Source organism: Pseudomonas moorei (assembly GCF_008801475.1).
In the GTDB taxonomy this organism is placed as follows: Bacteria; Pseudomonadota; Gammaproteobacteria; order Pseudomonadales; family Pseudomonadaceae; genus Aquipseudomonas; species Aquipseudomonas moorei.
On sequence record NZ_VZPP01000011.1, the window covers coordinates 1 to 114,594 of the forward strand.

A 114,594-nucleotide genomic window follows, 5' to 3' on the forward strand; every position below is an offset into this window, starting at 1 on the left:
CGTTGGTTACATCTTTGATTTCTCGCGGAGTAACTTGTGATGCTGATAATCTGTTGACTAGCAGTCAGACTCCACAAGCACCCACACGAATTGCTTGATTCAGTTGTTAAAGAGCGGTTGGTTAAGAGCTTTCGTCTCAACCGAGGCGCGCATTCTACAGCAGCCTCATTTGCTGTCAAGTGATTATTTTCAGAAGTTTTCAAGGAATCCTTAACAACTTCAACCACTTGCGCCTTCGATCTCTCGTCAGCGGGAGGCGAATTCTACAGCGTTACTCGCTGCTGTCAACACCTCTTTTTCAACTTCCTTTCAACTTCGATGACCTGAAGCAACCCGCTGCCGAAAACTGCGTAACTCATTGTTTATCAAGGAGTTTTCCGTTTCGACTGCGCCGGAAGTGGGGCGAATTATAGGCTTCCAGAATCTGCCGTCAAGCACTGATTACGCTTTTTTGGCAGAAGAGGCCTTTTTTATCATAAAACGTGGGATTCGCCGGGTTACGGGCGGTAGCCGCAACACTAATAGCAACGCACCCATTGCAGCATAAATAGCCCACTCCTTCAGATCAGCGCGCACTATCCAGAGCATATGAAGCAATCCAAACATAAGAACCGCATAAACCAGGCGATGCAATTTCTTCCAGCGCGCCCCCAGACGCCGCTGACTGTATCGATTGGAAGTCATTGCCAATACCAACAAGCACAGAAATCCAAGCGCACCGACAATAATGTATGGACGCTTGCGTAATTCGACGCCCAACTGCGACCAATCAAATCCGAGGATGAATGCCAGATAAGCACTCAAATGCAGGACTACATAAGCAAAACACCACAAACCGAGTTGTCGCCTCACTGCAATCCATCCCGCCCAACCGGTGAACTTCTGCAGAGGCGTCATGCTTAATGTAATGAGCAGAAGAACAAGAGCCCCCAAGCCCAAACGGTCGACCAGCACTTTTCCCGGGTCCGGGCCAAGCACATCAGTCCAGGCTTGATACAACCAGAACAGGGGCCACACCAATGCGGCAACAAAGACGCCGAGACGCCAAAGCGGATACCGCATCAGTAGTTCTTCCTCAAATCGAGCCCGCTATATAGAGACGCCACTTCATCAGCGTAGCCATTGAACATTTGCGTATCACGCACGTTGGGTTTGAAAAGACCACTCGGCAAGCGCCGCTCACGAGCCTGTGTCCAGCGCGGATGGTCAACCGAAGGATTCACGTTCGCATAGAAGCCATATTCGTCGGGAGCAATACTCTGCCAGGTCGTCTTGGGCTGCTCACCGACCAGACTGATCCGCACAATCGACTTGATGCTTTTGAAACCGTATTTCCAGGGCACTACCAGACGCAACGGCGCACCGTTCTGACTCGGCAATTCACGCCCGTACATCCCCACCGCCAGAATCGCTAACGGGTTCATCGCCTCATCCAAGCGAAGCCCTTCTACATAGGGCCATTCGATCAACGCAAATCCGGATCGCTGCCCTGGCATGCTCTTGGGATCCTGCAGAGTTTCGAAGCGAATGAATTTGGCTTTTGATGTTGGCTCTACCTGCTTGAGCAACGCCGAGATGGGAAAGCCGATCCATGGAATGACCATCGACCAGGCTTCCACACAGCGAAGGCGGTAGATTCGTTCTTCCAACTGGTAAGGCCGCATGAAGTCTTCCAGTGCATAGCGCCCCGGCTTACCCACTTCACCATCCACCACCACAGTCCAGGGCTCAGTCTTCAACGCGCCGGCATTGGCTGCCGGATCACCTTTGTCGGCACCAAACTCATAGAAGTTGTTGTAATGGGTGGCATCCTTGAAGGGCGTGATCGCCTCATCCTTGACGGTGACCGCCCCCCAGCGGACGGAAGGTAGTTTTTCGCTGAACCAGGAAGGCGCCTTGCCAGGTTCGACATCTTCATAGCGCACCGCCTCATCGGCACCAGCCCAGCGAGGCAGTCCGCTCAGGGCCAAACCGCCAACGGCAGCCCCTAATACATGGCGTCGAGAGAGATAAAGGGATTCAGGCGTGACGTCCGACTCATGGCAGTCAGACGCTTTGGATATTTTGATCAGCATGGCTACTCCGCAGTATTGGAGAACAGATGCACCAACAGACTGCGGAGTATGAGGGAAATTACATCACTCGACGCTTTTGCGCCGACGAAGATGTAACAAGTACTGAACCGGACCGGAAGCGGCGTAAGCGAGGAAAACCAGCAGCAGGATGCGCGGTGGATCACTGAACACCACGGCAAATACCAACACCACAGCCAGGATTGCCACGAAAGGCACCCGCCCCTTCAGGTCCAGCTCCTTGAAGCTGTTGTACTTGATATTGCTGACCATCAGCATACCCGCAGCCGCGACCATTAACGCCACCAGGAAGGACATCTTGGAGCCCTGGATACCGTAGTCGCTGAACGCCCAGACAATCCCCGCCACCACGCCAGCGGCAGCCGGACTGGCCAGACCGATGAAATAGCGCTTATCGGCGGTGCCGACCTGGGTATTGAAACGCGCCAGACGCAATGCCGCGCCTGCTACATAGATGAAGGCAACCATCCATCCGACCTTGCCCATGTCGCCCAGCGCCCAACCAAATGCCAGTAAAGCCGGCGCCACACCGAAAGCAACCATATCCGATAGCGAGTCGTACTCGGCACCGAAGGCACTCTGGGTATTGGTCATGCGCGCAACACGGCCGTCGAGACCGTCAAGCACCATGGCGACGAAAATCGCGATGGCTGCGAAAGCAAAATATTTGCTCGCTCCAATCGAATCACCCGCACTCAGGGCGCTCTGGGCACTCATGGAGTTGATGATGGAGTAAAACCCTGCGAACAGATTCGCAGTGGTGAACAGATTCGGCAGAAGATAGATACCACGATGCCGGACTTTACGGCCTTCAGCGTCATGCCCTTCTTCAACATGCTCATCGATGGGCAGCAGGCTTTCGGCGTCAGAAGCCTGGTTTGGCTCTTCGGGACGTTCGCTCATGGACAATACCTTGCAACGGGGTGGAAAGTTTCGACAGACGTCTGCGGTAACGGTTCGCATCGCAAACGATGCAGCTTTATACCAGAACAGGCCCGCCAAACGAAAAAACGCGGCCTGAGCCGCGTTTTTCGTACAAGGGCGTGACTTAGTTTTTAGCTTTGTCGACGATCTTGTTGGCACCGATCCACGGCATCATGGAGCGCAGTTGCTCGCCGATGATTTCGATACCGTGAGCGGCGTTGTTGCGACGCTTGGCGGTCATCGAAGGATAGCCGGTAGCACCTTCGCTGATGAACATCTTGGCGTATTCGCCGTCCTGAATACGTTTCAGGGCGTTGCGCATGGCCTGACGGGATTCGGCGTTGATAACTTCCGGGCCGGTCACGTACTCGCCGTATTCGGCGTTGTTGGAGATCGAGTAGTTCATGTTGGCGATACCGCCTTCGTACATGAGGTCAACGATCAGCTTCAGTTCGTGCAGGCATTCGAAGTAGGCCATTTCTGGCGCATAACCAGCTTCAACCAGCGTTTCGAAACCAGCCTTGACCAGTTCAACGGTACCGCCGCACAGAACGGCTTGTTCGCCGAACAGGTCGGTTTCGGTCTCGTCCTTGAAGGTGGTTTCGATGATGCCGGTACGACCACCACCAACGCCTGCAGCATAAGACAGAGCAACGTTTTTGGCGTTGCCCGACGCGTCCTGGTAGATAGCGATCAGGTCAGGGATACCGCCGCCCTTCACGAACTCGGAACGTACGGTGTGGCCCGGAGCCTTCGGCGCGATCATGATCACGTCGAGGTCAGCACGTGGCACAACCTGGTTGTAGTGGATCGCGAAGCCGTGGGAGAAGGCCAGGGTTGCGCCTTTCTTGATGTTCGGCTCGATTTCGTTCTTGTACAGGGAAGACTGGAACTCGTCCGGGGTCAGGATCATAACCAGGTCGGCCGCCGCAACAGCGGAGGCAACGTCGGTCACTTTCAGGCCGTGAGCTTCGGCTTTGGCAACGGTGGCCGAACCTTTACGCAGACCAACGGTAACGTCAACGCCGGAGTCTTTCAGGTTGCACGCTTGAGCGTGGCCTTGGGAACCGTAACCGATGATGGCAACTTTCTTGCCCTGGATGATCGACAGGTCGCAGTCTTTATCGTAGAAAACTTTCATGAATTTCCCCTATATATCCAGGCCGTTCAGGCCATTCGCTAATTTGGTTTAGATGCTGAGTACTTTGTCGCCGCGCGCAATCCCGGTGACGCCACTGCGTACAGTTTCCAGGATCGAGGCGGTGCCGATGGACTGAATGAAGCTGTCGAGCTTGTCGCTGGTACCGGTCAATTGAACGGTATACACGCTGGCGCTGACATCGACGATCTGTCCACGGTAAATATCGGTAGTGCGCTTGATCTCGGCACGCTGGGCGCCGGTGGCCTTGACCTTGACCAGCATCAGTTCGCGCTCGATGTGAGCACTTTCCGACAGGTCGACCAGTTTTACCACTTCGATCAGCTTGTTCAGGTTCTTGGTGATCTGCTCGATGATCTCATCGTGGCCGACAGTGGTCAGCGTCAGACGCGACAGGGTCGGGTCTTCGGTTGGCGCCACGGTCAGGCTTTCGATGTTGTAGTTGCGCTGCGAGAACAGGCCGACTACGCGAGACAAAGCGCCGGGTTCGTTTTCCAGAAGCAAGGAAATAATGTGCCGCATGATTAAGTACGCTCCGTCTTGCTCAGCCACATATCGCGCATGGAGCCGTCTTTGATCTGCATCGGGTAGACGTGCTCGTTGGCATCTACCTTGATATCAAGGAACACCAGGCGATCCTTCATGGCAAACGCTTCTTCCATCATCGGCTTCAAATCCTTCAAGTCCGTGATGCGCATTCCAACGTGACCGTAGGCTTCAGCCAACTTGACGAAGTCCGGCAACGATTCCATGTAGGAATGCGAATGACGTGCGCCGTAGCTCATGTCCTGCCATTGGCGGACCATGCCGAGCACGCCGTTGTTCAGCAGGATGATCTTCAGTGGCAGGCCATGCTGCAGACAGGTCGAGAGCTCCTGAATGTTCATCTGGATGCTGCCTTCACCGGTCACACAGGCGACATCAGCGTCCGGGAAGTTCAGTTTCACACCCATCGCCGCAGGCAAACCGAAGCCCATCGTGCCCAGGCCGCCGGAGTTGATCCAGCGATTCGGCTTGTTGAAGCGGTAGTACTGGGCCGCGTACATCTGATGCTGACCCACGTCGGAGGACACATAGGCATCGCCATGGGTCACTTCGCTCAGGGTCTCGATCACAGTCTGCGGCTTGATGATGCTGCCATCGCCCTTGTTGTAAGGGAACATGTCGCGATCACCACGCCACTCTTCAACCTGCTTCCACCAGGTAGCGACCGCTTCCTTGTTCGGGGTCTCGCCGATTTCCTTGAAGGTAGCGACCATTTCGGTCAGTACGCTTTCCACCGGACCAACGATAGGAACATCGGCTTTGATGGTCTTGGAGATCGAAGCCGGGTCGATGTCGATGTGAATGATCTTGGCGTTCGGGCAAAACTTCGACGCGCCGTTGATGACGCGATCGTCGAAACGCGCGCCGACGGCAAGGATCACATCAGCATGGTGCATCGCCAGGTTGGCGGTGTAGCTGCCGTGCATGCCGAGCATACCGAGGAACTGACGGTCGTTACCCGGATAGGCACCCAGGCCCATCAAGGTATTGGTCACCGGTGCGTTCAGCAGTTGCGCCAACTCGGTCAACGGCGCGGAGCCATTACCCATGATGACGCCGCCACCGGCATAGATGATTGGCCGCTTGGCTGCCAACAGCATTTCCACGGCCTTGCGGATCTGGCCCGAATGACCACGCACTGCCGGGCTGTAGGAACGCAGCTTGGCTTTTTTCGGGAAGACGTATTCGAACTTCTCGGCCGGGTTGGTCATGTCTTTCGGGATATCGACCACTACCGGGCCCGGACGACCGGATTGCGCCAGATAGAAGGCCTTCTTCATGACTTCCGGAATTTCCGATGGATGCTTGATCATGAAGCTGTGTTTCACGATCGGCCGGGAGATACCGATCATGTCGGTTTCCTGGAATGCATCGGTGCCGACCATGGTGCTTGGCACCTGAGCGGTCAGAATCACCATCGGAATGGAGTCCATGTATGCCGTGGCAATACCGGTAATGACGTTGGTTGCGCCAGGACCGGAGGTCACCAGTACAACGCCAGCCTTGCCGGTGGCACGCGCATAGCCATCAGCCATGTGAGTGGCTGCCTGCTCATGGCGCACGAGGATATGTTGAACGGAAGGTTCTTTAAACAATGCATCGTAGATATGCAGTGCGGCACCACCCGGGTACCCATAGATATATTTGACGCCCTCGTCACGCAAAAAGCGGACGATCATTTCACCGCCAGATAAAAGCTCCACGTTGTTCACCTCTAAAACGCCAGAATACCGCCCACATATATGGGACGGGTCTTAATAGGTTTACTTCCCAGCAGAGCATGAGCGACGGTGGTCGCCGACTACGTCAGCACTGACTGAGCAAGTATTGGGATCGTCCCAAGTGTTGCGGGCCTTTCCCACCCAGCGCGAGGTAACGCGTTGCGGGTGTAACAGGTCGGCGCGGATGTGCGCCTCATGATCTACCGAGTGGGTCTGCTTCTGGCAGTCCCTCTACAGCGGACTTTGGATTCTTCTGTTTCGTCCCCTGCAAGTCAAGTCGTCTATGTGCTTTATTGAACTAAGCACATGAGAAAGCAAGAAAAAACCGTGAAACTGCACGTGCGTTAGTTTCAATTGCGCAACCCGAGGCTGCCAGCCGACATGCAGGAACCAGGCTTGCCCTCAACGAGAGCAAACCCGACTGCTAAAAGGGGTCGGAATCAGCGAGAAGCCGTGATCAGCAAATCGAACTCTTTGAGCAATGCCTGCAACTGCCGGTCCTTGCCCTGGACATTACGGGAAGCGAAGACCATTTCGGCCATCTCCTGAATCCCCGAAGCGTTCGGCAAGGGCAGCCCCTGCTCCAGAATCATTTTCATGCGCGGCAGGAAGATCCATTGCAGCCACTGCTCGAAATCCAGCGTATCGACCGAGAACGGCTCGACGCTGGAAAGTGCTTCCTGGGATGGCGGCACATCGTCCCACCAGCCCTGAATCCGCAACTCACGCTCGATCAGCAGTAACTGATCGGCGATTTTAAGAAAACGCTCGTCCATCACGACGCTACCTTGGCCTTCTGACGCGCCAGTGCGGCACCCGCGGAGTCACCCTGTTTCTCACGGGCCTGGGCGATCAGTTCCCACAGGTTTGCCTGCAGTGCCGGGCGACCATTGGCGAAGGTCAGGCCACGACGGGCAAATTGCTCAGCCTGCGGCGCGTCACCTTGAGCCATGCGCACTTGCGCCAGACGATAAAGCACTTGCGGCTCCCGCGGCGCAACACGCTGGGCGCGTTCAAGACTCGACGAGGCACCATTGAGATCACCGCTGGACTGTTGCTGCTGCGCAGTCGTCAACAGGGCCAGAACAGGACCGTCCAGTTGCTCATCGGCAGACAAACCACCGGAGCTGGCCGAAGGAATCCCGCTCGGCGTCGGCGGCATGCTGTAACTGCCCTGATTGATCGGCGCGGACTGAACCGGCGCGGTATCAATCGGCCCCGGCGTAATCGGGCCAGGCGTAATCGGTGTGGTGCTGATCGGCGTTGACGTCGTTGCACCGCCACCTGGCACCATCACGACAACACCGGTATCGCCTTGCGGAATTTCCTGAGGACGGGTTTGCACAGGGCGTTTCACCGTCGTCTGACGGAAACCGCCATTGGTCGAGATTCGCTCGCTGTTGGAAACGGCGGTGCCAGAGTCCTCTACCGGAATCGAGCCACGTTGTACGGTGGAGCAACCGCTGAGCAAAGCCACGGCGGCAACCGCTGGAATCAACCACTTGTTCACTTGATACCCTCTTTGCTTAATTCATCCAGCCCTTGACCCAATCCATCACCGTTTCGCCGGTAGTGGGGCTTTCGCCACCGCAAGCAGCGCCGGGAGGCGGTTCGCTGCCGCGAATATACGGCATCTGTACAGCGCCTGGGCAGTTGGCATCAGAGCCTTGTCCCGTGCGCGAATCGACCCAGGCTTGTACGACGTTATCCGGCTGCGGCATGTCCAGTGGCAGCGGATCGGCCTTGCGCATGAAACTGGTCCAGACCTGCAAGGCACCGGTAGCACCGGTGAATGGCGTCTTGCCGTTGTCATCGCGCCCCAACCACACCACCGCGAGCAAGTCCTGGCTGAAACCGGCAAACCAACTGTCCCGCGAATCGTTACTGGTGCCGGTCTTGCCTGCAAGGGTCAGGGTTTTCGGCAACACGTTGTAGACCGAGCTGCCGGTGCCTTCACGCATGACACGCTGCATGGCGCTCTGGATCAGGTAAATGGAACCCGGGTCGAAACGCTGCTGAATCTGGAACGGATATCGCTTGAGCGGCTCGCCTTCGGCAGTCAGAACACTGCGAATCCCGCGCATCGGCGTATTGAAGCCTCCGTTGGCCAGCGTCTGGTACATGGTCGCGACTTCGATCGGCGTCATGCCGCCCGCACCCAGCAACATCGACGGGAATGCCGGGAATTCGCGACTGATACCCAGGCGCCCCAATGTCTTCAGTACATTCGGCACCCCCACCGCCAAGCCGAGACGTGCGGTCGACAAGTTGTAGGAATGCGCCAGGCCCTGATAAAGGAAAACCGTACCGTGGGAACGCCGATCATAGTTCTGCGGTTTCCAGACCTGACCGTCCGCACCTTTGACCGAGAAGGATTCGTCTGACAGCCAACTGGTCAAGGTGTACTGGCTCGGTTTCTCCAGCGCTGTCAGATAAACAGCCGGTTTGATCAACGAGCCGACAGGGCGCACCGCATCCAGAGCACGGTTGAAACCTGCAAAACTGGCCTGGCGACTGCCAATCATGGCCTGGACTTCGCCGGTTTCAGGGTTGGTGACGACCATGGCCGCCTCCACATCATCGGAACCCTTGCGCCCGGCCAGGCGCTTGAAGGTGTCATTGACCGATGCTTCGGCTTTCATCTGCAGGATCGGGTCGAAGCTGGTGAAAATGCGCAGACCTTCTTCGGTCAAGTCTTCGTCGCGATAGTCTTCACGCAGCTGGCGCTTGACCAGATCAAGGAAACCGGGGAATGAGCTGTCCGCGAGGCTGCCACGCTTGGTCACGCCCAACGGCATCTTCTTCGCGGCTTCGACTTGCTCGGCCGTGGCAACGCCCTGTTCCTGCAGGACATCGAGCACCAGGTTGCGACGTTCAAGCGCTCGTTCCGGGTAGCGGCGCGGATTGTAGGACGACGGCCCCTTGACCATGCCCACCAGCAACGCCACCTGGTGCAATTTGAGTTCTGACAACGGCTGGCTGAAGAAGAACTGGCTCGCCAGACCGAAGCCATGCACGGCACGCTGGCCGTCCTGACCGATGAACACCTCGTTCAGGTATGCCTCGAGGATTTCACGCTTGTCGTAATGCAACTCAAGCAGCATCGCCATCATGGCTTCAGTCAGCTTTCGGCTCAGGCTGCGCTCGTTGGTCAGGTAGAAGTTCTTGACCAATTGTTGCGTCAGGGTACTGCCGCCCTGGCGCATGCGCCCGGACGAGCCGTTGACCCAGATCGCACGAGCGATCGACTTCGGCGACACACCAAAGTGGTGATAGAAGTCCCGGTCCTCAACGGCCACCAGGGTATCGAGCAAGTACGGTGGAACCTGGTCGATCTTGATCAGAATCCGGTCTTCAAGATTTTTCGGGTACAAGCCGCCAATCAACAACGGCTCAAGACGTACCACCGACAATTTTGCACCGTTGGTCGAAGACAATTCGGCGACGTAATCGCCGGAAAAACGCACACGTACCGGTTGCGGCTGCTCCATGCCCTCATAGAACTGGAAGCCGCGGGTATTCAGATCGACGGTATTGCCGTTGACCGAGGCCGCGCCCGGGCCATTGGCCACACTTTCACGACGATACCCCAAGGCATCGAGCTCGGTGAGGAAGTCATCCCGACTCAGCTTTTGTCCGACGAACAGCTCGAGTGGACGCGCGTATACCTTGGCCGGAATGGTCCAGCGCTTGCCGGAGAACTTCTCCTGCACGATGGCATCGAGGTAAACCGCGAATCCGGCCAGGACCACAAGGCCGACCAGGCTGAGTTTAAGGGCCCAGCCCAGCCAGGGGCGCAGGCCTCTGGAGGGTGGTTTTTTAGGGGTACGGGGAGATCGGGTACGAGTCATGGCGGCGGATTATACGCACTTTATTCATACTCAACAGGAGCCCTCCGACATTGCGTTAGGCTGGCCAGCCGCCATAATGACGGCCTGTATTTTTCCAGACTCTGAAGGATCGCCTGTGAGCCAGTCCCTGATCGCCGCCCTGCAAAACCCGGCCCTCTATCCGCATCCTGTAGAGGGGTTCCAGCTTATCGAGACCCACATTTCCTGGGTACTGCTCACCGGCCCTTATGCCTATAAAGTGAAGAAACCGGTGAATTTCGGCTTCCTCGACTTCACCAGCCTTGAGGCCCGCAAGCATTTCTGCGGCGAAGAGCTGCGCCTCAACCAGCGCCTGACCCATGATCTGTACCTTGAAGTGTTGCCGATCACCGGCAGCGCCGAGGACCCGCAACTGGGTGGCGATGGCCCGGTCATCGAATACGCCCTGAAAATGCGTCAGTTCCCGCAAAGCCAGTTGCTCAGCACCCTGCAAGCCAATGGCGAGCTGACACCGGCACACATCGACGCGATGGCTGCGCAAATCGCCGGGTTCCACCTCAGCTCACCGAAAGTCCCCGCTGAACATGAAGCGGGTACGCCAGACAGCGTCATGGCACCGGTGCGGCAAAACTTCGAACAAATTCGCCCATTCCTCAGCGACAAGACCGACCTCCTGCAACTGGAAGCTTTGCAAGCCTGGGCTGAAACCAGCTTCGAACGCCTCAAGCCGCTGTTTGCCCAGCGCAAGGCCGACGGGTTCATCCGTGAATGCCACGGTGATATCCACCTGGGTAACGCCACCGTGATCGACGGCAACGTCGTGATCTTTGACTGCATCGAATTCAATGAACCGTTCCGCTTCACTGACGTGTATGCCGACACCGGTTTCCTGGCGATGGACCTTGAGGACCGGGGCCTGAAGAGCCTGGCACGGCGTTTTATCAGCCAATACCTGGAGCTGACAGGTGATTACCAGGGCCTTGAGCTGCTGAACTTCTATAAAGCATACCGTGCACTGGTTCGCGCCAAGGTTGCCCTGTTCAGCATGCCGGCCGACGCCACCGCAGTACAGCGCGCTACCACCCTGCGTCAGTACCGTAACTACGCCAACCTGGCGGAAAGCTACAGCACCATTCCTTCGCGCTTCATGGCCATCACCCACGGCGTTTCCGCCGTCGGCAAAAGCCATGTGGCCATGCGCCTGGTGGAAGCGCTGGGGGCGATTCGCTTGCGTTCGGATGTAGAACGCAAACGCCTGTTCGGCGAACAGACCGTACCGAACGACCTGCAGGCCGGCATTTATAGTGCCGACGCAAGCGCAGCGACCTACAACCGCCTGCATGAAATCGCCAATGTGATCCTGCACGCAGGCTTTCCGGTAGTGATCGATGCCACGTACCTCAAGCGTGCTCAACGCGACAGCGCAGCGAAAGTCGCCGAAGCCACTGGCACGCCTTTCCTGATTCTCGACTGCAACGCACCACAGGCCGTGATCGAAAGCTGGCTGGCCCTGCGCCAGGCAGATAAAAACGACCCGTCTGACGCCACTCTGGCCGTGATCGAAGCCCAACAAGCCAGTCGCGAAGCACTGACTCCTGCGGAAATCCTCTGCAGCAAACGTATCCAGACCAATGAAAGCGGGACCCTGGACACCGTTGTCGCACAGATTCGCCAACGCCTGCCGGGGCTGTAAGAAAGTAATTCAGCCGTGAAGCCATCACAGGCTTCACGGCTGCCAAATAGTGGCACTATACTGGCGTCATAAAACCAACAGGTGACATGCCATGAGCCAGCCGAAGCTTCTCGACACCCCGCTTTATGCCCTGCTGCACAAAGACGACATCATCGGCTTCAACAAAGAACGCCCAAAGGATGGACCTATCGATATGGTGGGTGGTGACTTCCGTGGCCTCGACCTGCGTGAGTTGAACGCCGACGGCGTCGACTTTACCGATGCCTATTTCCGCTCCGCCGACCTGCGCGGCATCGACTTTCGTAACGCTTCGCTTGAAGGTGCGAGCCTGGCTCATGCACAGATTTCCGGCGCCTACTTTCCGCCAGAGCTGAGTGCTGACGAGATTCTGATGTCGATGAATTTCGGGACTCGCCTGCGCTACCGCACCCGCTGATCGCCTGCGTAAACTGACAAGTCCGGCGCCCCCCGCTTTGCGCTGGACTGCGGGCTAATTAACCGAAATTCCTGCCTGTTCCGCCCCTTTTCCCGCTGGACTCACTGAAGTTCCTGCCCTTGCAGATATTTGCCGCTTAGAAGCGTTTACGTCGAAAACGACCAAACCATAACGCTTTTCCTACTGATGGCTACACTCCTCAGAAGCTTGCCCACGCACCATTCGGCCATCGCAAGGAGGCTTGATGAATGATGAACTGCAACACCTGAAGAATCTTGGCAAGACGTCGGCGCAGTGGCTGCATGCCGTGGGCATCCACAGCGCTTCGGACTTGCGTCGCCTGGGGGCGGTGGACGCTTACCGGGCCGTGCGTACGCGCGGATTCCGTGCGTCGAAGGTGTTGTTGTACGCGATTGAAGGCGCCTTGATGGACGTACACTGGAACGACATTCCCGCCGAACGCAAGGACGCCTTGAACAAACAGCTGGAAGCTATCTCGTCACGCCACAAGAACTGAACGAGTCTGCTCGCCATGTACCTACTTGGAGAACAACCGGCATACGCCGACGCACTGATCAACCGATTGCAGAATATTCCCGCTCGACTACTCGAAGGCTTGACCCCTTGCGGCCCATCGCTGGCATTTTCCGCTGTCGAAGACCTTGGCGCCGCATTACCCGGCGATCAACTGTTCATTTTGCAAAAAGGGCTGTTACATGGATGCGTCGACAATCGCGCCCTGTTCTATCTGCACGAGGGCGACCTGATTGGCTTGCGCCAGGATATGGAATTGCCGCGCTGTCGTTTGCGCAGTGATAACCCGCTGACACTGACGCCCTACCAGCGATCAGCGGTTTTCCGGCACATCTATGCCGACCCTCAGCGCTCGGAACTGTTCTTGCAGTACATGGCGGGGCAGACCGCCTTGCTGTCAGACGCCATAGCCCGCCTGAAACAGCCGGAGTTTCGCAGCACCAACGGCTTTCAACGGGTATCCAGTGGCGAAGTGCTTATCCGGCAAGGCGACGAGGCGGACCATGTCTTTGTCATCATTGAGGGTCATGCCGAGGCGTTTGTCGACGGACAGAAAGTCGGCGATGTGCCTAAAGATGAAATTATCGGTGCCATGGCGGTATTCACCGGCGAAAGACGCAACGCCAGCATTGTCAGCAGTGAGCCGAGCACCATCATGCGCATCCCCAAGGATCAGTTTATGAGCCTGGCCCAGAGCAATCCAAAAATCGCCGGGAGCCTGATCGAAAGCATGGCCCGACGAATCGATCTGCTTAACAAGCAGGTGACACAGTTGACTGCACAGAAAACGACAAATTAAGGCTCAAATGATTGGCGGAACTCAAACCAATCAGAAATGACCAGTTGACTTGATAATGAGAATCGATATTATTACCGCAACTGGTCGCGAGACTGGTCGATATTCTGAAAAGCCCTTGGTTCGGACTCTCGGATTATCTCCTCATCAGGCTAATCACGGTTATTTGACCCGGCTCATGCCGGGTCTTTTTTTGCCTGGGAGAAAGCAGCAACCACCCGGTATCCTAGGCATCGGGCCACCGCTTCCGGCACCGACATGCGTCGCTTGACCCGTTGCTTTCATTTTTGAACGTCGGCTTGGGCATATCTGCACACGAACGACGAAAACCGAGGATGGACATGAAATTTCTTTGTGCCGGCGCCGAACTGGCCGACGCCTGCAGTCGCGGGTTCGAAATCGACGGCCAGAAGCTCTTTGCCGTGCGCCGCAGCGGTCAGGTCTACGTCTATATCAATCGCTGCCCGCACCGTGGTGTTGGACTGGAATGGACCCCAGACCAGTTTCTCGACCCCAGCAACAGCTTGATCCAGTGCGCCACTCACGGCGCCCTGTTTCTGATCGAGGACGGCGAATGCGTGTCCGGCCCTTGCGCCGGACAATCCCTGACCCGCGTGGATTGCCGCGAGAACGCACAAGGCATCTGGATCAGCCTTTAATGCCGAGCAAAACCTCAAGACGCCGATCGACCACCATTTCCTCGTGAGTCAATCGCACACCGTAAGCCAGCACTTCAACCCCACACGCCACGGCCTCACGCAACGCCGCGGCATAAGCCGAATCGATCTCTTCAGCCGGGCGCACGGCATCGATACCGGTCAGGTTCACGCAGTACAACTGTACCGCCCGGATTCCGTCCCGAGCCAGATGAGCCAATTCGCGCAAATGCTTGGCCCCGCGCTGCGTCACCGCATCGGGAAACGCCGCAACCGATGAGTCCTCGAAGCCCAAGGTGACACTTTTGACTTCCACGTAAGCCGGCCCACTTGGGTAATCAAGGCGAAAGTCGATCCGACTGCTTTCCTGGCCGTAGGCCACTTCGCGCTTAAGCTCGGTAAAGCCATCCAGCTCAGCGATGACTCCGGCGCGAAGCGCCTCTTCGATCAGCCCGTTGGCCCGTGCTGTATTCACACAAAACTGACGCCCGTGCGGGGTTTCGCCAATTTCCCACGTGCCCGGCAACTTGCGCTTGGGATCGTTGGAGCGGCTGAACCAGACCTGACCGCCTTCAACCTGGCAATTGAGCATCGAACCGGTATTGGGACAGTGAATGGTCAGCAACTCGCCGCGAACGGTCTCGATATCGGCTAGAAAACGCTTGTATCGACGAATCAGTCGACCTTCTTCGAGGGGCGGATGAAAACGCATCAGCCTTGCCAACTCCGCAAACCGCGACCGATCCGCTCGACCGCTTCGTGCAAGCGTTCCAGGCTTTGGGTATAGGCAAAGCGCACATGATGCCCGGCTTGATAGCGACCGAAATCCAGCCCCGGCGTAAACGCCACATGTTCGGTCTCCAGGAAATGTCGACAGAACGAGAAGGCATCACCGCCGAACTTGCTGATATCGGCGTACAAGTAGAAGGCCCCTTCCGGTTCCACGGCAATTCCGAAACCTAATTCCCTCAAGGCAGGCAGCAGGAAATCCCGACGACGACCGAATTCGGCACGGCGCTCTTCCAGGATCGCGATGGTTGCAGGTTCGAAGCAGGCCAGCGCGGCGTGTTGCGCCATGCTCGGTGCGCTGATGTAGAGGTTCTGGGCGAGTTTTTCCAACTCGCCGACCGCTGCATCAGGCGCCACCAGCCAGCCAAGGCGCCAACCGGTCATGCCGAAATATTTCGAAAAACTATTAAGCACAAAGGCGCTGTCGTCGACTTCCAGCACACTGGCTGCATCGGTGCCATACGTCAGACCGTGGTAGATCTCATCCACCACCAGATGACCATGACGCTCCTTGATCGAAGTCGACAGTGCGGCCAGTTCGTCACGGGTCAGGATCGTCCCCGTCGGGTTGGCCGGCGACGCGACCAATGCACCCACGCTGTCGTGATCCCAATGCCGCTCGACCAGGCCCGGAGTCAGTTGATAACGCACCTCAGGACCTACAGGGACAAGCTGCGCGGCGCCTTCCACCAAGCGCAGGAAATGCCGGTTGCACGGATAACCCGGGTCCGCCAGCAGCCAATGCTTGCCCGGATCGACCAGCAGGGCGCTGGCCAGCAACAGCGCGCCGGAGCCGCCGGGGGTGATGAGAATCCGCCGCGGGTCGATATTCAGGCCATAACGCTGCTGGTAAAAACCTGAAATGGCCTCACGCAATTCGGGAATGCCCCGCGCGGCGGTATAACGGGTCTTGCCCGCTGTCAGCGCAGCCTGGCCGGCGCGAATGATCGGCTCGGCGGTGGTGAAGTCCGGCTCGCCGATTTCAAGGTGAATCACATCATGACCGGCCGCTTGCAATTCATTGGCTCGCGCCAGCAACGCCATGACATGGAAAGGTTCGATCGCGCGACTGCGGGCACTGTAGGACTGAGCCATTGGCCTTCCTTCAACGGAGAAAAGAATCGATTCTACCCAAGCGCAGGAACGAGCGAGAACCTAAAGCGGTCAGACCCCATACAACCTTGGTCGAAAACGACTCAAACGAGTATCCCAGGTTTGACTAAAATCATTAATTGAGCAGCGTTCCAGAGCCACCAGACAGCGCTTTGCCAGTATTTGCAAGCCCCACGGGCCGCAGGCTCGACATCCGGGAGTAGCGCGGCCTGATTTGATCTGGTAAGTTCGCCCGCTTGCAGCCGCAGGGCCGGCGGGTGCCGGTGATGGAGCAATCCTGCGCAGATGGATTACAAGAGTAGAGGCGGTCTATTTCATGTCCACCCAAGCAAAGCAACAAGCGAATCAGACGATCAGCGGCTTCGAGCCCTATGTTCAGAAAGCTGGCGAAGAGTACATGGGCGAGCCCATGCGCAAGCACTTCACCAAGGTTCTGAATCAGTGGAAAAAAGAGCTGATGGAAGGTGTCGACAAGACTGTGGACCACATGAAGGACGAAGCGGCCAACTTCCCTGACCCGGCAGACCGTGCCAGCCAGGAAGAAGAGTTCGCTCTCGAACTTCGAGCCCGCGATCGCGAGCGCAAGTTGATCAAGAAGATCGACAAGACGCTTCAGTTGATCGAAGACGAAGAGTACGGCTGGTGTGAATCCTGCGGCATCGAGATCGGCGTCAAGCGCCTTGAGGCACGCCCTACCGCTGATCTGTGCATCGACTGCAAGACCCTGGCGGAAATCAAGGAAAAGCAAGTCGGCAAGTAATCGCCACTTGAACGAAAAACGGAGCGTGCGAACGCTCCGTTTTTGTTTCTGGTTTCTATGTAGCAGCGAGCTTGCTCGAGATGGACGATAACGATAACGCGCGCTGTTTGAACGCTCGCGGTGTTCAGACGTTTTTTCGCGAGCAAGCTCGCTCCTACAGCTTGATTTGCGCCCCTCCCGACCAAATAACATCGCCCATATGACCGCCATCACCTCCCCCACCTACATCGGGCGCTTTGCCCCCACGCCCAGTGGCCATTTGCATTTCGGTTCGCTGGTCGCCGCGCTGGCCTCGTATCTCGACGCTCGCTCGGTCGGCGGCCGCTGGCTGATGCGCATGGAAGACCTCGATCCTCCCCGTGAAGAGCCCGGGGCTCAGGCGGCGATCCTCAAGGCCCTGGAGAGTTACGGGTTTGAGTGGGACGGCGAGATGGTCCGTCAGAGCGACCGTCACGACGCCTACGCCGAAGTGCTCAATCGCCTGTTCAATCAAGGTCTGGCTTACGCCTGCACCTGCTCGCGCAAGCAACTGGAACCGTATCACGGCATATATCCTGGACTGTGTCGTAATGCCGGGCATGGCACTGAAGATGCGGCGATCCGGATACGCGTCCCTGAACTGGACTACCACTTCATCGACCGGGTGCAGGGAGCATTTCACCAGCACCTGGGCCGGGACGTCGGCGACTTCGTGATCCGCCGCCGCGACGGGCTTTACGCTTATCAACTGGCCGTAGTGCTGGACGATGCCTGGCAAGGCATCACTGATATCGTGCGGGGCGCCGACCTGCTCGACTCCACCCCGCGCCAGCTGTATCTGCAGGAGTTGCTTGGCCTGCGGCAACCGCGTTACCTGCACATCCCGCTGATCACCCAGCCCGATGGCAACAAACTGGGCAAATCCTATCGCTCGCCACCGCTCACGGCCGATCAGGCCACGCCCTTGTTGCTACGCGCCTTGCGCGCACTCGGGCAGAACCCCGGCAACGAACTGGCTTATGCCACGCCACGGGAAGTGCTGAACTGGGGCATCACCCACTGGGATGCACTGCTGATCCCGCGCACACTAAGCTTGCCCGAGGCACAGCTACAGTGAACTTGCTTGCAGTGGCGCACCCATCCGTTACCATCGCCGCACGTTTTCGGGCACGCGCATAAAAAAGAGAGGCCGGGATGTACATCTATCGCTTGGTCCTGCTCCTGGTAGTGGGGATTTATCTGTTTTCCCCGGCCATCATGGATTGGTGGATCGACGCCACTGGCGCCTGGTACCGCCCCTATTTGCTCTGGCTGATTCTGATCGTCGTGACCTTCATCCTGCAGAGCCAAAAAGATGCCGATGAGCTTTAGCCTGACCCAGATGATCCTGATCAGCGCCGCGTACCTGGCGGTGCTGTTCGGCGTGGCCTGGATCAGCGAACGAGGCATGATCCCGCGGGCGATCATTCGTCACCCGCTCACCTACACCCTGTCCCTGGGCGTGTACGCCAGTGCCTGGGCGTTTTACGGCACCGTGGGCCTGGCCTATCAGTACGGATATGGATTCCTGTCCAGCTACCTCGGGGTGTCCGGGGCGTTTCTGCTGGCGCCGGTGTTGCTGTATCCGATCCTGAAAATCACCCGCACCTATCAGCTGTCGTCCCTGGCGGACCTGTTCGCGTTTCGCTTCCGCAGCACCTGGGCCGGTGCGCTGACCACGATTTTCATGCTGATCGGCGTGCTGCCATTGCTGGCGTTGCAGATTCAGGCGGTGGCCGACTCCATCGGTATCCTCACCCGCGAACCGGTTCAGCATCGCGTGGCACTGAGCTTTTGCGCCCTGATCACGCTGTTCACGATTTTCTTCGGCTCCCGGCACATTGCCACTCGCGAGAAACATGAAGGCCTGGTGTTCGCGATTGCCTTCGAATCGGTGATCAAGCTGATCGCCATCGGTGGCGTCGGCCTGTATGCGCTTTATGGCGTATTCGACGGCCCGCAACAGCTCGAACTGTGGCTGCTGCAAAACCAGACCGCCCTCGCGGCCCTGCACACACCGCTGCAGGAAGGCCCATGGCGCACGCTGCTGCTGGTGTTCTTCGCTTCGGCGATCGTGATGCCGCACATGTACCACATGACCTTCACCGAAAACCTCAACCCGCGCTCGCTGGTCAGCGCGAGCTGGGGCCTGCCGCTGTTCCTGTTGCTGATGAGCCTGGCCGTACCGCTGATTCTGTGGGCCGGCCTGAAACTCGGTGCCACCACCAACCCGGAATATTTCACGCTGGGTATCGGCATCGCCGCCAACAGCAAGGCCCTGGCGTTGCTGGCGTATGTCGGTGGGTTGTCTGCCGCCAGCGGCCTGATCATCGTGACCACCCTGGCGCTATCAGGGATGGCGCTGAACCACCTGGTACTTCCGCTGTATCAGCCACCGGCCGAAGGCAATATCTACCGCTGGCTGAAGTGGACGCGCCGGGCGCTGATCGTCGCGATCATCATGGCCGGCTATGGCTTCTACCTGCTGCTGGGCGCCGAACAGGACCTGGCCAACCTTGGCATCGTCGCCTTTGTGGCCACCTTGCAGTTCCTGCCAGGCGTACTGTCGGTCCTGTACTGGCCGACCGCCAACCGCCGCGGTTTCATCGCCGGGTTGCTGGCGGGGATTCTGGTCTGGCTGGTGACCATGCTGTTGCCGCTGGTCGGCAATCTGCAGGGTTTCTACATTCCGCTGCTGAACATGATCTATGTGCTGGACGATACCAGCTGGCACATGGCCGCAATCGCCTCGCTGGCGGCCAACGTACTGATGTTCACCCTCATCTCGCTGTTCACCAACGCCAGCACCGAAGAAGCCAGCGCTGCCGAGGCCTGCGCCGTAGACAACGTGCGTCGCCCGCAACGCCGCGAACTGCACGCTGCCTCCCCCCAGGAATTCGCCACGCAACTAGCCAAGCCCCTGGGCGCCAAGGCCGCGCAGAAGGAGGTAGAGCAAGCCCTGCGCGACCTCTATCTGCCATTCGACGAGCGACGGCCTTATGCCTTGCGCCGCTTGCGTGACCGGATCGAAGCCAACCTCTCGGGCCTGATGGGCCCGAGCGTGGCCCAGGACATGGTCGAAACGTTCCTGCCTTACAAGGCTGGCGGTGAAAACTACGTCACCGAAGACATCCACTTCATCGAAAGCCGTCTCGAGGACTACCACTCCCGCCTGACCGGCCTGGCCGCCGAGCTCGACGCCCTGCGCCGCTATCACCGCCAGACCCTGCAGGAATTGCCAATGGGCGTGTGCTCCCTGGCCAAGGACCAGGAAATCCTCATGTGGAACAAAGCCATGGAGGAATTGACCGGGATCGCCGCGCAACGTGTGGTCGGTTCGCGCCTGGGTACCATTGCCGATCCATGGAGAGAATTGCTGCAAGGCTTCATCAACGTGCCGGACGAACACTTGCACAAGCAGCATTTGGCCCTCGACGGCCAAACCCGCTGGCTGAACCTGCACAAAGCGGCGATCGACGAGCCCCTCGCGCCCGGTAACAGCGGCCTGGTGCTGCTGGTGGAAGACCTCACCGAAACCCAGATGCTCGAAGACAAACTGGTGCATTCGGAGCGCCTGGCCAGCATCGGTCGTCTCGCGGCTGGCGTGGCCCATGAAATCGGCAACCCGATCACCGGCATCGCCTGCCTGGCGCAGAATCTGCGCGAAGAGCGCGAGGAAGACGGCGAACTCAAGGAAATCAGCGGTCAGATCCTTGAACAGACCAAACGCGTGTCGCGCATCGTGCAGTCATTGATGAGCTTCGCCCATGCCGGCAGTCATCAGCACAGCGACGAGCCCGTCTGTCTGGCCGAAGTCGCCCAGGACGCCATTGGCCTGCTGGCCCTGAACCGACGCAATTTCGAAGTGCAGTTCTACAACCTGTGCGATCCGGACCACTGGGTCGAAGGCGACCCGCAGCGGCTGGCCCAGGTATTGATCAACCTGCTCTCAAACGCACGCGATGCCTCGCCCCCGGGCAGCGCGGTGCGCGTCAAAAGCGAAGCCGGCGAACACACGGTCGACCTGATCGTGGAAGACGAAGGCAGCGGAATACCATCGAGCATCATGGACCGATTGTTCGAACCCTTCTTCACCACCAAGGACCCTGGTGAAGGTACCGGTCTGGGCCTTGCACTGGTCTATTCCATCGTTGAAGAGCATTATGGACAAATCACCATCGACAGCCCGGCTGATGTTCAGAGCCAACGCGGCACCCGTATCCGGGTGACATTACCGCGTCATGTCGAAGCGACGTCCGCTGTGAACTGAGACCGTCGAGAGTATCGAATCAATGCCGCACATTTTGATCGTCGAAGACGAAACCATCATCCGCTCCGCCTTGCGCCGCCTGCTGGAACGTAACCAGTACCAGGTCAGCGAAGCCGGTTCAGTGCAGGAAGCACAAGAACGCTTCACCATTCCCACGTTCGACCTGATCGTCAGTGACCTGCGCTTGCCAGGCGCTCCTGGCACCGAACTGATCAAACTCGGCCAAGGCACTCCGGTGCTGATCATGACCAGCTACGCCAGCCTGCGCTCGGCGGTCGACTCGATGAAGATGGGCGCGGTGGACTACATCGCCAAGCCTTTCGATCACGACGAAATGCTCCAGGCCGTCGCGCGCATCCTGCGTGACCGCCAATCGACACAGACCAGCGGTGAGCCGGTTGCCGGCAAAGTCGCCAACGGCGCGGCGAAACCGGGTATCGACAACAGCAACGGCGAAATAGGCATCATAGGTTCGTGTCCGCCGATGCAGGATCTGTATGGCAAGATCCGCAAAGTGGCGCCTACCGATTCCAATGTCCTGATCCAGGGTGAGTCCGGCACCGGTAAAGAGCTGGTGGCGCGCGCCCTGCACAACCTGTCCAAACGCGCCAAGGCGCCGATGATTTCGGTGAACTGTGCAGCCATTCCGGAAAGCCTGATCGAATCCGAACTGTTCGGCCACGAAAAAGGCGCGTTTACCGGTGCAAGCGCCGGGCGTGCCGGCCTGGTGGAAGCAGCGGACGGCGGCACCCTGTTCCTCGACGAAATCGGCGAACTGCCGCTTGAAGCCCAGGCCCGCCTGCTGCGCGTATTGCAGGAAGGTGAAATTCGCCGGGTGGGCTCGGTACAGTCGCAGAAAGTCGATGTGCGCCTGATCGCTGCGACTCACCGCGATCTCAAGAGCCTGGCAAAAATCGGTCAGTTCCGTGAAGACCTGTATTACCGCCTCCACGTGATCGCCCTGAAGCTGCCGGCCCTGCGCGAGCGCGGTGCCGACGTCAACGAAATCGCCAATGCGTTCCTGGCGCGGCAGAGCGCGCGGATCAACCGCACCGACCTGAAGTTTGCCCCGGATGCCGAGCAAGCCATTCGCCACTACTCATGGCCGGGCAACGTTCGTGAGCTGGAAAACGCCGTCGAGCGCGCCGTCATCCTGTGCGAAAGCCCGGAGATTTCCGCCGAGCTGCTGGGCATCGACATCGAGTTGAGCGATCTCGAAGACGACGAATTCATCGGCCTGGCACCGCAACAAGGCAACACGGCGGCCAACAACAGTCACGAGCCGACCGAAGACCTGTCCCTGGAAGACTACTTCCAGCACTTCGTCCTCGAACACCAGGACCACATGACCGAAACCGAGCTGGCCCGCAAACTCGGGGTCAGCCGCAAATGCCTGTGGGAGCGTCGTCAGCGCCTGGGCATCCCACGGCGCAAGACCGGGGTAGCCAGCGAAAGCTGAACCCCACCTGTCTCATGTGCGGGTAACACATGATTTTGTGAAAAAACTGTTACCTCAGGTTTTTCACGTAACAGAAGCCGGGGCTTACGGTAACGAAGCCCCGGCTTTTTTTGGTCTCCACAAACCCCATCAGTACGGCCAAGCCCTTGTTTTACTGGGGTTTGCAAAAGTTGGCATGCACCCTGCTATATGTTTGGTACAAGAACAATAACAAGCAATGCACAAGACAATAAAAATAAGACGAATCGACTCACGCACAATAAAAACAAGACGGCGAGAGGCGCAGCTAACTGATTCTTTTGGAGAGGCGTTGTATTTGGGGCTTGCCCCACGACCAGGCCGAGAACAACAAAAAACTGTCTTAAGACAGAGCCTGTACTGGTTGGATCGTAAGATCACTGCAACACAGCGACCAAAGCAATCCGTTTGCTCTTGGCTCCCGATTGGGAGGGTCATGAAGGAAGACTTCATGGCGAGGGCACTTAACAAAAACAAAAAGCCCGAAACCAATAACAAAAACAGAGCATGCAACTACTTCTTGGGGAGCTTCGGCTCCCCTTGTAGTTTCTGGCTTCAAGCCAGACTACGACATCTCCTTCAAGCGCTTTCGCAGCTTCCTACACCATCCCCCGACTAAATGCTAGAATCCCCGCCCATCATGCGGTCATTCTTTGTTTTTGGCCGAACATTCCTTCAAACAGTGCATCCCATGCTGAAGAAGCTGTTCCAGTCATTCCGTACTCCCCTGCGTCGTACGCAACACATCCGCAGCACGCCTGAAGTGCTCAACAGCGGCCAACACTCGCTGCAAAAGGCTCAATTCAGCCGTTATGCGGTGAATATCGTCGAACGCCTGCAGGGCGCCGGCTACCAGGCGTACCTGGTCGGCGGTTGTGTGCGCGACATGCTGCTCGGCATCACGCCGAAAGACTTCGACGTTGCCACAAGTGCCACCCCCGAACAGGTACGGGCCGAATTTCGCAACGCGCGGATCATCGGTCGCCGGTTCAAGCTGGTGCATATCCACTTCGGCCGAGAAATCATCGAAGTCGCGACCTTCCGTGCCAATCACCCGCAAAACGATGAAGAGGAAGACAGTAACCAGTCCTCCCGCAACGAGAGCGGGCGCATCCTGCGCGATAACGTCTATGGCACCCTGGAAGAAGACGCGCAACGCCGCGACTTCACCATCAACGCCCTGTATTACGATCCGGTCAGCGAGCGCATCCTCGACTACGCCAACGGCGTGCACGACATTCGCAATCACCTGATCCGTCTGATCGGCGATCCGAAGCAACGCTACCAGGAAGACCCGGTGCGCATGCTGCGGGCCGTGCGTTTCGCCGCCAAGCTGAATTTCGGCATCGAAAAGCACAGCGCCCTGCCAATCCGCGATCTGGCACCGATGCTGCGTGAAATCCCTTCGGCCCGCCTGTTCGAAGAAGTACTCAAGCTGTTCCTCTCCGGCCATGCCGCGGACACCTTCGAGATGCTGGTCGACCTGCAACTGTTCGACCCGCTGTTCCCGGCCAGTGCCGAAGCGCTCGAATACAATCCGACCTACACCCACACCCTGATCAGCGAAGCGCTGATCAATACCGACCTGCGCATCAAGCAGAACAAACCGGTAACTCCGGCCTTCCTGTTTGCAGCACTGCTTTGGCCTGCGCTGCCGGCACGGGTACTGCGCCTGCAGGAACGTGGCATGCCGCCTATTCCGGCGATGCAGGAAGCGGCTCACGAGTTGATCGCCGAACAATGCCAGCGCATCGCCATTCCAAAACGCTTCACCATGCCGATCCGCGAAATCTGGGACATGCAGGAGCGCCTGCCACGGCGCAGCGGCAAACGCGCCGACCTGCTGCTGGACAACCCGCGGTTCCGTGCCGGTTACGACTTCCTGCTGTTGCGCGAAAGCGCGGGCGAGCAGACCGATGGCCTGGGCGAATGGTGGACGGATTATCAGGACGCCAATGAAAGCGAACGTCGCGACATGATCCGTGACCTTAGCGGCAAGGACGAAGGCACCGGCGCACCGCGCAAGCGTCGCCGCAGTGGCGGTTCCAAACGCAAACGCGCTGCAGGCGCTTCGAGCACCACGGGCGAATAATCCATGGAACGCATCTACATCGGCATGGGCAGCAATCTGGCGGCCCCCGCCGAACAGTTGCGCAGCGCCGTCGCTGCGCTGGCACGGCTGCCGCAATCGGAGCTGGTCGGTGTCTCGGGGTTTTATCAAAGCGATTCGCTGCTCCCCGGCCAACCGCGCTACACCAACGCCGTCGCCGCCCTCGACACCGACTTGGCGCCGCTGGATCTGCTGGATGCATTGCAAGCCATCGAGAACGAACAGGGCCGCGAGCGCCTTGAACGCTGGGGACCGCGCACCCTGGATCTCGATATCGTGCTGTTCGGCGATCGACTGATCGATGAACCCCGCCTCAAGGTGCCGCACTATCACCTGCAGGAACGGGCCTTTGTCCTGTATCCGCTGGCGGAGTTGGCGCCAGCCGATCTGCGTTTGGCCGATGGTCGCGACCTCAGCGGATTGCTCGCCGCCTGCCCGTTCGTCGGCCTGGAACGCCTGTCCCCGAATTGACCGAAATACCCTAGTGGGCGCGAGCCCGTTCCCACATTGGTCTGGTATCGGTCCTACAGAATTTGCTGAATCGCATCAGTTACCCCGGTAACACCCCAGACGTAACAATGCGGTAACACACCCAATTGACTTCCCGAGTTCTCCTCACGACTATAGGCGTCCCGTTGCCGTCAACACGGCGTTGAAGGGCGCAATCCAGGCCTTACAAGCACGACAAAAGAACGTGCGCCTGTATTTAACGAAGAATCACGCGCGTTACTCGCAGTAGTTTCCACAGCGCCTGAATGAGGAACTTTTCATGCCAGCCATCACCCTGACCACGCTGCAAGGTCTTAAGCAACAAGGTGAAAAAATCACCATGCTGACCTGCTATGACGCGACCTTCGCCCACGCCTGCAATCAGGCTGGCGTTGAAGTTTTGCTGGTGGGCGACTCCCTCGGCATGGTTTTGCAGGGCCACGACAGCACCCTGCCGGTCACCACCGCAGAAATGGCTTATCACGTGGCTGCGGTCAAACGCGGTAACACCGATGCGTTGATCCTCGCCGACCTGCCGTTCATGGCCTATGCCACCACCGAACAGGCCATGGCCAACAGCGCGCTGCTGATGCAGGCTGGCGCGCACATGATCAAGGTCGAAGGCGCGTTGTGGCTGGCGGATTCGATTCGCCTGCTCGCCGAACGCGGCATCCCGGTGTGCGCGCACATGGGGCTGACACCGCAATCGGTCAACATCCTCGGCGGCTACAAAGTCCAGGGCCGCAACGAAAACCAGGCTCGGCAGATGCGTGCCGATGCGATCTCGCTGGAACAGGCCGGCGCCGCGATGCTGCTGCTCGAATGCGTTCCCAGCGAACTGGCTGAAGAAATCACCCAGGCGGTGAAAATTCCGGTGATCGGTATTGGCGCCGGCCATCGCACCGACGGTCAGGTGCTGGTCCTGCACGACATGCTGGGCCTGTCCATGACCGGCCGCGTGCCCAAGTTCGTGAAGAACTTCATGGCCGGCCAAGAGAGCATCCACGCAGCCTTGAGTGCCTACGTCACTGAAGTCAAAGCGGCAACCTTCCCTGGCATCGAACACGGATTCTCTGCATGAACACCGTAAAAACCGTACGCGAACTGCGAGCCGCCGTGGCTCGCGCCCGCAGCGAAGGCAAGCGCATCGCTTTTGTGCCGACCATGGGTAACCTGCACAGCGGTCATGTCGCACTGATTACCAAAGCCTCGCAACGGGCGGATTTCGTGGTGGCGAGCATTTTCGTCAACCCGTTGCAGTTCGGCGCCGGCGAAGACCTCGACAAGTACCCGCGCACCCTCGCGGCCGATCAGGAAAAACTGCTCCAGGCCGGTTGTCATTTGCTGTTCGCACCCACCGTCGAGGAGATGTACCCCGACGGCATGGCCGGCCAGACCCGTGTCAGCGTCCCACAACTGTCCGAAGGCTTATGCGGCGCCAGCCGTCCGGGGCATTTCGAGGGCGTGGCGACGGTAGTCAGCAAACTGTTCAACATGGTCCAGCCTGACCTGGCGATCTTCGGCCAGAAAGACTTCCAGCAACTGGCGGTGATTCGTGCGCTGGTCCACGACCTGAACATGCCGATCCAGATCATTGGCGAGCCGACCGTTCGAGCGGCCGACGGCCTGGCGCTGTCGTCGCGCAACGGTTTCCTCAGCGAAGAACAACGGGCCGTTGCGCCGGTGGTGTACCGCACGCTGAGCGAGATCGCCGAGTCGATCAAGCAGGGTGAGCGCGACTACCCGGCCCTGATCCAGGCAAAACTGCAGCAGCTCGAAGCCGCCGGCCTGCGTCCGGATTACCTGGAAATCCGCCATGCGCTGACATTGCGTCCGGCAACGCCCGAGGATCGGGACCTGGTGATTCTGGTGGCGGCCTTCCTGGGCACGACGCGGTTGATCGATAACCTGCACCTGAATCTCGATACGCCAGCTTAAAAACTGCAAAACCCTGCAGGAGCCGAACTTGCTCGGCTCCTGCAAGGGCTGGCCGTGACTTTGCTCACCGTATTGCCGCCCCCAACGCCATCAGGCAAACTGCCCGCCGTTCGATCCGACCCGGGAAACACTCATGCACGCCATCATGCTCAAAGCCAAGCTGCATCGCGCCGAAGTCACCCACGCAGTACTCGACTACGAAGGCTCTTGCGCCATCGATGGTGAATGGCTGGACCTGTCCGGCATTCGTGAGTACGAACAGATCCAGATTTACAACATCGACAACGGCGAGCGCTTCACTACCTACGCCATTCGTGGCGAAGAAGGGTCGCGCATGATCTCGGTCAACGGTGCCGCCGCGCACAAGGCCAAGGTCGGCGATCGTGTGATCATCTGCGCTTACGCCCACTACAGCGAAGCCGAATTGCTCAACTTCAAACCGCGCATGCTTTACATGGCGCCGGGCAATGAACTGAGCCACACCAGCAATGCCATTCCGGTTCAGGTCGCCTGACCACCCGCTATTCTCCGCACTGAAAAACCCGCCTGTTGCCCTGGCCTGCCGTATCGGTATAAAAAAGTACCGGTCGCAGGTCAGACAAAGCCAAGACAGAGCACCCCCGCGAGGTTTACTGTTACCGGCCTGCGCTATTCAATCGTGCCTACGCAGGCTGACCGGACTCGCCCAAGTGTGGCCGGGACATTCCGGGACTTTCAGTGTCATAAAGGCAGTTCAAGTAAAAAGGAAACCAGCAGCGATGGCGTATTACCGCACCCCTCATGACGTTACCGCTCTGCCCGCCTGGCAAGCGTTGAATGACCACCGCCAGGCCATGCAGGATTTCAGCATGCGCGAGGCCTTCAATGCCGACCCGCAGCGCTTTACTCAATTCACCCTCAGCAGCTGCGGCCTGTTTCTCGATTACTCGAAAAACCTGATCAATGCCGAGACCCGCAATCTGCTGGTGGGTCTGGCCAACGAAGTCGACCTCAAGGGCGCGATCAAGTCGCTGTTCGACGGCGAAATCGTCAACGCCTCCGAAGGCCGCCCTGCCCTGCACACCGCCCTGCGCCGCCCGGTGGGCGACAAGCTGTCGGTCAATGGCGTCAACGTGATGCCGGAAGTGCACAAGGTGCTGAACCAGATCACTGACCTCGTCGGCCGTATCCACGACGGCCTGTGGCGCGGTTACACCGAGAAGCCAATCACCGACGTGGTAAACATCGGTATCGGTGGCTCGTTCCTCGGCCCCGAACTGGTGTCCGAGGCACTGCTGGCCTACGCCCAGAAAGGCGTGCGCTGCCACTACCTGGCGAACATCGACGGCAGTGAGTTCCACGAACTGGCCATGAAGTTGCGCGCCGAGACCACGCTGTTCATCGTCTCGTCGAAATCCTTCAACACCCTCGAAACCCTGAAAAACGCCCAGGCCGCCCGCGCCTGGTACCTGGCTCAGGGTGGCTCGGAAGCCGAGCTGCATCGTCACTTCATCGCGGTGTCGAGCAACAACGCCGCCGCCGTGGCGTTCGGTATCCGCGAAGAGAACATCTTCCCGATGTGGGACTGGGTTGGCGGACGTTACTCGCTGTGGTCGGCCATTGGTCTGCCGATCGCACTGGCCATCGGTATGTCGAACTTCAAGGAGCTGCTGTCCGGTGCCTACACCATGGACCAGCACTTCCTGACCGCGCCGTTCGAACAGAACATGCCAGTGCTGCTGGCCTTGCTCGGCGTGTGGTATGGCAATTTCTGGGGTGCCCAGAGCCACGCGATCCTGCCGTACGACCATTACCTGCGCAACATCACCAAGCACTTGCAACAGCTGGACATGGAATCCAACGGCAAGAGCGTGCGTCAGGACGGTACCGCCGTTTCGACCGATACCGGGCCGGTGATCTGGGGCGGCGTGGGTTGCAACGGTCAGCACGCTTACCACCAGTTGCTGCACCAGGGCACCCAATTGATTCCGGCCGACTTCATCGTGCCGATCGTCAGTTTCAACCCGGTGGCCGACCACCACCAGTGGCTGTACGCCAACTGCCTGTCGCAAAGCCAGGCGCTGATGCTCGGCAAAACCCTCGCCGAGGCGCAAGCCGAGCTGCGTGACAAGGGCATGAGCGAAACCGAAGTGCAAAGACTCGCGCCCCACAAAGTGATCCCGGGCAACCGTCCGAGCAACACCCTGGTGGTCGAGCGCATCAGCCCGCGCCGCCTCGGTGCACTGGTGGCGATGTACGAGCACAAGGTCTTCGTACAAAGCGTGATCTGGGGCATCAACGCCTTCGACCAGTGGGGCGTGGAGCTGGGCAAGGAGTTGGGCAAAGGCGTCTACAACCGTCTGGTTGGCAGCGAAGAGTCTCCGGCTGACGACGCGTCCACCCAAGGCTTGATCAACTACTTCCGTGGTCGTCACCGCGGTTGATTTGATGGAGGGGGGCAACAATGCCCCCCCATTCCCTGTGGGAGCTGGCTTGCCAGCGAAGAGGGTGAGTCAGTCAAATAAATGCTGACTGTCACACCGCTTTCGCTGGCAAGCCAGCTCCTGCGAGGGTCGCACAGCTCTCCTCTTGAACCCTTTGGTCTCTCGGCGCATCTTTATCTTTGTCGCAAAACAAGAATAAGGAACCGTCATGTTCGATATCAGCACGTTTCCCAAAGCCGATGCCGTCCGCCGGGCTGCACAGTTGAGTCAGGACGACTACCATCGCCTGTACCGCGAATCCATAGAACACCCCAGCACTTTCTGGGCCGAACAGGCCAACCGTTTTCTCGACTGGAGCGCACCGTGGCAGACCGTCCAGCGCTATGACTTGAAAACCGGCGAGGCCAGCTGGTTTGCCGGCGGCCAGTTGAACGTCAGCTACAACTGCATCGACCGTCATCTGGAAAAGCGTGGTGATCAAACCGCGATCATCTGGGAAGGCGACGATCCCGCCGAATCCACACAGATCACCTACAAAAAACTGCATCACAACGTCTGTCGCCTGGCCAACGTGCTCAAAAGCCGTGGCGTGAAAAAAGGCGACCGGGTGTGCATCTACATGCCGATGATTCCCGAAGCGGCGTTCGCCATGCTTGCCTGCACGCGAATCGGTGCCGTGCACTCCGTGGTGTTCGGCGGTTTCTCCCCCGATTCGTTGCGCGACCGGATACTCGACGCCGATTGCCGCACCGTGATCACCGCCGATGAGGGCGTGCGCGGCGGCAAGTTAGTGCCACTCAAACAGAATGTCGACAAAGCGCTGCAAAGTTGCCCTGACGTCAGCACAGTGGTCGTCGTCGAGCGCACACAGAATCAGGTGAACTGGGTCGAAGGCCGGGATATCTGGTATCACCAGGCGTTGCGCGATGTTACCGACGACTGTCCACCCGAACCGATGGACGCCGAAGATCCACTGTTCATCCTCTACACCTCCGGCAGCACTGGCAAACCCAAGGGGGTGTTGCACACCACCGGTGGCTACCTGCTGCAAGCGGCAATGACCTTCAAATACGTGCTGGACTACCGCGATGGTGAGGTCTTCTGGTGCACCGCCGATGTCGGCTGGGTGACCGGTCACAGCTATATCGTCTACGGCCCGCTGGCCAACGGCGCGACCACGCTGATCTTCGAAGGCGTGCCGAGCTACCCGAGCACTTCGCGCTTCTGGCAAGTGATCGATAAACACAAAGTCAACATCTTCTACACCGCCCCCACGGCCCTGCGCGCCTTGATGCGTGAAGGTCCAGAACCGCTGAAGGAAACCTCCCGCGCCAGCGTCAGACTGCTCGGCACCGTGGGTGAGCCCATCAACCCGGAAGCCTGGGAATGGTACTTCCATGTGGTCGGCGAAGAGCGTTGCCCGATCGTCGACACCTGGTGGCAGACCGAAACCGGCGGCATCATGCTCAGCCCGCTGGTCAGCGCGCAACGAATCAAACCCGGCTGCGCCACCCAGCCGATGTTCGGCGTGCAACCGGTGCTGCTCGACGAGCATGGCAAGGAAATCAAAGGTGCCGGCAGCGGCGTGCTGGCCATAAAGTCGAGCTGGCCGGCACAGATCCGCAGCGTTTACCGCGACCCGCAACGAATGGTCGACACCTACTTCAAACCCTATCCCGGCTACTACTTCACCGGCGACGGCGCACGTCGCGACGAGGATGGCGACTACTGGATCACCGGGCGTATCGACGATGTGATCAACGTTTCCGGGCACCGCATCGGCACCGCCGAGGTGGAAAGCGCCCTGGTGCTGCACGACAGCATTGCCGAAGCCGCCGTGGTCGGTTATCCCCATGACGTCAAGGGCCAGGGCATCTACGCCTTCGTCACCCCCATGAACGGCACCGACCCCAGCGATGAACTGAAAAAGGAACTGCTGGCCCACGTCAGCAAGGAAATCGGCAGTTTCGCCAAACCGGATCTGATCCAGTGGGCGCCCGCCTTGCCGAAAACCCGTTCGGGCAAGATCATGCGGCGTATCCTGCGCAAAATCGCCTGTAACGAACTGGACAGCCTGGGGGATACCTCGACCCTGGCCGACCCAAGCGTGGTGCAAGGCTTGATCGACAAGCGCCTGAACCAATAACGTGCCTTTGCAGGAGCGAGCTTGCTCGCTCCTGCAGAAACTTACTGAGCCCCCATGGAATTCATTCGCAGCCGTATCGAAAGCCAAATCATGAGCCTGAGCGGCCTGTCCCTGGGCAAGCTCGACCTGGAAAACCCCAAAGGCGATCCCGGCCTGTTCGGGCCTGACTCGGTGAGTTGGCAAGTGCATGGCGACTTCAGCAGCATGTTGATCGGCGGTATCAGCGCCCTGATGCTACAAGCCCTGCACCCGCTGGCCCTGGCCGGTGTCTGGGACCATTCGAATTTTCGCGAGGACATGCTCGGCCGCCTGCGCCGCACCGGACAGTTCATTTCCGGCACCACCTTCGGTTCGCGACAGGACGCCGACTGGCTGATCGAGAAAGTCCGCACCATTCATCTGCAAGTGACCGGCACGGCGCCCGATGGTCGTCCCTATGCCGCCAGCGACCCCGACCTGCTGACCTGGGTGCATGTGGCCGAGGTCAGCAACTTCCTGGCCGCGCACCTGCGCTATCGCAACCCGCATCTGTCCCTGGTCGATCAGGATCGCTATTACGCAGAAATCGCATTGGTCGCCGAACGCCTGGGGGCTCGTGATGTGCCGTGTTCCCGACGGGAAGTTGCCGAATACCTTGAACGCATCCGCCCGCAATTGCTCTGCGACGAACGCAGTCGCGAAGTGTTGCGGTTACTGTTGAACGCCCCGTCTCCCAGCCGTCTGGCCAAGCCTTTCGGCGGGATGATGATGCAGGCCGGGATCGACCTGCTGCCGGACTGGGCCAGTGACATGCTCGGCGTCAGCCAGAGCCCGTTGCAACGCAAACTGATCCGCGCCAGCGTCAACCGCAGTGCGCCGATGCTGCGCTGGGCGGTGCGTAATGGCTCGGTGCAGCGCGCCAAACGGCGCATGGGGCTGTTGACCTGATGCTCAGAGCTGCAAGCTTGAAGCTTGAAGCTCAGTAACTGTTAAACTCCCGCGCCCAATTCCCTCCTGCAAGGCGCCCAGCATGTCTTCCTTGAATCAGGCGCTGCGCGCCGCCCTTGAATATCGCCAGGACTTGCTGGCCGAACTGCACCAGCAAGGCACCGACTGCTATCGCCTGTTCCATGGCAGCCAGGAAGGCGCCGGGGGCCTGACGATTGACCGCTACGGCCCGCAACTATTGGTGCAAAGCTTCCACCAGTCGCTGGAACGCGAAGCGCTGCTGCAACTGCATGAAATCGTCAACCAACATATGGGCCTCGACCTGCTGCTGGTCTACAACGACCGCTCCCGTGGCAACTCGCGTATCGATCGCGAGGACACCGTCTACCGCGCCGACGAAGCGGCTCTGCAAGATCTGGTCGGCCACGAATGGGGGCTCAATTACCGGGTCCGCGGACGCCACGCCGGGCAAGACCCTTTGCTGTTCCTCGACCTGCGCAACACGCGCGGCTGGGTCAAGGACCACAGCAAAAACAAAAGTGTGTTGAACCTGTTCGCCTACACCTGTGGGGTCGGCCTCAGTGCAGCGGCCGGTGGCGCCAGCGAGGTGTGCAACCTGGACTTCGCCGAAGGCAATCTGGCCGTCGGTCGTGAAAATGGCCTGCTCAACCCGCAATTGCCGACCATGACGTTCATTCAGTCCGATTATTTCCCCGCCATCCGCCAATTGGCCGGCCTGCCGATCAGCCAGCGACGCGGGCAGAAACTGCCGAGCTATCAGCGCCTGGAACAGCGCCAGTACGATCTGGTCCTGCTTGATCCGCCCGCCTGGGCCAAGAGTGCTTTCGGCACCGTCGACCTGCTGCGCGACTATCAAAGCCTGCTGAAGCCGGCATTGCTAACCACTGCCGACAATGGCGTGCTGATCTGCTGCAACAACCTGGCCAAGGTCAGCATGGACGACTGGCGCGAACAAGTCCTGCGCTGCGCCGAGAAGGCCGGGCGGCCGGTACGTGAGTGGACGGTGATGAAACCCGGTGCTGATTTCCCGTCCATGGATCAACAACCGCCGCTGAAAACCCTGATCCTGCAGCTTTGATCCGTGTCAGACAAATCTGAAAGATGCTGAACGGGCTGTTTGCTTCGGAACCGCAAACGCGTGCCATACTCCAAGGCACTCCGATCCAGACAGATGAAGCCACACATGTACAAAGGATTGATTCGCGCCGTCGGCGCCTTGTTGACTGCTCTGGCCCTCTACAGTCTGTTGGGCTTTCTGATTTTACCGGGCATCGCCCTGCGTGTTGCCAACCAACAACTGGCCAACTACACCACGATGCCCGCCACCCTTCAGCGGATCGAAATCAACCCGTTCAGCCTCGAAGTGACCCTTTGGGGCTTGAGTATCGGCGAGCCCGGCAAGGAGCAGGTCGGCTTCGAACGCCTGTACGCCAACCTGCAGCTCGATAGCCTCTGGACCAGGACGCTGCATCTGTCCGATATCGAACTGGAAAAATCCAAGACCGAGATCCTCTTCGGCAAGGACGGCAAACTCAACCTGCTCGGCTTGTTCAAACTGCCACAGAGCGAACCGACGCCTGCCGATCCCAATGCCAAACCGTTCCCGTTGCGCATAGACCGGATCAATCTGGCCGGCGGTGTCGTGCACTTCAAGGATGAGCGCCCCAGCGAGCCCATCGAATTTCTCTACGACAAACTCGATTTCGAGCTTAAACACCTCAGTACCCGCCCCGAAGACAGTGCCGACATGACATTGGTCGCCATCGGCCCGGGCGGCGGGCAGGTCGACTGGACGGGTAACTTCAGCCTGATCCCGATTGCCTCCGAAGGTAAGTTGAAAATCACTGACGGCAAGATGAAGTCCTTCTGGCCCTACGTGCGCGACGCGGTGCCCCTGGACCTCGAAAGCGGGGTGGTCAATCTCAGCACCGACTACAAACTCAACCTGTCAAAGCAGAGCGAATTACTGCTGAGCAATGTCGCGGTCAGTGTTGCACCTTTCGCCATCAAGGCCCCGGATGGCCGGCCGCTGGTGAAGCTTGAGCGGCTGGACGTCAGCGATACCACCCTGGACCTGGCCAAGCAGCAGGTGGTGGTCGGCAAAATCCGCAGCCACAAGCTGGAAACCTGGGCGGCCCTCGAGGCGGATGGTCAACTCGATTGGCAGAAGCTGTTCGCCAGCCAGCCGTCCAAACCGGCCGCCAAGGCCAACGCCGAACCGGCCAGCACGCCGGCAGCAGCCGATTCACCCAAGCCGGCCCCTGCTCCACCGAGCAAACCGTGGCAGGTCCTGCTCAACGACGTGCAACTGCGCGACTATCAGGTGCATCTGGCCGACCGCAAGGCACAACCGGCCGTCGCGCTGGAATTGGGACCACTGAACCTCGACCTGCAGAAGTTCGACAGTCTCAACGGCTCGCCTTTTACCCTCAAGCTCGACACTGGCGTGGGCAAGCAAGGCAAGCTTCTGGCAGACGGTGAGGTCAATCTGGCCCCGATCAGCGCCAGACTCAACGTCCAGACCAAGGACATCGACCTGCGAGTCGCCCAGTCCTACATCACTCCTTTCATACGCCTGGAACTGCGCAGCGGCATGCTTGGCAGCGATCTGGCGGTCAATCTGAAAAGCACTGAACCCTTGGCGTTCAGCGTTACCGGGCGCGCCCAGGTCGATCAGCTGCATACGCTCGACACCCTGAAAACCCGCGACTTTCTCAAATGGCAGCAGGTCATGGTCGAAGGCCTGAACTATCAACACGGTGACAGCCTGTCGATCGACAAGATCAACCTGATGCAGCCTTATGTACGCTTCATGATCAACGATGACCGCACCACCAACATCGATGACTTGTTGATTCCGCAGCCGGCTGATTCCGGTGCCAGGCCTGCCGCCGCCAAACCCGCCGCCAGCAAGGACAAGCCACTGGGCATCCATATCGGCGGGATTGCCATCAATGACGGCTCGGCCAATTTCGCCGACTTCAGCCTGACGCCGAACTTTGCAACCGCCATCCAACAACTCAACGGGCAAATCGGCACCATCGACAGCCGCCAGGCCAAGCCCGCCAGTGTCGACGTCAAGGGCAAGGTCGACCGCTATGCACCGGTGACCATCAAGGGCGCGGTCAATCCGTTCGACCCGATGGCGAGCCTCGACATCGCCACCAGCTTCAAACGCGTGGAACTGACCACGCTGACGCCCTACTCCGGCAAGTTCGCCGGTTACCGTATCCGCAAGGGCCGACTCAATCTTGATCTGCACTACCTGATCACCAAAGGCCAGCTCAAGGCCGAAAACAAAGTGGTGGTTGAACAACTGCAACTGGGCGAAAAGGTCGACAGCCCCGACGCCGTGAGCCTGCCGCTGAAACTGGCGATTGCCTTGCTCAAGGACGTCGATGGCAAGATTTCCATCGAGCTGCCGGTCACCGGCGACCTCAATAACCCGCAGTTCAGCATCATGCCGATCGTCTGGCAGACCCTGCGCAACCTGATCGTGAAGGCCGCGGCGGCGCCATTCAAACTGATTGGCGGACTGGTCAGCGGCGGTGGCTCGGAGGACCTGGGCAGTGTGTCTTTTGCCCCTGGTTCCAGCGACCTGAGCAAGGACGCTGAAGCGGCGTTGGTCAAACTGTCCAACGCGCTCAAGGAACGTCCTGCCCTGCGTCTGGAAATTGAAGGCACGGCGGCGCAAAGCAGCGACGGCCCGTTGATCGCCGAACAGCGACTGGAACGGGAATACCAGTACAACTACTACAAAATGCTCCAGCGCCGCGGTGACAAAGTGCCAGCCCAGGCTTCAATGCTGGTAGTGCCGGACAACGAGAAAGGCGCGCTGCTGGAAGGGATTTATCGCACCCGCCTGAAAACTCAGCCACCCGCCGAATGGAAGGACTTGGGCAAAGAGGAACGCACGGCGAAAATGCGCGCTGACGTGATCAAATTCTGGAGTACCAGCGACGTGCTGTTGCGCCAGTTGGGGCAGGATCGCGCCAGCAGCATCAAGGATTATCTGGTCGACAAGGGCCAACTCGCCGATGACCGCGTGTACTTTATCGATGCCCAACTGGGCGAAGCGGAAAAGGACGGCAAGGTCGTTACGCCCCTGCATCTGGACGCCGAGTGAAGGAAAATTAACGCGAGAACTGATCTCCAGTTAATGTGCAGCGCCACAATAGAACAGGCCCCGACACGAATGCCGGGGCCTGTAATGGCCACATCCTTATGGCCGTTCGCATGAACTCCTCAGATGCGACAGGCGTATCACTCGGCCCGCCTGCCGCGCCTTCTCCCAGTCCAGGCGAGAAGTCGTGCCTTATTCGGCTTTGAGGCCGTCAGCGGAGACCGCTTTGACGCCTTTGATTTTCTTGGTGATCGCCACGGCAGTGGCTTTCTGAGCGTCAGTCACCGCAACGGTGGATGACAGGGACACGACGCCTTTGTTGGTTTCAACCTTGATGTCGGTGCCAGGAATGCCTTTTTCGGTGAGCAGGTCACTTTTGACTTTGGTTGTGATCCAGGTATCGGAAGTAGCTTCCTCGGCTTTAGTCATTTCACCGGCCGCCAGTGTCATGGGTGCCTGGGTGGCTTGAGTCTGTGCAAATGCAGCATTGGCCATGGTCAGGGTCAGCGCGGTTACAGTAGCGGCAGCGATAGCGAACTTCTTCATACGAGTAACTCCTGTTTTTCTGGAAAGTCTGCTGGATTTCTTTTCAGCAGGGTTACCAGAGATATTGCGAACGCTGTGCCAACTTTGAAATAAACAATAAATACATATAAATCAATAACTTATAAAAAACGTAAATTTCCGGAATCATGCAAAATGCATGACTTCGGAATTCCCTACATGCAAGTTGCGGGTTTTACCGCAGGCCTAAGGCCATGAATTAACGCGGGTTTTCCTGAAGACCTGGTTTGTAAAAAACAGGACAAAAAAATACCCCGCGAAAGGCGGGGGTACTGGCAATCAGGTCATGGATCAGACTTTCGGGGCAACGCCCGTACAGCCTTTGGGCGCGTAGTCCTGATCGACCGTGGTGGCGCACGTCCAACCCGTCAGGGTACGCGTCAGGGTAATGGTTTTGTTCAGCACCGGGCCGGGTGCATTCACGATTGTGCAGGCAATAGTGCCTGTGCCATCCGCCGCTTTACCGGACGCTGTCGTTGCGCAATTAGAGGTGGTCGGGGTGCCACCCACCGTCTTCAGATCCGGATCGTCGCCTTGATTGATGACATCTTCGAACGGCACCTTCAAGGCCGAAATCTCCGCCAGCCCCGCCGTCACCTTGGCCCGCGCCTGGTATTTGGAATACGCAGGAATCGCGAACGTTGCCAGAATCCCGATGATTGCGACCACGATCAGTAGCTCGATCAGGGTAAAGCCTTTTTGTTGGTTCATTGACAGCCTCCATGCATGAGTCGAAATCTCATGATCTGAAGCTGTTACAGCACAGCCCATGCCAGGCACCGTGCCCCCTGTTGGCGGGGTGCACGACCGGCCCAACACCCTTTCCTACTCCCAGAATCCGCACTATCTGACAGTTTTTGTCACCCACCCTTGGTGGTCTGGTTCCACCGTTTGACTAGGCTCTAGATCGCGCCCCGGGTACTTCAATGCATGGCATCGCCTTCTACGATCTGGTCAGGCAATCGGCCCCAGCCGGCGGAAACTCCCCACGAGGCCCGGCTCAAGGAAGTTGTCCCGAGGAACGCATCGGCACATTCACGATCTATGAGCCAGTCGGGTGCGAACACTGCAACGATGGCTACAACGGGCGAATCGGGATTCATGAAGTGGCAAGTCACCAAGGACTGAACATGGCGGTCAAAGCAGCAAAAATCAGTGTGTATGCCTGGGAAGGCACCGATAGCAAAGGTGCCCGAATAACCGGCGAACTGAGCGGACAGAACCCGGCGCTGATCAAGGCGAAATTGCGCAAGCAAGGCATCAATCCCGGTAAGGTCCGCAAGAAAACCCCCTCGCTGCTCAGCCTGGGCAAACGCATCAAGGCCCAGGACATCGCCCTGTTCACCCGGCAAATGGCAACCATGATGAAAGCCGGGGTGCCGCTGCTGCAGTCGTTCGACATCATCGGCGAAGGCTTCGATAACCCGGCCATGCGCACGCTGGTGGACGAGGTGAAACAGGACGTCGCGGCGGGTAACAGCTTTGCCGCGGCCCTGCGCAAAAAGCCCCGGTATTTCGATGAGCTGTACTGCAATCTGGTGGACGCCGGCGAACAGGCCGGTGCGCTGGATACTCTGTTGGAACGGGTGGCGACTTATAAGGAAAAGAGCGAAAGCCTCAAGTCCAAGATCAAGAAAGCCATGACCTACCCGCTGATGGTGGTGTTCGTCGCGATCATCGTCACCGGGATTCTTCTGGTCAAAGTGGTCCCGCAATTCCAGTCGGTATTCCAGGGATTCGGAGCCGAGTTGCCCGCCTTCACCGTGATGGTCATTGGTTTGTCGCGGTTCATGCAGGACGGCTGGTGGATGATGCTCGGGGTCACGATCGTGGCGTTGTTCGCCATTCGTCATGCCTTGAGGACGTCCCAGGCTTTTCGCGACCGAATGGACACCGGGTTGTTGAAACTGCCGCTGGTGGGCACCTTGATGTACAAATCCGCCGTGGCCCGCTTCGCCCGTACGCTGTCGACCACGTTCGCCGCCGGCGTGCCGTTGGTTGAAGCGCTGGAGTCGGTGGCTGGCGCGACCGGCAATATCGTGTTCAAGCGCGCCGTGCAACGCATCAGGCAGGATGTCTCGACGGGCATGCAGCTGAATTTCGCCATGCGTACTTCCGGTATCTTTCCGAACATGGCCATCCAGATGACCGCCATAGGCGAGGAGTCCGGTACGCTGGACGGCATGCTCGACAAGGTCGCGGGTTTCTACGAGGACGACGTCGATCATATGGTCGATAACCTCACCAGCCTGATGGAACCGTTCATCATGGTGGTGCTGGGTGTTATCGTCGGTGGCCTGGTCGTCGCAATGTACCTGCCCATCTTCCAACTCGGCTCAGCGATCTGATATGCCCCTGAACGAAATTCTTGCCCACTACCCGCTAGCCTTTGTCGTCATCGCCGGGGGGATCGGCCTGCTCGTCGGCAGCTTTCTCAATGTGCTGATCTGGCGCCTGCCGAAAATGCTCGAGCGCGAGTGGCGCATGCAGGCCCATGACATTCTCGGGCTTCCATGCGAAACACCACTGCCGACCTACAACCTGCTGCTCCCCCACTCCCAGTGCCCGCACTGCGGTCACCGGATTCGGGCCTGGGAAAACATTCCGCTGCTCAGTTTCGTTCTGCTGCGCGGACGCTGTTCGGCCTGTGCGGCACCGATCAGCAAACGTTACCCGCTGACTGAGCTCGCCTGCAGCCTGGTGTCGGCATTCATCGCCTGGCACTTCGGCTTCGGCTGGGCAGCCTGCATGACTCTGCTGCTGACCTGGGGACTGCTGGCCATGAGCCTGATCGACGCGAGGCATCAACTGTTGCCGGACGTGCTGGTGCTGCCGCTGATGTGGCTGGGGCTGATCGTCAACAGTCTCGGCCTGTTCGTGCCGTTGCAGGATGCATTTTGGGGCGCGGTCGCCGGCTATATGGCGCTGTGGTCGGTGTTTTGGTTGTTCAAACTGATCACCGGCAAGGACGGCATGGGCTATGGCGATTTCAAATTGCTGGCGATGTTTGGCGCCTGGGGTGGCTGGCAGATATTGCCGCTCACTATCCTGCTTTCGTCCCTCGCAGGCGCCGTGATTGGCTTGATTTGCTTGCGCCTGCGCAAGGCAAAAACCTCGACACCGATCCCCTTCGGGCCCTATCTGGCCATTGCTGGCTGGATTGCCTTGCTCTGGGGTGTTCAAATAACCGACTTCTATTGGCAGTTTGTCGGTTTGAAATGAATACCCCTGTGGAAAAACCCTGGATTCTCGGCCTCACCGGCGGCATCGGCAGCGGAAAAAGCGCGGCGGCCCAACATTTCATCGACCTCGGCGTGCATGTGGTCGATGCCGATCATGCTGCTCGTTGGGTGGTCGAACCGGGGCGGCCGGCGCTGGCGAAGATCGCCGAACATTTCGGCCCGGGTGTGTTGCTGGCCGACGGACAACTGGACCGCGCCGCGCTGCGCAAACTGATCTTCGAAGTCCCGGAAGAACGCCGCTGGCTCGAAGCGTTACTGCATCCGCTGATCGCCGAGGAAATCGCTCATCATCTGGCGCAGGCAAAATCGCCTTACGCGATTCTGGTTTCGCCGCTGTTGATCGAGTCCGGGCAGCACGCCATGACTCAACGGGTATTGGTGATCGATGCCCCCGAACAACTACAGATCGAACGCACACTGCTGCGTGACCAGACTAGCGAGCAGCAGGTCCAGGCGATCCTCAAGGCCCAATCCAGCCGCCAGGATCGCTTAAGACATGCCAACGAGGTGGTGGTTAACGACCGCGACCTCGCCTGGCTGCACAGCGAGGTTGAACGCCTGCATCACTTTTACCTTACTTTGCGTGGAGGCCAGTCATGAGCCAAATCCCAACCGTCGAATGCCCGACTTGCGGCGCCCCTGTCGAATGGAGTCCCGAGAGCAAATTCCGCCCGTTCTGTTCAGACCGTTGCAAACTGATCGACCTGGGCGCCTGGGCGTCGGAAGAACACAAGATCCCCGTGGCCCCCGATGCCGAGGACGAGTTGTTCAGCGGCGATTTCGATCCGCGTCACTGATGTCCTTCGTCAGGGCCGCATGAAGCCGTAGTCCTGACCGTCGTCGAGGTTTTCCGCCAGGAAATGCAGCTCGTCGGCCAAATCCTCCGCACTGCGTACCGCCTTGCTCTGCTGCACCACGGCACTGAGCAAGGCGCGCAAGCTCAACCCGGGATCAAATCCCTCGGCTTGCGCCGAATCCAGACTCTGCCTCAACTCCTGCCTTGCCCACTCGTAAACACTCATGACGAAACTCCTGAAGGTTTTGCCGAGCATGGGATCGTCAGCGTTTTCAGGGTTTGATGTGAGTCAAGACTTCGGATCGTCGTCCTTCCACGGCGCCGAAAGGTAGCGTGTGCGGTTGAAGGTCTCCAGCCATTCCGGGCAGAACACCACCAATGCGCTGACCACCATGCCGTTGATAAAAGCCTCGGGAAAAATCAGCAGCCACAGGTACCCGACAAAATCCTCCAGCCAGTACGGCATCTCAAAGCGCTCGTCGAACCACAGCAGCCACAACGCCAACAGCAGGCACAGCAACGCCGACAGGGCCGCCGCAAAAAAACCGGACACGAAGATATACACAAAGGGATTTCGCGGCTGAGCACGCTCCACCAGGATCGCGCAGCACTCGGTCACCAGCACCGGCAACAGGATCAGCAACGCGCCATTGACCCCGACCGCCATCAGATCCTGTCGCCCGAGCGCCACCAGCCCCAACTGCGCCACCAGCCCGCCGACGATAGCCAGCGGCCAGTCCAGCAACAGCGTCACCGCCGTCATGCCGATGAAGTGATAGGACACGCCGGTATCGAAATCCCGCCGCACCAGCCACAACATGAACAGCGCGAACACCGTGCCGAACAGCAAGTGCTGACGACGGCTGTCGCTGAACAGCTCGACCCAGGGCGCACGCCAGATTGCCCAGAGCAACACCGGCACATAAATCAGCCAGCCGACTGTCAGACTTTGCGGTGACAGCAGCTCGGCGCCGATCATGGGCGAGACGCCTCCAATGCCTCACGCAACTGCGCAGCCGTGGCGTACTCGTGCTGCGCCACCAACTGCCCGTCCTTGAGCTGTAACCACAGCACTTTATCCACGGCACCGGGATACCTCGGAGCAACGCGGCCATCGCGGTCCAGCATCACCCGGTAGGAGTAATCGCGCATGGCCGGTACGGCGAACATTTTGGCGATCAGCCGTGGCATGCGCTGAATATCAGCGAGAAACACGGCATGGCGAGCCTCCAGATAGCCTTTGGGCTGGTCTTGCAACGCAGCGTTGACCAACTTGGCCCCCTCCATGCTGCGAGCCACCAGCAGCGTCTGAGTGCGATTATCGAGGGTAAAGGCCTGATCGAACTGATCAAGCAGCGTCCAGGGCGCCACATGCTCGCCGACCTCGAGCGCATTGGCCCAGAGGGGTAGAAGCCCGAGCAACAACACCGTCCAATATTTCACATTCAACCCCTTGGTCGATCGTACGAGTGGTGGCCATCAGTCTACACCGCCGTTTCCGGGTGCCCAGTCACGCTGTTTACCGCTTAACGCTTTCTGCTTGTCGCAATTGAACGCTAAGCTTGGGCCTATGGATGACTCAGATTACCTACGCCTGCTGACCATCGCGGCCGAGCAAGCCAACGCGTTCCTGTCCAATGCCCGCAAATGGGAGCGGGAGCGTTGGGTCTGCCAGCGCCTGCTGCAAGGCTTGAACATTTCTTATCGTGCCGACGAATTCGCCCCGGCCGGCGAGCCGCCGGACGTGTTGTTTCGCGATGCCAGTTTCGAGGTGTTCTTCGTTCTCGACGAAGGCCGGCGTCTCAACGACGAATGGCGCGATGAGCTGCAACGTCGACGCAGCGCGTTCTCCCTGAGCCAGCTGGTACGGCGCGAGGCCAAGCCGCGGCGCATCCCGGCCAACGAATTCTTGCTGCGACTGGCGCCGACCTTGCGCAAAAAAGCGCACAACTACAAAGAACGCGGCATGGATCTGGGCGAACTGGACATCATCGCCTTTGCCAGCCTCAAGCGCGAAGTGCTGGACCTCAACAGCCATTTCCCGCCGCCCACCGAATACTTGCGCCAAGGCTGGCGCTCACTGTCACTGGTGGGGCCGACCTTCGCCCGGGTACTGTTTGCGCATCCCGATGCTCCGGATTTCCTGCGCAGCAACCTGGGGCGCAGCATTGTTTTCGACGTCGGGATCAGTCTGTGAGCCCATTGCAGGAACTGATCGCCGAAGTCCCGCAAATCGGTCGCGTACGCTGGATTGGCGTGCGCCCGCAACCTCACATACCGATGATCGAACTGGAGGCCGTTGAAGCGCGACTGGAGGCTGGCTTGACCGGTGACAGAGCCCGGCCAGGCGTACGCAACGCGCGGCAGGTGACGTTGATCCAATGGGAGCATCTGGCAGTGATCAGCTCGCTGATGGGCCGTCTGCCTGACAAACCGGTGCTGCCTGATGAGTTACGGCGCAATCTGGTTATCAGCGGTATCAACTTGTTCAGCCTCAAGGGGCGCCGCTTCAAAATCGGCCAGGCGATTTTCGAAACCACTGGCTGGTGCCAGCCTTGCGCACGCCTGCAAAACAGCCTCGGCCCCGGGACCTTTCAGGCCGTTCGAGGACATGGCGGAATCACTGCCCGAGTGTTACAAAGTGGAATCATTCGCCTGGACGATACGGTGAGCGTCGAGCCCATTCCGGACAGCGGCTATGCTCCGTTCAACGTTCGTTAAATCAATCTGTAACCTCTACACATTCAGCAACGTCTACCCCTGACGAGGCCCGATATGACCAGCCGCCTGAACCCCGACGACCAGAAGCATGTCGAAGAGTACCTGCATCTGTCCCAGCACCGAGTCGAGCGCCGGCCCTTCCGGCCGTGGATGCTCCTTGTGCTGGTGTTGGCCGTGACCATTGGTCTGGGCCTGTTGAGCCGACTTATCAGTTACCTGACGCTATGAGCCGCTTCGCGCTCGCTCGGTTGACTGCACCGATTTCTTTTAGCCTTGCGAGATATCCCCATGACTCATCGTATTGTCATCGTTGGCGGCGGCGCCGGCGGTCTGGAGTTGGCTACCCGTCTGGGTAAGACTCTGAGTAAACGCGGCATCGCCAGTGTAATGCTGGTCGACGCGAACCTGACCCACATCTGGAAACCGCTGTTGCACGAAGTGGCGGCTGGTTCCCTGAACTCTTCCGAAGACGAACTCAATTATGTTGCCCAGGCAAAATGGAACCATTTCGAGTTCCAGTTGGGGCGCATGAGCGGGCTCGATCGCACGCAGAAGAAAATTCAGCTGGCCGCCACTTATGACGAAGCCGGCCTCGAGCTGGTTCCGGCGCGGGAAGTGGCTTACGACTCGCTGGTGATTTCCGTCGGCAGCACGACCAACGATTTCGGCACCCAGGGCGCGGCCCAACATTGCCTGTTCCTCGACACCCGCAAACAGGCCGAGCGCTTCCATCAGCAGCTGCTCAACCACTACCTGCGCGCGCATGCCGGGCAGACCGACAAGGTCGAACAGATCAGCGTTGCCATCGTCGGCGCCGGTGCCACCGGGGTCGAACTGGCCGCCGAACTGCACAATGCCGCCCACGAACTGGCGGCTTATGGCCTGGACCGGATCAAGCCGGAAAACATGCACATCACCCTGATCGAAGCCGGGCCACGGGTTCTGCCTGCGCTGCCGGAGCGAATTGGCGGGCCTGTGCATAAAACCCTCGAAAAGCTCGGGGTCAACGTCATGACCAATGCGGCGGTTAGCGAAGTGACGGCGGACAGCCTGATCACCGTCGATGGCAAAGTCATCAACGCCAGCCTGAAAGTCTGGGCCGCCGGCATTCGTGCACCGGGCTTCCTCAAGGACATCGACGGCCTGGAAACCAACCGCATCAATCAACTGCAAGTGTTGCCGACCCTGCAAACCACCCGTGACGAGAATATCTTCGCCTTCGGTGACTGCGCGGCCTGCCCGCAACCGGGCACCGACCGCAACGTGCCGCCGCGCGCGCAAGCTGCGCATCAACAGGCGTCGCTGCTGGCCAAGTCGCTGAAACTGCGGATTGAAGGCAAGGTATTGCCTGAGTACAAGTACACCGATTACGGCTCGCTGATCTCGCTGTCGCGGTTTTCTGCCGTGGGTAACTTGATGGGTAATCTCACCGGCAGCGTGATGCTTGAAGGATGGCTGGCGCGGATGTTTTACGTGTCGCTGTACCGCATGCACCAGATGGCGCTGTACGGGCCGTTCCGCACAGCAATGCTGATGCTGGGCAGCAAGATCGGACGCGGCACCGAGCCACGGCTCAAGTTGCACTGATACCGCACAACCACTGTGGGAGTGAGCCTGCTCGCTCCCACATTTTTTCCGAGAACATTACACCCGGAAGCGCCGCACCATCCCCTGCAGGGCATTCGCCAACTGCGACAGTTCATGGCTCGATGCGCTGGTCTGATCGGCCCCGGCGGCTGAACGCACAGACAGGTCGCGGATATTCACCAGATTGCGATCGACCTCACGCGCCACTTGGGCCTGCTCCTCGGCCGCACTGGCGATCACCAGGTTTCGCTCGTGAATCTGATGCACCGACGCCGTGATGGTTTGCAGCGCCTCACCTGCCCTCTCGGCCAGCACCAGCGTGCTGGCGGCACGGGAGGCGCTGGCATTCATAGCCTCCAGGGCCAGGCTCGAACCATTGCGCATGCCCTGCACCATCTGTTCGATTTCCTGGGTCGATTGCTGCGTGCGATAGGCCAACGCGCGAACTTCATCGGCCACCACCGCAAACCCGCGACCACTCTCGCCCGCGCGTGCGGCTTCAATGGCCGCGTTGAGCGCCAGCAAGTTGGTTTGTTCGGCAATGGCGCGAATCACATCCAGCACCTTGCCGATATCCTGGGATTGATTGGCCAGCGATTGCACCAAATCACCGGTACTCTGCACGTCGTCGGCCAGCGCACTGATCGCACTGGCGGTTTCGCTGACTCTCTCCTGCCCTTGATGCGCGGACTCACTGGACTGGCGGGTGGCATCGGACGTGGAGACCGCGTTGCGCGCAACCTCTTCAACAGCAATGGTCATTTCATTGACCGCCGTAGCCGCTTGCTCAATCTCGTTGTTCTGCTGTTGCAGGCCCTGGGTGCTATCGAGGGTCACGGCACTCAACTCATCGGCCGCCGTGGCCAATTGCGTGGCTGATCCACTGATACCCTGCAGGGTGTCCCGCAGGGTTTGCTGCATGGTCGCCAACGCTTTGAGCAAACGACTGACTTCGTCATTGCCATGGGTTTCGATCGGGCGGGTCAGATCGCCCTGCGCCACGTGCTCTGCAGCGCTCACAGCGTCACTCAGGGGGCGCACGATGCTACGGGTCAGCAACATGGCCAGGCCAACCGTGGCCAATGCCGCCAGGGCGATGAACACACTCACGATGGTGCGTGAGGTTTCGTAGTGGTCTTTGGACTTGTCGCTTTCCGCCGCGACTTGTCTGGTAAACAGTTCAGCCAGATCACTGAGTTGCTTGCCGGAACCGTCGACCACAGTCTTCATGTCCACCAGCAACAGTTTGGTCAATTCGTCACGACGCCCCTGTTCGGCCAGGGTGAACGACTGGGCAATGCCAGCGCGATAGGCCGCAAAGGTATTTTTGAACTGCTCGTACAGCGCCTTGCCTTCAGCCGTGGTGACCAGCTTGTCATAGGCGGCAATCTTTTCGCTCAGTTCCTTGTCGCGGGTATCCATTTGGCTGCGGTATTGGGCGATGTTCTTCGGGTCCTGATCCAGGGCCATGCGCAGGGATATCGTGCGGATGCGCAGCATGATCTCGCGGATCTCGTCGCCACCACGAATACTCGGCAGCCACTGTTTCTCCACCGCCACCTCACTCTCGCGGATGCTCGACATTTGCCCCAGTGCAAATATTCCGAGCAGCGCCACCAGCACCGCAATCAAGGCGAAACCCAACGCAGCACGTGGGGCAATATTCAACTGTCGAAGAAACATAGCGGGCGCCTTTCTTGTTGTTGGCTTGAGCGGGGGCTGTGCCCCGACAGCTCGTTATCGGCAAGTTGTACGATGACTTGAAACGAAATGCTTTTTCGCAGGCAAAAAAAATCCCCGTATCTTTCGATACGAGGATTTTTAGTATGGTCGGGGTAAGGGGATTCGAACTCCTGACATCCTGCTCCCAAAGCAGGCGCGCTACCGGACTGCGCTATACCCCGGTAAAAAAAAGGCACCTTTGAAAGGCGCCTTCTGCGAACAGAGCTTTTGGCGTCTGATCTTAAGATTTGATCCCAGACTTAACTGGTTTCAAAAATGGTGGGTCGTGTGGGATTCGAACCTACGACCAATTGGTTAAAAGCCAACTGCTCTACCAACTGAGCTAACGACCCAAAAATGGTCGGGGTAAGGGGATTCGAACTCCTGACATCCTGCTCCCAAAGCAGGCGCGCTACCGGACTGCGCTATACCCCGGTTTGAAATTGGCTCCGTGACCAGGACTCGAACCTGGGACCCAATGATTAACAGTCATTTGCTCTACCGACTGAGCTATCACGGAACTACATATTTCAATTTACAACGGTGAAGCTTTACTGCGTTCTCTTCGACTCGTTCGCATCGCTGCGTTCGTGTGTCTGAGGCGCGCTATTCTACAATCTTCAGCACCTCTGTCAACCCCCTAAATTGCTTTCAAGTTAATGATTTGCAACTTATTTTGGATTCCTGCTTGGGGAGCGGAAACCCTGGCGGGTGACTGACTGCGGGGCGCACTTTACAAGCCTTTTCCTTTAAGTTCAACAGCCTAACGAAAAAAAGGCCTCGCAATGCGAGGCCTCCTGTTCAGTTACGCGTTTTTGTAGAAGCCAGCTTGCTCGCGAAGAACTCTTGAGCGCCGCGTTTAGCCTGATAACACGCGTTATCGTTAATGACCATCGCGAGCTGGCTCGCTCCTGCAGTGGATCAAACGAAGACGATTTCGTCGTTCTCCACAACGCCCTTGGCAGTATCGCCGGGCATGAAACGACCCGACAGAATCAACTGAGCCAGCGGGTTTTCGATCCAGCGCTGGATCGCTCGTTTCAGCGGGCGAGCGCCATAAACCGGGTCGTAGCCTACCGCGATCAGCTTATCCATGGCCTCAGGGCTGAGTTCCAGCTTCAGTTCCCGCTCAGTCAGGCGACTGCGCAGACGCCCCAACTGGATCTCGGTAATGCCGGCAATCTGATCCCGCGCCAAAGGCTCGAAGATCACCACTTCGTCGACCCGGTTGATGAACTCCGGCCGGAAGTGCGAGGAAATCGCGTCCATTACCGCTGCACGCTGGGCCTCGCGATCACCGACCAATTCCTGGATCTGCACCGAGCCCAGGTTGGACGTCATGACAATCACGGTATTTTTGAAATCCACCGTGCGGCCATGGCTGTCAGTCAGCCGCCCATCCTCGAGCACTTGCAGCAAGATGTTGAACACATCCGGATGCGCCTTCTCGACCTCGTCCAGCAGGATCACCGAGTAAGGCTTGCGACGCACCGCCTCGGTCAGGTAACCGCCCTCCTCATAGCCTACGTAGCCCGGTGGAGCGCCGATCAGGCGAGCCACGGAATGCTTCTCCATGAACTCGGACATATCAATGCGCACCATCGCCTCTTCAGTATCAAAGAGGAACTCCGCCAGTGCCTTGCACAGCTCGGTTTTACCGACACCGGTCGGGCCGAGGAACATGAACGAACCACTCGGGCGATTCGGGTCGGCCAAACCGGCACGGGAACGTCGCACCGCGTTGGAAACCGCGACCACCGCTTCGTCCTGGCCGATCACGCGTTGGTGCAACAGGCTTTCCATCTTCATCAGCTTGTCGCGCTCGCCTTCGAGCATTTTCGACACAGGAATCCCGGTCCATTTCGACACGACTTCCGCGATCTCTTCTTCAGTCACCTTGCTGCGCAGCAACTGGTTTTCGCTTTTGCCATGCTGGTCGACCATCTGCAGGCTGCGCTCCAGGTCCGGGATCACCCCGTACTGCAACTCGGCCATGCGGTTCAGGTCGCCTTTTCGGCGCGCGGTTTCCAGTTCCTGACGGGACTGTTCGATCTTCTGCTGAATCTGCGCAGAGCCCTGAACCTCGGCCTTTTCCGAGTTCCAGATTTCTTCGAGATCCGAGTACTCACGCTCAAGGCGAACGATTTCTTCCTGGAGTTTTTCCAGACGTTTTTTCGCCGCGTCATCGCTTTCTTTCTTCAGCGCCTGGGATTCCACCTTCAACTGAATCAAGCGACGTTCCAGGCGGTCCAGCACTTCCGGCTTGGAGTCGATCTCCATGCGGATGCGGCTGGCGGCTTCATCGATCAGGTCGATGGCCTTGTCCGGCAACTGGCGGTCAGTGATATAGCGGTGGCTGAGCTTGGCCGCCGCGATAATCGCACCGTCGGTGATCGCCACCTTGTGGTGAACCTCGTAACGCTCTTTCAGGCCCCGCAGGATCGCGATGGTGTCTTCTTCACTCGGCTCGTCCACCAACACTTTCTGGAAGCGTCGCTCGAGGGCGGCGTCCTTCTCTATATATTGGCGGTACTCATTGAGTGTGGTTGCGCCGACGCAATGCAGTTCACCACGAGCCAATGCCGGTTTGAGCATGTTGCCCGCATCCATCGAACCTTCGCCCTTGCCGGCGCCGACCATGGTATGCAATTCGTCGATGAACAGAATGATCTGACCTTCCTGCTTCGACAGTTCATTGAGCAGGGACTTCAGGCGTTCTTCGAACTCGCCGCGATACTTGGCGCCGGCAATCAACGCCCCCATGTCCAGGGACAACAGGCGCTTGCCCTTGAGGCCGTCCGGCACTTCGCCGTTGATGATGCGCTGGGCCAGACCTTCAGCGATGGCGGTCTTGCCGACCCCGGGCTCACCGATCAACACCGGATTGTTCTTGGTGCGGCGTTGCAGCACCTGAATGGTCCGGCGAATTTCGTCGTCACGGCCAATCACCGGATCCAGCTTGCCCTCTTCGGCGCGCTTGGTCAGGTCGACCGTGTACTTATCCAGCGCCTGACGCGACTCTTCGTGGTTAGGATCATTGACCGCCTCGCCACCGCGCAGGTTGTTGATCGCATTTTCCAGGGCCTTCTTGCTCACGCCCTGGCCAAGCAACAATTTGCCGAGCTTGCTGTTCTCGTCCATGGCGGCAAGCAGCACCAGCTCGCTGGAGATGAACTGGTCGCCCTTCTGCTGGGCCAGCCGATCGGCCTGATTGAGCAGGCGCGCCAGATCCTGCGACATGTTGACGTCGCCAGTCGGGTTCTGGATTTTCGGCAGCTGGTCGAGCTCTTTGGTCAGCTCTTTACGCAGGCTGTTGATGTCGAAGCCTGTTTGCATCAACAGAGGTTTGATTGAACCACCCTGCTGCTCAAGCAGGGCCTGCATCAAGTGCGCCGGTTCAATGGCCGGATGGTCGAGACCGACGGCCAGGGATTGGGCGTCGGACAAAGCTAACTGCAATTTGCTGGTTAAACGGTCTATACGCATGGGTCACCTTCCTTTTGAGCAGGCCGGACCTATAAAACATCCTGAATGAAGAAACCTGCCAGATAGCACAATAGATGCGGTCGATTCTGGGAGATTCAAGCGTCGTGATGTTGATGCAGATCAGACAAGTCTAGCGTGGTGCCCTGCCTTACGAGTAACAGCACTCTTTATTCAGGGCACTACAGCCAGATAAGGGAGGCAAACCGGCCGGTGCGGGACGCACGGCGATAAGAAAAGAAGCGTTGATCGGTCACGGTGCAAAAACCGCCACCATAAACGGCGGTGACACCGCGGGCTGCCAAACGCAAACGCGCCAACCTATAGATGTCAGCCATGAATTTGCCGGCGTTTACGCTTGGCACGAAAGCATCCGCTGCTTGCGGCAATTGCTGAACGAAGGTTTCGCGCACTTCCGGGCCGACTTCAAAGGCTTGCGGGCCGATGGCCGGGCCGAGCCATACCAATACGTCGGCGGGTGGTACGTCCAGGCTGTCGAGAGTGGCTTCCAGCACGCCAGCCGCCAACCCGCGCCAACCGGCATGGGCCGCCGCGACGCGAGTGCCGGCGCGGTCGCAAAACAACGCTGGCAGGCAGTCGGCAGTCATGGCCGCGCAAGCGATGCCGGGCGTCGCCGTCCAGCTGGCGTCGGCAGTGACCACCTGGCTCGGGTCGGCATGGGCCACGACAATGCCGTGGACCTGTTGCAGCCAGGCCGGTTGAATGGAGAAATGATCGGTGAGGCGACGGCGATTTTCGGCGACAGCTTCAGGACTGTCGTCGACGTGATCGCCAAGGTTGAGGCTGTCGAACGGCGCCTGACTGACGCCGCCCGCACGGGTGGTCACACAGGCCTTGACCCCGGCCGGCGCGGGCCAGTCAGGAATCAGCCAGTCACTCATCCGATGAACGCCTCACGGTCTTGCTTGAGCAGGGTCAGCAACCAGACGAAATCTTCCGGCAATGGCGATTCCCAGCTCATGCGTTGACCGGTGGTCGGATGATCCAGTTCCAGGAAGCGCGCATGCAGCGCCTGACGCGGGAAGTTTTTCAAGGATTCGACCATGGTCGGGTTGGCTGCCGGCGGAATACGGAAACGACCGCCGTAGGCAGGATCTCCGACCAACGGGAAGTTGATGTGCGCCATATGCACGCGAATCTGGTGCGTACGACCGGTTTCCAGCTTCACCCGCACGTGAGTGTGGGAGCGGAAACGCTCGAGCACACGGTAATGGCTGACGGCTTGCTTGCCCCCTTCCATCACCGCCATGCGCTGGCGCTGCTGACCATGACGACCGATCGGCGCATTGATCTTGCCGCCAGCCGTCACCACGCCAATCACGATGCACTCGTAGATCCGGCTGACACTGCGACTCTGCAACTGAGTCACCAGTTGCGTTTGCGCCTGAATGGTCTTGGCCACCACCATCAGACCGGTGGTGTCCTTGTCCAGACGGTGCACGATACCGGCGCGCGGCACGTTGATAATGTCCGGCACATGGTGCAGCAAGGCGTTGAGCAAAGTGCCATCAGCGTGACCGGCTGCCGGGTGCACCACCAGGCCCGCAGGCTTGTTGATCACCAGGATGTCGTCGTCTTCATAGACGATGTCCAGGGCAATGTCTTGAGCGACCCATTCGCCCTGAGCTTCCTGCTCGGCAGTGAGTTCAAGAATGGCGCCGCCGTGAACGATGTCTCGCGGGCGGATAACCGCCCCATCCACAGTCAGGCGGCCGTCTTTGATCCAGGCGGAAAGGCGCGAGCGCGAGTGCTCAGCGAATAATTGTGCGGCGACTTGATCGAGGCGTTGGCCGCCCAATTCGGACGGCACCTCTGCGCGAAGTTCAATTTTATCGGACATGCTCAGACTAGGCGTCGGCACAGCCTTTGGTTTCGGCTGCGCGCTTGTGGTTAAATACGGCGTCTTTTGCCCCGAGGCTATTCAACGGGGCGCTCATCATAACAGGACGGCCACGCCCAAGACAGCGGCCGTCATAGGGACGCAAGCCGCCATGCAAGTGAAACACCTGCTGCTGATCGCCATCCTCGCATTGACCGCTGCTTGCTCATCGAAGGAAGTCGTAGACGAAAACCTGAGTGAAGTCGAGTTGTACCAACAGGCCCAGGCCGATCTGGACAACAATAGCTACACCAGCGCCACTGCCAAGCTGAAGGCTCTGGAATCGCGTTATCCGTTCGGTCGTTATGCCGATCAGGCTCAACTCGAGCTCATCTACGCCAACTACAAGAACAGCGAGCCAGAGGCTGCCAAAGCCGCCGCCGAGCGTTTCATTCGCCTGCACCCACAACATCCGAACGTCGATTACGCCTACTACCTCAAGGGCCTGACTTCTTTCGACCAGGACGTCGGCCTGCTGGCACGCTTCCTGCCCCTGGACATGACCAAGCGTGACCCGGGCGCCGCCCGCGACTCCTACAACGAGTTCGCCCAGCTGACCAGCCGCTTCCCGAACAGCCGTTACGCACCGGATGCCAAGCAGCGCATGATCTACCTGCGCAACCTGCTGGCGGCCTATGAAATTCACGTGGCCAACTACTACCTGACCCGTCAGGCCTATGTGGCCGCCGCGAACCGTGGCCGTTACGTGGTGGAAAACTTCCAGGAAACGCCTTCGGTCGGCGACGGCCTGGCAGTGATGACCGAAGCCTACCAGCGCCTGCACCTGGATGAGCTGGCCGCCACCAGTCTCGAAACCTTGAAGCTCAACTACCCGAACCATCCTAGCCTGGTCGACGGCCAGTTCGTGCCGTCGGTAGCCGAAGCTGACAACCGTTCGTGGTTGAGCAAGGCGACCTTGGGCCTGATCGAGTCCCGCCCTCCGCTGCCACCGGGAGAAACCCGCGCCAACCAGGACGTGCAGAAGCAGTTCCAGGACGCCAAGGATGCGATTCCGAGCGAACTCAAGCCCAAAGATTCCAGTGGCGATGTGATCAAAGAACAGAATCACGAAGCCGAAGGCAACAACAGCGACCGTTCGTGGTTCAGCTACATGACCTTCGGCGTGTTCGACTGACACCCCGCCAGGGCCAAAAGGGAGACTCTCGAGTCTCCCTTTTTTATTACGCCGTTTTTTGTGCAGAGCATTACGCTGTGCGCCCGTGATGTACCGGGCTAAACTGCCGGCTCATCAACAAAAAAGCAGCTCACCATGCTTGGTAAATTATTCTGGATCGCCCTGATAGTTGCGGCGATATGGTTCTGGCGCAAGAACAAGCGCCAGGCGTCCTCTCCCAAGTCCCCTGCCGAGCTGGAAGCGGCTCCCATGGTCCGCTGCGCCCATTGCGGCGTGCACCTGCCCCGCGACCGGGCGCTAAGCCTTCAACAAAAGTGGTACTGCAGCCAGGCTCACCTGGAGCAAGGCCCCGGTTCCAGTGACCGCTGAGGCACCCCATACCGGCAGCAACCAGGCCCAGCGACTCCTGCGCCTGTATCACCTCTACCGTTTGAGCGTCGGCATCATCCTGGTGCTGTTGATTTCCAGCGACATGGACAATCAGTTGCTGACGTCCAGCCACGACGCGTTGCTGCGCGGCGGCAGCTGGCTGTACCTGATACTGAACATTCTGCTGGTGGTGTTCTTCGAGAACACCCGTCGTCCGGCGCAATTGTTCAGCCTGGCGTTGGTTGACGTCCTGCTGCTGTGCGCTCTGTTCTATGCTGCGGGCGGTGTGGCCAGTGCCATTGGCAACCTGTTGATCGTGTCCGTGGCCATCAGCAACACCCTGTTGCGAGAGCGAATCGGCTTGCTGATCGCTGCGGTCGGTGCGCTCGGCATCGTCGGCTTGAGTATCCTGCTGAGCTTCAGCCATCCCGCCAGTCCCAGCGATTACGCGCAGGTCGGCACCCTCGGCGCCCTGTGCTTTGCCGCGGCCTTGTTGGTGCAAGGACTCACCCGACGCCTGGAATTCAGCGAAAACCTCGCCGAACAAAGAGCCAGTGAAGTCATCGGCCTGGAAACCCTCAATGCACTGATCCTGCAACGCATGCGCACCGGCATTCTGGTGCTCGATGAGCACAGACGGGTACAGCTTGCCAACCACAGCGCCTTGGCACTGTTCGGTTGCGAGGGTCTGGAGGGCCATCTGATTGACGAGCACTGCCCTTCCCTGGTCGAGCGCTTGGACATTTGGCGCAACAATCCGACACTGCGCCCCCACAGCGTGAAGATCACCAATAGCGGTCTGGAGCTGCGCCCAAGCTTCATCGCCCTGGACACCAGCCCGAACCGCCGGACCCTGGTCTTTCTCGAAGATCTCGCCCAGATCACGCAGCAGGCACAACAATTGAAGCTGGTCGCCCTTGGTCGCCTGACCGCCGGCATCGCCCATGAAATCCGCAACCCGCTGGGCGCCATCAGTCATGCTGCGCAGCTATTGCAAGAATCGGAGGAACTGAACAGCGGGGATCGGCGTCTGACGCAGATTATTCAAGACCACTCTGAGCGAATGAATCGGGTAATCGAAAACGTCCTGCAACTGTCCCGCCGCCAGCAATCCTTACCGCAACGACTCGACTTGATGCCATGGCTGGAACAGTTCGTAAGCGAAACCCGCGCGGTGGCAACCGGGCGCCAGCAGATTCATCTGCACTGCACTGACGCGGACTTCACGACGCTGATGGATTCCGACCAATTGCGGCAGGTTCTCGACAACCTGGTGGGCAACGCCTGGCGCCACAGTGGCTTGCACCGCGAGCAGGCGCAGGTCTGGCTTGAATTGTTCATCGATCCAAATAGCCAGTTGCCGATCCTGGAAATTGTAGATGACGGTCCAGGCGTGCCCTCGGATCATCAAGCACACCTGTTCGAACCCTTCTTCACCACCCATCAGAATGGCACTGGCCTGGGTCTCTACCTGTCCCGTGAGCTGTGCGAAAGCAATCAGGCCCGCCTGGACTTCAAGCCACGCCAGGAGGGCGGCTGCTTTCGCATTACCTTTGCTCACGGACGGAAACAAGGTTGAACAAGAGACCACGGCAAAAAGTCCTGATCGTCGACGACGAACCGGACATCCGCGAACTCCTTGAAATTACCCTGGGACGGATGAAACTCCACACCTGCGGCGCCCGCAATGTTGGCGAGGCCCTGGGTCTGCTCAAGCGCGAAACGTTCGACCTGTGCCTGACCGACATGCGTTTGCCGGACGGCACCGGTCTTGAGCTGGTGCAGCACATCCAGCAACGTTACCCGCAAGTTCCGGTGGCCATGATCACCGCCTTCGGCAATGTCGAAACGGCGATCAATGCACTGAAGGCCGGCGCCTTCGACTTCCTGAGCAAACCGGTGGACCTTGGCCGCCTGCGGGAACTGGTCACCAGCGCCTTGCTGCTTGCTGTTCCAGGCAATGCCATCGATCGTCGCTTGCTGGGCGATTCGTTGCCCATGCGCGACATGCGCAAGCAGATCGACAAACTGGCGCGCAGCCAGGCGCCGGTGTACATCAGCGGCGAGTCCGGCAGCGGCAAGGAATTGGTCGCGCGCCTGATCCATGAGCGAGGACCGCGGGGCCACCGCCCCTTTGTGCCAGTCAACTGTGGGGCGATTCCATCGGAACTGATGGAGAGCGAGTTTTTCGGCCATCGCAAAGGCAGCTTCAGCGGTGCCATTGAAGACAAACCCGGACTGTTCCAGGCGGCCCACGGCGGCACCCTGTTCCTCGACGAAGTGGCTGATCTGCCGTTGCCGATGCAGGTCAAACTGCTACGCGCGATTCAGGAGAAAGCCGTGCGCAGCGTCGGCGGGCAACAGGAAGAGATGGTCGATGTGCGCATCCTCTGCGCCACCCACAAGGATCTCTCTGCCGAAGTCGCTGCCGAACGCTTTCGGCAGGATTTGTACTATCGCTTGAATGTCATTGAACTGCGGGTTCCGCCCCTGCGCGAGCGCCGCGACGACATAGAACCACTTGCCGGCCATGTGCTCATGCGCCTGGCCGCCGACACCGGGCAACCGGCGGCAAAACTCCACCCGCAAGCCCTCGACGCGCTGAAAAGCTACCGCTTTCCAGGCAATGTGCGCGAACTTGAAAACATGCTCGAACGAGCCCACACCCTGTGCGAAAACAAACAGATCGAGGCCAGCGACCTGCGCCTGGCCGAGGGCAACTGCGCCGCTGAAGCGGGCTTGCGCGACCTGACACAGATCGACAACCTGGAAGCGTACCTGGATAACGTCGAGCGCCAGCTCATTCTCCAGGCCCTGGAAGAAACCCGCTGGAACCGCACGGCAGCAGCTCAGCGGTTGAGTTTATCGTTTCGGTCGATGCGCTACCGATTGAAGAAATTCGGCCTGGATTGAGCGGCTCTTGTACTGGCCTCAGATCCGCCCGGTCGGCGCATAGGGGGCAGGATCAATAATCGGCTCACGCCCCAGCATCACATCAGCAAACAACTGACACGACGCCGGTGCCAGTACCAGCCCGTTACGGTAGTGCCCGCAGTTGAGCCACAACCCCTCAAAACCCGGCACCCGACCAATGTAAGGAATGCCCTCCGGCGAGCCTGGGCGTAACCCGGCCCAATGCCCCACCACTTCAGCATCCGCCAACGCTGGAATCAGCTCCACCGCCGACGCCTTGAGGCTCTCGAGGGCCGATTCGGTCGGGGTCTTGTCGTAGCCTTCATGTTCCAGGGTGCTGCCAACCAGAATGTGCCCGTCGCGCCGCGGAATCGCGTAACGCCCCTTGGCCAGCACCATGCTCGGCAGAAAGTCAGCCGCGCACTTGTAGAGAATCATCTGACCCTTTACTGGCTCGACCGGCAACGCCAGTCCGAGGCCCTTGAGCAAGTCGCCGCTCCAGGCGCCCGCCGTCAGGACCACTTGATCCGCATGGACACTCCCTGTCGAGGTATGCACGCCAACGACTGTATCGCCTTCACGGATAAACCCGCTGACTTCGCATTGCTCGTGGATCGTCACGTTCGGCAGCGCCAGCAACGCCGCCCTGAGCGACTTCACCAGGCGTGGATTGCGCACGTTGGCCACATCGGCCATGTAGATCGCCCGTGAGAAACCGCCACCGAGCACTGGTACCGCATCGTGCGCCGCCGAGATATCCACAGCCCGTAACGGACGGTTCTCCCGCGCAGCCCAGGCCAGCGCCTCGGCCTCGTCATCCAGATCCAGCCAGTACAGACCGGTGATATGCACCTCGGGATCAACCCCGGTGGCAGCAAACAGGCGCTCACCCAACTGCGGATAAAAATCCTGGGACCAATGGGCCAGTGCCGTGACCGCCGGGCTATAACGCCAAGGATAAAGCGGAGAAACGATCCCGCCGCCTGCCCAGGATGATTCCTGGCCCACGTTCGAGCGATCCAGCAGCACAACGCTCTGCACTTCGGACGCGAGATTGAATGCCGTCAGCAGACCGATTACCCCGCCGCCGACAATCACCACTTGCTGTTGCCTGGTCATGTTCTGATCCAACCGATAAATAGACAGTGGACGCAAAGGGGCGTCCGAAAAGGAAACTCAGCGACCCCAGCAATCCTTGGTGGTCAGGCCGGCCGTGGCGTTGACCATGCCACGGACACCGGTATTGGTCATAGTGAAATCTCCGCACTTGTCCGCAGCCATGCTCGTACCAGGCTTGCGCACTGCCGTCAGCAGGAAAGTCTGATCAGTCAGGGTCGGGGTAATGGTGTAGTAGTCGTTGCCGGCGCTCAGACCGGTGGCATCGGTGTAGACATTCTTTTGCGAATAGAAACGCTCAAGGATTTGTGCCTGCTCGGTCAGCAGACTGGCTATTTCGGTCCGGCGGCCCTTGTTCAGGTATTCGGTGAAACTCGGGGCAGCAATGGTCATGACAATCCCGATGATCGCAATCACGATCATGATTTCGATCAGGGTAAAACCGCGGTTGGATCTGTGCATGCCTCAACTCTCACTTACTGTATTTGTCGCCACATGATGCGACGGCTGCCGCCGACGGATTTTTCCAGCCCGGGGGTGTCGTCGCCAGTGGATTCGTGCGCAGACGCGCCATTGTCATCGGCGTCCGGGGTCGAACTCTCTCCGATGAAGGTCACGCCGTTCGAAAGCCTATCGTTGCTGTCGACCACGCCATCGTCGTTGCTGTCGAGCATCTTAGCGCTGATCGCCTCAGGTAGCTTGAGGCAGACGGGTATCAGGCCATGATTGTTGCGATAGAAACCGTACCAGTTGCCATTGGCCAGACAGGTTCGCCGGTCCAGTGCCGGTGAATCCGGCAGCGTGATGGCCTGGGCCGGCACCGACAGGTTCAGCGCTACGATGACACCGCACAGCAGCGGCGAGAACCTGGCAAGTCGCTCAGTACTTGGCATAGATACTCTCCACCACACTGCGAGAATACCCCGCGATGCCTACCGCCGTTATCCGATACAAGGTTGCCTGTGTATTGATCGGCACATTCACGGCGTCGCGGGTGACGCCGATGTTTTGCACGCCATAAAAGCCCTTTCCCGACGCCACCCACATCACTCCGGAGGTGGCGTTGAAACCCGCAGAGGTAATGGTCGACGACTCGGCCGGTGGCGCGCATTGAAGGCCACCGCTGCAAACCGGCAGCGCATAACTGTCCCGCCGAACAGCACTCTCGCCCACTCGCAAGGCAGCCTCGGCGCCTTGAAACGACTGATTGCGCAAGCTCACGCTACCGGCCATTTTTTCCTGCAAGGTGGCGTTCTGCATCGAAGAGACACCTATCAGCGTCAGCAACAACAGGAATATCAGACTGACCAGCAACGCCATGCCACGCTGGCGAAAAGAAATCACGGATGAAAAAATCATCGCCCTTCCTTTCATGGCAAGCGATTGCGCAGAGCGGCAACCACGTTGAAGGTTTGATCGCTCACCCGATGGTGAGGATCGAAGAACGTCAGGCTCAGCCGCACGCTGCGAATGCGCGCCGGATCAGATGGATTGCTGCTATAGCTGGACGCGGCGATATCAGTAGCCGAGCTGGCAATGCCGAAGCTCACGTCGAAGGCTTTGACGTTATCCACCAGCGTCTGCCGGCGCTGCGCGCCACTGCCAACGGCAATCGTCAGCTGATCATTTCTCAAGCCATAGGCTATGCGCCGGATCGGAAATGCCAGTTGGCCTGGACCAGGCGAACGCGACTCGCTGTAAGCCTTCGCACTGGTCCGACAATCGGAGACCACGGTCCATGTCGGCGTTCCACCGTTACTGCCGACATCCGCCGTGACCAGCGTCAGGCTTTGGCTGGCATTGTCCCAACTGATCGGTGTTATCCGGCTGGCACTGAAATCACCCGCCGAACTGTCCGCGGTAATGGTCTCCAGACAGCCGAACATGCCGACCGTACGGATTTCCTGAATCATTTTGCTCAGCACGAAACGCGCATCTTCCTGCATGGCTGCGGCGGCGTCCTGACTGACGTAGGTGTTTTTGGCGGCGATGAACACCTGCACCACACCCAACACCACAACCAGGCTCAACGCCAGGGCGATGAGCAATTCGATCAGACCGAACCCTCGACTGGATCCCTTCATGGCGTGACCACCGGGTCGGCAGTGGCTCGGCTGCTCAGAACGAAGCTGCGACGGGAATCGGCGTTGTTGGCGGCCCGCGAGTCGTCCCAGTTAATGGTGATGGTATACACGCCCTGATTGAGGCTGATGTTGCCGGTCGCAGTGGCGCCGCCAAAACTGATGATGTTGCGGGTGAAATCGTAGAGATCCTGGTCCCGGGCGACGTTCAGATTGCCCGAGGTCGGTGGCGTAATGGTGTAGTCGGCAGCAGCGTTGGCGCGAATGCGGTCCATCATGTCGTAGGCGATAAAACTGGCCTGGCTGGTCATGCGCGCGCTGTCCGTGTACTTGAGCGCATTCAACTGCAGTGCTGCCGCCCCCAACAGACCCACACTCAGAATCAACAAGGCAACCAGGACTTCGATCAGCGTCATGCCCTCCTGTGCAGCTTTGCTCCATTGCCTCATCCGCAACTTCCACCCAATAGAATTCGTCCGTTCAAACACAGGTTCAGCGTCCTGTTTTGCCTGCCCAATACATAACTGATCACCACCGCGGTGGACGGTGATGCCAACCCTCCCAGATTGTTGAAATCGATGGCCGACACACCCGAGGTTAGCGTCAGAGTCGCGTCACTGCTCATTGCCGGCACAACCCGCAATACATTCGCCGGCGTGCCGATACCGTCATACACCGACAACTCCCCGGTCCATACGCTGCCATCCATTGTCGGGCGCACGCGAGTGGTCACGCCGCGATTGATTGCCTCCAGTCGCGCGAAGTTCAGGACTCGTCGCAGATCACCGATCTCGGTATCGGCCCTGGTGATTTGCGCCGAACGCGTAAACGCAGGTACAGCCAGGGTGATCAGGGCCAGAAAGATCGCAATCCCCACCAGCAATTCCAACAACGTGAAACCATTTGAACGATGTTCCATCGGTGCCCTCTGCTGCCATTGGCTATACCTGCAATTGCTCGCCAGAGCATGCGACCGCCAAAACCCGGTTGCACCGCCATCGCCCGCGCACGGATCGCTCGGGTGAGAAAACTTCAGGGAGGGAGATGTCATGCATCAGCGCGGTTTCAGCCTGATCGAACTGCTCATGGGACTGACAATTGTCGGGATTGTTCTGCACCTGGTCAGTCCGGCGTTTGCGGCACTGTCAGAATCGGCCTATCGCGAGGAGGCAGCGAAGTCACTTGCCAGCGGCATGCGTAGTGCAAGAGTTGCCGCGATCACACGAAACCAGTCTGTCGTCATTCACGGCATAAACGATGACTGGAGCCAGGGCTGGCGAATCGTTCTGGATGTCAGCGGCAAGGGACATGAAGACAGCAGTAATCCGCTACTGATGGAGCATCGCAGCGGAACCCGAGTGCCGGTGTTCGGCAATCAACATCTCAGGACGTCGATTCGCTTCAGCCATTTGGGCGAACCAGTGAAAAAAGGTTTGCAATCGGGGACATTACACGTCTGTGCCAGCCGCGAACCGGTGAGCCGGCACCAGGTGGTGCTGGCGTCCAGCGGCCGCGTCAGCCTGCGCAGCGAAAAAGCTGAACAGGCATTATGCGCAGGAGGGAGCGGAATCAGAGCAGGGAACGAACGCGCAACTCTTTAGGCATAGAGAACGTGATGTTCTCCTCGCGACCGGCCAGTTCATCAGCACCGGTAGCCCCCCAGGCTTGCAACTGCTGGATCACGCCACGCACCAGGACTTCCGGTGCAGAAGCACCGGCCGTGATGCCGATGCGCTCGACGCCATCAAACCAGCTTTTTTGCAGGTCTTCAGCACCGTCAATCAGGTAAGCCGGGGTCGCCATGCGTTCGGCGAGTTCACGCAGGCGATTGGAGTTGGAGCTGTTGGGACTGCCAACCACCAACACGACATCGCATTCGTCGGCCAGTTGTTTGACCGCATCCTGACGGTTTTGCGTGGCGTAGCAGATGTCGTCCTTGCGAGGACCACCGATGGCCGGGAAACGCTTGCGCAGAGCGTCGATGACACGGCTGGTATCGTCCATGGACAGGGTCGTCTGGGTGACGAATGCCAGTTTCTCGGGGTTGCGCACTTGCAGTTCGGCGACGTCCTTTTCATCTTCGACCAGATAGATCGCACCACCATTGCTGGCGTCGTATTGCCCCATGGTGCCTTCGACTTCCGGGTGGCCGGCGTGGCCGATGAGAATGCATTCGCGACCGTCGCGGCTGTAGCGCGCCACTTCGATATGCACCTTGGTCACCAGTGGGCAGGTGGCGTCGAACACTTTCAGGCCCCGGCCGGCCGCTTCAGTGCGAACGGCTTGGGAAACACCATGGGCACTGAAGATCACGATCACATCGTCCGGCACCTGATCCAGTTCCTCGACGAAAATCGCCCCGCGCGCGCGCAGGTCTTCGACGACGAACTTGTTATGGACCACTTCGTGGCGCACGTAGATCGGCGGACCGAAGACTTCCAGTGCGCGGTTAACGATTTCGATCGCGCGGTCCACACCGGCGCAGAAGCCACGGGGGTTGGCGAGTTTGATTTGCATGCTGTGCCTCGTGTCTTACGCGCGAAAATTCAGATTGTCACAACTCACTGTAGGAGCTGGCTTGCCAGCGATGAGGCCATTGGATTCACCGCGAGGCCTCAAGGCCTCTTCGCCGGCAAGCCGGCTCCTACAGAAAGGCGTTTACAGCGCTTTGACGGAAATGATTTCCACGTCAAAGGTCAGCGTCTTGCCTGCCAGCGGGTGATTGAAGTCGATGGTCACTTGCGTGTCGTCGAACTCTTTCACCACACCTGGCAATTCAGTATTGGCCGCATCGTTGAAGATCACCAGCAAGCCTGGAGACAGCTCCATGTCCTGGAACTGCGAGCGCGGAATGACCTGTACGTTTTGCGGATTGGGCTGGCCAAAGGCGTTTTCCGGCTCGATGCTCAGATTACGCTTGTCGCCTGCCTTGAAACCGAACAATGCCGCCTCGAAACCTGGCAACAGGTTGCCGTCACCGACCTTGAAGGTCGCCGGGGCCTTATCGAAGGTGCTGTCCACCGTATCGCCATTCTCCAGGCGCAATGCGAAATGCAAGGTGACTTCCGTGTTCTGGCCGATGCGTTGCTCAGCCAATACCTGTTCAGTCATGAACGGCTTCTCCGGTTTTCTTACTTTTGAACATATCCAGTGCCAGCATCACGGCACCGACGGTAATTGCACTGTCGGCAAAGTTGAACGCCGGGAAATACCAGCGGTTCTGCCAATGCACCAGGATGAAATCGATCACATGCCCCAGGGCAATGCGGTCATACAGATTGCCCAACGCACCACCGAGCACCAGCGCCAGGGCGATTGCCAGCCAGGTTTCGTTACGTCCCAGGCGTTTGAGCCAGACCACCAGCACCGCACTGACTACCACAGCGATCAATGCAAACAGCCAGCGCTGCCAACCGGAGCTGTCAGCCAGGAAGCTGAACGCCGCGCCAGTGTTGTAGGCCAAGGTCCAGCTGAAGTAATCGGGGATCACCACGATTTGCTGGTACATTGCAAGCTTGCCTTCAAAGTAGAACTTGCTGGCCTGGTCGATGACCAGGACCAGCAAACTCAACCAGAGCCAGCTCAGCCGTCCGAAACGGCCAACGGCATTAGGCATAGTGGCGAACCTCGCCAGCGCCGCTGATGTTGTCGACGCAACGACCGCAGATCTCCGAATGCTCCGGATTCACGCCGACGTCTTCACGGCAGTGCCAGCAACGGGCGCACTTGGCGAAGGCCGACTTGACGATTTTCAACTTCAAGCCGCTCACTTCGGTGACCACGGCATCGGCCGGAGCCTGCACGAATGGTGCGACGCTGGCGGTGGAGGTGATCAGCACGAAACGCAGTTCATTGCTCAATTTGGCCAGGTCAGCGCTTAGTGCGTCTTCGGCGAACAGCGTCACTTCGGCCTGCAGGTTGCCACCAACGGCTTTCGCCGCACGCTGGATTTCCATCTCTTTGTTGACCGCAACCTTCACTTCCATGATGCGATCCCAGTAGGCGCGACCGAGCTCGAAACCTTCCGGCAGTTCGCTCAGGCCTTCGTACCAGGTATTGAGCATCACCGATTCGTTACGCTCGCCCGGCAGGTATTGCCACAGTTCGTCAGCGGTGAACGCCAGGATCGGCGCGATCCAGCGCACCAGCGCTTCAGAGATGTGGAACAGCGCGGTCTGGCACGAACGACGGGCCTTGCTGTCGGCGCCTGTGGTGTACTGGCGGTCCTTGATGATGTCCAGGTAGAAACCGCCCAGCTCCTGCACGCAGAAGTTGTGGATCTTGGAGTAGACGTTCCAGAAGCGGTATTCGCCGTAATGCTCTTGCAACTCACGCTGCAGCAGCAAGGTGCGATCCACGGCCCAACGGTCCAGTGCCAGCAGTTCTTCGGCTGGCAGCAGGTCGGTGGCCGGGTTGAAGCCGGTCAGGTTCGAGAGCAGGAAACGCGCGGTGTTACGAATACGCCGGTAGGCGTCCGCACTGCGCTGCAGGATCTGCTCGGAAACCGCCATTTCGCCCGAGTAATCGGTGGACGCGACCCACAGGCGCATGATGTCGGCACCCAAGGTGTCATTGACTTTCTGCGGTGCGATCACGTTGCCCAGGGACTTGGACATTTTGCGACCGGACTCGTCGACGGTGAAACCGTGGGTCAGCAGCTCGCGGTACGGCGCGTGGTTATCGATGGCGCAACCGGTCAGCAACGACGAGTGGAACCAGCCGCGGTGCTGGTCCGAACCTTCCAGGTAAAGGTCGGCACGTGGACCGTTTTCATGGCCCATCGGGTGCGAACCGCGCAGGACGTGCCAATGGGTGGTGCCCGAGTCGAACCAGACGTCCAGGGTGTCGCTGATCTTGTCGTACTGCGGCGCTTCGTCACCGAGCAACTCGGCGGCGTCCAGCTTGAACCAGGCCTCGATGCCTTCGACTTCGACGCGTTTGGCGACTTCTTCCATCAGTTCGACGGTACGTGGGTGCAGCTCACCGCTTTCCTTGTTCAGGAAGAACGGGATCGGCACGCCCCAGTTGCGCTGACGGGAGATACACCAGTCCGGACGGTTGGCGATCATCGAGTGCAGGCGCGCCTGACCCCAGGCCGGAACGAACTTGGTGTCTTCAATGGCTTTGAGCGAGCGCTGGCGCAGGGTATCGCCGGTGGCCGGCTGCTTGTCCATGCCGATGAACCACTGCGCGGTGGCGCGGTAGATCAGCGGAGTCTTGTGGCGCCAGCAGTGCATGTAGCTGTGTTCGATAACAGTGGTGTGCAGCAGCGCACCGACTTCGGTCAGCTTGTCGACGATGGCCGGGTTGGCCTTCCAGATGAACTGGCCGCCGAAGAACTCCAGCGAAGTCGCGTAGACGCCGTTGCTTTGTACCGGGTTGAGGATGTCGTCGTTGACCATGCCGTATTTCTTGCAGGTCACGAAGTCGTCGACGCCGTAGGCCGGTGCGGAGTGAACCACGCCGGTGCCGGCGCCCAATTCCACGTACTCGGCCAGATAAACCGGCGACAGGCGGTCGTAGAACGGGTGACGGAAGTTGATCAGCTCAAGGGCGGAACCGGTGGCGGTGGCAATCACCGAGCCTTCCAGCGAGTAGCGCGCCAGGCACGACTCGACCAGCTCTTCAGCCAGCACCAGCAGTTTGTCGCCGACGTCGACCAGGGCGTAGTTGAATTCCGGGTGAACGTTCAGCGCCTGGTTGGCCGGAATGGTCCACGGGGTGGTGGTCCAGATCACGATCGAAGCCGGTTTGGCCAGCGATGACAGACCGAACGCGGCAGCCAGCTTGGCTTCATCGGCAATCGGGAAGGCCACGTCGATGGTCGAGGACTTCTTGTTCTCGTACTCGACTTCCGCTTCGGCCAGGGCCGAGCCGCAATCGAAGCACCAGTTCACGGGCTTGAGGCCCTTGAACACGAAACCACCCTTGACGATTTCAGCCAGGGCGCGGATCTCACCGGCCTCGTTCTTGAAGTCCATGGTCTTGTACGGGTTGGCGAAATCGCCCAACACGCCCAGACGGATGAATTCGGATTTCTGGCCTTCGATCTGCTCAGTGGCGTAGGCACGGCAGAGTTCGCGGGTCTTGTCCGCGCCCAGGTTCTTGCCGTGGGTCACTTCGACTTTGTGCTCGATCGGCAGACCGTGGCAGTCCCAGCCCGGAACATAAGGCGCGTCGAAGCCCGACAGGGTCTTCGAACGGATGATCATGTCCTTGAGAATCTTGTTCAGCGCATGACCGATGTGAATCGTGCCGTTGGCGTACGGAGGACCGTCGTGCAGTACGAACTTCGGACGATCCTTGCCAATCTCGCGCAACTTTCCGTACAGGCCAATACTGTCCCAGCGCTGCAGAATCTGCGGTTCGCGCTGTGGCAGGCCGGCCTTCATTGGGAAGGCGGTGTCCGGAAGGTTTAGCGTGGCTTTATAGTCGGTCATTTAAGGCTCTTCATTAGCGATTGGCGCTAGGTGCGACAGGGCACGGGCGGCGGCGACATCCGCATTGATCGCCGTCTTAAGCGCCTCCAGAGAGGCGAAACGCTGCTCTTCACGCAGCTTTTGGTGGAAAACCACCGTCATACGCCGGTCATACAGATCGCCGGCAAAATCTAAAAGATGTACTTCGAGGTGGGCTTTGCCATCTCCCTGGACCGTAGGTCGAACGCCGATGTTGGCGACGCCGGGCCAGGTCTTGCCGTCGAGGTCGACGCTGACCAGGTAGACCCCGGTAAACGGCACGCGACGGCGCTTGAGTTGAATGTTGGCCGTTGGCGTACCCAACTGACGCGCCAGTTTCTGGCCATGCAGCACGCGACCGGCAATCCGGTACGGGCGACCGAGCAGACGTTCGGCAAGGGCAAAATCAGCAGCAGCCAGCGCATTACGCACCTGTGTGCTGCTGACGCGGATACCGTCAAGCTCGACAGTCTGCGCCGCTTCGACGGTAAAGCCCTGCGCGACGCCGGCCTGTTGCAGGAAATCGAAGTCGCCTACCCGGTCACAGCCGAAACGGAAGTCGTCGCCGACTTCAAGATGCTGCACGCCCAGGCCATCCACCAGAATGGTATCGACGAACTCGCTGGCGCTGAGCTTGCTCAGACGCTGGTTGAAGGCGAGACACAAGACCCGGTCAACGCCTTCGGCAGCGAGCAGTTGCAGTTTGTCGCGCAGACGGGCCAGACGGGCCGGCGCCGTATCCGGCGCGAAAAACTCGCGCGGCTGCGGCTCGAAAATCACCACGCAGCTGGGCACGCCCAACTCCAGCGCACGCTCACGCAGTCGCGCCAGGATAGCCTGGTGACCACGATGTACACCGTCAAAGTTGCCTATAGTGGCGACACAGCCCCGATGCTGGGGGCGCAGATTGTGGAGGCCTCGAACCAGCTGCATAACGCGCTTCTTGCTCATAAAGTGGTCGATTATAACCACACCCGGCGGCCGACGACAGGCAACACCGTATCCCAAAGTGATCAAGCCGACAAAAACGTCGGCCCGCCCATGTTTACCGAGGCCCAGGCCTCAGCTCAATGCCTTGCGATTGAAGTCGCGCAAGCGGAAACCCATCAACACTAACATGCCGAAATACGCCACCACACCAGCGACCACCAATGCCCCCAGGCGCAGAAACCGTTCGAGCATATGCCCTTGATCCCAGGCGGGCATGAAGTGCATCGCCCCCAACAGCACCCCTGACATCACCGCCACCGCGATCACCAGCTTCAGGCCGAACTTGGCCCAGCCCGGTTGTGGCTGGTACATCTGCTGCTTGCGCAGTTGATAGAACAACAGCCCGGCATTGATACAGGCACCGGCGCTGATCGCTAGCGCGAGACCAGCGTGAGCCAACGGACCGATCAGCATGAGGTTGAACAGCTGAGTGACGATCAGGGTAAAAATTGCGATCTTTACCGGCGTGCGGATGTTCTGTTGCGCATAAAAGCCCGGCGCCAGCACTTTAATCACAATAATGCCGAGCAACCCGACCGAATAGGCGATCAGCGCGCGCTGGGTCATGGCAGCATCAATCGCATTGAATTGACCGTACTGGAACAGCGAAACCGTCAATGGCTCGGCCAGAATCCCCAACGCCAGGGAGCAAGGCAGCACCAACACGAAGCACAGGCGCAGGCCCCAGTCGAGGATTCGCGAATATTCATGGCGATCCTTGTTGGCGTAGGTCTTGGCCAGGGTCGGCAGCAGAATTGTACCCAATGCAACGCCCAGCACACCGGAGGGCAACTCCATCAAACGGTCGGCGTAGTACATCCAGGACACGGAACCGGCGACCAGGAACGAAGCAAAAATGGTGTTGATGATCAGCGAGATCTGACTCACGGACACCCCGAGAATCGCCGGCAGCATCTGTTTCATGACTCGCCAGACGCCGGTATCACGCAGATTCAGGCGCGGCAGCACCAGCATTCCGATTTTTTTCAGGTGCGGCAGTTGATACAGCAACTGCGCCAGCCCCCCGGCCAGTACCGCCCAGCCGAGCGCCATCACCGGCGGATCGAAGTACGGCGTCAGGAACACCGCAAAGATGATCATGCTGACGTTCAGCAGGGTCGGTACAAAGGCCGGCACCGAAAAGCGGTTCCAGGTGTTGAGGATCGCGCCCGCCAGCGAGGACAGGGAAATCAGCAAAATATAGGGAAAGGTCACCCGCAGCAGACTGGAAGTCAGCTCGAATTTTTCTGGCGTATTGGTAAAACCCGGCGCAGTCACCCAGATGACCCACGGCGCGGCAATCATCCCCAACGCGGTCACCAGGGCCAGCACCAGCGTCAGCAGACCCGAGACGTAAGCAATGAACGTTCGCGTCGCCTCCTCGCCCTTCTGGCTTTTATATTCGGCAAGAATCGGCACAAAAGCCTGGGAGAACGCGCCCTCCGCGAAGATACGCCGCAACAGATTGGGCAATTTGAAGGCAATGAAGAAGGCGTCGGTCGCCATTCCCGCGCCAAAAATACGCGCAATGAGGGTGTCACGAACGAAGCCCAGGATCCGGGAAAGCATCGTGATAGAGCTGACGGCGGCCAACGATTTGAGCAGATTCATTGAAAGAGTTTGTGCCTGTCGATAAACAGCAGGCGAACTACGCGCCTACTTATGCGATACTCCGCGCCGCAACAGCACAGAGCCAAAGCTCGCGAGTTTACAGGTCAAGCGCCGGAAATAAATATCCCGCCACTTCATACCTACCACTTAGCGGAACGTTTCAAGCGCCCTTGACAAGACTTCTCTTCATCGGCATGATTCGCGGCCTATTTTGTTTGCTATTTCCTAAAAAGTCTTTCGAGGAGCTCGACGGTGGCCAACTCACCTTCCGCCAAAAAACGTGCAAAACAGGCTGAGAAGCGTCGCAGCCACAACGCCAGCCTGCGTTCCATGGTTCGTACCTACATCAAGAATGTAGTTAAGGCCATCGACGCAAAAGACGCTGCTAAGGCACAAGCTGCTTACGTTCTGGCTGTGCCAGTTATCGACCGCATGGCCGATAAAGGCATCATCCACAAGAACAAGGCTGCTCGTCATAAGAGCCGCCTGAATGGCCACGTCAAGGCCCTGAACGTTGCCGCTGCTGCCTAAGCGACACGCTCATTAAAAAACCGACCTCAGGGTCGGTTTTTTATTGTTTGCGATTTGATGAATTCGACGCTTTAAAAAATGCGGGAGCGGGCTTGCCCGCCCCCACAGTTTGATTTGCGTGGAATTACCGGGCGTGCGTCCAAGGAAGAATCGGAATCGCTGTGACGGCATTCTGCGGACTACCCTCGATCAAGCGGTCGCTGTACACCAGATACACCAGCGTATTGCGCTTCTTGTCGAGAAAACGCACCACCTGCATGGTCTTGAAGACCAGCGAAGTGCGCTCCTTGAAGACTTCATCGCCATCCTTCAACTCACCTTTGAAGCTGATCGGCCCGACCTGCCGACACGCAATCGAAGCCTCGGCGCGATCCTCGGCCAATCCAAGGCCGCCTTTCACACCGCCAGTCTTGGCACGGGACAAGTAGCAGGTCACACCATCGACCTTGGGATCATCAAATGCCTCGACCACAATCCGGTCATTGGGCCCTACGAACTTGAACACCGTCGACACCTGACCGATTTCCTCGGCCGAAGCCAATAACGGCATCGCCAACAACAATCCCAACAATCCTTTTGCCACGCGCATTCAGGTATTCCTTCAGACCAGAATCAGGTTATCGCGGTGAACCAGCTCCGGCTCCGCCATGTAACCCAATAGACCGACAATCGCCTCGGACGACTGACCGATGATTTTTTGTGCTTCCAGCGCACTGTAGTTGGCTAGGCCACGGGCGATTTCACGACCGTCCGGCGCCACGCACACCACCATCTCGCCGCGACGGAAGCTACCCTGAACCAGCTTGACCCCGACTGGCAGCAAGCTCTTGTTGCCCTGGGACAGAGCCGTCACCGCCCCTTCATCCAACACCAATGTGCCACGGGTCTGCAGATGCCCGGCCAGCCACTGCTTGCGCGCCGCCAGCATGCCGCGCTCAGGCGAGAGCAAGGTACCGATGCGCTCACCCGCCTTCAGGCGATCCAGCACGCGCTCAAGGCGCCCGCCAACGATGATCGTATGGGCACCGGAACGCGCCGCCAGACGCGCCGCGCGCAATTTGGTCTGCATGCCGCCGCGCCCCAGCGCACCACCGGTACCACCCGCCACTGCATCGAGCGCCGGATCATCGGCACGCGCTTCGTAAATCAACTGGGCATCGGGATTGTTGCGCGGGTCGGCGTCAAACATGCCATCGCGATCGGTCAGGATCACCAGCAGATCCGCCTCGACCAGGTTGGCCACCAGCGCCGCCAACGTATCGTTGTCACCGAAACGGATTTCGTCGGTCACCACGGTGTCGTTCTCGTTGATCACCGGAATAACCTTCAGCTCCACCAGCGCACGCAAGGTACTGCGGGCATTCAGGTAGCGCTTGCGGTCGGACAGGTCGTCGTGGGTCAGGAGAATCTGCGCAGTGTGCCGGCCATGCTCGGCGAAGCTCGATTCCCAGGCCTGCACCAGGCCCATCTGGCCGATTGCAGCGGCGGCCTGTAGCTCGTGCATTGCACTGGGTCGCGCCGTCCAGCCCAGACGGCTCATGCCGGCCGCCACGGCCCCGGAGGACACCAGCACCAGCTCGACTCCAGCCTCATGCAAGGCCACCATCTGCTCAACCCAGACACCCATTGCCGCGCGATCCAGGCCCTTGCCGTCCGCCGTCAGCAAAGCGCTGCCGATCTTCACGACCCAACGCCGCGCACCTGTCACCTTGCTCCGCATCATCTTCAACCTTAGCTTGAGGGCAGCGCGACCTGGCACTGCCCATGACGTTATTCGTGGCTATTCGCGACCCACTGATTTCCAGATACCAAAACGCCGCTCAATTGAGCGGCGCTTAAGTTTATCGCAACGGATCAGTCACGCACGTAAATGATTTCCGGACCGTCTTCGTCATCCACGTCTTCTTCGTCCCAATCATCGTCGCCGATGTCGTGGACCGACTTCACGCCGCTGCGACGCAGGGCACGCTGATCGTCCAGCGCTTGCAACTGGGCACGCGCCTCATCTTCGATGCGCTGATCGAGGTCGGCCAACTCTTCCTTGTAGGCCGGATCGTTAGCCAGACGATCAGCACGATCCTCCAGATAACGCATGATGTCGTGGCACAAGCGCTCGGTGTTTTGCTTGGCGATGGCCGAGATCACATAGACCGGACCGGCCCACTCCAGGCGATCAACGATTTCTTTGACGCGCGCATCATGCTCTTCTTCAAGAATCTGGTCGCACTTGTTCAGGATCAACCAACGATCACGCTCTGCCAGGGACGGGCTGAACTTGGTCAGCTCGTTGACGATGACTTCAGCGGCGTCTGGAGCACTGGTGTCATCCAGCGGCGCCATATCGACGAGGTGCAGCAACAAACGGGTACGCGACAAGTGCTTGAGGAAGCGAATCCCCAGACCAGCACCATCGGAAGCACCTTCGATCAGACCCGGAATGTCCGCGACCACGAAGCTCTTCCAGCGGTCAACACTGACCACACCGAGGTTTGGCACCAGCGTGGTGAACGGGTAGTCGGCAACTTTCGGCTTGGCCGCCGAGACCGAACGGATAAAGGTACTTTTGCCTGCGTTTGGCAAGCCCAGCAGCCCCACGTCCGCCAGCACTTTCATTTCCAGCTTGAGATCACGCTGCTCGCCCGGCTTGCCAGGCGTCGTCTGGCGTGGCGCACGGTTGGTACTGGACTTGAAGCGAGTGTTACCCAGACCGTGCCAGCCGCCATGGGCCACCAGCAGCTTCTGACCAGCCTTGGTCAGGTCGCCAATCACTTCCTGGGTTGCGGAATCGATCACGGTGGTGCCGACCGGTACGCGCAGAACCAGATCCTCACCCTTCTTGCCGGTGCAATCAGTGCTGCCGCCGTTGGAGCCACGCTCGGCATCGAAGTGCCGGGTATAACGGTAATCCACCAGGGTATTGAGGTTTTCGTCGGCGATCATGTAGACCGAGCCGCCATCACCACCATCACCACCGTTCGGACCACCGTTTTCGATGAATTTTTCGCGCCGGAAACTCATGCAACCGTTACCGCCGTCGCCGGCCTTTACTCGAATCGATACTTCATCAACAAACTTCATAACACAACGCCTCTCGCCATACGGACGAGCCGAAAAACACTAAGACATAAGACTCTTGCAAAAATGAGCGCAGCGACCTCAATCAACGACCGCACAAACCAGCGCCGGCAGCCCATACAAACAGTTTTGCAAGAGACTCACCCCACAAACGAAAAAGCCCCGTCGCGAGACAGGGCTTTTCCAGCGATCGCGCAATTAAGCTGCGACTACGCTCACGTAACGACGACCGAAGGCGCCTTTTACTTCGAACTTGATCACGCCTTCGACTTTAGCGAAGAGAGTGTGATCTTTACCCATGCCAACGCCGTAGCCAGCGTGGAATTGGGTGCCGCGCTGACGCACGATGATGTTGCCTGCTTTGATAGCCTGGCCGCCATACATCTTCACGCCAAGGCGTTTGGCTTCTGAGTCGCGACCGTTACGGGTACTACCACCAGCTTTTTTGTGTGCCATGAGTTCAATTCTCCTAGTGAGGAATTAGGCTGTAATTAAGCCTGAATACCGGTGATTTTGATCTCGGTGTACCACTGGCGGTGGCCCATACGCTTCATGTGGTGCTTACGGCGACGGAACTTGATGATGCGGACTTTATCGTGACGACCTTGGGAGATCACTTCAGCCACAACGGTAGCGCCAGCAACAACTGGAGCGCCGATATTCACGTCGTCACCGTTGGCAACCAACAGAACGCGATCAAAGGTAACGGATTCGCCGGTAGCGACTTCCAGTTTTTCGATCTTCAGGTATTCACCTGGGGCGACTTTGTACTGCTTGCCGCCAGTAACGATTACTGCATAAGACATGGTATTTCTCCGATAATCCTGCTCACCCAGCTCTTTATAAGAAGAGGTATTGGCTGGCATGGCTGCATAGGGCTGGAAGGCCCGATTGCAATTGCGTAAGGCAGGTGCTGCCCAGGAAGTTCAGGGTGCGCGATTGTACGCAAGGCACGAGCGCCTTGCAATAGGCCGTCCATCGCGCCTTGACACCTGCCGACGTGGGTCCTAGCATGCCGCGCAACCCTTCTGGAGCAACTGTCGCTGATGCAACCCCAAGCTTTTTACCGCGCGGTGGCGGACGATTTTAGCGCCGTCGACGGCATCATCAAGAAGCAGCTGACTTCCCGAGTGCCGCTGGTATCGAAAATCGGCGATTACATCACCTCGGCCGGCGGCAAACGCCTTCGTCCTTTATTAGTGCTGCTGTGCGGCAAGGCCCTGGGTCGCGAAGGCGATGACCTGCGCCTGCTGGCAGCCACCATCGAATTCCTGCACACCGCGACCCTGCTGCACGACGACGTGGTCGACATGTCCGGCATGCGCCGTGGCCGCTCGACCGCCAACGCCATGTGGGGCAATGCTCCCAGCGTGCTGGTGGGCGACTTCCTGTATTCGCGCTCCTTCGAAATGATGGTCGAGCTGGGCTCCATGCCAGTGATGAAGATCCTCTCGCAAGCCACCCGCATCATCGCCGAAGGCGAAGTGCTGCAGCTGTCCAAGGTCCGTGACGCCAGTACCACCGAAGAAATCTACATGGAAGTCATCCGTGGCAAGACCGCGATGCTCTTCGAGGCCTCGACCCACAGCGCCGCAGCCCTGTGCGGAGCCACGCCGGAGCAGGCCGAAGCCATGCGCACCTTCGGCGATCACCTGGGAGTAGCCTTCCAGCTGGTCGACGACCTGCTGGACTACAAGGGCGATGCAGAAGCCCTGGGCAAGAACGTCGGTGACGATCTGGCCGAAGGCAAGCCGACCCTGCCCCTGATCTACACCATGCGCGAAGGCACGCCGGAACAGGCGGCACTCGTGCGCAAGGCGATCCAGAAAGGCGGTATCGAAGACCTGGAAAGCATCCGCGAAGCGGTGGAAGCCTCGGGCTCCCTGGAATACACCGCGCAACTGGCCCGCGATTACGTGGCCCGCGCGATCAAATGCCTCGAGGCGCTGCCTGCCAGCGAGTACCGCGATGCCCTGGTCGAGCTGAGTGAGTTTGCGGTCGCCCGCACGCACTGACACCACTGCAAAACACTGTGAGCGAGCTTGCTCGCGATAGCGTCCTTTCAGACAACAACAATGTTGAATGTAAGTACCGAATCGCGAGCAAGCTCGCTCCCACAGGTTTGTTCCTCACAGGTTTTCCTGCGCTGTGCCCTCTCCCGCCTAAAACCCTATACAATGTGCGCTTTTTAGCGATCCTGAATCCAAAGGAGCCTTAGTGAGCACGTTGCCACCCTGCCCGAAATGCAATTCCGAATACACCTACGAAGACGGCGCCCAGCTGATTTGCCCCGAGTGCGCCCACGAATGGTCCGCCAGCGGTGAAGCCGAAGCCACGTCCGATGACACGGTCAAAAAGGATTCGGTCGGCAATGTCCTGCAGGACGGCGACACCATCACCGTGATCAAGGACCTCAAGGTCAAGGGCACGTCCCTGGTGGTCAAGGTCGGCACCAAGGTCAAGAACATCCGCCTGTGCGATGGCGATCACGACATCGACTGCAAGATCGACGGTATCGGCCCGATGAAACTCAAATCCGAGTTCGTCAGAAAAGTCTGATTCCGCTGTATGCCATCCCGCGCCCAGCGTGGGATGGTGCTTCGCCCTCCCTCGTCCCGCCCTCTCTGGCAATGGCCAGACGCCAGCCGTGTTGACTTGCGCACTCTTTGCCCGGGAAAAACCACAATCCGTCGATAGACGCTTGCTATTTAATTAATAAGAATTATTCTCATCAAGCCAATCAATGGAGGTGAGACATGACTTATTTAATCGATGCGTGGCTGGATCGCCCACACCCTTACCTTCGAATCCTGCATCGGGAAACCGGGGAAGTCTGTGCGGTGCTTGAAGAAGAGGCCTTGAGCGAACTGCAGGATCAGGGCGACCTGGACTTCAATGGCCTGAGTTGCAGCGAGCCGCTGGTACTGAAGGAGCTGGTGCGTAATCTGTTTCTGTTCTGCTATGCCCGAGCCTTGCGCCCGACCAGTGAACCGCACACAAAAATCGAAGTATGAAATACGTAAAACACTGTAGGAGCGAGCTCGTTCGCGATGGTTGTTCTGACAACGCGGGCATTCAGGCAGCCCGCATTATCGTTGACGTCCATCGCGAGCAGGCTCGCTCCTACAGGTAATCAGCGGGTATTACAGAACGTCGAGCAGCTCGACGTCGAACACCAGAACGCTGTGCGGCGGAATGCTGCCAACGCCTTGAGCGCCGTAAGCCAGTTCGCTTGGCACGTACAGACGCCATTTGCTGCCGGCATTCATCAGTTGCAGGGCTTCGGTCCAGCCAGCAATCACGCCGCCAACCGGGAATTCTGCAGGCTGGCCACGCTCGTAGGAGCTGTCGAACACAGTGCCGTCGATCAGGGTGCCGTGGTAGTGGGTACGCACGGTGTCTTCACGGGATGGCTTGGCGCCTTCGCCAGCAGTCAGAACTTCGAACTGCAGGCCGGAAGCCAGGGTGGTGATACCGTCACGCTTGGCGTTTTCGGCCAGGAAGGCCAGGCCTTCGCCAGCGGCCGCTTCGGCTTTGGCTGCCGCTTCGGCTTGCATGATTTCGCGGATAACCTTGAAGCTGGCGGACATCTCTTCCTGACCCACGCGGCTTGGCTTACCGGCGAATGCGTCGGTCAGACCGGCCAGGATCGCGTCCAGGCTAACGCCCGGTGGCGGGTTGTCACGCAGCTGGTCGCCCAGCTGACGGCCAATACCGTAGCTGACGCGGGTTTCGTCGGTGGACAGATTTACTTCGGACATGACACTGCTCCGCTGTGCGGACGGCCCGGAAACTTGCCGTGCGTGCACAGCGCGTCCCGGAGCGCCCGGAATCAAAAGGGCCAGCAGACTAGCACAGATGCCATGGAGTTGATGAGGGACGTCAGCCCTGCTTTATGGAACGGAAGCTGATCGGCACCTTCAGACTTTCCTCGGCGCTGGCACTGAACCCGCACATTTCATCATGAACCGAAGTGTGCACAAGGTTGAACGGCAACTCGGGAAAGGAGTGCAGCACTTCACGGGCATGCTCGACCGAACGCAGGTGAAACATCTGTCCGCGAGCATCGCTCAACGGATACGCCGCGCCATGCATGCGCGCTTCCAGCAAGTAAATTCCACCTTCCATCGAAATCAGGTTCAGCTCATCGACCTTCCCGGCGACGGCATAGGCATTCAACTCTTGCAGGTTCATGAAGCACCTCACACAGGGGCGAGCCAAGACCTCTACAGGGATATGCCTCGGCGCGTCAAAGTACAAGCCACAAACGATGCCGCCCGTCTGTTTTGGCGAAATTCGTTGCGGCTTGCCCGGTGTCAGTGCTTGGTCAGCTTGTCCAGGTAACCCATGGCAAAGGCCGACACCACAAACGTCATGTGAATGATCACGTACCACTTCAAATGCTCGGGATCGACGTTCTTGGCGTCCATGAAAATCCGCAGCAAGTGGATGGAGGAAATGGCCACGATGGAAGCGGCCACTTTCATCTTCAACGAAGACGAATCCATGGTGCCCAGCCAGTTGAGCTTTTCCTTGTGGTCGTCGATATCCAGTTGGGAAACGAAGTTCTCGTAACCGGAAATCATCACCATCACCAGCAAACCGCCCACCAGCGCCATGTCGATCAACGACAGCAGCACCAGGATCAGGTCCGACTCGGCCATCGAAAAGACGTTGGGAATGACGTGGAAGACTTCCTGGAAAAATTTCAGTGCCAGCGCCAACAGTCCCAGGGACAGACCGAAGTAGATCGGCGCCAGCAGCCAGCGGGATGCATACATTGCATTTTCGACAAAGCGTTCCATTGAATCTCACACGTGGTTTGAAAATGGCCGCGAGTATAACAGTCGCCTGTCTTTACCCAAAAGCAGCCAGAAACCGTTGGGAAATCCGCCACCTGCGCGTGTGTATCAAAGTTTTTCTGCTAGTGTCCAAACTGTTGACAGCCCCGTGATATCGGACAGGAAGAGTGGAAATGGATGTGCGACTACCTTTGACGAGTGCTGGAATTTGCCTGGCCCTGTTGCTGGGCGCCTGCTCACCCGGCGAAGAAAAGCGTCAGGTCAGTCTTGAGGAAAGGACCGCGCAGTTCGAAAAATCCCTGGACGCCATCACCGACCCGAAACTCAAGGATGCCGTGGCTGAGCTGGGCGGCTCGCTATTGCTGCTAGAGCGCGCGCAACTCAAGCTCAACCGCAAACCCGTTGAAACCGAATACGGTGAGGACGCCCTCGCCGTACTCAAGCACTACCCAACGCCCCAGGCCCTGGTCGACACCTACGTCAACGGCCTCTTTGTGCTGCGCAAAGACTCCAGTTCCGACTACCTCACCGACCTGCAACCGGTCTTTCCCTTCAACTTCAACGCTCCGGCGGCGTTTCTGTTTCCCCATGGGCTGGAATGGCAGTCGGTCACGCTGAGCAACAAACGTGTCGTAACCTTTCAGCCCGAATGGTCGGAAACCGATCCGGGCATTCAGTTGAGCCCGTCGAGCTCCAGCCTGAACAACCCCGATGACCTCACGGTCACCTACCCGTTCATCGAAGGCCTGGACATCGACCACAAGAACCAGCCGCAACCGGTAAGCCTGCAAGGCAAGCTGGAAGTCATTGCGCCGCGCCGGCTCCACAGCTTCAACCTGACGAAAAAGGACGTGGGCCAGACTCGCACCGATGACAACCTCAGCGTCACCCTGCTCAAACTGGCCCAGAACTACGCCGAAATAGAATTCAACAACAGCGCGCCGCTTGCGCCGGAAATCGGCGACACCCCGCTCAATCCTCTGATCGTCCAGGCCAGGGACACCACCGGACAGTTCCTCACGCGCTCGGGCTCGATCAACGAAACCCCCACGCAAATCGCCTTCTACCAACAACAGCTGGCAAAAATGCAGCAGCAGAAGACCTGGAGCGAAGCATTCGGTAAACAGCTCGACGAAGAACAGCGCGCCTTTGAGAAGAAGCAGACCCGTCATTACTCGAAGGTGTATTTCAATGGGCCGATCGAAACCCTCGAAGTCAGCCTGCTGGATTTTCCCGGCGCCACCGTGACTCGCAAGGATTTGAACCTGCCGGTCCGTCGCTTCGACCGCAACACCACGGAGAAAACCATCCAGCCATTGAGCCTGCCGGTGGTGGTGTATGACGACCAGGCCACGACCTGGCTCAAAGGCGCGACGCTGACCGAGGAACAGCTCAAGAAAGGTGTCAGCATCAGCCAATCGGTGGATGACCCCAGCGCTGCACGGGTCGAATTCAGTCACCTGAGAAGTTTCAACGATGAACTGCTTGGCTCGTCCTTCAATCCCGGCGACAGCCCCGTCAGTTTCTTCACCGAGGACAGTCGCGGCAAACGCGACGAGCCCATCGAACTGCCGGCCGAGGCTTACCAGGTCGATCCGCTACGCGGCACGATCACCTACGACCTGAACCTGTTTCCGGAAACCCCGGCCTATGTGGTGGGCTCCATGCCGCTGTTCCTGGCGACGGTCGAAAAAAAGACCGTCGACGCCCATCAGTTGCCCAAGGGGCTTGAGCTAAAGGGCAATGCGCTGGTGGTGGATCTGAAAGTGTTTCCCGATCAGGACTGGCGTTTTTTCGCCAAGGATGACACCGGCAACTACCTGAAGGAAATTCTGGCGGTCAATCACGATGCGAGCCCGGAAGGTCCTGGATTATTTGCCGTGCATTACTTCTACGGGCAACCCACGCAGCTGGAAACCTATCAGCGAACTGACCTCGCCACTGTGCAATATGGTTTCGAGGTCAAGCTCGACAAGGCCGACACGTCCCATCTGGTCCAATAGCGATTAGTGCTCGGGCCGGAACTCGAAGCCACCGACGCTACGGCAACGACCACCGTTGATTTCCCGCAACTGGGCTTGCAGATGCAGGCACCAGATCTGCGGGTCATCGGCCAGTTCATAGCCGTGCAGGGTCAGACTTTCAACGATGGTATCGAGTATCGACTCAGCGACAAATGGGCCATGAAACGGGCCTTGAGCCTTGATGGCTGATGGTTGCTCGCCCGCCATTCCGGCGGCGAAGAGTAAGGTCCACATGCCCGTATCGCCTGCTAACGGCTTGATGGCGCATTCGATACGGGTCACAAGACCCAGGCATTGACGGGTGAGGCAGAGGTTGCGCGACATGGCGGCGACCCTCGTTAGATCCGGTATTCAGCCCCCACGGGAAGGCTGTCTCGATCCAGTGATTACTGTCGATATCCTTGAGCAGATAATAGAAGAAAAGTCTGACTAGCACGTCAAGTGAGACCAGAAGGCGCCGAATGGTCATAGTGTGAATATTGACGCCAGAGTGATGGCACTTTGGGATACGCACAAACAAATGTGGGAACGAGCCTGCTCGCGATAACAGACTGACAGTCAACAAACATGCTGAATGTGAATCCGTCATCGCGAGCAGGCTCGCTCCCGCAGTGGACCGGTTTAATCCATGGATTGTTTTGTATCAGGCCGGTTTGGCTTCGACCAGCGCCTCCTGCGCCGCTTCTTTCTCGGCTTCCTTGAGATCATCTTCGCTGATCATTTCCGCAATGACCCGCAAGCGTTCAACCACCCGCGCGTTGACACTGCCTTCAGGGAACTCGCCGTTCTCATCCGGCTCGCCCGCCGGCTCGCCGACCAGCAGGCTCAGCGCCTCGTCCGCCTGGCGCACAGCGTAAACGTGAAACAGCCCCGCGCGCACCGCCGCCAGCACTTTCTCGTCGAGCATCAGCGTCGCGACGTTGGCATGGGGAATGATCGCGCCCTGCTCGCCAGTCAATCCGCGGGCCTCGCAGAGACGGAAGAAACCTTCGATCTTCTCGTTGACCCCGCCCACCGCCTGCACTTCACCGAACTGGTTGATGGAGCCGGTGATCGCAAAACACTGCTTGAGCGGCGTTTTCGACAGGGCCGAGATCAGCGTGCACGCCTCACCCAGCGAGGCACTGTCGCCGTCGACGTAACCGTAGGATTGTTCCAGCGCGATACTCGCGGAAATCGCCAACGGGAATTCCTGGGCGTAGCGACTACCCAGGTACCCGGTGAGGATCATCACGCCTTTGGAGTGAATCGGCTGACCGAGGTTGACCTCACGCTCGATGTCGACGATACCGCTGCCGCCCGGATACACCGTGGCGGAAATCCGTGCCGGTACACCAAAGGCGGAATCGCCGACTTCCAGCACCGTCAAGCCATTGCACTTGCCGACGGCCGCGCCGTCGGTGTCGATCAGGATGATCCCGGCCAGCATGTCGTCGAGAATCCGCGCCGACACACGCCCGGTACGGGTGGCCTTGGCCTTGAGCGCACGCTCGATATGGCCGGCATCGGTCATTTCGTCGCCCGCCAGGTGACGGATGAAATCCGCTTCGCTGACCAACTGGAACAGATCGCCGATGCGCGCCGACAAACGCCCCTGGTGCTCAGCGAGGCGCGCGCTGTAAGTCGCCAGCCGCGCCACCGCATCGGCAGTCAACGGCGCCATGCCTTCTTCCGAAGTACGGGTTTTGAGCAACTGGGCGAATTGCTCCAGGCTCTCGTCGACCATCGGGATATCTTCATCGAAATCCACCAGGACACGGAACATCTCCTGGAAGTCCGGATCGAGGTCCTGCAGCGTGTAATAGAGCTGGCGGGCACCGATGATTACGACTTTGACCTGCAACGGAATGTTTTGCGGGGTCAGGGTCACGGTGGCCAGGCGCCCCAGTTCGCCAAGCGGCGATTCCATCTTCAGCTTGCGCGATTGCAGAGCGCGCTTCAGCGCGTCCCACACAAACGGCTCGCTGAGCATTTTTTCCGCTTCAAGGATCAGGAAACCGCCGTTGGCCCGGTGCAACGCACCCGGCCGCAGCTGCCGGTAAGTCGTGTACAGCGCGCCCTGGTCAGTGCTGTATTCGATGCGACCAAACAGGTTTTCGTAAGTCGGGTGCGGTTCAAACACCACTGGCGCACCGCCGCTGGTGGCATGACCGACCACCAGGCTCGGCGCGTATTGTTCTTCCAGCAGTTTGCGGGCGACGGCATCCGTCTTGCTGTCGTCCACCAGTTGCTCGACCACGGTTTTGAGCAGGTACACCTGCATGGCTTGCAGGTAACCGCACACGGCCGCGTTCTCTGCGTATTTCTCCGACAATGGAGAGAGCAACGGCTGCAGGGCCAGGGTGATGGTTTCTTCATTGAGGTGACGCAGCTGATTGCTCGACTCGCGCTTCCATTGCGGCAGACTGGCCAGTTCCTCGTTCAAACGCTCTTCCAGCGCTGAAATATCATCGTGGAAGCGATCACGCTCGGCTTCCGGCAACTGGGCGAATTCCGCCTCGTCCAGCGCCTTGCCCTCGGCCATCGGCGTGAAGGCGATGTTGCTGCTGTCGCGATAGAGCGCGACGTCCTTCTCCAGCGCCAGGCGCTCGATGACATCCAGCGCCTTGTCGTAGCGCTGGTTGAATGCGCGGTCGATGGCGCTTTTCTTTTGTTGATAGGACGGGTGCTCGAACACCGCTGGAAAGGTCGCCAGCAGGTTGTCGATCAAACCGTTGATGTCGCCGATGAAGGCACCGGCAGTGCCCGACGGCAATTCCAGTGCACGGGGCTCGCGTGGCTCATCGAAATTATTGACATAGACCCAGTCCGCCGGGGTCTGCTGGCGTTTGGCTTCGGCCTTCAGATAGCGTTTGACGAACGAAAACCGGCCGGTGCCGGGTTCACCCATGACGAACACGTTGTAACCGGGGCGTGGCATGGCCACACCGAACTGCAAGGCTTCGACCGCACGTTCCTGGCCAAGCACACCGCGGAAGGGCTCCAGATCATTAGTGGTAGAGAAGCTGAACTGTTCAGCGGAAAACGGACGGGTCAGCGCTTCAGGCGCTAGACGCAAGCTGGCAGCAACAGGATCAGGCATCGGGCTTCCTTACATCAGGCGGGGCAGATAGCGGCATTCTGGCGCTGCCCATGCCCGACTGGCAAGGAGCGCCTCAGGCCAAAGCATAGACAAGTCGAAACCGCGACGCAGAGCCACGCGAAATCACCGAATCCGTCGATTGTTTTGCAAAAAATCACGGAACCCCGTGATCCTGCCTAAACTCCAAACTGCGCGGCTGGACTAATAACCGGCCCAACTGGCGCCGGAACGGGCCACACCCCCTTTTCCATTGGTACGCATCTAAAAGAGAACAAAGCTATGAAACGGATTCTTCTCGGTACTCTCTTCACCGTTGCATCCCTCAACGCCATGGCTCAGGCGCCAGGCGGTCCGGATTGCGGTTGGGGCAACATGCTGTTCGAAGGTCAGCGTGGCACTCCGGCTCACTTCCTGGCATCCACCACCAACGGAACCTCCGGTAACGCAACCTTCGGCATGACTTCCGGTACCAACGGTTGCGCGACCAACGCGGCGCTGACCTATGGCGGCAAATCCTGGTTTGCCATGAATGGCATGATGAACGAGCTGTCCGAAGACATGGCTAAAGGTCAGGGCGAAGCGCTGACCACATACGCTGTGGTACTGGGCGTGGCGCCGGAAGACCGTGCGCATTTCGCCGCTGTCACTCACGAGCACTTCCAGCAGATCTTCAGCAAGGCCGACGTGACCGCTGAAGATGTGCATACCAACACCCTGGCCGTTCTGAAAAACGACCCTCGTCTGGCCAAGTACGCGACTCAAGCTTAAGCTCGAAGGGACCCCGCTTCCTTAGGGAAGCGGGTTTTGTTTTTTGGACCTGCCCCTCTTGGGTCTGCCAGCTCCTACGGTCAATTGGCATCCACCACTTTGGGTCTTTGTTTTTTTTCGAATTAAGTTGCCACTTATGCTCAAACGCCTTGCCTGGCTGGCGCTCTGTGTGTGCGCCCCGCTGTCCGCCGCGCCTAATGTCGATCCACAACGTTTGCAGCAACTGGCCAACGATCCTTTCTGGATTTCCCTGGGTCATTACGAAACCGCCAAGCTCGGCGGCTGGCGCAGCTACGTCAGTGACAAAAAATTCTTCCTCGCCACCGATGGCAACGAACATCCGGATCACGAACTGGCGGCCACCGTACAAGCGCTGTATGCCCCGGCCAGTGCTGGCGAACAGCATGCCCAATGCGTTTACCCGGCCCGCACCCGCTGGCTGAAAGCACAGCTCAACCTGACGGACCTGCCGACCCTGGACTGCGCTGAATTCAAACAGTGGTTCAAGGACGTTTCGCCCCACAGCACGGTGATGATTTTTCCAGCTGCGTACCTGAACAGTCCTTCGTCGATGTTCGGCCACACCCTGCTGCGTATCGATCAGGCTGACGTTCAGACCGACAAGACTTCGCTGCTCAGCTACGCGATCAACTTCGGTGCTTACATCGAAGGCTCGGACAACAGCATCCTCTATGCGTGGAAAGGCTTGATGGGCGGGTATCCGGGCCTGTTTGCGCTGGTGCCGTACCAGGAAAAACTCTCGGAATACCGCAGCCTGGAAAACCGCGACCTGTGGGAATACCGCCTGAACCTGACCCAGGCAGAAACCGCGCGCATGGTCGAGCACGTCTGGGAACTGAAACAGATCAAGTTCGACTATTTTTTCTTCGACGAAAACTGTTCCTATCGGCTGCTGGAGCTGCTGCAAGTGGCTCGCCCGAGCCTGCGCCTGACCGAGCAATTCCCCCTGACGGCCATTCCGACCGACACCGTCAAGGCGGTGAAAGAGGCCGGGCTGGTGGAGTCCATTCAATATCGGCCATCCCGTGAACGGGAACTGCTGAGTCGCGCCGAGCCGCTGACAGCCGAAGAACAACAATGGGTGCTGAAGATCAGCGCCGACCAGGAACAGTTGCAGGATCCGGCGTTCAAGGCAAAGCCCCGCGACCGACAGGCGCTGGTCATCGATGCCGCCTACCGACTCGAGCGTTACCGGGCCAATGGCCAGGAGCGCGACCCCGTACGGGCACAGCGCAGCTTTGAGCTGCTGCGGGCGATCAACCAGAACCCGGCACCGGAACTGGACATCCCGCAACCCGGCCTGCCGGAAGACGGTCACGAATCGCGCACCTGGCAAGCCGGCCTCGGCACCCGGGGCGACAAGGCGTTTGGTGAATACGGCTTGCGCATGGCCTATCACGACCTCAACGACAACGCCGAAAGCTTCCCTCTCGGCGCGCAGATCGAAATCCTCCAGCTCAAACTGCGCCAGTACGAAGGCAATGACTGGCAGTTGCAGCAACTGGATCTGGCGACCATCCGCTCCCTGACCCCGCGCAACGAGTTGCTGCAGCCCCTGTCGTGGCAGGTCACCGGTGGACTGGAGCGGGTGCCGGGCAAACATGGCGACCAAACCCTGGTGAGCCACGTCAACGGCGGCGGCGGTGGTACCTGGCAACTGGGCGACGATACGCTGGGTTTTGCCCTGGGTACCGTGCGCCTGGAGCACAACAATGACTTCGCCGGCTTTATTGCCCCCGCAGCAGGTTTCAACACCGGCGTGCTGTGGAAAAACCCGCTGGGTAACTTCAGCCTGGAGGCCAAGGGTGATTACTTCACCAACGGCGAAGTGCGCCGTGGCCTGAGCCTGAACCAGCAATGGGAATTGTCGCGAAACCTGGGATTACGCCTGAGTGCCCAGCGCGAATTCAGCCAATTGGCCACGCCCGAGAACGAAGTGATGCTGGAGGTGAAGTGGTATCACTACTAAGTCAAACATAACGTGTCACCCTGTCGGAATGAACGTGCCGCCCGGGGATGCCATTCGCCACAGGTCGCTGACAGACATCCCTCGAAACTAAAAGCCTGCAACCATGGCCCAAATCCTATACCGGGAGAAAAACCATGAGTCGCGCCTTCGTCAATGAAGATAATGCCGCTGCACAAGCCGATCAGCCGGTCGAACGACAGGTCAGCGCGCAGCCCAACTACGTCACCCCCTCCGGCCTGACCCAGTTGCAGGAAAAAGTCGCCGAACTGCAAACCCTGCTGGGAGAGCTGAACGCCCAGGGTGACCTGGCCGACAAGCAGCGCGAAGCTGATCTTCAGCGCGACTTGAGGTATTTCAGCCAGCGCCTGCAAAGCGCTCAAGTGGTGCCTCCCGCCAGCTCAAAGAAGACAGTGCAGATCGGCAGCCGGGTGACGTTTGCGGACGAGCACAACTACGAGCAAACGGTGCAAATAGTGGGCGAGGATCAGGCCGATGCGACGGTCGGCCTGATCAACTGGGCGTCGCCGCTGGGCCGGGCGTTGCTCGGGGCGCAGCTCGGCGACGAGGTGCTGTGGCAACGCCCGGCCGGCGATCAACTGATTGAAATCATCCGCATCGAACCGGCTTAAACCACGCCTTGGGCGAGCATGGCATCGGCGACTTTGACGAAGCCGGCGATGTTCGCGCCTTTGACATAGTTGACCTGGCCGTTCTCTTCCCCGTAATGCACGCAGGCATGGTGGATCGATTGCATGATCGCGTGCAGCTTGCTGTCCACTTCACCACCGGTCCACAGCAGGCGCATGGCGTTCTGCGACATCTCCAGCCCGCTCACCGCAACACCACCGGCGTTCGACGCCTTGCCCGGCGCGAACAAAATGCCCGCTTCGATAAACAGATCCACCGCCTCCAGGGTGGTCGGCATGTTCGCCCCTTCCGCCACACAGGTGCAGCCATTGCGCAGCAGCGCACGGGCCGCCTCGGCATCCAGTTCATTTTGCGTGGCGCACGGCAAGGCGATGTCGCAACTCAGCCCCCAAGGGCGCTGGCCGGCGAGAAACTCCAGGCCAAAACGGCCGGCCAATTCGCTGATGCGCCCACGCTGGACGTTTTTCAGTTCCAGCACCGCTTGCCATTGCGCTTCGGTCAAACCGCTTTCGCAGTACAGCGTGCCTTCGGAATCGGACAGTGAAATCACCTTGCCACCCAAGTCCATGACCTTGCGCGCGGCGTACTGCGCCACGTTGCCCGACCCCGAAATCGCCACGCGCTTGCCTTCGACGGTTTCACCGCGACGCTTGAGCATTTCCTCGGCGAAGTACACACAACCGAAACCCGTGGCTTCCGGGCGAATCAGGCTGCCGCCGTAACTCGGGCCTTTGCCGGTCAGCACGCTGGTGAACTGGTTGCTCAGGCGTTTGTACTGGCCGAACAGGAAACCGATTTCTCGAGCGCCGACGCCGATGTCCCCGGCCGGCACATCGACGTCAGCACCGATGTGGCGATACAGCTCGCTCATGAAGGCCTGGCAGAAGCGCATGACCTCCGCATCGCTTTTACCTTTCGGGTCGAAGTCCGAGCCACCCTTGCCACCGCCCATGGGCAATGACGTCAGCGAGTTCTTGAAGGTCTGTTCGAAAGCCAGGAACTTCAATACCCCAAGATTCACCGACGGATGGAAACGCAGGCCGCCTTTGTACGGGCCGATGGCGCTGTTCATCTGGATACGGAAACCGCGATTGACCTGGACCTTGCCCTGATCATCGACCCAGGAAACCCGAAAGACGATCGCCCGTTCCGGTTCGCAAATCCGCTCCAGGATGCCCGAGGTCAAATAACGTGGATTGGCTTCAAGGAACGGCCACAAACTACGCAAAACCTCCTCCACGGCCTGGTGGAATTCAGGCTGATCCGGGTCGCGTTTTTTGAGGCGGGCAAGGAAGGATTCGACGGATTCGATCATGGAAAAGTCTCGGCAAATTTTTTGTCGTTGGAAGAGATCGGGCCGGACTGTAACAAACGACTTGCGCACAAGAACAGCGCATAATGTCGCATTTATGAATTTAAATGGTGCACGGATGTAATTTTTCCGTGCATCAAACCAACTTAATGCACCCAAACAGGGATCTCCAACTCCGGCGACGCACGGTTTTGGAGGCCTCGACTACTGGGCGGTGATGATTCAAGGTCCGTTACCGGAACACTCGTTCTGAGCAATGGCGAGCAACACACATACCACCAACGCCTTAGCCGCCATGGACAGCGTATCAAGGTCCAGATAGGTGGGTGCCAGCCGAATCGTGCGGTCGTGCGGATCCGTCCCGCCGGGGTGAGTCGCACCCGCTTGCGTCAGCGCGACACCTGCCTGGAGCGCGAGCCTTACGGCCAGGGAAGCGCATCCCTTGGGCAAATCGAGACTGACAAAATACCCGCCCTTTGGCGTAGTCCAGGCCACCTGCCTCACATCGGCCAAACCTTGCAACAACTCGGCCTCAAGTCGCTCGAATTTTGGTGCAAGCAACACCCGATGCTTCTTCATGTGATCAACCAGCCCCTTACTGCTCCCAAAGAACAGCAGATGACGCAACTGATTGACTTTGTCTGGGCCAATCGTCCGGCTCCTGCGATGTTTTAACCACCAGGCGAGGTTTGCCCGCGATGATCCAAAAAAAGCCAGACCGGCTCCCGGCAGCAGAATTTTCGAAGTTGATGCGAATACCAGAGGTCGATCAATATGCCCGGCCTCTTCGCATAACTTCGCCAGCGGTTGATTCGGTACTTCGTCGTCGGTCAAATGATGGACGGCGTAAGCGTTATCCCAGAGCAGCACGAAGTCGTTGGCTGCCGTGGGCATCTTCGCGAGCCTTTCCACGGTGTCATTGCAATAGATCGCACCCGAAGGGTTGCTGTATTTGGGAACGCACCACATGCCTTTGATTGCAGGGTCTGAGGCCACCAACCGCTCAACCTGATCCATGTCGGGGCCCGTCTCAAGAAGAGGAACCGGTACCATTTCCATACCGAACTCCTCGCACATCGCGAAATGCCGGTCATAACCCGGCACAGGGCAAAGAAACTTGATCGAGGGCTCCTTTATCCAAGGCCGTGGACTTGTGCTGAATCCATGACTGAACGCGTAGCCGAGCGCCTCGTGCATCAAGGCCAGACTGGAGTTTTCACCTACTGCGATCTGCTCGGCTGGTAGCCCCAGCAACACCTCGGCGACTAATTCCCGCAGTTCCGGCATACCTTGCAGGCAGCCATAATTTCGCCAGTCAATCAAACTCCTGGAAACGAAATCGGAAGTTCCGGGTAGCGAGAGGTAGGGGTTGGCCAATTGCAACTGCGCTGGCGAGGGCAATCCTCGGGTCATATTAATATCCAGCGCGGCTTCCATGACCCGCGCATAGCACACCTCTAGCTCTTGACGCGTTAGCTGGCTCGGCGGCTTGTCAAACCCTGCAAAAAAATTCATCCCTGATCACCCCAAATGGTTTCACGACCCAACCGGATCAAAGTGCATATAAAAGAACTGCATACACAACAGCACAACACAACAACGACTTGATAACACTTCGCGTATAGGCCGCAACAAAAAATGACAGACCTATTACCATCAACTTTATAAGCTGAGCCATTTCAAAATGCTTCAACCAATCTTCAAATAAAACATCACCAAATGCTATCGAGTAAATAATCCCACCAGTTACCGCGCAAGCTGCATAGTTCAAGAAAACATATACACTGCCTTCTCCACTAACTTTAAACCTTCTAAAAATCAACACCGGCAGAAAACGCAAACCATACGAAACGCTTGCCGCAATCAATATCAGACTCCAATTACTCATGACTTCTTACCACTTACCTTGTCAGCAAAAATAAACACCGCCCCCAGCAACAACGGAACAACGAAAACGTGATACATACCCAGCCAGGCACCCACCACGGGCGTAGCAGCAAATCCTATTGCGGTAGCTGCAACAGGCTTCCACTTCGGCCAGGACATCCCGACAAGCGCAGTAAAATGAATAGGCAGGATCATTGCGATCAGTGCATAGGCCATGACACCCAGATCAGCACGAATGACATAACCCAGTAGCGTGGCAAATACAGCAACTGACAAGCTGGATAGACCACACCCAAGATAGTAACGATAACTGTCATGATGGTTGTCTTTTTTCGAATTGGCTAATGTAAAGGTTGATACGGAAAGCAATTGTACCGACCATATCATTTTCGCCAGGGATACCGACTTGAATTGCTCGCACAGCACCGAAGACATAATGAGGAACCGGAAATTCACCACGAGCGTAATCATGATCAACGTCCAAACACCTATATTCCCGTCTGATTGCCCGATAAATACCTGCAAGGGAGCAGCGTGCACAGCCAATGTCATCACGATGGATTGAGTCAGGGAAAACCCGGCCGAAGCCAACAGGACCCCGATGGAAAAAAACATGAACATGAACGCTAAACAAACAGGAATCGAATCAATACAACCGTTAAAAAAAGCATCACTTTTACTACGACGAATTTTTTCTTGAAAAGCGCCCACAAGGACTCCTTGATTCGAATGGGAATCAGCACGATTTCTTGGTGATTCAGGTCGCCTGCTGCCAAACGACCCGAGGGACTACCCGTATCAATCGACTTTGCCTGCAAGGCGACTGCCAATGGCTTTCAGATGCGCAAGGCTTTCAGACAATGTACTGCCACGTGTTTCGAACCCGATCAGACCTCGCCACTCATGCTTCATTATTGCTTCGACAAGCCCGGGATAGTCCAACGACCCTCTGCCTAGCGGAAAGTGTGAATCGCGGTCCCCTTTATTATCGCTGAACGACATACCCACTACATGCTGATGTAACCGCTCGAAAACCGCTACCGGATTTCCGTCATTGACATGGGCATGTGACACATCAAAAAAAAACTTCAACCCGGGTACGTTATCCAAGACTTCAACATATTCATCTTCGGTAACACATATGTAGTAGAACGGATGAAACCTCGTATAGTTACTGAGGTTTTCCAGCCATATTTCAACATTACGCTGGCGTGCATATTCAACCAACTCACCCAGATTATCGATAAGCATGGCCAGCCCGGTGCGGCGAGCCTCAATGACCAGACGCGGCTCTACGATACCACCACCATGAACTATGACAGGTGCACCACCCAAAGATGCACTCAGGTCTACTTCGCGCTTTATATAGTCAAGGGCGGCGCCACCCAATTCAGGCACATCGCTGCCTAGAGGGGCCTTGAAGTTTCCATGATAAACAGGCTTAACGTTGAGCCTCCCCATCGTTTCCTGCAGGGCTTCTATCCGACTGGTCGTCCATTCCGCTGGTCGCTCCCCCGGCAAACTCCCATCGATATACCAGTGACTATAGCCTTGGGCGGCAGCTTCAAGAATGCCCTGTTCGGCTTTCAAGTAGTTCTGCTGAGCAACGCCATTCATATATTCAGGCCATACATTTCCATGAGCATTTGCTAGATTTTTTGTCATTTTATCCCTCTACTTCGGCAGTATCGCGCGACACGTCACAAGGCGATGTCACGCATACAAATAATCAGCCCGCCCAATAACCAGCGTTAAAATCAGAAACACTCGAATCAGCGGTCTTTTATTTATTATTTAACGTCAGGCTGTTATTTCAACCAACCAATAGAACACCGAGGCACCATAGCTGACCAGCCAATAATTGAAACCCGACAACCATTACAGAATATAAACCCCTGAAAAACCTCAGTCCTGAAATATCAAACCTGCCCCTTAACGAATGCATTGATAGCGCGACTCAACGCAAGAAAACAGCGCAATGACAGAAAACCTCGTGAGACACATCACCCTCACAACTTGTTACTGTCGAATACGAAAACTTACTCGTGCCTAGAACCTTTACTTACAAACCATCCACTTTCAGGCAGACAAAAAAAATCCGACGCCTTGGAAGACATCGGATTTTTTTCCATTAGTCGTTGTTCCGTCGCCAGGACTAGACCAACAAACTCACATCACCGACCCGAATCAGGCCAGCTTCTTGTGGCGTACCCGATGCGGCTGGGCAGCGGCTTCGCCGAGGCGCTTTTTGCGATCGGCTTCGTACTCGGTGTAGTTGCCTTCGAAGAACACTGCTTGCGAGTCGTCCTCGTACGCCAGGATGTGAGTGGCGACGCGGTCCAGGAACCACCGATCGTGAGAGATCACAATGGCAGCGCCCGGGAAGTCCAGCAGGGCTTCTTCCAGGGAACGCAGGGTTTCAACGTCGAGGTCGTTGGACGGTTCGTCGAGCAGCAGGACGTTGCCGCCCTCTTTCAGGGTCAGGGCCAGGTGCAAGCGACCGCGCTCACCACCGGACAGGTCCTTGACGAACTTCTGCTGATCGCCACCCTTGAAGTTGAAGCGACCGACGTAGGTGCGCGACGGGATCTCGTAGTTGCCGATGCGGATCTGGTCGGAACCATCGGAGATTTGCTGGAACACGGTCTTGCTGCCGTCCAGGTCTTCGCGGCTCTGATCGACGCACGCTAGCTGCACGGTTTCGCCGACTTCGATCGAACCCGAATCCGGCGTTTCCTTGCCCATCAGCATGCGGAACAGCGTCGATTTACCGGCACCGTTACCACCGATCACGCCAACGATGGCGCCTTTAGGCATGGAGAACGACAGGTTGTCGATCAACACGCGATCGCCGTAGCCCTTGGAGACGTTCTTGAACTCGATGACCTTGTCGCCCAGGCGCGGACCGGCCGGGATGTAGATCTCGTTGGTTTCGCTGCGCTTCTGGAATTCCTGCGATTGCATTTCTTCGAAGCGTTGCAGACGAGCCTTGGATTTCGACTGGCGGGCCTTGGCGCCTTTGCGCACCCATTCCAGCTCTTCCTTCATGGCCTTTTCGTGAGCCGACTGCTGCTTGGACTCCTGGGCCAGACGATCGGACTTGGCTTCCAGCCAGCCCGAATAGTTGCCCTCGTAAGGAATGCCCGCGCCGCGGTCGAGTTCGAGGATCCAGCCAGCCACGTTGTCCAGGAAGTAACGGTCGTGCGTGATCGCGACCACGGTGCCCGGGAAGTCGTGCAGGAAGTGCTCCAGCCAGGCGACGGAATCGGCGTCCAGGTGGTTGGTCGGTTCGTCGAGCAGCAGCATGTCCGGGGCGGACAGCAGCAGGCGGCACAGCGCCACACGGCGCTTTTCACCACCGGACAGGTGTTCGACCCTGGCATCCCAGGCCGGCAGACGCAGCGCATCGGCGGCGACTTCCAGTTGGCGCTCCAGGTTGTGACCGTCGCTGGCCTGCAGGATCGCTTCGAGCTTGGCCTGTTCGGCAGCCAGTTTGTCGAAGTCGGCATCCGGATCGGCGTAGGCGGCGTAGACCTCATCCAGACGCGCTTGCGCGTCCTTGATCACGCTGACGGCTTCCTCGACCACTTCGCGCACCGTCTTGGTCGGATCGAGCTGCGGTTCCTGCGGCAGGTAGCCAATGTTCAGGTCCGGCATCGGACGGGCTTCACCGTCGAACTCGGTGTCGACGCCCGCCATGATTTTCAGCAGCGTGGACTTACCCGAACCGTTGAGGCCGAGCACGCCGATCTTGGCGCCAGGAAAGAAGGACAGGGAGATGTTTTTCAGGATTTCCCGCTTCGGTGGCACAACTTTGCCCAGCCGATGCATGGTGAATACGTATTGAGCCATGGAGAACCTAGGGTCAGTGACAGATGAATGATTAAAGCGCAGACGATGCCTGGCCAGACCGTGCGCGTCGTCCGCTTAATGGAGACCAAGGCGTGCGCGCTGAAAAAAGTCTGATTTTAGGAGCTGGAACGCTCCCGCGTAACCCGCAAAGCTACCTCAATGACAGATGGCCGTCCAGCCGAGCGGGGCTGGCACTTTGCCACAACTCAAGGCATGCTAGCCGCCCTTCGGGCGTCCGGCTTATAGTGCACGTCGCGCCAGTCCAGCCAAACCGCAGGATTTAAGTTTGTCCAACGTTCCTCCGTCCCTGACCACCAGCGCACCGACAACGGCGCCCGGCGCGACCCTGCCCGGAACACTCAAAGGCGCGCTGGCGATGCTCGTGCTGTTGCTGCTCGCCTTGCTGTTCTGGCAGCTGCTGGATCAACTGCGCGAAACCCAGAAAACCCAGCGTCAATACACCATCGATTACACCGCTGACCTGGCCGCACAGGTCAGTCTGAATATGGCGCTCAACGCGCAGATCGCTCTGAATCTGCTACCGATCGTCGAACAACCGCAAAGCACCGACGAACAGCAGGAGCTGCTGCGCAAGCTGCAGAAATCCTTGCCAGACCTGATCAGCCTGACCTTGCTCAGCCCGTCCGGAACCATCCTCACTGACAGCGCACCCAATAGCGAAGACGCTGATTACCTGAGTGAACTGGTACGCCGCAGCAGTGCCCAGCCCCACTACTTCAGTAATGCCGTCGACGGCTCGGTGGTGCATCTGCTGTTGCACCAGGCCAGCGGCAGCACACGTGGCTACTGGGCCTTGCGCTTCAAACCGACGTTTTTTTCATCCCTGACCAAACTGAACGAAGCGTATGGCCGTCCGCAGTGGCTGGTGGAAAACCGCTTCAATCACCAGATCATCAGCCGCGATGAAGCGCTGCCTTTGATCAATCCGGGAATGCTGACCCAGGACGATCTGGCCAACAGCGTGCTGACCGTGCCGCTGAGCAGCAGCGACTGGCAAATGCGCGGCCTGTTCGATCGGCAGCGTGTGCTCGAAGAACTGCTGCCGGCGTTCATCGGCAAATGCCTGTTGGGCCTGGCCTTCTCCATGCTGCCTTTTATCGCCCTGCTCAACATGCGCCGTCGTCAGCGCCTGTTGCATGAAGGCCGGCGACGTTATCAGGAGATTTTCGAAGGCACCGGCGTGGCGTTGTGTGTGCTCGACATGTCCGGCCTCAAGTCCCTGCTCGACAGGGCCCAATTGCAGAGCAACGAGCAGCTGCAAGCCTGGCTGGCAGTCCCGGAGCAACGCCAGCAATTGCTGCAGGAGCTGCGCATTACCGAGGTCAACCAGGTCGCCCTGCAACTGCTCAACGTCACCACGCCCGATCAAGCCTGGAAATTGCTGGTCGACGGCAATCCGCTTGAGGGCAGTGCCATCGGCAATCAGGTGCTCCAGGCGGTCCTGAACCAGCAGAAACAGCTGGAACTGGAAATCAAACTCCAGGACGCCGGTGGTCGTGACCAGCACCTGTGGCTGGTGCTGCGCCTGCCGGAAAATCCCGAGGACTATAACGCGGTGATCCTGAGCATCACCGACATCACCAGCCGCAAGCTCGTCGAGCTGTCGCTGCTGGAGCGCGAAGGGTTCTGGTCCGACGTGGTGCGTACCGTACCCGATCACCTGTACGTGCAGGAAGTGATCAGCCAGCGGATGATCTTCAGCAACCACCACCTGGGGCAGACGCTGGGCTATAACCGCACCGAGCTGCAACAGCTGGGCGAGTACTTCTGGGAAGTCCTCCTGCACCCCGACGACGCCGACTTCTACCGCCGCTCGCGTCAGACCCAAAGGCAGGCCGGTTACCGCCAGCTGATGCAGTGTCAGTTGCGCTTCCGTCACCGCAACGGCCAATGGCGGCGCTTTGAGATACGCGAGCAGGCTCTGGCGCGGGACAAGTACGACCAGGTCACGCGGATCATCGGCGTCGCCAAGGACATCACCGACCAGCTCGAAGCCAGCGAGTCACTTCGCGACAGCGAACAGCGTTACCGGATGCTCGCCGAAAGCATCAGCGACGTGATTTTCTCCACCGACAGCCGCCTGGTACTCAACTATGTCAGCCCGTCGGTGCACGCCGTGCTGGGCTATGACGTCGAGTGGATTTTCCAGAACGGCTGGCAATCGACCATCGCCAACCCGCAGCAACTGGCCGGCATCTTCAATCTCATGGACCGGGTCAGCAAAGCACTGGATAAACCCGATCAACTGGCACTGTTGCGCAGCCAGGTACAAACCCAATTGTTCCTCTTCGACTGCCTGCGGGCCGACGGGCGCAAGATTCCCATCGAGTTGCGGCTAGTGCTGGTCTGGGACGAGCATGGTGCTTTCGAGGGTGTGCTCGGGGTGGGTCGCGACATCAGCCAGCAACGCCGCGCCGAGAAAGACCTGCGCATGGCGGCCACGGTTTTCGAACACTCGACCTCGGCGATCCTGATCACCGACCCGGCCGGCTATATCGTCCAGGCCAACGAGGCATTCAGCCGCGTCAGCGGTTATGCCGTGGAGCAAGTACTCGACCAGTTGCCCAACATGCTGACCGTCGACGAACAACAGGAAGCCCATCTGCGTTACGTCCTCAAGCAACTGAGCCAGCACAGCACCTGGGAAGGTGAAGTCTGGCTCAAGCGCCGCAATGGTGAGCACTATCCGGCCTGGGTCGGCATCACGGCGGTGCTTGATGATGAAGGCGACCTGGCCAGTTACGTATGCTTCTTCACCGACATCAGCGAGCGCAAGGCCAGCGAACAGCGGATTCACCGCCTCGCCTATTACGACGCCCTGACACACCTGCCCAACCGCACACTATTCCAGGATCGCCTGCACACCGCGTTGCAAGCGGCGGAACGGCAAAAGTCCTGGGTGGTGCTGATGTTCCTCGACCTTGACCGCTTCAAGCCGATCAATGATTCCCTGGGCCACGCCGCCGGCGATCGCATGCTCAAGGAAATGGCCACGCGCCTGCTGGGTTGCGTCGACGATGACGACACCGTGGCGCGGATGGGCGGCGACGAGTTCACCTTGCTCCTGCAACCGCGGGCCAATCGCCAGATCGCCTTGAACCGGGCGATTCATGTGGCCGAACAGATTCTCGCCAGCCTGGTGAAACCCTTCGTGCTCGAAGGTCGGGAGTTCTTCGTCACCGCCAGTATCGGCATCGCCCTCAGCCCGCAGGACGGTAATGAACTCAGCCAGTTGATGAAGAACGCCGATACCGCGATGTACCACGCCAAGGAACGTGGCAAGAACAACTTCCAGTTCTACCAGGCGGACATGAACGCCAGTGCCCTGGAGCGTCTGGAGCTGGAAAGCGATTTGCGCCACGCCCTGGAGCAGAACGAATTCGTGCTGTATTACCAGCCGCAATTCAGCGGCGACGGCAAGCGCCTGACCGGAGCCGAAGCGCTGCTGCGCTGGCGTCACCCGCGACGCGGCCTGGTACCGCCGGGGGACTTCATTCCGGTGCTCGAAAAGCTCGGCCTGGTGGTGGATGTCGGCGACTGGGTAATCAGCGAGGCTTGCCGTCAGTTGAAGAACTGGCACCTGGCCAAGGTGCGTGTGCCGAAGGTCTCGGTGAACATTTCCGCCCGGCAGTTCTCCGATGGTCAGCTCGGCACGCGGATCGCCACCATTCTCAAGGAAACCGGCCTGCCGCCGGCGTGCCTGGAGCTGGAGCTGACCGAGAGTATCCTGATGCGCGAAGTCAGCGAGGCCATGCAGATCCTCGACGGCCTGAAAAACCTCGGGCTGAGCATTGCGGTCGACGACTTCGGCACGGGTTACTCATCGCTCAACTACCTCAAGCAGTTCCCGATCGATGTGCTGAAAATCGACCGCACCTTCGTCGACGGCCTGCCGTCGGGTGAACAAGATGCACAGATCGCCCGGGCAATCATCGCCATGGCTCACAGCCTCAACCTGGCGGTGATCGCCGAAGGCGTGGAAACCCACGAGCAGCTGGATTTCCTGAGGGAGCACGGTTGCGATGAGGTCCAGGGCTACCTGTTCGGCCACCCGATGCCGGCCAACAAGTTTGAACTGCAGTTCAGCAATGATGCGCTGTACATGTTTGACTGAAGTCTTTCGGTGCTGCTGATGCCCTATCGCGAGCAGGCTCGCGAAAAGGCCGGCACATTCACCGCTGATCCCGTCATGAAGCCCACTTGTCTGCGACATGATGTCGTTTCATATGCCATCTAAAACCCGTTGGGTTAGAATGCCCCCCTTTTCCGCCCCCGATCCTTGAGGACCGCCATGTTCAGCCGTGATTTGACTATTGCCAAGTACGACGCCGATCTCTTTGCCGCCATGGAGCAAGAAGCTCAGCGCCAGGAAGAGCACATTGAGCTGATCGCTTCGGAAAACTACACCAGCCCTGCGGTGATGGAAGCTCAAGGCTCGGTACTGACCAACAAGTACGCCGAAGGCTACCCGGGCAAGCGCTACTACGGTGGTTGCGAGTACGTAGACGTGGTCGAGCAACTGGCCATCGACCGTGCAAAAGAGCTGTTCGGCGCCGATTACGCCAACGTCCAGCCACACGCTGGCTCCCAGGCCAACGCGGCTGTTTACCTGGCCCTGCTGTCGGCTGGCGACACCATCCTGGGCATGAGCCTGGCCCACGGTGGTCACCTGACCCACGGTGCCAGCGTTTCGTCCTCCGGCAAGCTGTACAACGCCATCCAGTACGGCATCGACGCCAACGGCCTGATCGACTACGACGAAGTCGAGCGCCTGGCGGTTGAGCACAAGCCGAAAATGATCGTGGCTGGTTTCTCTGCCTACTCGCAGGTTCTGGACTTCCCGCGTTTCCGTGCAATCGCCGACAAGGTGGGCGCCTACCTGTTCGTCGACATGGCCCACGTGGCCGGTCTGGTCGCCGCTGGCGTCTACCCGAACCCGGTTCCATTCGCTGACGTCGTGACCACCACCACCCACAAGACCCTGCGCGGTCCACGTGGCGGCCTGATCCTGGCTCGCGCCAACGCCGACATCGAGAAAAAGCTGAACTCCGCCGTGTTTCCTGGCGCCCAGGGTGGTCCGCTGGAGCACGTGATCGCTGCCAAGGCGATCTGCTTCAAGGAAGCGCTGCAGCCTGAGTTCAAGGCTTACCAGCAACAAGTGGTGAAAAACGCCAAGGCCATGGCCGGCGTGTTCATCGAGCGCGGTTTTGACGTCGTGTCCGGCGGCACTGAAAACCACCTGTTCCTGCTGTCGCTGATCAAGCAGGAAATCTCCGGTAAAGACGCCGACGCCGCTCTGGGCAAGGCGTTCATCACCGTGAACAAAAACTCCGTGCCGAACGACCCACGCTCCCCGTTCGTGACCTCCGGCCTGCGCTTCGGCACTCCGGCCGTGACCACTCGTGGCTTCAAGGAAGCAGAGTGCAAGGAACTGGCTGGCTGGATCTGCGACATCCTGGCTGACCTGAACAACGAAGCGGTGATCGACGCCGTTCGTGAGAAAGTCAAAGCCATCTGCAAGAAGCTGCCGGTATACGGTGCTTGATAAGCCCCGCTAGACCGCAGTAAAAGAACCGGCCAGAGATGGCCGGTTTTTTATTGCCAGAATAAATACAAGCAACACATTTAATAAAACACCCCCAAGCGACTCAGACCGCCTGTTTCAATATCCCTCCATTTAAATCCTTGCAACACACGCAATTCCAAAAACCAATAAAAACTACTTAACCTGAAACCCGCCTCATCCAACAAACTTAATGAACGGGTTACATAATGAATAGCAATACCGAAAAATCTTTCATCGCCACATTGAGAATGTTTGACCATAAAGTAAACCTACTTGAAGAACTCCATGGCAAACCGGCCATGGCCACCATTAAACACTTTAGCGGCGGCTTCTTTACCGGCAAGCCGCAGACCCAGAATCACTCCAGCCGGCTTGGCATATGCCCCAACGAGAAGATCGGTGAGGTGAAGTCATTGACGCTGCACTTCCGGCATACGGCCGATGGCTACATACTCTCAATAAAAAATACAGGCGAATATTACAATCACATCATCTGTGAAAAGTCGCTGGATACTTTTGGGGCCATTGACCCTGACACTGATGAGCCGACAGTCTTTACCCTCCTCAACCAACAAGGCGAACCTGTTACATTGGACAATCTGCGACACACTCACTCAGCCGTTTCACTCAAGATAAAAAACAAACACTACTGGGGTGGACTCAAACTAAATGGCTCGCCCTATGTTTATCTTGGCAAAACCGAAGAGCGTTCAAAGATAACTTTCATCCTGAGCATTATTCAAAGAAACGTAGCTCACACCTCGTCCTGAAACACCCTTCAGTGTTTGAAAAGAGCGCCTCTGGAGCACCATCGACTGATGGGATTCGGAGGCTGACACGCGATGCCACCTCGACCACCCCCTGAAAATCGGCAGCCATTGCCGATTTTTTCTGCCAACCGCTCAAAACCAGAGCATTGCGCCCAACTGGTAAGACCGGTAAAGCCAATTACTCAATTTTCACTTGCGATCATCCGCATTTGGTGCCTAGACTGGCCCTGCACTGGACATACCGGTAAGACCACAATAATTAAGTGCTGACGTCGATCGACTCATGCGGACGACGGCCAGGACACCGACCAGGATTCCTCCCATGCTCAGATGGTGCTCGCGTTCAATCTTCCTCCAAGTGGTTCTCGGACTGGTGCTCGGCATCGTCTGCGGGCTGGCCCTCCCTGAATACTCCGCTCAGCTCAAGCCCCTCGGTGACGGGTTTATCAAGCTGATCAAAATGCTCATCGGCCTGATCGTGTTTTGCGTGGTGGTCAGCGGCATCAGCGGTGCCGGCGACCTGAAGAAGGTCGGGCGCATCGGCCTCAAATCGGTGATCTACTTTGAAGTGCTGACCACCATCGCCCTGGTGATTGGCCTGGTGTTCGCTTTCAGCACCGGGATCGGCAGCGGTGCGAACATTCATCTGGATCAGCTTTCCGCTGCCGACATGGGTGACATCGCCCAGCGCGGCCAGCACATGCACACCACCACGCAGTTTTTGATGGACCTGATTCCGACCTCGGTGATCGGTGCCTTTGCGGACAACAACATTCTGCAAGTCCTGCTGTTTTCGGTACTGTTCGGCAGCGCGTTGAATCTGGTGGGCGAAGCGGCGTCGGGCATTTCGCGACTGATCAATGAACTCAGCCATGTGATCTTTCGCATCATGGGCATGATCGTGCGCCTGGCGCCGATTGGCGTGTTCGGCGCCATCGCCTTTACCACCAGCAAATATGGCCTCGATTCGCTGCAGCACCTGGGCAGCCTGGTCGGCTTGTTTTACCTGACCTGCACGGCCTTCGTGGCGTTGATCCTGGGTCTGGTGATGCGCTTGTCCGGCCTGAGAATGTGGCCGCTGCTCAAATATCTGCGCGAGGAACTGCTGATCGTCATGGGCACTGCTTCGTCCGACGCCGTGCTCCCGCAAATCATGCGCAAGCTTGAGCACCTGGGGATTGGCAGTTCGACGGTCGGGCTGGTGATACCTACCGGCTATTCATTCAACCTCGACGGTTTCTCGATCTACCTGACCCTGGCCATCGTGTTCATCGCCAACGCCACCGGCACACCGCTGGCCATGACCGACCTGCTGACCATTCTGCTGGTGTCGCTGATCACGTCCAAAGGCGCGCATGGCATCCCAGGTTCGGCACTGGTCATTCTGGCAGCCACCCTGACGGCAATCCCGGCCATACCGGTGGTGGGCCTGGTGCTGGTGCTGGCCGTGGACTGGTTCATGGGCATCGGCCGGGCGCTGACCAACCTGATCGGCAACTGCGTGGCAACCGTGGCCATTGCCCGCTGGGAAAAAGACATCGATGTGCAACGGGCGAACAAGGTACTTTCCGGCCAGGTGGGTTATACCTTCCAGCCGCGAAAACCGGCCGCTTCAGCGCATCAGCAGGAATTCTGAATGAACGCTGTGCCGGTCCACCGGGCCGGTAAGCCCCTACTACTTTCGATGCTCATGGAGCGAACAGTGATTACCTCGTCGACCGTTGTAAATTCAGTCGTGGAAAAACTTCGGGCCGCGCTGGCCCGCGGTCAGTGGCGTTCCGGCGAAATGCTGCCGGGACAACGTGAACTGGCCGAACAACTGGGCATCAGTCGCCCGAGCCTGCGTGAGGCGGTCATCGTCCTGGAAACCCTCGGTCTGGTGCGTTCCATGCCGGGCAAAGGCGTGGTGGTGCTGGAGGCCAATCTCAGCGACAGCCAAAGCCACGACAGCGCCGTCGCTGCGGCAAGCCTGGAAGACGTGCTGCAACTGCGCTACACCCTTGAGCCGTTCATCGTCGGCCTGGTAGCGCAATCGATCAGCAGCAAGGAAGTCGGGCAATTGCGCCTGACCCTGATGGACATGCGCGAAGCCCTGGAAGCCAACGACAGCGAGGCCGGGGTCAACGCCTACATCGCGTTCCACGAAGAGCTCTTCACGCTGACATCCAACCCGATCTTCCAGAGCGTGGTGCAGCAGACCAGCAACGCCCTCAAGCAAAGCGCCGAAGTGCTGCGCAACTCCCCGGAGCATCTGGCTGAACGCCTCGAAGAGAACGAAGCCGTGGTGCGCGCGATCCGCAGCAAGAACAGCGCCCAGGCCAGCGCCGAGATGCGTCGGCACATTATTCGTGAAGGCCAGCGGATGGGCATCGAATTGAACATCCCGGAAGACAACTTCGGCAGTTGAAACCGCTTCGAACTGGAGACAGGCCATGAACAGCTTCGCTTCACCGCAAACACTCGTCGCCCTGCCCTTCCCTGGAACAAATGTCGGGAAGCCCTCAGCACAGGATCTTTATTCACGGATCTTCGACGCCATTCTCGAACAGCGCCTCCCGCCTGGCAGTCGCTTTACCGAGGACAGCCTGGGCCAGATGTTCGACGTTCGACGCAGTGAAGTTCGCAACGTACTGACGCGGCTGTCCCATCAGCAAATCATCATCCTGCGAGCCAACCATCGCCCCCGCGTCGCCGCGCCCGATGCCGAGCAGACTCGGCAAACCCTGCACGCACGGCGCCTGACCGAGCTGACGCTGGTCAGACTGGCTTGTCAGCGACCGCTGCCAGAACAGCTGAAGCGCCTGCGTGCGCTGGTCGATAGCGAGCGCCAATGCACCGCGCGCGGCCCGGCGATTCGCTTGTCCGGGGAGTTTCATTTGCAGTTGGCTGAAATGGCGGGCAATGCGCCACTTGCGCATTTTCTCGGCAGTCTTGTGCCGCTCACTTCACTGGCGATTGCGCAGTTTGATACGCCGTTGGAGGGTTATTGCGTTTGGCAGGTCCATCAAGGGATTCTGCAAGCGGTCGAACTGGGGGACACCCGGAAAGCCGAGCTTTTGCTGAGCCAGCACCTGGATCATCTGGAGGCGGTGTTGCTCAATGCACAAACGATCTCCCGCCAGAATCGTGTTGCCGGTTAGATTCCCGTCGCGAGCACGCGCGCTCCCACATTTGATAATGGCGGGAGCGAGGCCGGCTCGCGATAGCGAAATCAGCCTCACCGAACATGGCAGCCCTTACTGCACCGCCACCCGTGCAAACCCCTCACGGATTTTCTCTTCCGGCAAATCATCGGCAATGAATACGATCACGCTCTCGCGCAATTCGTCCTCGGCCCATTCAGTGTCCCAGTCGAAGCCGTAAAGCTTGAGCACGCCCTGAAAAACCATGCGTCGCGGTTCGCCAAGGATGTTCAACACGCCTTTGTAGCGCAGCAATTGCTTGCCGTGGTCTTCCAGCAGTTCGTTCATGAACTCGCTGAGCTTGTCGATATCCAGGGGTTTGTCGGTGCGCAGCACCAGGCTGGAAATGCGGTCGATGGACGGCGCCTTGGTCACGGGCCGCAAACTCACGCCACCCCCGAGGTCGGCATTGAGATTGAAACCGCGCACATCAAGCAACTCGGCAAGGTCGATCTTGCCGTGATCAACCACACGAATCGGAGCGCGACGATTGATCCGGGTCAGGCGCTCGCTCAACGCGGTGAAGGTCGGCTCGTCCACCAGGTCACGCTTGCTCACCAGCAGTCGATCGGCGAAACCGATCTGCGCCTGGGCAATGGTCTGAGTCAGGTGCAGCTCGGCATGCGCCGCGTCGACCAGGGTGATGATGCCGTCAAGGATGTAACGCTCGCGCAGTTCTTCGTCGATGAAGAAGGTTTGCGCCACCGGAGCCGGATCGGCCAGTCCGGTGCATTCGATCACCAGACGATCGAAAGCGATATCACCGCTGTCCAGGCGTTCAAGCAGCAGATACAACGCTTTGGTCAGGTCAGTATGGATCGTGCAGCAGACGCAGCCGTTGGACAGCGTCATGACTTGCACCGGCTCGTCGCCCAACAGTTGGGTATCGATACCGGCATCGCTGAATTCATTTTCGATCACGGCGATTTTCAGGCCGTGTTCGGCTTTGAGCAGATGGCGCAGCAATGTGGTCTTGCCGGCGCCGAGGAAGCCACTAAGGATCGTGACGGGGATGGGAGAGGACAAAATTGATCTCCTGTTTCACAAAACTGATAAACAACACAAAACAAAAGTGGGAGCGAGCTTGCTCGCGATAGCGGCTTAACATTCAACATCACTGTTGATTGACAGTCCGCCATCGCGAGCAAGCTCGCTCCCACAGGATTTGCCGTTAACCCGCCATCCGGATCAACAGCACTTCGGCCCACCCTTGCCACCGTAACGGGCTTCCTGGCGTTCGCGGAAGAACGCCTCGTAGCTCATCACCGGTTTGTCCGGGTGTTTGGTTTGCATATGCTCGACGTAGTTGTCGTAGTCGGGCATGCCGACCATCAGGCGCGCGGCCTGACCGAGGTATTTACCGAGGCGACTCAGGTCATTGAACATGCTGCAATCCTCGATCAAGCATCCGGCAGCGCCTGGAATGGCGATTCTTTATCCGTGCGTTCTTTTTTACCCCAGGCCGCGATGCCGACCTTGAGCGCGTAGAACAGGATACTGAACACCACGAACAGGAACAGCGCGGTCAGTGTGGCGTTGGTGTAGGCGTTGAAAACCACATGCTGCATCTGCGTGATGTCCTTGGCCGGGGCGAGAATCTGACCATTGGCCAGCGCATCGCTGTATTTTTTCGCCAGCGACAGGAAGCCGATCGCCGGGTTGGCGTCGAACAGCTTGATGAAACCGGCGGTGGTGGTGCAGACCAGCAGCCATGCCGCAGGCAACAAGGTCACCCAAATGTAGCGCTGGCGTTTCATCTTGATCAGCACGACGGTGCCAAGCATCAGCGCGATACCGGCCAGCATCTGGTTGGAGATGCCGAACAGCGGCCACAAGGTGTTGATACCACCCAATGGATCAATCACGCCCTGGTACAACAGCCAGCCCCACATCGCCACGCAACCGGCGGTCGCGATCAGGTTGGCGGTCCAGGATTCCGTGCGGCGCAGCGCCGGCACGAAGGAACCCAGCAGGTCCTGCAGCATGAACCGCCCGGCACGGGTGCCAGCGTCGACCGCCGTCAGGATGAACAAGGCTTCGAACAGGATCGCGAAGTGGTACCAGAACGCCATGGTGTTTTCACCCGGCAGCACGCTGTGCAGGATCTGCGCGATGCCGACCGCCAGGGTCGGCGCACCACCGGCGCGGGCCAGGATGGTGGTCTCACCGATGTCCTTGGCCACTGCTTGCAGGGCGTCCGGCGTGATGGCAAAGCCCCAACTGCTGACGGTTTGCGCAACGGCCACGACCTCACCACCGACCACGGCGGTCGGGCTGTTCATGGCGAAATACACGCCTGGCTCGATGACCGAGGCGGCGACCATGGCCATGATGGCGACGAAAGACTCCATCAGCATGCCGCCGTAACCGATGTAGCGGGCGTTGGTTTCGTTATCCAGCAGCTTCGGCGTGGTGCCCGAAGCGATCAATGCGTGGAAACCGGACACCGCGCCACAGGCGATGGTGATGAACAGGAACGGGAACAGACCGCCCTTCCAAACCGGTCCGGTACCGTCGATGAACTGGGTCACTGCCGGCATTTTCAGCTCGGGCATGGTGATCAGGATGCCGATGGCCAGGGCGACGATGGTGCCGATCTTGAGGAAGGTCGACAGGTAATCCCGTGGCGCCAGGATCAGCCACACCGGCAGCACCGCTGCGACGAAACCGTAGCCGATCAGCATCCAGGTGATCTGGATACCGGTGAAGGAAAACGCCTTGGCCCACACCGGATCGGCGGCAATCTGCCCGCCCAGCCAGATCGACCCCAACAGCAGCACCACGCCAATCACCGAGATTTCACCGATGCGGCCCGGGCGGATGTAACGCATGTAGATGCCCATGAACATCGCGATCGGGATGGTCGCCATCACCGTGAAAATACCCCATGGACTTTCGGCCAGGGCCTTGACCACGATCAGCGCCAGCACCGCGAGGATGATAATCATGATCAGGAAGCAGCCGAACAGCGCGATGGTACCGGGAATGGGGCCCATTTCTTCACGGACCATGTCACCCAGGGAACGGCCGTTGCGGCGGGTGGACATGAACAGGACCATGAAGTCCTGCACGGCGCCAGCCAGCACCACGCCGGCGATCAGCCACAGCGTGCCGGGCAGGTAGCCCATTTGCGCCGCCAGCACCGGACCGACCAGCGGACCTGCACCGGCAATGGCCGCGAAGTGGTGACCGAAAAGGATGTGTTTATTGGTGGGGACGTAATCCAGACCGTCGTTGTTGAGCACGGCGGGAGTGGCCCGTCGCGCATCGAGTTGCATGACGTTGTTAGCGATAAACAGACTGTAGTAGCGATACGCAACCAGATAAATGGCCACGGCAGCGACCACAATCCACAAGGCGTTGATCGCCTCCCCTCGGCGCAATGCCACGACACCCAGGGCGCACGCACCTATGATTGCCAGCACCAGCCAGGGTAGATGGCGTAGCGGGCTATTATTATTTTTCATTTTATTATTCCGGCCAGAGTGGACAAGAAAGACAGCCACCCCGAGTTTAGACCTCCTGACGGCAAAGGTCATACCCCGACATTGGTCTAGCCGCTCCCCTCGCTGGCAGCCTTGCGTACGGCGGGTCTATAGTCAGCGAACCTAACGAGGATTGCGCCATGAGCAACCACCCTGCCGACCGCCGCCGCTTCAAACGTATTGCGTTCGATGCCCGAACCGAGCTCCGTCAGGGTGAATGCACCTGGCCGGTAAAACTGATCGACCTGTCACTCAAGGGCTTGCTGATCGAACGGCCCACCCCGTGGCTGGGCAATCCGCAGCAGGATTTTTTCGTCGACATTCATCTGTCCGAAGACACCGACATTGCCATGGATGTCGAGTTGACCCACGAAGACAAAGGCCAGCTCGGCTTTGTCTGCCGGCATATCAGCCTGGAATCCATTGAGCGCCTGCGGCGGGTGATCGAGCTCAACCTGGCTGACGAAGCCGAACTTGAACGAGAGTTGGGTGCCCTGATCGAAATCTGACGAACCGACACCATCCCGAAGCTTGCTCCACAGGGATCAAGTCCAGCCCGGAAACTTATTCGAAGAGTGCGTCCAGTGCCTGCTCCAGTCTGGTCACCGCAATAATCTGCAGACCCGGCGGCGCCTCTTTCGGCGCGTTGCCCTTGGGCACGATGGCGCGCTTGAAGCCGTGCTTGGCGGCTTCTTTCAGACGCTCCTGGCCGCTCGGTACCGGACGCACTTCACCGGACAGCCCCACCTCACCGAATACCAGCAGATCATGAGGCAACGGCCGGTTGCGCAAGCTGGACATGACCGCGGCCATCAACGCCAGATCGGAAGCCGTTTCCAACACTTTCACACCACCGACAACGTTAAGGAATACATCCTGGTCGTGGGTGGGAATTCCGCCATGACGATGCAACACCGCCAACAACATCGCCAGACGATTCTGATCCAGTCCCAGGGTTACCCGGCGCGGGTTGGCCAGATGGCTGTCATCCACCAGCGCCTGGACTTCGACCAGCATGGGTCGGGTGCCCTCCCACGTTGCCATGACCACACTGCCCGGGACTTCTTCCTGAGCACGGGTCAGAAAAATCGCCGAAGGGTTGGAGACTTCTTTCAGGCCTTTGTCAGTCATGCCGAACACGCCCAGTTCGTTCACCGCACCGAAACGGTTTTTTACCGCCCGCAGCAGGCGCAATCGCCCATCGGATTCGCCTTCGAAATACAGCACGGTGTCGACCATGTGTTCCAAAACGCGAGGCCCCGCCAATGCACCCTCCTTGGTGACGTGGCCGACCAGGAAAATCGCCGTACCGCTCTGCTTGGCATAACGCACCAGCAACGCGGCGCTTTCGCGAACCTGGGACACGCCCCCCGGAGCCGATTGCAACTGCTCGGTGAAAATCGTCTGGATCGAGTCGATCACCATCACCTTGGGCTTTTCCTGGCGAGCCGTGGCGATAATGGTTTCGATACAGGTCTCGGTCATGACCCGTAACCGATCCTGAGGCAACCCAAGGCGTCGGGCGCGCATGGCCACTTGCTGTTGGGATTCTTCGCCGGTGACGTAAAGTGCCGGCATGCTTTTGGCGAGGTTGCACAAGGTTTGCAGCAGGATCGTCGATTTGCCGATGCCGGGATCACCGCCGATCAGCACCACCGAACCGTCCACCAGACCGCCGCCCAACACCCGATCCAGCTCACTGGACGCCGTGGAAAAACGCGGAATTTCCTCGACGCTGACTTCGGCCAGGGTCTTGATCTGTGCCTGTTGCCCCGCCCAACCGGTACGACCACTGGGCGCTGCCGCCCCGCCGCTTTCCACCATGGTTTCAGTCAGCGTGTTCCAGGCGCCGCACTCGCCACACTGGCCGGCCCACTTGGGGAACGTTGAGCCGCACTCGGTGCAGCCATACATGCGCTTGGCCTTGGCCATCGGAACCCCCGGCAAAAATCGCGATGATAACCCAGGTGACGCGCATCAGTGCGGCGCTGGCGTCCGCCGAGTCACCGTCTACAACTTTTGAGAATGGGTTGATACATGTAACGATGTAGTTAATTAAAAACCTATACAACTTTTTAAAATCAACCGCCAACTTCGTATATAAGCTTGTACACACCCATTACAACCACCAAAACAACGTACAACACACACATAAAACTCTTGCAGCACACCAAACAAAAAAATGCACCAACCATTTACTTAATCTTTGCTGCCCCCTTCAACACGCCTGCTCAAACTTCAAAACCCACCAAACCTCAAGTAAAGATTAATTCATATTTCCATGCTCAATCCCGCCGCTTCCCCCTCTCAATTTTCCACACCTGGACAATAAATCAGCGCAACAGATTGACCGCAAAAAAGCCTGGAAACCCCTTTTCGCTCTCGCTGCGATGATGGCATTTTCAAACTTTTTGGCGTCGATCCGGTCGACAGCAGGCAGCACTTGTAAGCAGGCGTTTCGAGCAAGATGCGTTTTGCTGATTTACACTGCGTTCACCAACCTCATCTGTAACAAGGAAATAACCTATGGGCGTGATAAGTGAGTTCAAGGCCTTCGCGGTCAAGGGCAATGTGGTCGACATGGCCGTTGGTATCATCATCGGAGCCGCCTTTGGCAAGATCGTCACGTCATTTGTCGGTGATGTGATCATGCCACCAATCGGGCTGTTGATCGGTGGGGTGGACTTCAGTGACCTGGCCATTACGCTCAAGGCGGCCGAGGGTAACGTCCCGGCGGTGGTATTGGCCTACGGTAAATTCATCCAGAGCCTGATCGACTTCCTCATTGTCGCTTTCGCGATCTTCATGGGTGTCAAAGCCATTAACCACTTGAAACGCGAGGAGGCGGTCGCGCCAACCGTGCCGCCGGTTCCGACCAAGGAAGAAGTGTTGCTGGGCGAGATCCGCGATCTGCTCAAGGCCCAGAACAACCGGCCTTGAATGCTTCCACTGAGTGAAATCGGCGCCCTTGAGGCGCCGTTTTTTTACCAGAAATTTTCCACTGCCACCTGGCCAGGTCGCCGGCTGAGGCTCAAGTGCATACCGCGCTGCTTGAGCAATTTGCGCGTGTCATCGATCATCTGCGGATTGCCGCAAAGCATCACCCGCGAGTGTTCGGGCGAAAGGGCCACGCCGGCCGCCCGCTCCAACTCTCCATTTTCGATCAGGGTTGTAATACGCCCGTTCAAGGCACCCGGATGCTGTTCGCGAGTCACCGTGTTAATGAGCTGCAGCTTGTGCGCGAATTCCGCCAGGTACTCGCGCTGCGCCAGCCCCGCGATAAGGTCTTGATAAGCCAGCTCCCGTGACTCACGGACGCTGTAGACCAGGATGATCCGCTCGAATTTTTCCCAGACCTCGAAGTCCTGCAGGATCGACAGAAACGGCGCCAGCCCCGTGCCTGTGGATAACAGCCACAGATCACGCCCGTCAACGAAGCGGTCGAGCGTCAGATAACCAAAAGCCGGGCGATCGACCAGCAGCGTATCGCCGACACCCAGTCGACTGAGCTCGCTGGTGAACTCCCCTCCCGGTACGACAATGGAGAAGAACTCAAGGTACTCATCAAACGGCGACGACACCATGGAATAAGCGCGCCAGACCGTGCTGCCGTCAGCCTTGGTCACGCCCAGCCGGGCAAATTGCCCCGCGCGAAAGCGAAACCCCGGATCCCGCGTAGCCCGCAGCGTGAACAGGTTCGGTGTCAACGGCTGGACGTCGAGGAGGGTCTGGCGAGTGAATTTCTCGTCACTGACGGTCATGGGGCGCTCCATTCAACAGATGGCCCAGTGTCTCGCAAATAGCACTCTACATACACCCATGTTTTGTAGTGTCTTTTTAGAGCAACTACTCTCCTCGTATAACTTACACAATTTGTTTAAATAACGCGCCATCTACAACGCCTTAAAATGACAGTGCACATATGATAAGCGAACAGTGTAATGCGCCCCTTACACCCAAATCGTTAGAACCATAATCCAAACTTTTTTTAATTAAGCAAAACAAAATATTATCAACATCATTGTAGGATTCATCCTACAATCCCAAGACTTCGACCAATTGGATCCAATCTCTACGCCATACATCAACATCGAAAACAGGAGTCTCATTATGGAGAGATGGAAGGTTTCTCAACTCACAAAACTGTCATCCACCACTGATCTTGATACGGCTTACCGGATATCACTGAGTTTCGCGAAAAATATAGGCTTCAAATTCTTCGGCTTTTCAACCAGTTACACTTCAAATACTGAGAGGCTGAGTGCTATACGGCTAAACAATTACCCATCCGACTGGAACGCCGGTTACGAGATCAGAAAACTGGCAGGCATCGATCCGGTAGTGGCGCATTGCTTTCAATCAACAATGCCCATCCTCTGGACCGAAGAGCTGTTCGACAACACGCGATGTCTCTGGAATGAGCTTGAGCAACAGGGATTGCAACACGGTTGGTCGCAAGCCATTCACGACGAAGAAAGCGATCTGTGCAGCATACTGAGTCTGGCGCGCAGCCACTGCCCGGTCAGCGCCTGGGAGCTGTACGAAAATCTGGGTTTCTCCGTGTTCATTGGGCATCACCTGCATAAGCTTGTTGCGCTGACACTGCCCAAAAGGCTCGCCACACCGCCCATCCCGGAACTGACGTTGCGGGAAATCGATGTGTTGAAGCTCGCCGCGGATGGCAAAACTGCCTACGAAAGTGCCAGGATTCTTAGTCTCAGCCCCCGAACGATCAATTTCCATGTCCAGGAGACCATTCGCAAATTTGGGGTGAGCAATAAGATTTCAGCCGTCATCGCCGCCGCCAAGGCTGGCTACCTCGACAGAGATGCGCATCGTTAACCGGAAAACCTGCGAGTAATCCACTACAAAAAAACGTACCATTTGCGGTCCTTCCTGAGTGATGACGTGTGACTTATCCACGACGCATTCCACTCGGACGGCCCCGCCGCCAAGACAGCCTGGGCTGCGGGAAACCCGTTGATTACCCAGAGCCCCGCCCCATGCCCTTGCTCGAAACACCCTTCGCCAGCCTCGACCTGATCCGCCAACCCGAACAGCAGAACGAACCGCTGCAAGCCTTTGATGCGGCAGATGAGTACCTGCTCAATCATCTGGCCGAACAGCAACCCTCGGCTGAGACGAGGGTCCTGGTGCTGAACGACAGTTTCGGTGCATTGGCAGCCAGCCTGGCAGGCAAGGTCTATGTCACCAGCAGTGGCGACTCGTTTCTGGCCTTTCTGGGCCTGGAAAAGAACCTGGCGCGCAATGGGCTGGCATTTGATGCTGTGCCCCATGTCCCCGCCAGTGAAGCGCTCAAGGGTCCCTTTGACCGGGTACTGATCCGGGTGCCAAAGACCCTGGCGCTACTGGAAGAACAACTGATCCGCCTGCAAGGCCAATTGGCTCCGGGCACCCAGGTGATAGCGGGCGCGATGATCAAACACCTGCCGCGTGCTGCGGGCGATCTGCTGGAGCGCTACATCGGCCCGGTGCAGGCGTCCCTGGCGGTGAAGAAAGCACGGCTGCTGATCGCCACGACTGAAGCAAAAGTCTCTGTGGTATCGCCCTACCCGACTCGCTATCGACTCGATGCACCGGCCATCGAACTGCTCAACCACGCCAACGTGTTCTGCCGTGAAGGCCTGGACATCGGCACGCGGGCGTTTCTGCCACACCTGCCGAAGAACCTCGGCAGCGCACGGGTCGCCGACCTCGGTTGCGGTAACGGCGTTCTGGCGATCGCCAGCGCCCTGCAAAACCCCGAGGCCCATTACACCCTGGTCGATGAGTCGTTCATGGCTGTGCAATCGGCCGCCGAAAACTGGCGCGCCGCACTGGGCGAGCGCGATGTGGTTGTACGCGCGGGCGATGGTCTGGCCGGGCAGGAACCTCAATCGCTGGACGTGGTGTTGTGCAATCCACCGTTTCACCAGCAGCAGGTGGTCGGCGATTTCCTGGCCTGGCGGATGTTCCAGCAGGCCCGGGAAGCCCTGGTGACAGGCGGTGCGTTATACATCGTCGGCAACCGTCACCTGGGGTATCACAGCAAGCTCGCGCGGTTGTTCCGCGGGGTCGAGCAAGTGGCTGCCACGCCGAAATTCGTGATTCTCAAGGCCCGCAAATAACCAGGCGCAAAAAAAACCCTCCATCGGAGGGTTGTAAATCCGCGCCTTAAGGCTGCGGGATGGGATGTCAGGTATTCAGTGTGTGGTCAGGCCGGCGGCGTTCATGAACATCCGCATCAGGCTGGCGACGATAAACAATGCGCCGACGCTTCCCGCCCAGATCAGGGCCAACCAGCCGAGCCGCTGCCACAGCGGCTTTTTTTCGGCTTGCTCGATGTCGTGCAGGGAATGTTTGTTGCTCATGGCCTAAACCTCCAATCAAGGTGGGTGGCGCCTGTCGTGGCGCCATCGCGAACAATCTCGCTCCCACAAATCCGCGCAACAAAAGCCTAGTGGTAACCATCTTCATGGGTGACCTTGCCGCGAAACACGTAATAGCTCCAGAAGGTGTACCCGAGGATGAACGGGATGATGAACAGCGTGCCCACCAGCATGAAGCCCTGGCTCTGCGGCGGTGCCGCGGCGTCCCAGATCGAGATCGACGGTGGCACGATATTCGGCCACAGGCTGATACCCAGGCCGCTGTAACCGAGGAAGATCAACACCAGCGTCAGCAGGAACGGCGTGTAGTGCGCATTACGGGCCACCGCACGGATCAGGCCGTACAAGGTCACCAATACCAGGATCGGCACCGGCAGGAACCAGAACAGGTTCGGCAACGTGAACCAGCGCGCCGCAATCTCGGCATGGGCCAGTGGCGTCCAGATGCTGACGATACCAATCACCGCCAGCAATACGAACGCCAGGGGTCGTGCCAGGTCATGCATTTGCTCCTGCAACTTGCCCTCAGTCTTCATGATCAACCACGTGCAGCCGAGCAATGCATAGGCCACTACCAGTGCAGCCCCGCAGAACAGGGTGAACGGCGTCAGCCAGTCCAGTGACCCTCCGGCGAACTGACGATTGACCACCGGCAAGCCATCGATGAACGCCCCCAGCGCCACGCCCTGGAAGAAGGTTGCCGCCACCGAACCACCGATGAACGCCTTGTCCCACAGGTGGCGCTTGTCGTCCCTGGCCTTGAAGCGGAACTCGAAGGCCACACCGCGGAAAATCAAACCGATCAGCATGAACATCAGCGGCAGGTACAACGCCGAGAGCACTACCGAGTAAGCCAGCGGGAATGCACCGAACAACGCGGCGCCCCCCAATACCAGCCAGGTTTCATTGCCGTCCCAGACCGGAGCGACGGTGTTCATCATCACGTCGCGGTCACTTTTGCCGGGGATGAACGGGAAAAGAATCCCGATCCCCAGGTCGAAGCCGTCCATGACCACGTACATCATGATGCCGAAGATGATGATCACGGCCCAGATCAGCGGAAGATCAATACCCATGATTCAAACCTCCTTGGTCGCGGTGCGGTCGGCATCGGCGTGTTCATCGTCGGCTGCGGACAGCGGACGTGCCGGTGTGCGTTTCTGGCCAGGCCCCCCTTCGTTGGTCTCCTTGCCTTCGTCGATCTTCGGCCCTTTGCGCACCAGGCGCATCATGTAGCCCAGACCGGCACCGAACAGGGCGAAATACACCACGACAAACAGGATCAGGGTGATGCTCATCTGCATGAAGCTATGGTTGGACGACGCATCCGCCGTACGCATCAGGCCGTAGACCACCCAAGGCTGACGACCGATTTCAGTGGTGAACCAGCCGGCGAGAATCGCGATCAGGCCGGACGGCCCCATCCACAACGCCAGGTACAGGAACGGCCGCGAGGTATAGAGCGTGTCGCGCTTGCGCAGCCACAGGCTCCACAACCCGGTGAAGATCATCAGGAAGCCCAGGCCAACC

108 protein-coding genes, 4 tRNA genes and 2 pseudogenes (1 of these 114 only partly in view) are annotated in these 114,594 nt (G+C 58.6%); 52 read left to right on the plus strand and 62 right to left on the minus strand.

Annotated features, from left to right (window positions below):
• Positions 1–441: 441 nt before the first annotated feature.
• The 9 genes from msrQ to mrcB form a co-directional block, all read right to left on the minus strand.
• Complete coding sequence (msrQ, locus tag F7R06_RS20950) at positions 442–1,062, minus strand: protein-methionine-sulfoxide reductase heme-binding subunit MsrQ (protein ID WP_090325180.1); 621 nt, start codon at positions 1,060–1,062, stop codon at positions 442–444.
• Positions 1,062–2,075, minus strand: coding sequence for a protein-methionine-sulfoxide reductase catalytic subunit MsrP (msrP, locus tag F7R06_RS20955; RefSeq protein WP_090325181.1), 1,014 nt, complete (start codon positions 2,073–2,075; stop codon positions 1,062–1,064). The genes msrQ and msrP overlap by 1 nt, the downstream gene beginning before the upstream one ends.
• Before the next feature lie 63 nt (positions 2,076–2,138).
• On the minus strand, positions 2,139–2,996 hold the full coding sequence (pssA, locus tag F7R06_RS20960) for a CDP-diacylglycerol--serine O-phosphatidyltransferase (RefSeq protein WP_047533271.1): 858 nt from the start codon (positions 2,994–2,996) through the stop codon (positions 2,139–2,141).
• Between the two features lie 145 nt (positions 2,997–3,141).
• Positions 3,142–4,158, minus strand: a complete 1,017-nt coding sequence (ilvC, locus tag F7R06_RS20965) for a ketol-acid reductoisomerase (protein WP_003228216.1) — start codon at positions 4,156–4,158, stop codon at positions 3,142–3,144.
• 48 nt (positions 4,159–4,206) lie between these two features.
• Positions 4,207–4,698, minus strand: coding sequence for an acetolactate synthase small subunit (gene ilvN / locus F7R06_RS20970; protein ID WP_003205610.1), 492 nt, complete (start codon positions 4,696–4,698; stop codon positions 4,207–4,209).
• A 2-nt stretch (positions 4,699–4,700) separates the two neighbouring features.
• Positions 4,701–6,425: an acetolactate synthase 3 large subunit gene (locus F7R06_RS20975; protein ID WP_090327543.1), complete on the minus strand. Its 1,725-nt coding sequence runs from the start codon at positions 6,423–6,425 to the stop codon at positions 4,701–4,703.
• A gap of 458 nt (positions 6,426–6,883) precedes the next feature.
• Positions 6,884–7,219: a YqcC family protein gene (locus F7R06_RS20980; protein ID WP_090325182.1), complete on the minus strand. Its 336-nt coding sequence runs from the start codon at positions 7,217–7,219 to the stop codon at positions 6,884–6,886.
• Entirely contained in the window at positions 7,219–7,953 is a 735-nt protein-coding gene (locus F7R06_RS20985) for a tetratricopeptide repeat protein (RefSeq protein WP_090325185.1), read from the minus strand. Before F7R06_RS20985 ends, F7R06_RS20980 begins: the two co-directional genes overlap by 1 nt.
• A gap of 16 nt (positions 7,954–7,969) precedes the next feature.
• Entirely contained in the window at positions 7,970–10,294 is a 2,325-nt protein-coding gene (mrcB, locus tag F7R06_RS20990) for a penicillin-binding protein 1B (RefSeq protein ID WP_090325187.1), read from the minus strand.
• 115 nt (positions 10,295–10,409) lie between these two features.
• Between mrcB and F7R06_RS20995 the strand changes: the two genes are divergently transcribed.
• The 5 genes from F7R06_RS20995 (at position 10,410) to F7R06_RS21015 (ending at position 14,391) form a co-directional block, all read left to right on the plus strand.
• Positions 10,410–11,966 (plus strand): bifunctional aminoglycoside phosphotransferase/ATP-binding protein, encoded by a 1,557-nt coding sequence (locus tag F7R06_RS20995; protein ID WP_090325189.1) that lies wholly within the window; start codon positions 10,410–10,412, stop codon positions 11,964–11,966.
• A 91-nt stretch (positions 11,967–12,057) separates the two neighbouring features.
• Entirely contained in the window at positions 12,058–12,402 is a 345-nt protein-coding gene (locus tag F7R06_RS21000; protein ID WP_090325191.1) for a pentapeptide repeat-containing protein, read from the plus strand.
• A 244-nt stretch (positions 12,403–12,646) separates the two neighbouring features.
• Positions 12,647–12,919 carry a TfoX/Sxy family protein gene (locus F7R06_RS21005; RefSeq protein WP_003228231.1) on the plus strand — a complete coding sequence of 91 codons (273 nt, stop codon included), beginning with the start codon at positions 12,647–12,649 and terminating at the stop codon, positions 12,917–12,919.
• 15 nt (positions 12,920–12,934) lie between these two features.
• On the plus strand, positions 12,935–13,735 hold the full coding sequence (locus F7R06_RS21010) for a Crp/Fnr family transcriptional regulator (protein ID WP_090325192.1): 801 nt from the start codon (positions 12,935–12,937) through the stop codon (positions 13,733–13,735).
• 338 nt (positions 13,736–14,073) lie between these two features.
• The gene (locus tag F7R06_RS21015) at positions 14,074–14,391 is read left to right on the plus strand and encodes a Rieske (2Fe-2S) protein (protein ID WP_090327546.1); all 318 of its coding nucleotides are present in this window, start codon (positions 14,074–14,076) and stop codon (positions 14,389–14,391) included.
• Here the strand turns inward: F7R06_RS21015 and sfsA are convergent.
• On the minus strand, positions 14,381–15,100 hold the full coding sequence (sfsA, locus tag F7R06_RS21020) for a DNA/RNA nuclease SfsA (RefSeq protein WP_090325193.1): 720 nt from the start codon (positions 15,098–15,100) through the stop codon (positions 14,381–14,383). The genes F7R06_RS21015 and sfsA overlap by 11 nt on opposite strands.
• Positions 15,100–16,272: a pyridoxal phosphate-dependent aminotransferase gene (locus F7R06_RS21025; RefSeq protein ID WP_090325194.1), complete on the minus strand. Its 1,173-nt coding sequence runs from the start codon at positions 16,270–16,272 to the stop codon at positions 15,100–15,102. The genes sfsA and F7R06_RS21025 overlap by 1 nt, the downstream gene beginning before the upstream one ends.
• Positions 16,273–16,606: 334 nt before the next feature.
• On the opposite strand from F7R06_RS21025, the gene dksA reads away from it, so the two are divergent.
• From dksA to F7R06_RS21105, 15 genes are all read left to right on the plus strand, one after another.
• Positions 16,607–17,050 (plus strand): RNA polymerase-binding protein DksA, encoded by a 444-nt coding sequence (dksA, locus tag F7R06_RS21030; RefSeq protein ID WP_046815673.1) that lies wholly within the window; start codon positions 16,607–16,609, stop codon positions 17,048–17,050.
• A gap of 199 nt (positions 17,051–17,249) precedes the next feature.
• Positions 17,250–18,146 carry a tRNA glutamyl-Q(34) synthetase GluQRS gene (gluQRS, locus tag F7R06_RS21035; RefSeq protein WP_090325195.1) on the plus strand — a complete coding sequence of 299 codons (897 nt, stop codon included), beginning with the start codon at positions 17,250–17,252 and terminating at the stop codon, positions 18,144–18,146.
• A gap of 77 nt (positions 18,147–18,223) precedes the next feature.
• Entirely contained in the window at positions 18,224–18,400 is a 177-nt protein-coding gene (locus tag F7R06_RS21040; RefSeq protein WP_003176118.1) for a hypothetical protein, read from the plus strand.
• Positions 18,384–21,338: a sensor histidine kinase gene (locus F7R06_RS21045; RefSeq protein ID WP_162493939.1), complete on the plus strand. Its 2,955-nt coding sequence runs from the start codon at positions 18,384–18,386 to the stop codon at positions 21,336–21,338. The genes F7R06_RS21040 and F7R06_RS21045 overlap by 17 nt, the downstream gene beginning before the upstream one ends.
• Positions 21,339–21,360: 22 nt before the next feature.
• Positions 21,361–22,797, plus strand: a complete 1,437-nt coding sequence (locus F7R06_RS21050; RefSeq protein WP_090325198.1) for a sigma-54-dependent transcriptional regulator — start codon at positions 21,361–21,363, stop codon at positions 22,795–22,797.
• A 709-nt stretch (positions 22,798–23,506) separates the two neighbouring features.
• Positions 23,507–24,907 (plus strand): polynucleotide adenylyltransferase PcnB, encoded by a 1,401-nt coding sequence (locus F7R06_RS21060; RefSeq protein ID WP_162493940.1) that lies wholly within the window; start codon positions 23,507–23,509, stop codon positions 24,905–24,907.
• 3 nt (positions 24,908–24,910) lie between these two features.
• Positions 24,911–25,396, plus strand: a complete 486-nt coding sequence (folK, locus tag F7R06_RS21065) for a 2-amino-4-hydroxy-6-hydroxymethyldihydropteridine diphosphokinase (RefSeq protein WP_090325203.1) — start codon at positions 24,911–24,913, stop codon at positions 25,394–25,396.
• Positions 25,397–25,694: 298 nt separating this feature from the next.
• On the plus strand, positions 25,695–26,495 hold the full coding sequence (panB, locus tag F7R06_RS21070) for a 3-methyl-2-oxobutanoate hydroxymethyltransferase (protein ID WP_090325205.1): 801 nt from the start codon (positions 25,695–25,697) through the stop codon (positions 26,493–26,495).
• Positions 26,492–27,352 carry a pantoate--beta-alanine ligase gene (panC, locus tag F7R06_RS21075; protein WP_090325209.1) on the plus strand — a complete coding sequence of 287 codons (861 nt, stop codon included), beginning with the start codon at positions 26,492–26,494 and terminating at the stop codon, positions 27,350–27,352. Before panB ends, panC begins: the two co-directional genes overlap by 4 nt.
• Positions 27,353–27,485: 133 nt before the next feature.
• Positions 27,486–27,866, plus strand: coding sequence for an aspartate 1-decarboxylase (panD, locus tag F7R06_RS21080; protein WP_008153310.1), 381 nt, complete (start codon positions 27,486–27,488; stop codon positions 27,864–27,866).
• A gap of 244 nt (positions 27,867–28,110) precedes the next feature.
• On the plus strand, positions 28,111–29,775 hold the full coding sequence (gene pgi / locus F7R06_RS21085) for a glucose-6-phosphate isomerase (protein WP_090325211.1): 1,665 nt from the start codon (positions 28,111–28,113) through the stop codon (positions 29,773–29,775).
• Positions 29,776–29,983: 208 nt separating this feature from the next.
• Positions 29,984–31,921: an acetate--CoA ligase gene (gene acs, locus F7R06_RS21090; protein WP_090325214.1), complete on the plus strand. Its 1,938-nt coding sequence runs from the start codon at positions 29,984–29,986 to the stop codon at positions 31,919–31,921.
• 54 nt (positions 31,922–31,975) lie between these two features.
• Entirely contained in the window at positions 31,976–32,848 is an 873-nt protein-coding gene (locus F7R06_RS21095) for an oxygenase MpaB family protein (RefSeq protein WP_090325217.1), read from the plus strand.
• Between the two features lie 82 nt (positions 32,849–32,930).
• Positions 32,931–33,947, plus strand: coding sequence for a class I SAM-dependent rRNA methyltransferase (locus F7R06_RS21100; protein WP_090325220.1), 1,017 nt, complete (start codon positions 32,931–32,933; stop codon positions 33,945–33,947).
• Positions 33,948–34,040: 93 nt separating this feature from the next.
• A complete protein-coding gene (locus F7R06_RS21105; RefSeq protein WP_090325223.1) occupies positions 34,041–36,995 on the plus strand; it encodes a DUF748 domain-containing protein in 2,955 nt (984 codons plus the stop codon).
• A 189-nt stretch (positions 36,996–37,184) separates the two neighbouring features.
• On the opposite strand, the gene F7R06_RS21110 is transcribed toward F7R06_RS21105, so the two are convergent.
• Positions 37,185–37,538, minus strand: a complete 354-nt coding sequence (locus F7R06_RS21110) for a BON domain-containing protein (protein WP_090325225.1) — start codon at positions 37,536–37,538, stop codon at positions 37,185–37,187.
• A gap of 309 nt (positions 37,539–37,847) precedes the next feature.
• Positions 37,848–38,267 carry a pilin gene (locus F7R06_RS21115; protein WP_090325226.1) on the minus strand — a complete coding sequence of 140 codons (420 nt, stop codon included), beginning with the start codon at positions 38,265–38,267 and terminating at the stop codon, positions 37,848–37,850.
• A gap of 419 nt (positions 38,268–38,686) precedes the next feature.
• Here F7R06_RS21115 and F7R06_RS21120 point away from each other — a divergent pair, with 419 nt between their 5' ends.
• From F7R06_RS21120 to yacG, 4 genes are read left to right on the plus strand one after another with little or no spacing between them, the layout of a single operon-like run.
• Complete coding sequence (locus tag F7R06_RS21120; RefSeq protein WP_090325227.1) at positions 38,687–39,904, plus strand: type II secretion system F family protein; 1,218 nt, start codon at positions 38,687–38,689, stop codon at positions 39,902–39,904.
• 1 nt (position 39,905) lies between these two features.
• Positions 39,906–40,778: a prepilin peptidase gene (locus F7R06_RS21125; protein ID WP_090325228.1), complete on the plus strand. Its 873-nt coding sequence runs from the start codon at positions 39,906–39,908 to the stop codon at positions 40,776–40,778.
• Complete coding sequence (coaE, locus tag F7R06_RS21130) at positions 40,775–41,398, plus strand: dephospho-CoA kinase (RefSeq protein WP_090325229.1); 624 nt, start codon at positions 40,775–40,777, stop codon at positions 41,396–41,398. The genes F7R06_RS21125 and coaE overlap by 4 nt, the downstream gene beginning before the upstream one ends.
• Complete coding sequence (gene yacG / locus F7R06_RS21135) at positions 41,395–41,595, plus strand: DNA gyrase inhibitor YacG (RefSeq protein ID WP_060543361.1); 201 nt, start codon at positions 41,395–41,397, stop codon at positions 41,593–41,595. The genes coaE and yacG overlap by 4 nt, the downstream gene beginning before the upstream one ends.
• 9 nt (positions 41,596–41,604) lie before the next feature.
• Here yacG and F7R06_RS21140 read toward each other — a convergent pair whose 3' ends face one another.
• From F7R06_RS21140 to F7R06_RS21150, 3 genes are all read right to left on the minus strand, one after another.
• Positions 41,605–41,820 (minus strand): hypothetical protein, encoded by a 216-nt coding sequence (locus F7R06_RS21140; protein WP_047533370.1) that lies wholly within the window; start codon positions 41,818–41,820, stop codon positions 41,605–41,607.
• 63 nt (positions 41,821–41,883) lie between these two features.
• Positions 41,884–42,573 (minus strand): energy-coupling factor ABC transporter permease, encoded by a 690-nt coding sequence (locus tag F7R06_RS21145; RefSeq protein WP_090325231.1) that lies wholly within the window; start codon positions 42,571–42,573, stop codon positions 41,884–41,886.
• A complete protein-coding gene (locus F7R06_RS21150) occupies positions 42,570–43,037 on the minus strand; it encodes an FAD/FMN-containing dehydrogenase (RefSeq protein WP_090325233.1) in 468 nt (155 codons plus the stop codon). Before F7R06_RS21150 ends, F7R06_RS21145 begins: the two co-directional genes overlap by 4 nt.
• Positions 43,038–43,164: 127 nt before the next feature.
• Between F7R06_RS21150 and F7R06_RS21155 the strand changes: the two genes are divergently transcribed.
• Genes F7R06_RS21155 through F7R06_RS21170 form a run of 4 tightly spaced genes read left to right on the plus strand, consistent with a single transcriptional unit; the run spans position 43,165 to position 45,902 of the window.
• The gene (locus F7R06_RS21155) at positions 43,165–43,791 is read left to right on the plus strand and encodes a DUF1780 domain-containing protein (protein WP_090325235.1); all 627 of its coding nucleotides are present in this window, start codon (positions 43,165–43,167) and stop codon (positions 43,789–43,791) included.
• Positions 43,788–44,315, plus strand: a complete 528-nt coding sequence (locus F7R06_RS21160; RefSeq protein ID WP_090325237.1) for an MOSC domain-containing protein — start codon at positions 43,788–43,790, stop codon at positions 44,313–44,315. Before F7R06_RS21155 ends, F7R06_RS21160 begins: the two co-directional genes overlap by 4 nt.
• A gap of 54 nt (positions 44,316–44,369) precedes the next feature.
• Positions 44,370–44,543, plus strand: coding sequence for a DUF3094 family protein (locus F7R06_RS21165; RefSeq protein WP_047533382.1), 174 nt, complete (start codon positions 44,370–44,372; stop codon positions 44,541–44,543).
• A gap of 60 nt (positions 44,544–44,603) precedes the next feature.
• Positions 44,604–45,902, plus strand: a complete 1,299-nt coding sequence (locus F7R06_RS21170) for an NAD(P)/FAD-dependent oxidoreductase (RefSeq protein WP_090325240.1) — start codon at positions 44,604–44,606, stop codon at positions 45,900–45,902.
• Positions 45,903–45,959: 57 nt separating this feature from the next.
• Here F7R06_RS21170 and F7R06_RS31555 read toward each other — a convergent pair whose 3' ends face one another.
• The 9 genes and pseudogenes from F7R06_RS31555 to rluD all read right to left on the minus strand — a co-directional run bounded on the left by F7R06_RS31555 (position 45,960) and on the right by rluD (position 52,968).
• Entirely contained in the window at positions 45,960–46,823 is an 864-nt protein-coding gene (locus F7R06_RS31555) for a methyl-accepting chemotaxis protein (protein ID WP_425415233.1), read from the minus strand.
• A pseudogene (locus tag F7R06_RS31560) lies at positions 46,815–47,585 on the minus strand (MCP four helix bundle domain-containing protein); the annotation flags it as partial. The gene F7R06_RS31555 and the pseudogene F7R06_RS31560, both read right to left, overlap by 9 nt.
• Positions 47,586–47,729: 144 nt before the next feature.
• Positions 47,730–47,806 (minus strand) — tRNA-Pro (locus F7R06_RS21180).
• A 95-nt stretch (positions 47,807–47,901) separates the two neighbouring features.
• Positions 47,902–47,977: transfer RNA gene (locus F7R06_RS21185), tRNA-Lys, on the minus strand.
• A gap of 5 nt (positions 47,978–47,982) precedes the next feature.
• Positions 47,983–48,059, minus strand: a tRNA-Pro gene (locus F7R06_RS21190).
• Between the two features lie 9 nt (positions 48,060–48,068).
• Positions 48,069–48,144 (minus strand) — tRNA-Asn (locus F7R06_RS21195).
• A gap of 401 nt (positions 48,145–48,545) precedes the next feature.
• Positions 48,546–51,110 carry an ATP-dependent chaperone ClpB gene (clpB, locus tag F7R06_RS21200; RefSeq protein ID WP_090325246.1) on the minus strand — a complete coding sequence of 855 codons (2,565 nt, stop codon included), beginning with the start codon at positions 51,108–51,110 and terminating at the stop codon, positions 48,546–48,548.
• A gap of 179 nt (positions 51,111–51,289) precedes the next feature.
• Positions 51,290–52,009, minus strand: a complete 720-nt coding sequence (gene pgeF / locus F7R06_RS21205; protein WP_090325248.1) for a peptidoglycan editing factor PgeF — start codon at positions 52,007–52,009, stop codon at positions 51,290–51,292.
• Positions 52,006–52,968 (minus strand): 23S rRNA pseudouridine(1911/1915/1917) synthase RluD, encoded by a 963-nt coding sequence (rluD, locus tag F7R06_RS21210; RefSeq protein WP_090325250.1) that lies wholly within the window; start codon positions 52,966–52,968, stop codon positions 52,006–52,008. The genes pgeF and rluD overlap by 4 nt, the downstream gene beginning before the upstream one ends.
• 151 nt (positions 52,969–53,119) lie before the next feature.
• Here rluD and F7R06_RS21215 point away from each other — a divergent pair, with 151 nt between their 5' ends.
• The 4 genes from F7R06_RS21215 to F7R06_RS21230 all read left to right on the plus strand — a co-directional run bounded on the left by F7R06_RS21215 (position 53,120) and on the right by F7R06_RS21230 (position 57,424).
• Positions 53,120–54,142 (plus strand): outer membrane protein assembly factor BamD, encoded by a 1,023-nt coding sequence (locus tag F7R06_RS21215; protein WP_090325252.1) that lies wholly within the window; start codon positions 53,120–53,122, stop codon positions 54,140–54,142.
• Positions 54,143–54,277: 135 nt separating this feature from the next.
• Positions 54,278–54,511, plus strand: coding sequence for a PP0621 family protein (locus tag F7R06_RS21220; RefSeq protein WP_090325254.1), 234 nt, complete (start codon positions 54,278–54,280; stop codon positions 54,509–54,511).
• Positions 54,501–56,090: an ATP-binding protein gene (locus F7R06_RS21225; protein WP_090325255.1), complete on the plus strand. Its 1,590-nt coding sequence runs from the start codon at positions 54,501–54,503 to the stop codon at positions 56,088–56,090. Before F7R06_RS21220 ends, F7R06_RS21225 begins: the two co-directional genes overlap by 11 nt.
• On the plus strand, positions 56,087–57,424 hold the full coding sequence (locus tag F7R06_RS21230; protein ID WP_090325257.1) for a sigma-54-dependent transcriptional regulator: 1,338 nt from the start codon (positions 56,087–56,089) through the stop codon (positions 57,422–57,424). The genes F7R06_RS21225 and F7R06_RS21230 overlap by 4 nt, the downstream gene beginning before the upstream one ends.
• An 18-nt stretch (positions 57,425–57,442) precedes the next feature.
• Here F7R06_RS21230 and thiO read toward each other — a convergent pair whose 3' ends face one another.
• The 7 genes from thiO to F7R06_RS21265 are packed head-to-tail and all read right to left on the minus strand — an operon-like array spanning position 57,443 to position 61,540.
• Positions 57,443–58,543, minus strand: a complete 1,101-nt coding sequence (gene thiO / locus F7R06_RS21235) for a glycine oxidase ThiO (protein ID WP_090325259.1) — start codon at positions 58,541–58,543, stop codon at positions 57,443–57,445.
• A 57-nt stretch (positions 58,544–58,600) separates the two neighbouring features.
• Positions 58,601–59,002 (minus strand): type IV pilin protein, encoded by a 402-nt coding sequence (locus F7R06_RS21240; RefSeq protein WP_090325261.1) that lies wholly within the window; start codon positions 59,000–59,002, stop codon positions 58,601–58,603.
• Between the two features lie 14 nt (positions 59,003–59,016).
• Entirely contained in the window at positions 59,017–59,433 is a 417-nt protein-coding gene (locus F7R06_RS21245; RefSeq protein ID WP_090325263.1) for a hypothetical protein, read from the minus strand.
• On the minus strand, positions 59,420–59,899 hold the full coding sequence (locus F7R06_RS21250; protein WP_090325265.1) for a pilus assembly PilX family protein: 480 nt from the start codon (positions 59,897–59,899) through the stop codon (positions 59,420–59,422). Before F7R06_RS21250 ends, F7R06_RS21245 begins: the two co-directional genes overlap by 14 nt.
• An 11-nt stretch (positions 59,900–59,910) precedes the next feature.
• Complete coding sequence (locus F7R06_RS21255) at positions 59,911–60,624, minus strand: prepilin-type N-terminal cleavage/methylation domain-containing protein (RefSeq protein WP_090325267.1); 714 nt, start codon at positions 60,622–60,624, stop codon at positions 59,911–59,913.
• Positions 60,621–61,070: a type IV pilus modification protein PilV gene (gene pilV, locus F7R06_RS21260; protein WP_090325269.1), complete on the minus strand. Its 450-nt coding sequence runs from the start codon at positions 61,068–61,070 to the stop codon at positions 60,621–60,623. The genes F7R06_RS21255 and pilV overlap by 4 nt, the downstream gene beginning before the upstream one ends.
• Entirely contained in the window at positions 61,067–61,540 is a 474-nt protein-coding gene (locus tag F7R06_RS21265) for a GspH/FimT family pseudopilin (RefSeq protein WP_090325271.1), read from the minus strand. Before F7R06_RS21265 ends, pilV begins: the two co-directional genes overlap by 4 nt.
• Positions 61,541–61,670: 130 nt before the next feature.
• On the opposite strand from F7R06_RS21265, the gene F7R06_RS21270 reads away from it, so the two are divergent.
• Entirely contained in the window at positions 61,671–62,222 is a 552-nt protein-coding gene (locus F7R06_RS21270; RefSeq protein WP_090325273.1) for a GspH/FimT family pseudopilin, read from the plus strand.
• On the opposite strand, the gene ispH is transcribed toward F7R06_RS21270, so the two are convergent.
• The 5 genes from ispH to ribF form a co-directional block, all read right to left on the minus strand.
• Entirely contained in the window at positions 62,191–63,138 is a 948-nt protein-coding gene (ispH, locus tag F7R06_RS21275) for a 4-hydroxy-3-methylbut-2-enyl diphosphate reductase (RefSeq protein WP_090325275.1), read from the minus strand. The genes F7R06_RS21270 and ispH overlap by 32 nt on opposite strands.
• A gap of 141 nt (positions 63,139–63,279) precedes the next feature.
• Positions 63,280–63,717 carry an FKBP-type peptidyl-prolyl cis-trans isomerase gene (gene fkpB, locus F7R06_RS21280; RefSeq protein ID WP_174552507.1) on the minus strand — a complete coding sequence of 146 codons (438 nt, stop codon included), beginning with the start codon at positions 63,715–63,717 and terminating at the stop codon, positions 63,280–63,282.
• 7 nt (positions 63,718–63,724) lie between these two features.
• On the minus strand, positions 63,725–64,237 hold the full coding sequence (gene lspA, locus F7R06_RS21285; RefSeq protein WP_090325278.1) for a signal peptidase II: 513 nt from the start codon (positions 64,235–64,237) through the stop codon (positions 63,725–63,727).
• Entirely contained in the window at positions 64,230–67,061 is a 2,832-nt protein-coding gene (gene ileS, locus F7R06_RS21290; protein WP_090325281.1) for an isoleucine--tRNA ligase, read from the minus strand. Before ileS ends, lspA begins: the two co-directional genes overlap by 8 nt.
• Positions 67,062–68,012 (minus strand): bifunctional riboflavin kinase/FAD synthetase, encoded by a 951-nt coding sequence (ribF, locus tag F7R06_RS21295; RefSeq protein ID WP_162493941.1) that lies wholly within the window; start codon positions 68,010–68,012, stop codon positions 67,062–67,064. It abuts the gene before it with no gap.
• On the opposite strand from ribF, the gene F7R06_RS30795 reads away from it, so the two are divergent.
• Complete coding sequence (locus F7R06_RS30795; RefSeq protein ID WP_162493932.1) at positions 67,929–68,195, plus strand: hypothetical protein; 267 nt, start codon at positions 67,929–67,931, stop codon at positions 68,193–68,195. The genes ribF and F7R06_RS30795 overlap by 84 nt on opposite strands.
• Here F7R06_RS30795 and murJ read toward each other — a convergent pair.
• Entirely contained in the window at positions 68,142–69,680 is a 1,539-nt protein-coding gene (gene murJ, locus F7R06_RS21300; protein WP_090325285.1) for a murein biosynthesis integral membrane protein MurJ, read from the minus strand. The genes F7R06_RS30795 and murJ overlap by 54 nt on opposite strands.
• 252 nt (positions 69,681–69,932) lie before the next feature.
• Between murJ and rpsT the strand changes: the two genes are divergently transcribed.
• The gene (gene rpsT / locus F7R06_RS21310) at positions 69,933–70,211 is read left to right on the plus strand and encodes a 30S ribosomal protein S20 (protein ID WP_007970922.1); all 279 of its coding nucleotides are present in this window, start codon (positions 69,933–69,935) and stop codon (positions 70,209–70,211) included.
• A 124-nt stretch (positions 70,212–70,335) separates the two neighbouring features.
• On the opposite strand, the gene F7R06_RS21315 is transcribed toward rpsT, so the two are convergent.
• From F7R06_RS21315 to rplU, 5 genes are all read right to left on the minus strand, one after another.
• Positions 70,336–70,800 (minus strand): CreA family protein, encoded by a 465-nt coding sequence (locus F7R06_RS21315; RefSeq protein WP_090325287.1) that lies wholly within the window; start codon positions 70,798–70,800, stop codon positions 70,336–70,338.
• A 12-nt stretch (positions 70,801–70,812) separates the two neighbouring features.
• On the minus strand, positions 70,813–71,931 hold the full coding sequence (gene proB / locus F7R06_RS21320) for a glutamate 5-kinase (RefSeq protein WP_090325289.1): 1,119 nt from the start codon (positions 71,929–71,931) through the stop codon (positions 70,813–70,815).
• 134 nt (positions 71,932–72,065) lie between these two features.
• The gene (cgtA, locus tag F7R06_RS21325; RefSeq protein WP_090325290.1) at positions 72,066–73,289 is read right to left on the minus strand and encodes an Obg family GTPase CgtA; all 1,224 of its coding nucleotides are present in this window, start codon (positions 73,287–73,289) and stop codon (positions 72,066–72,068) included.
• A 195-nt stretch (positions 73,290–73,484) separates the two neighbouring features.
• Positions 73,485–73,742, minus strand: a complete 258-nt coding sequence (gene rpmA / locus F7R06_RS21330; protein ID WP_003281574.1) for a 50S ribosomal protein L27 — start codon at positions 73,740–73,742, stop codon at positions 73,485–73,487.
• Between the two features lie 35 nt (positions 73,743–73,777).
• The gene (gene rplU / locus F7R06_RS21335; protein ID WP_007950961.1) at positions 73,778–74,092 is read right to left on the minus strand and encodes a 50S ribosomal protein L21; all 315 of its coding nucleotides are present in this window, start codon (positions 74,090–74,092) and stop codon (positions 73,778–73,780) included.
• Between the two features lie 240 nt (positions 74,093–74,332).
• Between rplU and F7R06_RS21340 the strand changes: the two genes are divergently transcribed.
• The 3 genes from F7R06_RS21340 to F7R06_RS21355 all read left to right on the plus strand — a co-directional run bounded on the left by F7R06_RS21340 (position 74,333) and on the right by F7R06_RS21355 (position 76,300).
• Positions 74,333–75,301: a polyprenyl synthetase family protein gene (locus F7R06_RS21340; RefSeq protein WP_090325291.1), complete on the plus strand. Its 969-nt coding sequence runs from the start codon at positions 74,333–74,335 to the stop codon at positions 75,299–75,301.
• Positions 75,302–75,503: 202 nt separating this feature from the next.
• Positions 75,504–75,845 (plus strand): zinc ribbon domain-containing protein YjdM, encoded by a 342-nt coding sequence (locus F7R06_RS21350; RefSeq protein ID WP_090325292.1) that lies wholly within the window; start codon positions 75,504–75,506, stop codon positions 75,843–75,845.
• A 197-nt stretch (positions 75,846–76,042) separates the two neighbouring features.
• A complete protein-coding gene (locus tag F7R06_RS21355) occupies positions 76,043–76,300 on the plus strand; it encodes a PA4570 family protein (protein WP_090325293.1) in 258 nt (85 codons plus the stop codon).
• A 129-nt stretch (positions 76,301–76,429) separates the two neighbouring features.
• Here the strand turns inward: F7R06_RS21355 and bamJ are convergent, their stop codons facing one another.
• The 3 genes from bamJ to F7R06_RS21370 all read right to left on the minus strand — a co-directional run bounded on the left by bamJ (position 76,430) and on the right by F7R06_RS21370 (position 78,091).
• Complete coding sequence (bamJ, locus tag F7R06_RS21360; protein WP_090325294.1) at positions 76,430–77,047, minus strand: BamJ family beta-barrel-assembly machinery protein; 618 nt, start codon at positions 77,045–77,047, stop codon at positions 76,430–76,432.
• Between the two features lie 121 nt (positions 77,048–77,168).
• Entirely contained in the window at positions 77,169–77,480 is a 312-nt protein-coding gene (locus tag F7R06_RS21365) for a DUF6482 family protein (protein WP_090325295.1), read from the minus strand.
• A gap of 122 nt (positions 77,481–77,602) precedes the next feature.
• A complete protein-coding gene (locus tag F7R06_RS21370) occupies positions 77,603–78,091 on the minus strand; it encodes a TIGR00645 family protein (RefSeq protein ID WP_090325297.1) in 489 nt (162 codons plus the stop codon).
• A 170-nt stretch (positions 78,092–78,261) separates the two neighbouring features.
• Here F7R06_RS21370 and F7R06_RS21375 point away from each other — a divergent pair, with 170 nt between their 5' ends.
• Entirely contained in the window at positions 78,262–80,091 is a 1,830-nt protein-coding gene (locus F7R06_RS21375; RefSeq protein WP_090325299.1) for a hypothetical protein, read from the plus strand.
• Positions 80,092–80,094: 3 nt separating this feature from the next.
• Here the strand turns inward: F7R06_RS21375 and F7R06_RS21380 are convergent, their stop codons facing one another.
• Positions 80,095–80,436, minus strand: coding sequence for a PA4575 family protein (locus F7R06_RS21380; protein WP_047533476.1), 342 nt, complete (start codon positions 80,434–80,436; stop codon positions 80,095–80,097).
• Between the two features lie 319 nt (positions 80,437–80,755).
• The gene (locus F7R06_RS21390) at positions 80,756–83,194 is read right to left on the minus strand and encodes a Lon protease family protein (protein WP_090325301.1); all 2,439 of its coding nucleotides are present in this window, start codon (positions 83,192–83,194) and stop codon (positions 80,756–80,758) included.
• A gap of 279 nt (positions 83,195–83,473) precedes the next feature.
• Between F7R06_RS21390 and F7R06_RS21395 the strand changes: the two genes are divergently transcribed.
• The 3 genes from F7R06_RS21395 (at position 83,474) to F7R06_RS21405 (ending at position 86,581) form a co-directional block, all read left to right on the plus strand.
• Positions 83,474–83,962: a DUF3015 domain-containing protein gene (locus F7R06_RS21395; RefSeq protein WP_090325302.1), complete on the plus strand. Its 489-nt coding sequence runs from the start codon at positions 83,474–83,476 to the stop codon at positions 83,960–83,962.
• 136 nt (positions 83,963–84,098) lie between these two features.
• Positions 84,099–85,952, plus strand: a complete 1,854-nt coding sequence (locus F7R06_RS21400; RefSeq protein ID WP_090325303.1) for an Lnb N-terminal periplasmic domain-containing protein — start codon at positions 84,099–84,101, stop codon at positions 85,950–85,952.
• A gap of 134 nt (positions 85,953–86,086) precedes the next feature.
• Positions 86,087–86,581, plus strand: coding sequence for a GreA/GreB family elongation factor (locus F7R06_RS21405; RefSeq protein WP_090325309.1), 495 nt, complete (start codon positions 86,087–86,089; stop codon positions 86,579–86,581).
• On the opposite strand, the gene gdhA is transcribed toward F7R06_RS21405, so the two are convergent.
• The 6 genes from gdhA to ettA all read right to left on the minus strand — a co-directional run bounded on the left by gdhA (position 86,578) and on the right by ettA (position 93,651).
• Positions 86,578–87,915 carry an NADP-specific glutamate dehydrogenase gene (gene gdhA / locus F7R06_RS21410; protein WP_090325311.1) on the minus strand — a complete coding sequence of 446 codons (1,338 nt, stop codon included), beginning with the start codon at positions 87,913–87,915 and terminating at the stop codon, positions 86,578–86,580. The two genes, F7R06_RS21405 and gdhA, sit on opposite strands and share 4 nt — an antisense overlap.
• A 219-nt stretch (positions 87,916–88,134) precedes the next feature.
• Positions 88,135–89,427 carry an aspartate aminotransferase type Ic gene (locus F7R06_RS21415; protein ID WP_090325312.1) on the minus strand — a complete coding sequence of 431 codons (1,293 nt, stop codon included), beginning with the start codon at positions 89,425–89,427 and terminating at the stop codon, positions 88,135–88,137.
• 37 nt (positions 89,428–89,464) lie between these two features.
• A complete protein-coding gene (locus tag F7R06_RS21420; protein WP_090325313.1) occupies positions 89,465–89,800 on the minus strand; it encodes an AzlD domain-containing protein in 336 nt (111 codons plus the stop codon).
• Positions 89,797–90,510: an AzlC family ABC transporter permease gene (locus F7R06_RS21425; protein WP_090325314.1), complete on the minus strand. Its 714-nt coding sequence runs from the start codon at positions 90,508–90,510 to the stop codon at positions 89,797–89,799. Before F7R06_RS21425 ends, F7R06_RS21420 begins: the two co-directional genes overlap by 4 nt.
• Before the next feature lie 87 nt (positions 90,511–90,597).
• Complete coding sequence (locus F7R06_RS21430; RefSeq protein ID WP_090325315.1) at positions 90,598–91,464, minus strand: sugar phosphate isomerase/epimerase family protein; 867 nt, start codon at positions 91,462–91,464, stop codon at positions 90,598–90,600.
• Positions 91,465–91,986: 522 nt separating this feature from the next.
• Positions 91,987–93,651: an energy-dependent translational throttle protein EttA gene (ettA, locus tag F7R06_RS21435; protein ID WP_090325316.1), complete on the minus strand. Its 1,665-nt coding sequence runs from the start codon at positions 93,649–93,651 to the stop codon at positions 91,987–91,989.
• Positions 93,652–93,937: 286 nt separating this feature from the next.
• On the opposite strand from ettA, the gene F7R06_RS21440 reads away from it, so the two are divergent.
• From F7R06_RS21440 to F7R06_RS21465, 6 genes and pseudogenes are all read left to right on the plus strand, one after another.
• Entirely contained in the window at positions 93,938–97,786 is a 3,849-nt protein-coding gene (locus F7R06_RS21440) for a sensor domain-containing protein (protein WP_090325317.1), read from the plus strand.
• 177 nt (positions 97,787–97,963) lie between these two features.
• Positions 97,964–99,217, plus strand: a complete 1,254-nt coding sequence (gene glyA / locus F7R06_RS21445) for a serine hydroxymethyltransferase (protein WP_090325318.1) — start codon at positions 97,964–97,966, stop codon at positions 99,215–99,217.
• 227 nt (positions 99,218–99,444) lie between these two features.
• Positions 99,445–100,008: a hypothetical protein gene (locus F7R06_RS21450; protein ID WP_090325319.1), complete on the plus strand. Its 564-nt coding sequence runs from the start codon at positions 99,445–99,447 to the stop codon at positions 100,006–100,008.
• Positions 100,009–100,330: 322 nt separating this feature from the next.
• Positions 100,331–101,648: pseudogene (locus F7R06_RS21455) on the plus strand (C4-dicarboxylate transporter DctA).
• A gap of 62 nt (positions 101,649–101,710) precedes the next feature.
• A complete protein-coding gene (locus tag F7R06_RS21460; protein ID WP_090325321.1) occupies positions 101,711–102,415 on the plus strand; it encodes a FadR/GntR family transcriptional regulator in 705 nt (234 codons plus the stop codon).
• Positions 102,416–102,440: 25 nt separating this feature from the next.
• A complete protein-coding gene (locus F7R06_RS21465) occupies positions 102,441–103,148 on the plus strand; it encodes a GntR family transcriptional regulator (protein ID WP_090325323.1) in 708 nt (235 codons plus the stop codon).
• A 96-nt stretch (positions 103,149–103,244) separates the two neighbouring features.
• On the opposite strand, the gene yjiA is transcribed toward F7R06_RS21465, so the two are convergent.
• The 3 genes from yjiA to F7R06_RS21485 form a co-directional block, all read right to left on the minus strand.
• Positions 103,245–104,216 carry a GTPase gene (gene yjiA / locus F7R06_RS21470; protein ID WP_090325325.1) on the minus strand — a complete coding sequence of 324 codons (972 nt, stop codon included), beginning with the start codon at positions 104,214–104,216 and terminating at the stop codon, positions 103,245–103,247.
• Positions 104,217–104,378: 162 nt separating this feature from the next.
• Positions 104,379–104,576, minus strand: coding sequence for a YbdD/YjiX family protein (locus tag F7R06_RS21480; RefSeq protein WP_007937254.1), 198 nt, complete (start codon positions 104,574–104,576; stop codon positions 104,379–104,381).
• 14 nt (positions 104,577–104,590) lie between these two features.
• Positions 104,591–106,657, minus strand: coding sequence for a carbon starvation CstA family protein (locus F7R06_RS21485; RefSeq protein WP_090325328.1), 2,067 nt, complete (start codon positions 106,655–106,657; stop codon positions 104,591–104,593).
• A 158-nt stretch (positions 106,658–106,815) separates the two neighbouring features.
• On the opposite strand from F7R06_RS21485, the gene F7R06_RS21490 reads away from it, so the two are divergent.
• Entirely contained in the window at positions 106,816–107,184 is a 369-nt protein-coding gene (locus tag F7R06_RS21490) for a PilZ domain-containing protein (RefSeq protein ID WP_090325330.1), read from the plus strand.
• Between the two features lie 55 nt (positions 107,185–107,239).
• On the opposite strand, the gene radA is transcribed toward F7R06_RS21490, so the two are convergent.
• Complete coding sequence (gene radA, locus F7R06_RS21495; RefSeq protein WP_090325332.1) at positions 107,240–108,607, minus strand: DNA repair protein RadA; 1,368 nt, start codon at positions 108,605–108,607, stop codon at positions 107,240–107,242.
• A 594-nt stretch (positions 108,608–109,201) separates the two neighbouring features.
• On the opposite strand from radA, the gene mscL reads away from it, so the two are divergent.
• Positions 109,202–109,615 (plus strand): large-conductance mechanosensitive channel protein MscL, encoded by a 414-nt coding sequence (gene mscL / locus F7R06_RS21500; RefSeq protein ID WP_090325334.1) that lies wholly within the window; start codon positions 109,202–109,204, stop codon positions 109,613–109,615.
• Positions 109,616–109,659: 44 nt separating this feature from the next.
• Here mscL and F7R06_RS21505 read toward each other — a convergent pair whose 3' ends face one another.
• On the minus strand, positions 109,660–110,436 hold the full coding sequence (locus F7R06_RS21505; RefSeq protein ID WP_090325336.1) for a ferredoxin--NADP reductase: 777 nt from the start codon (positions 110,434–110,436) through the stop codon (positions 109,660–109,662).
• Between the two features lie 349 nt (positions 110,437–110,785).
• Here F7R06_RS21505 and F7R06_RS21510 point away from each other — a divergent pair, with 349 nt between their 5' ends.
• Positions 110,786–111,517, plus strand: coding sequence for a helix-turn-helix transcriptional regulator (locus F7R06_RS21510; RefSeq protein WP_090325342.1), 732 nt, complete (start codon positions 110,786–110,788; stop codon positions 111,515–111,517).
• 161 nt (positions 111,518–111,678) lie between these two features.
• On the plus strand, positions 111,679–112,803 hold the full coding sequence (locus F7R06_RS21515) for a methyltransferase (RefSeq protein ID WP_090325344.1): 1,125 nt from the start codon (positions 111,679–111,681) through the stop codon (positions 112,801–112,803).
• A 75-nt stretch (positions 112,804–112,878) separates the two neighbouring features.
• Here the strand turns inward: F7R06_RS21515 and F7R06_RS21520 are convergent, their stop codons facing one another.
• The 3 genes from F7R06_RS21520 to F7R06_RS21530 form a co-directional block, all read right to left on the minus strand.
• Positions 112,879–113,046, minus strand: coding sequence for a DUF2474 domain-containing protein (locus F7R06_RS21520; protein WP_090325347.1), 168 nt, complete (start codon positions 113,044–113,046; stop codon positions 112,879–112,881).
• An 86-nt stretch (positions 113,047–113,132) separates the two neighbouring features.
• Entirely contained in the window at positions 113,133–114,140 is a 1,008-nt protein-coding gene (gene cydB / locus F7R06_RS21525) for a cytochrome d ubiquinol oxidase subunit II (protein ID WP_090325349.1), read from the minus strand.
• Positions 114,141–114,143: 3 nt separating this feature from the next.
• Positions 114,144–114,594 carry the 3' portion of a cytochrome ubiquinol oxidase subunit I gene (locus tag F7R06_RS21530; RefSeq protein WP_090325350.1) on the minus strand. 986 nt of this gene lie beyond the right edge of the window, so 451 of the gene's 1,437 nt are visible here — the last part of the coding sequence; the start codon falls outside the window, past its right edge; the stop codon is at positions 114,144–114,146.

Coding starts and splice junctions, on each gene's coding strand:
- F7R06_RS21395 (WP_090325302.1), top strand. CDS start 83,474: ATGAAACGGATTCTTCTCGGTACTCTCTTCACCGTTGCATCCCTCAAC.
- ilvN (WP_003205610.1), bottom strand. CDS start 4,698: ATGCGGCACATTATTTCCTTGCTTCTGGAAAACGAACCCGGCGCTTTG.
- clpB (WP_090325246.1), bottom strand. CDS start 51,110: ATGCGTATAGACCGTTTAACCAGCAAATTGCAGTTAGCTTTGTCCGAC.
- F7R06_RS21015 (WP_090327546.1), top strand. CDS start 14,074: ATGAAATTTCTTTGTGCCGGCGCCGAACTGGCCGACGCCTGCAGTCGC.
- F7R06_RS21120 (WP_090325227.1), top strand. CDS start 38,687: ATGGCGGTCAAAGCAGCAAAAATCAGTGTGTATGCCTGGGAAGGCACC.
- ettA (WP_090325316.1), bottom strand. CDS start 93,651: ATGGCTCAATACGTATTCACCATGCATCGGCTGGGCAAAGTTGTGCCA.
- F7R06_RS21490 (WP_090325330.1), top strand. CDS start 106,816: ATGAGCAACCACCCTGCCGACCGCCGCCGCTTCAAACGTATTGCGTTC.
- bamJ (WP_090325294.1), bottom strand. CDS start 77,047: ATGTCCGAAGTAAATCTGTCCACCGACGAAACCCGCGTCAGCTACGGT.
- glyA (WP_090325318.1), top strand. CDS start 97,964: ATGTTCAGCCGTGATTTGACTATTGCCAAGTACGACGCCGATCTCTTT.
- gluQRS (WP_090325195.1), top strand. CDS start 17,250: ATGACCGCCATCACCTCCCCCACCTACATCGGGCGCTTTGCCCCCACG.
- yacG (WP_060543361.1), top strand. CDS start 41,395: ATGAGCCAAATCCCAACCGTCGAATGCCCGACTTGCGGCGCCCCTGTC.
- F7R06_RS21170 (WP_090325240.1), top strand. CDS start 44,604: ATGACTCATCGTATTGTCATCGTTGGCGGCGGCGCCGGCGGTCTGGAG.
- pssA (WP_047533271.1), bottom strand. CDS start 2,996: ATGAGCGAACGTCCCGAAGAGCCAAACCAGGCTTCTGACGCCGAAAGC.
- F7R06_RS21145 (WP_090325231.1), bottom strand. CDS start 42,573: ATGATCGGCGCCGAGCTGCTGTCACCGCAAAGTCTGACAGTCGGCTGG.
- F7R06_RS21025 (WP_090325194.1), bottom strand. CDS start 16,272: ATGGCTCAGTCCTACAGTGCCCGCAGTCGCGCGATCGAACCTTTCCAT.
- dksA (WP_046815673.1), top strand. CDS start 16,607: ATGTCCACCCAAGCAAAGCAACAAGCGAATCAGACGATCAGCGGCTTC.
- F7R06_RS21420 (WP_090325313.1), bottom strand. CDS start 89,800: ATGAGTAATTGGAGTCTGATATTGATTGCGGCAAGCGTTTCGTATGGT.
- panD (WP_008153310.1), top strand. CDS start 27,486: ATGCACGCCATCATGCTCAAAGCCAAGCTGCATCGCGCCGAAGTCACC.
- F7R06_RS21515 (WP_090325344.1), top strand. CDS start 111,679: ATGCCCTTGCTCGAAACACCCTTCGCCAGCCTCGACCTGATCCGCCAA.
- F7R06_RS21215 (WP_090325252.1), top strand. CDS start 53,120: ATGCAAGTGAAACACCTGCTGCTGATCGCCATCCTCGCATTGACCGCT.
- gdhA (WP_090325311.1), bottom strand. CDS start 87,915: ATGATCGAATCCGTCGAATCCTTCCTTGCCCGCCTCAAAAAACGCGAC.
- F7R06_RS21430 (WP_090325315.1), bottom strand. CDS start 91,464: ATGACAAAAAATCTAGCAAATGCTCATGGAAATGTATGGCCTGAATAT.
- mrcB (WP_090325187.1), bottom strand. CDS start 10,294: ATGACTCGTACCCGATCTCCCCGTACCCCTAAAAAACCACCCTCCAGA.
- F7R06_RS21005 (WP_003228231.1), top strand. CDS start 12,647: ATGAATGATGAACTGCAACACCTGAAGAATCTTGGCAAGACGTCGGCG.
- F7R06_RS21010 (WP_090325192.1), top strand. CDS start 12,935: ATGTACCTACTTGGAGAACAACCGGCATACGCCGACGCACTGATCAAC.
- F7R06_RS21365 (WP_090325295.1), bottom strand. CDS start 77,480: ATGAACCTGCAAGAGTTGAATGCCTATGCCGTCGCCGGGAAGGTCGAT.
- mscL (WP_090325334.1), top strand. CDS start 109,202: ATGGGCGTGATAAGTGAGTTCAAGGCCTTCGCGGTCAAGGGCAATGTG.
- coaE (WP_090325229.1), top strand. CDS start 40,775: ATGAATACCCCTGTGGAAAAACCCTGGATTCTCGGCCTCACCGGCGGC.
- F7R06_RS20980 (WP_090325182.1), bottom strand. CDS start 7,219: ATGGACGAGCGTTTTCTTAAAATCGCCGATCAGTTACTGCTGATCGAG.
- F7R06_RS21110 (WP_090325225.1), bottom strand. CDS start 37,538: ATGAAGAAGTTCGCTATCGCTGCCGCTACTGTAACCGCGCTGACCCTG.
- msrQ (WP_090325180.1), bottom strand. CDS start 1,062: ATGCGGTATCCGCTTTGGCGTCTCGGCGTCTTTGTTGCCGCATTGGTG.
- F7R06_RS21140 (WP_047533370.1), bottom strand. CDS start 41,820: ATGAGTGTTTACGAGTGGGCAAGGCAGGAGTTGAGGCAGAGTCTGGAT.
- folK (WP_090325203.1), top strand. CDS start 24,911: ATGGAACGCATCTACATCGGCATGGGCAGCAATCTGGCGGCCCCCGCC.
- F7R06_RS21255 (WP_090325267.1), bottom strand. CDS start 60,624: ATGAAGGGATCCAGTCGAGGGTTCGGTCTGATCGAATTGCTCATCGCC.
- F7R06_RS21100 (WP_090325220.1), top strand. CDS start 32,931: ATGTCTTCCTTGAATCAGGCGCTGCGCGCCGCCCTTGAATATCGCCAG.
- F7R06_RS21250 (WP_090325265.1), bottom strand. CDS start 59,899: ATGATTTTTTCATCCGTGATTTCTTTTCGCCAGCGTGGCATGGCGTTG.
- sfsA (WP_090325193.1), bottom strand. CDS start 15,100: ATGCGTTTTCATCCGCCCCTCGAAGAAGGTCGACTGATTCGTCGATAC.
- F7R06_RS21375 (WP_090325299.1), top strand. CDS start 78,262: ATGGATGTGCGACTACCTTTGACGAGTGCTGGAATTTGCCTGGCCCTG.
- F7R06_RS21415 (WP_090325312.1), bottom strand. CDS start 89,427: ATGAATTTTTTTGCAGGGTTTGACAAGCCGCCGAGCCAGCTAACGCGT.
- F7R06_RS21265 (WP_090325271.1), bottom strand. CDS start 61,540: ATGGAACATCGTTCAAATGGTTTCACGTTGTTGGAATTGCTGGTGGGG.
- pgi (WP_090325211.1), top strand. CDS start 28,111: ATGGCGTATTACCGCACCCCTCATGACGTTACCGCTCTGCCCGCCTGG.
- F7R06_RS21165 (WP_047533382.1), top strand. CDS start 44,370: ATGACCAGCCGCCTGAACCCCGACGACCAGAAGCATGTCGAAGAGTAC.
- panC (WP_090325209.1), top strand. CDS start 26,492: ATGAACACCGTAAAAACCGTACGCGAACTGCGAGCCGCCGTGGCTCGC.
- F7R06_RS21480 (WP_007937254.1), bottom strand. CDS start 104,576: ATGTTCAATGACCTGAGTCGCCTCGGTAAATACCTCGGTCAGGCCGCG.
- F7R06_RS21405 (WP_090325309.1), top strand. CDS start 86,087: ATGAGTCGCGCCTTCGTCAATGAAGATAATGCCGCTGCACAAGCCGAT.
- F7R06_RS21040 (WP_003176118.1), top strand. CDS start 18,224: ATGTACATCTATCGCTTGGTCCTGCTCCTGGTAGTGGGGATTTATCTG.
- F7R06_RS31555 (WP_425415233.1), bottom strand. CDS start 46,823: ATGCAGCAAACCCTGCGGGACACCCTGCAGGGTATCAGTGGATCAGCC.
- F7R06_RS21450 (WP_090325319.1), top strand. CDS start 99,445: ATGAATAGCAATACCGAAAAATCTTTCATCGCCACATTGAGAATGTTT.
- F7R06_RS21400 (WP_090325303.1), top strand. CDS start 84,099: ATGCTCAAACGCCTTGCCTGGCTGGCGCTCTGTGTGTGCGCCCCGCTG.
- cgtA (WP_090325290.1), bottom strand. CDS start 73,289: ATGAAGTTTGTTGATGAAGTATCGATTCGAGTAAAGGCCGGCGACGGC.
- thiO (WP_090325259.1), bottom strand. CDS start 58,543: ATGACCAGGCAACAGCAAGTGGTGATTGTCGGCGGCGGGGTAATCGGT.
- F7R06_RS21370 (WP_090325297.1), bottom strand. CDS start 78,091: ATGGAACGCTTTGTCGAAAATGCAATGTATGCATCCCGCTGGCTGCTG.
- F7R06_RS21505 (WP_090325336.1), bottom strand. CDS start 110,436: ATGACCGTCAGTGACGAGAAATTCACTCGCCAGACCCTCCTCGACGTC.
- F7R06_RS21520 (WP_090325347.1), bottom strand. CDS start 113,046: ATGAGCAACAAACATTCCCTGCACGACATCGAGCAAGCCGAAAAAAAG.
- F7R06_RS21220 (WP_090325254.1), top strand. CDS start 54,278: ATGCTTGGTAAATTATTCTGGATCGCCCTGATAGTTGCGGCGATATGG.
- F7R06_RS21095 (WP_090325217.1), top strand. CDS start 31,976: ATGGAATTCATTCGCAGCCGTATCGAAAGCCAAATCATGAGCCTGAGC.
- pgeF (WP_090325248.1), bottom strand. CDS start 52,009: ATGAGTGACTGGCTGATTCCTGACTGGCCCGCGCCGGCCGGGGTCAAG.
- F7R06_RS21355 (WP_090325293.1), top strand. CDS start 76,043: ATGACTTATTTAATCGATGCGTGGCTGGATCGCCCACACCCTTACCTT.
- cydB (WP_090325349.1), bottom strand. CDS start 114,140: ATGGGTATTGATCTTCCGCTGATCTGGGCCGTGATCATCATCTTCGGC.
- ispH (WP_090325275.1), bottom strand. CDS start 63,138: ATGCAAATCAAACTCGCCAACCCCCGTGGCTTCTGCGCCGGTGTGGAC.
- proB (WP_090325289.1), bottom strand. CDS start 71,931: ATGCGGAGCAAGGTGACAGGTGCGCGGCGTTGGGTCGTGAAGATCGGC.
- acs (WP_090325214.1), top strand. CDS start 29,984: ATGTTCGATATCAGCACGTTTCCCAAAGCCGATGCCGTCCGCCGGGCT.
- F7R06_RS30795 (WP_162493932.1), top strand. CDS start 67,929: ATGTACACCGTCAAAGTTGCCTATAGTGGCGACACAGCCCCGATGCTG.
- F7R06_RS21465 (WP_090325323.1), top strand. CDS start 102,441: ATGAACAGCTTCGCTTCACCGCAAACACTCGTCGCCCTGCCCTTCCCT.
- msrP (WP_090325181.1), bottom strand. CDS start 2,075: ATGCTGATCAAAATATCCAAAGCGTCTGACTGCCATGAGTCGGACGTC.
- rluD (WP_090325250.1), bottom strand. CDS start 52,968: ATGTCCGATAAAATTGAACTTCGCGCAGAGGTGCCGTCCGAATTGGGC.
- lspA (WP_090325278.1), bottom strand. CDS start 64,237: ATGCCTAATGCCGTTGGCCGTTTCGGACGGCTGAGCTGGCTCTGGTTG.
- radA (WP_090325332.1), bottom strand. CDS start 108,607: ATGGCCAAGGCCAAGCGCATGTATGGCTGCACCGAGTGCGGCTCAACG.
- ribF (WP_162493941.1), bottom strand. CDS start 68,012: ATGCAGCTGGTTCGAGGCCTCCACAATCTGCGCCCCCAGCATCGGGGC.
- F7R06_RS21340 (WP_090325291.1), top strand. CDS start 74,333: ATGCAACCCCAAGCTTTTTACCGCGCGGTGGCGGACGATTTTAGCGCC.
- F7R06_RS21315 (WP_090325287.1), bottom strand. CDS start 70,800: ATGCGCGTGGCAAAAGGATTGTTGGGATTGTTGTTGGCGATGCCGTTA.
- F7R06_RS21510 (WP_090325342.1), top strand. CDS start 110,786: ATGGAGAGATGGAAGGTTTCTCAACTCACAAAACTGTCATCCACCACT.
- F7R06_RS21390 (WP_090325301.1), bottom strand. CDS start 83,194: ATGCCTGATCCTGTTGCTGCCAGCTTGCGTCTAGCGCCTGAAGCGCTG.
- rpmA (WP_003281574.1), bottom strand. CDS start 73,742: ATGGCACACAAAAAAGCTGGTGGTAGTACCCGTAACGGTCGCGACTCA.
- rplU (WP_007950961.1), bottom strand. CDS start 74,092: ATGTCTTATGCAGTAATCGTTACTGGCGGCAAGCAGTACAAAGTCGCC.
- ileS (WP_090325281.1), bottom strand. CDS start 67,061: ATGACCGACTATAAAGCCACGCTAAACCTTCCGGACACCGCCTTCCCA.
- F7R06_RS21485 (WP_090325328.1), bottom strand. CDS start 106,657: ATGAAAAATAATAATAGCCCGCTACGCCATCTACCCTGGCTGGTGCTG.
- F7R06_RS21125 (WP_090325228.1), top strand. CDS start 39,906: ATGCCCCTGAACGAAATTCTTGCCCACTACCCGCTAGCCTTTGTCGTC.
- F7R06_RS21240 (WP_090325261.1), bottom strand. CDS start 59,002: ATGCACAGATCCAACCGCGGTTTTACCCTGATCGAAATCATGATCGTG.
- F7R06_RS21270 (WP_090325273.1), top strand. CDS start 61,671: ATGCATCAGCGCGGTTTCAGCCTGATCGAACTGCTCATGGGACTGACA.
- murJ (WP_090325285.1), bottom strand. CDS start 69,680: ATGAATCTGCTCAAATCGTTGGCCGCCGTCAGCTCTATCACGATGCTT.
- F7R06_RS21380 (WP_047533476.1), bottom strand. CDS start 80,436: ATGTCGCGCAACCTCTGCCTCACCCGTCAATGCCTGGGTCTTGTGACC.
- F7R06_RS21245 (WP_090325263.1), bottom strand. CDS start 59,433: ATGCCAAGTACTGAGCGACTTGCCAGGTTCTCGCCGCTGCTGTGCGGT.
- F7R06_RS21050 (WP_090325198.1), top strand. CDS start 21,361: ATGCCGCACATTTTGATCGTCGAAGACGAAACCATCATCCGCTCCGCC.
- panB (WP_090325205.1), top strand. CDS start 25,695: ATGCCAGCCATCACCCTGACCACGCTGCAAGGTCTTAAGCAACAAGGT.
- F7R06_RS21115 (WP_090325226.1), bottom strand. CDS start 38,267: ATGAACCAACAAAAAGGCTTTACCCTGATCGAGCTACTGATCGTGGTC.
- F7R06_RS21105 (WP_090325223.1), top strand. CDS start 34,041: ATGAAGCCACACATGTACAAAGGATTGATTCGCGCCGTCGGCGCCTTG.
- pilV (WP_090325269.1), bottom strand. CDS start 61,070: ATGAGGCAATGGAGCAAAGCTGCACAGGAGGGCATGACGCTGATCGAA.
- F7R06_RS21060 (WP_162493940.1), top strand. CDS start 23,507: ATGCTGAAGAAGCTGTTCCAGTCATTCCGTACTCCCCTGCGTCGTACG.
- F7R06_RS21155 (WP_090325235.1), top strand. CDS start 43,165: ATGGATGACTCAGATTACCTACGCCTGCTGACCATCGCGGCCGAGCAA.
- F7R06_RS21045 (WP_162493939.1), top strand. CDS start 18,384: ATGCCGATGAGCTTTAGCCTGACCCAGATGATCCTGATCAGCGCCGCG.
- F7R06_RS21000 (WP_090325191.1), top strand. CDS start 12,058: ATGAGCCAGCCGAAGCTTCTCGACACCCCGCTTTATGCCCTGCTGCAC.
- ilvC (WP_003228216.1), bottom strand. CDS start 4,158: ATGAAAGTTTTCTACGATAAAGACTGCGACCTGTCGATCATCCAGGGC.